At 35.1% G+C, this 115,343-nt stretch carries 114 protein-coding genes and 5 tRNA genes (1 of these 119 running past the window's edge); 64 read left to right on the forward strand and 55 right to left on the reverse strand.

Annotation, left to right across the window (positions count from 1 at the left end):
• Positions 1–152: 152 nt before the first annotated feature.
• The 11 genes from J3U16_RS00005 to gltP all read left to right on the forward strand — a co-directional run bounded on the left by J3U16_RS00005 (position 153) and on the right by gltP (position 12,346).
• The gene (locus J3U16_RS00005; RefSeq protein ID WP_065561971.1) at positions 153–713 is read left to right on the forward strand and encodes a YgjV family protein; all 561 of its coding nucleotides are present in this window, start codon (positions 153–155) and stop codon (positions 711–713) included.
• A gap of 98 nt (positions 714–811) precedes the next feature.
• A complete protein-coding gene (gene rppH, locus J3U16_RS00010) occupies positions 812–1,384 on the forward strand; it encodes an RNA pyrophosphohydrolase (protein ID WP_065735008.1) in 573 nt (190 codons plus the stop codon).
• On the forward strand, positions 1,381–2,250 hold the full coding sequence (lgt, locus tag J3U16_RS00015; RefSeq protein ID WP_267330935.1) for a prolipoprotein diacylglyceryl transferase: 870 nt from the start codon (positions 1,381–1,383) through the stop codon (positions 2,248–2,250). The genes rppH and lgt overlap by 4 nt, the downstream gene beginning before the upstream one ends.
• Positions 2,247–3,041 (forward strand): thymidylate synthase, encoded by a 795-nt coding sequence (thyA, locus tag J3U16_RS00020; RefSeq protein ID WP_065735010.1) that lies wholly within the window; start codon positions 2,247–2,249, stop codon positions 3,039–3,041. The genes lgt and thyA overlap by 4 nt, the downstream gene beginning before the upstream one ends.
• A 240-nt stretch (positions 3,042–3,281) precedes the next feature.
• Positions 3,282–4,226 carry an LpxL/LpxP family Kdo(2)-lipid IV(A) lauroyl/palmitoleoyl acyltransferase gene (gene lpxL, locus J3U16_RS00025; protein ID WP_220225559.1) on the forward strand — a complete coding sequence of 315 codons (945 nt, stop codon included), beginning with the start codon at positions 3,282–3,284 and terminating at the stop codon, positions 4,224–4,226.
• A gap of 38 nt (positions 4,227–4,264) precedes the next feature.
• A complete protein-coding gene (gene rlmM, locus J3U16_RS00030) occupies positions 4,265–5,347 on the forward strand; it encodes a 23S rRNA (cytidine(2498)-2'-O)-methyltransferase RlmM (RefSeq protein ID WP_065735012.1) in 1,083 nt (360 codons plus the stop codon).
• Between the two features lie 20 nt (positions 5,348–5,367).
• Entirely contained in the window at positions 5,368–7,221 is a 1,854-nt protein-coding gene (locus J3U16_RS00035) for a penicillin-binding protein activator (RefSeq protein ID WP_267342300.1), read from the forward strand.
• A complete protein-coding gene (locus tag J3U16_RS00040; RefSeq protein WP_065735146.1) occupies positions 7,184–7,558 on the forward strand; it encodes a YraN family protein in 375 nt (124 codons plus the stop codon). The genes J3U16_RS00035 and J3U16_RS00040 overlap by 38 nt, the downstream gene beginning before the upstream one ends.
• Positions 7,559–7,574: 16 nt before the next feature.
• A complete protein-coding gene (locus J3U16_RS00045) occupies positions 7,575–8,153 on the forward strand; it encodes an SIS domain-containing protein (protein ID WP_065561979.1) in 579 nt (192 codons plus the stop codon).
• 97 nt (positions 8,154–8,250) lie between these two features.
• Complete coding sequence (gene gyrA / locus J3U16_RS00050) at positions 8,251–10,944, forward strand: DNA topoisomerase (ATP-hydrolyzing) subunit A (protein ID WP_065735014.1); 2,694 nt, start codon at positions 8,251–8,253, stop codon at positions 10,942–10,944.
• Positions 10,945–11,035: 91 nt separating this feature from the next.
• On the forward strand, positions 11,036–12,346 hold the full coding sequence (gltP, locus tag J3U16_RS00055; RefSeq protein WP_176713972.1) for a glutamate/aspartate:proton symporter GltP: 1,311 nt from the start codon (positions 11,036–11,038) through the stop codon (positions 12,344–12,346).
• A gap of 122 nt (positions 12,347–12,468) precedes the next feature.
• Here the strand turns inward: gltP and rpmG are convergent, their stop codons facing one another.
• Positions 12,469–12,636 (reverse strand): 50S ribosomal protein L33, encoded by a 168-nt coding sequence (gene rpmG / locus J3U16_RS00060; protein WP_034884348.1) that lies wholly within the window; start codon positions 12,634–12,636, stop codon positions 12,469–12,471.
• Positions 12,637–12,651: 15 nt separating this feature from the next.
• Positions 12,652–12,888 (reverse strand): 50S ribosomal protein L28, encoded by a 237-nt coding sequence (rpmB, locus tag J3U16_RS00065; protein ID WP_025314527.1) that lies wholly within the window; start codon positions 12,886–12,888, stop codon positions 12,652–12,654.
• Between the two features lie 382 nt (positions 12,889–13,270).
• Here rpmB and aroE point away from each other — a divergent pair, with 382 nt between their 5' ends.
• From aroE to argA, 4 genes are all read left to right on the forward strand, one after another.
• Positions 13,271–14,101 (forward strand): shikimate dehydrogenase, encoded by an 831-nt coding sequence (gene aroE / locus J3U16_RS00070; RefSeq protein WP_065735020.1) that lies wholly within the window; start codon positions 13,271–13,273, stop codon positions 14,099–14,101.
• Between the two features lie 133 nt (positions 14,102–14,234).
• Positions 14,235–14,588 carry a DUF1870 family protein gene (locus J3U16_RS00075; RefSeq protein ID WP_065561983.1) on the forward strand — a complete coding sequence of 118 codons (354 nt, stop codon included), beginning with the start codon at positions 14,235–14,237 and terminating at the stop codon, positions 14,586–14,588.
• A 201-nt stretch (positions 14,589–14,789) separates the two neighbouring features.
• The gene (gene aroL, locus J3U16_RS00080; protein ID WP_065561984.1) at positions 14,790–15,305 is read left to right on the forward strand and encodes a shikimate kinase AroL; all 516 of its coding nucleotides are present in this window, start codon (positions 14,790–14,792) and stop codon (positions 15,303–15,305) included.
• A gap of 166 nt (positions 15,306–15,471) precedes the next feature.
• Entirely contained in the window at positions 15,472–16,800 is a 1,329-nt protein-coding gene (gene argA, locus J3U16_RS00085; RefSeq protein ID WP_065735021.1) for an amino-acid N-acetyltransferase, read from the forward strand.
• 41 nt (positions 16,801–16,841) lie between these two features.
• Here the strand turns inward: argA and J3U16_RS00090 are convergent, their stop codons facing one another.
• The 11 genes from J3U16_RS00090 to J3U16_RS00140 all read right to left on the reverse strand — a co-directional run bounded on the left by J3U16_RS00090 (position 16,842) and on the right by J3U16_RS00140 (position 27,544).
• Positions 16,842–18,095: a PTS ascorbate transporter subunit IIC gene (locus J3U16_RS00090; RefSeq protein WP_267342302.1), complete on the reverse strand. Its 1,254-nt coding sequence runs from the start codon at positions 18,093–18,095 to the stop codon at positions 16,842–16,844.
• A gap of 618 nt (positions 18,096–18,713) precedes the next feature.
• Entirely contained in the window at positions 18,714–20,126 is a 1,413-nt protein-coding gene (locus tag J3U16_RS00095) for a glycoside hydrolase family 28 protein (RefSeq protein WP_267342304.1), read from the reverse strand.
• Positions 20,127–20,283: 157 nt separating this feature from the next.
• The gene (locus J3U16_RS00100; protein ID WP_065561987.1) at positions 20,284–21,255 is read right to left on the reverse strand and encodes a sugar-binding transcriptional regulator; all 972 of its coding nucleotides are present in this window, start codon (positions 21,253–21,255) and stop codon (positions 20,284–20,286) included.
• 102 nt (positions 21,256–21,357) lie between these two features.
• A complete protein-coding gene (locus J3U16_RS00105) occupies positions 21,358–22,602 on the reverse strand; it encodes a zinc-binding dehydrogenase (protein WP_065561988.1) in 1,245 nt (414 codons plus the stop codon).
• A 156-nt stretch (positions 22,603–22,758) separates the two neighbouring features.
• Positions 22,759–23,595, reverse strand: a complete 837-nt coding sequence (locus tag J3U16_RS00110) for a mannose/fructose/sorbose PTS transporter subunit IID (RefSeq protein ID WP_267330940.1) — start codon at positions 23,593–23,595, stop codon at positions 22,759–22,761.
• Positions 23,596–23,612: 17 nt separating this feature from the next.
• Positions 23,613–24,419 (reverse strand): PTS mannose/fructose/sorbose transporter subunit IIC, encoded by an 807-nt coding sequence (locus J3U16_RS00115; protein WP_267342306.1) that lies wholly within the window; start codon positions 24,417–24,419, stop codon positions 23,613–23,615.
• Between the two features lie 24 nt (positions 24,420–24,443).
• Positions 24,444–24,938, reverse strand: a complete 495-nt coding sequence (locus J3U16_RS00120; protein ID WP_267342307.1) for a PTS system mannose/fructose/N-acetylgalactosamine-transporter subunit IIB — start codon at positions 24,936–24,938, stop codon at positions 24,444–24,446.
• On the reverse strand, positions 24,939–25,358 hold the full coding sequence (locus J3U16_RS00125) for a PTS sugar transporter subunit IIA (RefSeq protein WP_065561992.1): 420 nt from the start codon (positions 25,356–25,358) through the stop codon (positions 24,939–24,941).
• A gap of 214 nt (positions 25,359–25,572) precedes the next feature.
• Positions 25,573–26,250 carry a DNA mismatch repair endonuclease MutH gene (gene mutH, locus J3U16_RS00130; protein WP_176701504.1) on the reverse strand — a complete coding sequence of 226 codons (678 nt, stop codon included), beginning with the start codon at positions 26,248–26,250 and terminating at the stop codon, positions 25,573–25,575.
• Between the two features lie 69 nt (positions 26,251–26,319).
• On the reverse strand, positions 26,320–26,868 hold the full coding sequence (locus J3U16_RS00135; RefSeq protein ID WP_065735025.1) for an NADPH-dependent FMN reductase: 549 nt from the start codon (positions 26,866–26,868) through the stop codon (positions 26,320–26,322).
• A 79-nt stretch (positions 26,869–26,947) separates the two neighbouring features.
• Complete coding sequence (locus J3U16_RS00140) at positions 26,948–27,544, reverse strand: Dps family protein (RefSeq protein ID WP_081299444.1); 597 nt, start codon at positions 27,542–27,544, stop codon at positions 26,948–26,950.
• A gap of 268 nt (positions 27,545–27,812) precedes the next feature.
• On the opposite strand from J3U16_RS00140, the gene srlA reads away from it, so the two are divergent.
• The 6 genes from srlA (at position 27,813) to srlR (ending at position 31,959) form a co-directional block, all read left to right on the forward strand.
• Complete coding sequence (gene srlA, locus J3U16_RS00145; protein WP_065561995.1) at positions 27,813–28,361, forward strand: glucitol/sorbitol-specific PTS transporter subunit IIC; 549 nt, start codon at positions 27,813–27,815, stop codon at positions 28,359–28,361.
• Between the two features lie 31 nt (positions 28,362–28,392).
• Positions 28,393–29,382 carry a PTS glucitol/sorbitol transporter subunit IIB gene (locus J3U16_RS00150; RefSeq protein WP_065561996.1) on the forward strand — a complete coding sequence of 330 codons (990 nt, stop codon included), beginning with the start codon at positions 28,393–28,395 and terminating at the stop codon, positions 29,380–29,382.
• Between the two features lie 95 nt (positions 29,383–29,477).
• The gene (locus J3U16_RS00155) at positions 29,478–29,846 is read left to right on the forward strand and encodes a PTS glucitol/sorbitol transporter subunit IIA (protein ID WP_267330941.1); all 369 of its coding nucleotides are present in this window, start codon (positions 29,478–29,480) and stop codon (positions 29,844–29,846) included.
• 10 nt (positions 29,847–29,856) lie between these two features.
• Positions 29,857–30,636 carry a sorbitol-6-phosphate dehydrogenase gene (srlD, locus tag J3U16_RS00160; RefSeq protein ID WP_065561998.1) on the forward strand — a complete coding sequence of 260 codons (780 nt, stop codon included), beginning with the start codon at positions 29,857–29,859 and terminating at the stop codon, positions 30,634–30,636.
• Between the two features lie 74 nt (positions 30,637–30,710).
• Positions 30,711–31,079, forward strand: coding sequence for a transcriptional regulator GutM (locus J3U16_RS00165; RefSeq protein WP_065561999.1), 369 nt, complete (start codon positions 30,711–30,713; stop codon positions 31,077–31,079).
• Between the two features lie 100 nt (positions 31,080–31,179).
• Positions 31,180–31,959, forward strand: a complete 780-nt coding sequence (gene srlR, locus J3U16_RS00170; protein ID WP_065562000.1) for a glucitol operon DNA-binding transcriptional repressor SrlR — start codon at positions 31,180–31,182, stop codon at positions 31,957–31,959.
• On the opposite strand, the gene J3U16_RS00175 is transcribed toward srlR, so the two are convergent.
• The 3 genes from J3U16_RS00175 to rpiA all read right to left on the reverse strand — a co-directional run bounded on the left by J3U16_RS00175 (position 31,948) and on the right by rpiA (position 34,109).
• Positions 31,948–32,103, reverse strand: a complete 156-nt coding sequence (locus tag J3U16_RS00175; protein ID WP_267330942.1) for a hypothetical protein — start codon at positions 32,101–32,103, stop codon at positions 31,948–31,950. The genes srlR and J3U16_RS00175 overlap by 12 nt on opposite strands.
• Positions 32,104–32,137: 34 nt before the next feature.
• Positions 32,138–33,379, reverse strand: a complete 1,242-nt coding sequence (gene serA, locus J3U16_RS00180; protein ID WP_065562001.1) for a phosphoglycerate dehydrogenase — start codon at positions 33,377–33,379, stop codon at positions 32,138–32,140.
• Positions 33,380–33,449: 70 nt separating this feature from the next.
• Entirely contained in the window at positions 33,450–34,109 is a 660-nt protein-coding gene (gene rpiA / locus J3U16_RS00185; protein ID WP_065562002.1) for a ribose-5-phosphate isomerase RpiA, read from the reverse strand.
• A 208-nt stretch (positions 34,110–34,317) separates the two neighbouring features.
• On the opposite strand from rpiA, the gene J3U16_RS00190 reads away from it, so the two are divergent.
• The 4 genes from J3U16_RS00190 to J3U16_RS00205 all read left to right on the forward strand — a co-directional run bounded on the left by J3U16_RS00190 (position 34,318) and on the right by J3U16_RS00205 (position 37,408).
• Entirely contained in the window at positions 34,318–35,223 is a 906-nt protein-coding gene (locus tag J3U16_RS00190; RefSeq protein WP_065562003.1) for a LysR family transcriptional regulator ArgP, read from the forward strand.
• 76 nt (positions 35,224–35,299) lie between these two features.
• Entirely contained in the window at positions 35,300–36,370 is a 1,071-nt protein-coding gene (gene hemE / locus J3U16_RS00195) for a uroporphyrinogen decarboxylase (RefSeq protein ID WP_065562004.1), read from the forward strand.
• A complete protein-coding gene (locus J3U16_RS00200) occupies positions 36,367–36,960 on the forward strand; it encodes a YjaG family protein (RefSeq protein ID WP_267330943.1) in 594 nt (197 codons plus the stop codon). The genes hemE and J3U16_RS00200 overlap by 4 nt, the downstream gene beginning before the upstream one ends.
• 175 nt (positions 36,961–37,135) lie before the next feature.
• Positions 37,136–37,408 (forward strand): HU family DNA-binding protein, encoded by a 273-nt coding sequence (locus J3U16_RS00205; RefSeq protein ID WP_065562006.1) that lies wholly within the window; start codon positions 37,136–37,138, stop codon positions 37,406–37,408.
• 120 nt (positions 37,409–37,528) lie between these two features.
• Here J3U16_RS00205 and ybaK read toward each other — a convergent pair whose 3' ends face one another.
• The 4 genes from ybaK to glyQ all read right to left on the reverse strand — a co-directional run bounded on the left by ybaK (position 37,529) and on the right by glyQ (position 42,012).
• A complete protein-coding gene (gene ybaK, locus J3U16_RS00210; RefSeq protein ID WP_065562007.1) occupies positions 37,529–38,014 on the reverse strand; it encodes a Cys-tRNA(Pro) deacylase in 486 nt (161 codons plus the stop codon).
• Between the two features lie 97 nt (positions 38,015–38,111).
• Positions 38,112–38,936 carry a hypothetical protein gene (locus J3U16_RS00215; RefSeq protein WP_267330944.1) on the reverse strand — a complete coding sequence of 275 codons (825 nt, stop codon included), beginning with the start codon at positions 38,934–38,936 and terminating at the stop codon, positions 38,112–38,114.
• A gap of 60 nt (positions 38,937–38,996) precedes the next feature.
• Entirely contained in the window at positions 38,997–41,069 is a 2,073-nt protein-coding gene (glyS, locus tag J3U16_RS00220) for a glycine--tRNA ligase subunit beta (RefSeq protein WP_065735030.1), read from the reverse strand.
• Between the two features lie 10 nt (positions 41,070–41,079).
• Complete coding sequence (gene glyQ, locus J3U16_RS00225) at positions 41,080–42,012, reverse strand: glycine--tRNA ligase subunit alpha (protein WP_065562010.1); 933 nt, start codon at positions 42,010–42,012, stop codon at positions 41,080–41,082.
• 202 nt (positions 42,013–42,214) lie between these two features.
• Between glyQ and envC the strand changes: the two genes are divergently transcribed.
• Positions 42,215–43,423 carry a murein hydrolase activator EnvC gene (gene envC, locus J3U16_RS00230; protein ID WP_267330946.1) on the forward strand — a complete coding sequence of 403 codons (1,209 nt, stop codon included), beginning with the start codon at positions 42,215–42,217 and terminating at the stop codon, positions 43,421–43,423.
• Entirely contained in the window at positions 43,420–44,217 is a 798-nt protein-coding gene (locus J3U16_RS00235) for a divergent polysaccharide deacetylase family protein (RefSeq protein ID WP_267339217.1), read from the forward strand. Before envC ends, J3U16_RS00235 begins: the two co-directional genes overlap by 4 nt.
• Positions 44,218–44,223: 6 nt before the next feature.
• On the opposite strand, the gene rapZ is transcribed toward J3U16_RS00235, so the two are convergent.
• The 4 genes from rapZ to dsbB form a co-directional block, all read right to left on the reverse strand.
• Positions 44,224–45,072: an RNase adapter RapZ gene (gene rapZ / locus J3U16_RS00240; protein ID WP_267342309.1), complete on the reverse strand. Its 849-nt coding sequence runs from the start codon at positions 45,070–45,072 to the stop codon at positions 44,224–44,226.
• A gap of 93 nt (positions 45,073–45,165) precedes the next feature.
• Positions 45,166–45,762, reverse strand: coding sequence for an XTP/dITP diphosphatase (locus J3U16_RS00245; RefSeq protein WP_267342310.1), 597 nt, complete (start codon positions 45,760–45,762; stop codon positions 45,166–45,168).
• A gap of 74 nt (positions 45,763–45,836) precedes the next feature.
• A complete protein-coding gene (rluA, locus tag J3U16_RS00250) occupies positions 45,837–46,493 on the reverse strand; it encodes a bifunctional tRNA pseudouridine(32) synthase/23S rRNA pseudouridine(746) synthase RluA (RefSeq protein WP_267342311.1) in 657 nt (218 codons plus the stop codon).
• Between the two features lie 75 nt (positions 46,494–46,568).
• Positions 46,569–47,102, reverse strand: coding sequence for a disulfide bond formation protein DsbB (dsbB, locus tag J3U16_RS00255; protein ID WP_065735035.1), 534 nt, complete (start codon positions 47,100–47,102; stop codon positions 46,569–46,571).
• Positions 47,103–47,250: 148 nt separating this feature from the next.
• Between dsbB and rluC the strand changes: the two genes are divergently transcribed.
• The gene (rluC, locus tag J3U16_RS00260; protein WP_267337703.1) at positions 47,251–48,225 is read left to right on the forward strand and encodes a 23S rRNA pseudouridine(955/2504/2580) synthase RluC; all 975 of its coding nucleotides are present in this window, start codon (positions 47,251–47,253) and stop codon (positions 48,223–48,225) included.
• Positions 48,226–48,251: 26 nt separating this feature from the next.
• Positions 48,252–48,911 carry a histidine phosphatase family protein gene (locus J3U16_RS00265; RefSeq protein ID WP_220225580.1) on the forward strand — a complete coding sequence of 220 codons (660 nt, stop codon included), beginning with the start codon at positions 48,252–48,254 and terminating at the stop codon, positions 48,909–48,911.
• Between the two features lie 61 nt (positions 48,912–48,972).
• Here the strand turns inward: J3U16_RS00265 and J3U16_RS00270 are convergent, their stop codons facing one another.
• From J3U16_RS00270 to proS, 3 genes are all read right to left on the reverse strand, one after another.
• Positions 48,973–50,427 carry a M48 family metalloprotease gene (locus tag J3U16_RS00270; protein ID WP_267342312.1) on the reverse strand — a complete coding sequence of 485 codons (1,455 nt, stop codon included), beginning with the start codon at positions 50,425–50,427 and terminating at the stop codon, positions 48,973–48,975.
• A 134-nt stretch (positions 50,428–50,561) separates the two neighbouring features.
• Positions 50,562–51,113, reverse strand: a complete 552-nt coding sequence (locus J3U16_RS00275; protein WP_065735038.1) for a tyrosine-protein phosphatase — start codon at positions 51,111–51,113, stop codon at positions 50,562–50,564.
• A 33-nt stretch (positions 51,114–51,146) separates the two neighbouring features.
• Positions 51,147–52,862 (reverse strand): proline--tRNA ligase, encoded by a 1,716-nt coding sequence (gene proS / locus J3U16_RS00280; protein WP_267342314.1) that lies wholly within the window; start codon positions 52,860–52,862, stop codon positions 51,147–51,149.
• Between the two features lie 170 nt (positions 52,863–53,032).
• On the opposite strand from proS, the gene J3U16_RS00285 reads away from it, so the two are divergent.
• Both J3U16_RS00285 and J3U16_RS00290 read left to right on the forward strand, forming a co-directional pair.
• Entirely contained in the window at positions 53,033–53,413 is a 381-nt protein-coding gene (locus J3U16_RS00285; RefSeq protein ID WP_065562022.1) for a hypothetical protein, read from the forward strand.
• 237 nt (positions 53,414–53,650) lie between these two features.
• The gene (locus J3U16_RS00290) at positions 53,651–55,009 is read left to right on the forward strand and encodes an L-serine ammonia-lyase (RefSeq protein WP_267330952.1); all 1,359 of its coding nucleotides are present in this window, start codon (positions 53,651–53,653) and stop codon (positions 55,007–55,009) included.
• A 253-nt stretch (positions 55,010–55,262) separates the two neighbouring features.
• On the opposite strand, the gene mpl is transcribed toward J3U16_RS00290, so the two are convergent.
• The 4 genes from mpl to xerD all read right to left on the reverse strand — a co-directional run bounded on the left by mpl (position 55,263) and on the right by xerD (position 60,216).
• The gene (gene mpl, locus J3U16_RS00295) at positions 55,263–56,645 is read right to left on the reverse strand and encodes a UDP-N-acetylmuramate:L-alanyl-gamma-D-glutamyl-meso-diaminopimelate ligase (protein WP_267342316.1); all 1,383 of its coding nucleotides are present in this window, start codon (positions 56,643–56,645) and stop codon (positions 55,263–55,265) included.
• 121 nt (positions 56,646–56,766) lie between these two features.
• Positions 56,767–58,497, reverse strand: a complete 1,731-nt coding sequence (gene recJ / locus J3U16_RS00300) for a single-stranded-DNA-specific exonuclease RecJ (RefSeq protein ID WP_267332346.1) — start codon at positions 58,495–58,497, stop codon at positions 56,767–56,769.
• 73 nt (positions 58,498–58,570) lie between these two features.
• Positions 58,571–59,275 carry a bifunctional protein-disulfide isomerase/oxidoreductase DsbC gene (dsbC, locus tag J3U16_RS00305; protein ID WP_065735043.1) on the reverse strand — a complete coding sequence of 235 codons (705 nt, stop codon included), beginning with the start codon at positions 59,273–59,275 and terminating at the stop codon, positions 58,571–58,573.
• A 26-nt stretch (positions 59,276–59,301) separates the two neighbouring features.
• Positions 59,302–60,216, reverse strand: a complete 915-nt coding sequence (xerD, locus tag J3U16_RS00310; protein ID WP_065562027.1) for a site-specific tyrosine recombinase XerD — start codon at positions 60,214–60,216, stop codon at positions 59,302–59,304.
• Between the two features lie 146 nt (positions 60,217–60,362).
• On the opposite strand from xerD, the gene J3U16_RS00315 reads away from it, so the two are divergent.
• Positions 60,363–60,989 carry a Pr6Pr family membrane protein gene (locus tag J3U16_RS00315; protein WP_267332345.1) on the forward strand — a complete coding sequence of 209 codons (627 nt, stop codon included), beginning with the start codon at positions 60,363–60,365 and terminating at the stop codon, positions 60,987–60,989.
• Entirely contained in the window at positions 60,986–61,636 is a 651-nt protein-coding gene (gene grxB, locus J3U16_RS00320; protein ID WP_267342317.1) for a glutaredoxin 2, read from the forward strand. The genes J3U16_RS00315 and grxB overlap by 4 nt, the downstream gene beginning before the upstream one ends.
• 131 nt (positions 61,637–61,767) lie before the next feature.
• On the opposite strand, the gene J3U16_RS00325 is transcribed toward grxB, so the two are convergent.
• Positions 61,768–62,808: a tagatose 1,6-diphosphate aldolase gene (locus J3U16_RS00325; protein WP_065735046.1), complete on the reverse strand. Its 1,041-nt coding sequence runs from the start codon at positions 62,806–62,808 to the stop codon at positions 61,768–61,770.
• 183 nt (positions 62,809–62,991) lie between these two features.
• Here J3U16_RS00325 and J3U16_RS00330 point away from each other — a divergent pair, with 183 nt between their 5' ends.
• Positions 62,992–64,311 carry an MFS transporter gene (locus J3U16_RS00330; protein WP_267339209.1) on the forward strand — a complete coding sequence of 440 codons (1,320 nt, stop codon included), beginning with the start codon at positions 62,992–62,994 and terminating at the stop codon, positions 64,309–64,311.
• 62 nt (positions 64,312–64,373) lie between these two features.
• Here the strand turns inward: J3U16_RS00330 and J3U16_RS00335 are convergent, their stop codons facing one another.
• The 6 genes from J3U16_RS00335 to J3U16_RS00360 are packed head-to-tail and all read right to left on the reverse strand — an operon-like array spanning position 64,374 to position 71,114.
• Entirely contained in the window at positions 64,374–65,177 is an 804-nt protein-coding gene (locus tag J3U16_RS00335; RefSeq protein WP_267342318.1) for a pyrroline-5-carboxylate reductase family protein, read from the reverse strand.
• A 15-nt stretch (positions 65,178–65,192) separates the two neighbouring features.
• On the reverse strand, positions 65,193–66,044 hold the full coding sequence (locus J3U16_RS00340; protein WP_267342319.1) for a VOC family protein: 852 nt from the start codon (positions 66,042–66,044) through the stop codon (positions 65,193–65,195).
• A gap of 12 nt (positions 66,045–66,056) precedes the next feature.
• Positions 66,057–67,697, reverse strand: a complete 1,641-nt coding sequence (locus tag J3U16_RS00345) for an ABC transporter ATP-binding protein (protein WP_267342321.1) — start codon at positions 67,695–67,697, stop codon at positions 66,057–66,059.
• Positions 67,694–68,524, reverse strand: coding sequence for an ABC transporter permease (locus J3U16_RS00350; protein WP_267332338.1), 831 nt, complete (start codon positions 68,522–68,524; stop codon positions 67,694–67,696). Before J3U16_RS00350 ends, J3U16_RS00345 begins: the two co-directional genes overlap by 4 nt.
• 2 nt (positions 68,525–68,526) lie before the next feature.
• On the reverse strand, positions 68,527–69,504 hold the full coding sequence (locus tag J3U16_RS00355) for an ABC transporter permease (protein WP_267342322.1): 978 nt from the start codon (positions 69,502–69,504) through the stop codon (positions 68,527–68,529).
• 14 nt (positions 69,505–69,518) lie between these two features.
• The gene (locus tag J3U16_RS00360; RefSeq protein WP_267342324.1) at positions 69,519–71,114 is read right to left on the reverse strand and encodes an ABC transporter substrate-binding protein; all 1,596 of its coding nucleotides are present in this window, start codon (positions 71,112–71,114) and stop codon (positions 69,519–69,521) included.
• 330 nt (positions 71,115–71,444) lie between these two features.
• On the opposite strand from J3U16_RS00360, the gene adhP reads away from it, so the two are divergent.
• Complete coding sequence (adhP, locus tag J3U16_RS00365) at positions 71,445–72,476, forward strand: alcohol dehydrogenase AdhP (RefSeq protein WP_065735054.1); 1,032 nt, start codon at positions 71,445–71,447, stop codon at positions 72,474–72,476.
• A 188-nt stretch (positions 72,477–72,664) separates the two neighbouring features.
• The gene (locus J3U16_RS00370; protein WP_065735055.1) at positions 72,665–74,110 is read left to right on the forward strand and encodes an APC family permease; all 1,446 of its coding nucleotides are present in this window, start codon (positions 72,665–72,667) and stop codon (positions 74,108–74,110) included.
• 60 nt (positions 74,111–74,170) lie between these two features.
• On the opposite strand, the gene J3U16_RS00375 is transcribed toward J3U16_RS00370, so the two are convergent.
• From J3U16_RS00375 to J3U16_RS00395, 5 genes are all read right to left on the reverse strand, one after another.
• The gene (locus tag J3U16_RS00375) at positions 74,171–74,590 is read right to left on the reverse strand and encodes a GNAT family N-acetyltransferase (protein ID WP_267342326.1); all 420 of its coding nucleotides are present in this window, start codon (positions 74,588–74,590) and stop codon (positions 74,171–74,173) included.
• Entirely contained in the window at positions 74,545–74,709 is a 165-nt protein-coding gene (locus J3U16_RS00380; RefSeq protein WP_267342328.1) for a hypothetical protein, read from the reverse strand. The genes J3U16_RS00375 and J3U16_RS00380 overlap by 46 nt, the downstream gene beginning before the upstream one ends.
• Positions 74,710–74,814: 105 nt before the next feature.
• On the reverse strand, positions 74,815–76,179 hold the full coding sequence (locus J3U16_RS00385) for a PTS ascorbate transporter subunit IIC (protein ID WP_267330972.1): 1,365 nt from the start codon (positions 76,177–76,179) through the stop codon (positions 74,815–74,817).
• Between the two features lie 20 nt (positions 76,180–76,199).
• Positions 76,200–76,472 carry a PTS sugar transporter subunit IIB gene (locus J3U16_RS00390; protein WP_065562042.1) on the reverse strand — a complete coding sequence of 91 codons (273 nt, stop codon included), beginning with the start codon at positions 76,470–76,472 and terminating at the stop codon, positions 76,200–76,202.
• 31 nt (positions 76,473–76,503) lie between these two features.
• Positions 76,504–76,947, reverse strand: coding sequence for a PTS sugar transporter subunit IIA (locus tag J3U16_RS00395; RefSeq protein ID WP_267330973.1), 444 nt, complete (start codon positions 76,945–76,947; stop codon positions 76,504–76,506).
• A gap of 328 nt (positions 76,948–77,275) precedes the next feature.
• Here J3U16_RS00395 and J3U16_RS00400 point away from each other — a divergent pair, with 328 nt between their 5' ends.
• Positions 77,276–78,304: a LacI family DNA-binding transcriptional regulator gene (locus tag J3U16_RS00400; RefSeq protein ID WP_267330974.1), complete on the forward strand. Its 1,029-nt coding sequence runs from the start codon at positions 77,276–77,278 to the stop codon at positions 78,302–78,304.
• A gap of 63 nt (positions 78,305–78,367) precedes the next feature.
• Here the strand turns inward: J3U16_RS00400 and J3U16_RS00405 are convergent.
• Positions 78,368–78,444 (reverse strand) — tRNA-Pro (locus J3U16_RS00405).
• 71 nt (positions 78,445–78,515) lie between these two features.
• Positions 78,516–79,652 (reverse strand): tRNA guanosine(34) transglycosylase Tgt, encoded by a 1,137-nt coding sequence (gene tgt, locus J3U16_RS00410; RefSeq protein WP_267330975.1) that lies wholly within the window; start codon positions 79,650–79,652, stop codon positions 78,516–78,518.
• A 138-nt stretch (positions 79,653–79,790) separates the two neighbouring features.
• Here tgt and J3U16_RS00415 point away from each other — a divergent pair, with 138 nt between their 5' ends.
• Entirely contained in the window at positions 79,791–80,453 is a 663-nt protein-coding gene (locus J3U16_RS00415; protein ID WP_065735061.1) for a M48 family metalloprotease, read from the forward strand.
• 51 nt (positions 80,454–80,504) lie between these two features.
• Here the strand turns inward: J3U16_RS00415 and queA are convergent, their stop codons facing one another.
• Positions 80,505–81,530, reverse strand: a complete 1,026-nt coding sequence (queA, locus tag J3U16_RS00420; protein WP_267330976.1) for a tRNA preQ1(34) S-adenosylmethionine ribosyltransferase-isomerase QueA — start codon at positions 81,528–81,530, stop codon at positions 80,505–80,507.
• A gap of 155 nt (positions 81,531–81,685) precedes the next feature.
• Here queA and J3U16_RS00425 point away from each other — a divergent pair, with 155 nt between their 5' ends.
• On the forward strand, positions 81,686–82,444 hold the full coding sequence (locus tag J3U16_RS00425) for a M48 family metalloprotease (RefSeq protein ID WP_065735063.1): 759 nt from the start codon (positions 81,686–81,688) through the stop codon (positions 82,442–82,444).
• 62 nt (positions 82,445–82,506) lie between these two features.
• Here J3U16_RS00425 and J3U16_RS00430 read toward each other — a convergent pair whose 3' ends face one another.
• Positions 82,507–83,721, reverse strand: a complete 1,215-nt coding sequence (locus J3U16_RS00430; protein ID WP_065735064.1) for a pyridoxal phosphate-dependent aminotransferase — start codon at positions 83,719–83,721, stop codon at positions 82,507–82,509.
• A 146-nt stretch (positions 83,722–83,867) separates the two neighbouring features.
• Between J3U16_RS00430 and J3U16_RS00435 the strand changes: the two genes are divergently transcribed.
• The 7 genes from J3U16_RS00435 to J3U16_RS00465 all read left to right on the forward strand — a co-directional run bounded on the left by J3U16_RS00435 (position 83,868) and on the right by J3U16_RS00465 (position 90,838).
• A complete protein-coding gene (locus tag J3U16_RS00435) occupies positions 83,868–84,137 on the forward strand; it encodes an ACT domain-containing protein (RefSeq protein ID WP_065562050.1) in 270 nt (89 codons plus the stop codon).
• A gap of 42 nt (positions 84,138–84,179) precedes the next feature.
• Positions 84,180–85,535: a PFL family protein gene (locus tag J3U16_RS00440; RefSeq protein ID WP_267342330.1), complete on the forward strand. Its 1,356-nt coding sequence runs from the start codon at positions 84,180–84,182 to the stop codon at positions 85,533–85,535.
• A gap of 298 nt (positions 85,536–85,833) precedes the next feature.
• Complete coding sequence (locus J3U16_RS00445) at positions 85,834–86,310, forward strand: PTS sugar transporter subunit IIA (RefSeq protein WP_267330978.1); 477 nt, start codon at positions 85,834–85,836, stop codon at positions 86,308–86,310.
• Positions 86,311–86,319: 9 nt separating this feature from the next.
• Positions 86,320–86,598 (forward strand): PTS sugar transporter subunit IIB, encoded by a 279-nt coding sequence (locus J3U16_RS00450; RefSeq protein WP_220218834.1) that lies wholly within the window; start codon positions 86,320–86,322, stop codon positions 86,596–86,598.
• Positions 86,599–86,608: 10 nt separating this feature from the next.
• On the forward strand, positions 86,609–87,997 hold the full coding sequence (locus J3U16_RS00455; protein ID WP_220218835.1) for a PTS galactitol transporter subunit IIC: 1,389 nt from the start codon (positions 86,609–86,611) through the stop codon (positions 87,995–87,997).
• An 87-nt stretch (positions 87,998–88,084) separates the two neighbouring features.
• Positions 88,085–90,148 carry a BglG family transcription antiterminator gene (locus J3U16_RS00460; RefSeq protein WP_267342331.1) on the forward strand — a complete coding sequence of 688 codons (2,064 nt, stop codon included), beginning with the start codon at positions 88,085–88,087 and terminating at the stop codon, positions 90,146–90,148.
• A 27-nt stretch (positions 90,149–90,175) separates the two neighbouring features.
• Positions 90,176–90,838 (forward strand): class II aldolase/adducin family protein, encoded by a 663-nt coding sequence (locus tag J3U16_RS00465; protein WP_065562056.1) that lies wholly within the window; start codon positions 90,176–90,178, stop codon positions 90,836–90,838.
• A gap of 95 nt (positions 90,839–90,933) precedes the next feature.
• On the opposite strand, the gene dhaL is transcribed toward J3U16_RS00465, so the two are convergent.
• Together dhaL and J3U16_RS00475 are read right to left on the reverse strand one after the other, a co-directional pair.
• Positions 90,934–91,563, reverse strand: coding sequence for a dihydroxyacetone kinase subunit DhaL (gene dhaL, locus J3U16_RS00470; RefSeq protein ID WP_267330979.1), 630 nt, complete (start codon positions 91,561–91,563; stop codon positions 90,934–90,936).
• 1 nt (position 91,564) lies between these two features.
• Entirely contained in the window at positions 91,565–92,569 is a 1,005-nt protein-coding gene (locus J3U16_RS00475; protein ID WP_267330980.1) for a dihydroxyacetone kinase subunit DhaK, read from the reverse strand.
• A 285-nt stretch (positions 92,570–92,854) separates the two neighbouring features.
• On the opposite strand from J3U16_RS00475, the gene tcdA reads away from it, so the two are divergent.
• From tcdA to frr, 12 genes are all read left to right on the forward strand, one after another.
• Positions 92,855–93,649, forward strand: coding sequence for a tRNA cyclic N6-threonylcarbamoyladenosine(37) synthase TcdA (gene tcdA / locus J3U16_RS00480; RefSeq protein ID WP_267330981.1), 795 nt, complete (start codon positions 92,855–92,857; stop codon positions 93,647–93,649).
• A gap of 263 nt (positions 93,650–93,912) precedes the next feature.
• Complete coding sequence (gene adhE / locus J3U16_RS00485) at positions 93,913–96,624, forward strand: bifunctional acetaldehyde-CoA/alcohol dehydrogenase (protein WP_065735067.1); 2,712 nt, start codon at positions 93,913–93,915, stop codon at positions 96,622–96,624.
• 153 nt (positions 96,625–96,777) lie between these two features.
• Positions 96,778–96,853: transfer RNA gene (locus tag J3U16_RS00490), tRNA-Thr, on the forward strand.
• A gap of 32 nt (positions 96,854–96,885) precedes the next feature.
• Positions 96,886–96,970, forward strand: a tRNA-Tyr gene (locus J3U16_RS00495).
• Positions 96,971–97,025: 55 nt separating this feature from the next.
• Positions 97,026–97,100, forward strand: a tRNA-Gly gene (locus tag J3U16_RS00500).
• A gap of 3 nt (positions 97,101–97,103) precedes the next feature.
• A tRNA-Thr gene (locus J3U16_RS00505) sits at positions 97,104–97,179 on the forward strand.
• Between the two features lie 182 nt (positions 97,180–97,361).
• On the forward strand, positions 97,362–98,546 hold the full coding sequence (gene tuf / locus J3U16_RS00510; RefSeq protein ID WP_065733704.1) for an elongation factor Tu: 1,185 nt from the start codon (positions 97,362–97,364) through the stop codon (positions 98,544–98,546).
• 338 nt (positions 98,547–98,884) lie between these two features.
• A complete protein-coding gene (locus J3U16_RS00515; RefSeq protein ID WP_065733703.1) occupies positions 98,885–99,220 on the forward strand; it encodes a zinc ribbon domain-containing protein YjdM in 336 nt (111 codons plus the stop codon).
• An 836-nt stretch (positions 99,221–100,056) separates the two neighbouring features.
• Positions 100,057–100,794: a 30S ribosomal protein S2 gene (gene rpsB / locus J3U16_RS00520; protein ID WP_034882419.1), complete on the forward strand. Its 738-nt coding sequence runs from the start codon at positions 100,057–100,059 to the stop codon at positions 100,792–100,794.
• An 84-nt stretch (positions 100,795–100,878) separates the two neighbouring features.
• Positions 100,879–101,739: a translation elongation factor Ts gene (gene tsf, locus J3U16_RS00525; protein WP_267330774.1), complete on the forward strand. Its 861-nt coding sequence runs from the start codon at positions 100,879–100,881 to the stop codon at positions 101,737–101,739.
• 114 nt (positions 101,740–101,853) lie between these two features.
• Positions 101,854–102,588 (forward strand): UMP kinase, encoded by a 735-nt coding sequence (pyrH, locus tag J3U16_RS00530; protein ID WP_065562695.1) that lies wholly within the window; start codon positions 101,854–101,856, stop codon positions 102,586–102,588.
• 27 nt (positions 102,589–102,615) lie between these two features.
• The gene (gene frr, locus J3U16_RS00535) at positions 102,616–103,173 is read left to right on the forward strand and encodes a ribosome recycling factor (RefSeq protein WP_324169844.1); all 558 of its coding nucleotides are present in this window, start codon (positions 102,616–102,618) and stop codon (positions 103,171–103,173) included.
• Between the two features lie 46 nt (positions 103,174–103,219).
• On the opposite strand, the gene J3U16_RS00540 is transcribed toward frr, so the two are convergent.
• The 3 genes from J3U16_RS00540 to rbsK are packed head-to-tail and all read right to left on the reverse strand — an operon-like array spanning position 103,220 to position 106,490.
• A complete protein-coding gene (locus J3U16_RS00540) occupies positions 103,220–104,224 on the reverse strand; it encodes an aldose 1-epimerase family protein (protein WP_267342332.1) in 1,005 nt (334 codons plus the stop codon).
• A 17-nt stretch (positions 104,225–104,241) separates the two neighbouring features.
• Positions 104,242–105,558, reverse strand: a complete 1,317-nt coding sequence (gene fucP, locus J3U16_RS00545) for an L-fucose:H+ symporter permease (RefSeq protein WP_267330776.1) — start codon at positions 105,556–105,558, stop codon at positions 104,242–104,244.
• 11 nt (positions 105,559–105,569) lie between these two features.
• The gene (rbsK, locus tag J3U16_RS00550) at positions 105,570–106,490 is read right to left on the reverse strand and encodes a ribokinase (protein ID WP_267342333.1); all 921 of its coding nucleotides are present in this window, start codon (positions 106,488–106,490) and stop codon (positions 105,570–105,572) included.
• Positions 106,491–106,690: 200 nt separating this feature from the next.
• On the opposite strand from rbsK, the gene deoC reads away from it, so the two are divergent.
• From deoC to ispC, 3 genes are read left to right on the forward strand one after another with little or no spacing between them, the layout of a single operon-like run.
• Positions 106,691–107,362: a deoxyribose-phosphate aldolase gene (gene deoC, locus J3U16_RS00555; protein ID WP_416380737.1), complete on the forward strand. Its 672-nt coding sequence runs from the start codon at positions 106,691–106,693 to the stop codon at positions 107,360–107,362.
• Positions 107,363–107,416: 54 nt separating this feature from the next.
• Positions 107,417–108,178 (forward strand): DNA-binding transcriptional repressor DeoR, encoded by a 762-nt coding sequence (deoR, locus tag J3U16_RS00560; protein WP_267342335.1) that lies wholly within the window; start codon positions 107,417–107,419, stop codon positions 108,176–108,178.
• A 2-nt stretch (positions 108,179–108,180) separates the two neighbouring features.
• A complete protein-coding gene (gene ispC, locus J3U16_RS00565) occupies positions 108,181–109,365 on the forward strand; it encodes a 1-deoxy-D-xylulose-5-phosphate reductoisomerase (RefSeq protein ID WP_267342337.1) in 1,185 nt (394 codons plus the stop codon).
• Positions 109,366–109,371: 6 nt separating this feature from the next.
• Here ispC and J3U16_RS00570 read toward each other — a convergent pair whose 3' ends face one another.
• A complete protein-coding gene (locus tag J3U16_RS00570; protein WP_267342338.1) occupies positions 109,372–109,923 on the reverse strand; it encodes a sugar O-acetyltransferase in 552 nt (183 codons plus the stop codon).
• A 4-nt stretch (positions 109,924–109,927) separates the two neighbouring features.
• Complete coding sequence (locus J3U16_RS00575; protein ID WP_267332234.1) at positions 109,928–110,887, reverse strand: aminoimidazole riboside kinase; 960 nt, start codon at positions 110,885–110,887, stop codon at positions 109,928–109,930.
• Between the two features lie 273 nt (positions 110,888–111,160).
• On the opposite strand from J3U16_RS00575, the gene J3U16_RS00580 reads away from it, so the two are divergent.
• Positions 111,161–112,630: a glycoside hydrolase family 32 protein gene (locus tag J3U16_RS00580; protein ID WP_267342340.1), complete on the forward strand. Its 1,470-nt coding sequence runs from the start codon at positions 111,161–111,163 to the stop codon at positions 112,628–112,630.
• Between the two features lie 38 nt (positions 112,631–112,668).
• Here J3U16_RS00580 and J3U16_RS00585 read toward each other — a convergent pair whose 3' ends face one another.
• Positions 112,669–113,673 carry a LacI family DNA-binding transcriptional regulator gene (locus tag J3U16_RS00585; protein WP_065733694.1) on the reverse strand — a complete coding sequence of 335 codons (1,005 nt, stop codon included), beginning with the start codon at positions 113,671–113,673 and terminating at the stop codon, positions 112,669–112,671.
• 195 nt (positions 113,674–113,868) lie between these two features.
• Here J3U16_RS00585 and J3U16_RS00590 point away from each other — a divergent pair, with 195 nt between their 5' ends.
• The gene (locus tag J3U16_RS00590; RefSeq protein WP_218059968.1) at positions 113,869–115,110 is read left to right on the forward strand and encodes an oligosaccharide MFS transporter; all 1,242 of its coding nucleotides are present in this window, start codon (positions 113,869–113,871) and stop codon (positions 115,108–115,110) included.
• A gap of 174 nt (positions 115,111–115,284) precedes the next feature.
• Positions 115,285–115,343: the start of a serine O-acetyltransferase gene (gene cysE, locus J3U16_RS00595; protein WP_065562771.1), read on the forward strand. It continues 703 nt past the right edge of the window; 59 of the gene's 762 nt are visible here — the first part of the coding sequence; its start codon is at positions 115,285–115,287; the stop codon falls past the right edge of the window.

The following is a 115,343-nucleotide window of genomic DNA, read 5'->3' on the forward strand; positions in this document are numbered from 1 at the left end:
GGGTATTACCCATGTGAGAGTAGGGTGCCGCCAGACTTTTAAATTAGAGCGAAAGCCCAGCAGCAATGCTGGGCTTTTTTGCATTCTACAATTAGTAAAAGTATATTCATGAATCATTTACTATTCAGATCCATTTGTCTAAGGAGTAAACAGTGGATAATTTAAACTTTTTATATCAATTTTTTGGTTCAGATTTTATTGAAAAATACACAACAGTTCCTCAACTAATTGGTATATTAGGTTATCTTGTCGGTGTTAGTGCCTTTTTGCAACGTAATGATAATGCATTCCGATGGCAATTAACGATTGTTAACGTCATTATGACGCTGCATTTTTATTTATTAGGTCCTGAATCCTATCCTGCTGCTATACTCAATATTGTAAATATTTTTAGGAATGTGACTTCTACTTATACTAAGAATTTTTTAGCAATGTTTTTCTTTATTGCATTGATGTGGATATTTTATTTTTTTACAACGCCGGATTGGAAGCAATTCATTAATTATTTCTCGGTTATTGGAACGACATTAGTAACCATTGCGCTATTTCGATTTGAACAACAAAAGATGCGATTACTTATATTATTGAGTAGTGCTTTATGGATCATTTATAGTTTATGGATAGGCTCTTTAGGAAGCTTAGCGATAGAGATTACATTTGCGCTAATTAATATTATTACTATTATTAAATTATCTCAAAAATCTCGCATATAATATTAGATTTAGACGATTAATATCATTTTCCTATTTATTTATTAGTGTATGTATGAAACAATTCAGCTATATAAAAAAATAAATTTTTGAGGTAGTCAGTGATTGATAATGATGGCTACCGTCCAAATGTAGGAATCGTTATTTGTAACAGGTATGGTCAAGTACTTTGGGCTCGACGTTATGGGCAAAACTCTTGGCAATTTCCTCAGGGCGGAATAAAACTAAACGAAACACCTGAACAAGCAATGTTTCGTGAACTTAATGAAGAAGTAGGATTACAACCCAAAGATGTAAGAATTTTGTCGGTTACCAATGGCTGGCTAAGGTATAAACTACCTAAACGAATGATTCGTTGGGATAATCAGCCTGTATGTATCGGCCAAAAGCAGAAGTGGTTTTTATTAGAATTAATTTCTGATACATCGGTAATAAACTTAAATATTTCACCAACGCCAGAATTTGATGATTGGAAGTGGGTAAGTTATTGGTATCCTATAAGGCAGGTTATTGCTTTTAAGCGTGATGTATATCGTAAGGCGATGAAAGAGTTTTCTTTGCCTGTTTTTACTATACAATCTGACATAGAAGATCCTATAACAAATCTTTCTAAGAAAAAACGATTTAACTTCTTTACTCATAAACGAAAAAATAAACAGCGTGTTAAAAAATGAATCAATTTTTACAATTCCCCAATTTTGATCCAATTGCTTTTTCAATCGGACCTATTACCTTACACTGGTACGGTGCAATGTATTTATTTGGCATACTTGGCGCCTTATATTTAGCTAAGCGACGAGCTAACAAACCAAATAGTAATTGGACATCGCAACAAGTTGAAAATTTACTCTTCTGGGGATTTTTAGGTCTCTTCATTGGTGGACGATTAGGCTATATATTATTTTATAACTTTGATGCTTTTATTGATGAGCCTGCAATCTTATTTCGAGTTTGGGAAGGCGGCATGTCTTTCCATGGTGGATTGATTGGTGCAATTTGCGTAATTGCTATATTTGCTAAAAAGAACCAAAAAACATTTATGCAAGTAGCCGATTTTGTTGCACCGTTAGTTCCGATCGGTTTGATGTTTGGTCGTTTTGGTAATTTTATCAACGGTGAACTTTGGGGACGTGTAACTAACTCATCAATTGGTATGTTATTTCCGACTTCGACTCATGCCGATTTTATGTTTGTACAATCACATCCCGAATGGTTTTCTTTATATAGCCAATTAAATGGTGTTTTACCAAGACACCCATCACAACTTTATGAAATGGTATTTGAAGGTATAGTCTTATTTATTATCTTGAACCTTTTTATCCGTAAACCACGTCCAACAGGTGCTGTGTCAGGGCTATTTTTGGTTTGCTATGGAATATTCAGATTCATCATAGAGTTCTTCAGACAACCAGATGAACAGTTAGGATTATTTTTGAATTTTATTAGTATGGGGCAAATTCTCTGTCTACCAATGATTATCGGTGGAATTTTGATCCTTTTATATGCATATAGATTTAACAATAAGGTTATCTCAAAATGAAACAATATTTAGCATTAATGCAAAAAATTTTAGATGAGGGAACACCTAAATCAGATCGAACAGGGACAGGTACATTATCGATCTTTGGTCATCAAATGCGATTTAATTTGCAAGATGGCTTTCCGTTGGTAACAACAAAAAAATGTCATTTACGTTCAATTATCTATGAATTGCTTTGGTTTCTTAAAGGTGATACCAATATTAATTATTTAAAAGATAATAAAGTAACGATATGGGATGAATGGGCGGATGAAAATGGTGATCTTGGCCCAGTTTATGGTAAACAATGGCGTGCTTGGGGAGCCGCCGATGGTCGTCAGATAGATCAAATCTCTCAAGTAATTGAACAAATTAAACATGATCCTGATTCAAGACGAATGATCGTTTCTGCATGGAATGTTGGCGAACTTGATCAGATGGCATTAGCGCCATGTCATGCTTTTTTTCAGTTTTATGTTGCTCAAGGTAAACTATCGTGTCAACTCTACCAGCGTTCATGTGATGTATTTTTAGGATTACCATTTAACATTGCCAGTTATTCGTTAATCGTTCACATGATAGCTCAGCAGTGTGATTTAGAAGTCGGTGATTTTGTTTGGACTGGTGGAGACACACATCTTTATTCTAATCATATGGAACAGACCCATTTACAATTAAGTCGTGAACCGAAACCATTGCCTAAACTGGTTATTAAACGTAAGCCACCTACAATTTTTGATTATGAGTTTGAAGATTTCGAAATTGTTGGCTATGACCCTTATCCTGCAATTAAAGCGCCAGTAGCTATTTAAAATTAAAAAAAAGTTGAGGAGCGGCCTTTTTGAGCGTATTTCAATTTAATAATTACTAAAAATTATAGAATAGGGATTAATCAATTTAATCCCTAACATCTTTTTTAAAACATTATCTTTACAAAAAAATCTATTAATAAAATGATGTTCCATCATGCTTAATTATTTTATTTTTCTGCCGCTTAATTCAAGATTGGTATATAATAATTCACTTTGTTTAAATTGTTATTTAATCTTAATATGAGTCAAGAAATTCATCCTACTTTTACAAAACGGTTATTACATCCTCGTTACTGGTTAACGTGGTTTGGTATTAGTATTTTATATCTAATCGTATTGTTGCCATATCCAATAATTTATCAAATAGGAAAAGGCTTAGGATTGCTTTCAATGAAGTTAATCGGTAAGCGTAAAGAAACCGCAAAACAGAACTTGAAACTATGTTTTCCTGAAAAAACTGATCAAGAACGCGATAAAATATTAAGAGATAATTTTATTTCAACTGGACTTGCTATATTTGAAACGGGTATGGCTTGGTTTTGGTCAGATAAAAGACTTGCTAAACACTCTTCAATTGTAGGTGATTCGCATATCACTCGCATACAACAATCTGGACAAGGTGTTCTATTAATTGGGATTCATTTTTTAACGTTAGAACTAGGTGCACGTATTTTAGGAATGAGTCATCCTGGTGTTGGTGTCTATCGACCAAACGATAATCCGGTTATGGATTATATTCAATTAAAAGGACGTTTAAAATCAAACAAATATATGTTGGATCGCTATAATACTAAAGGCATGATTAGAGCACTAAAAAATGGTGAATTGTTATGGTATGCACCTGATCATGATTATGGCCCTAAAAATAGTGTATTTGCTCCACTTTTTGCTGTCGAAAAAGCCGCAACCACAATAGGGACTCGAATTTTAGTTAAATTAGGCCAACCAGCAATTATACCTTTCACCCCTAAACGTGAAACAAAAGGTCATTATACCGTTTATGTGACTCCTGAACTTAAGGGATATCCTATCGATGATGATGTTCAAGCGGCCACGTTTATGAATAAAGCAATTGAACAGGAAATTCTTAAAGCACCAGAACAATATATGTGGTTGCATCGACGATTTAAAACTCGTCCCAAAGGGGATGCTCCTTTATATACTGATAAAGTTCAATCAGATTAATTTAACAAATTCGATTGTGAAAAACGATAAGATACGATATGCAAAAACTAAATAAAATAATTTTGTATTGCCGGCCTGGATTCGAAAAAGAATGTGCGGCAGAAATAACTGATAGGGCCGCACAAAAAGAGATATTTGGATTTGCGAAAGTTAAAGAAAATAGTGGTTATATAATATTTGAATGTTACCAAGATGGTGATGCTCAATTATTGATTAAAGAAATTTCATTTCGAACACTGATTTTTGCCAGACAAATGTTTGTTGCAGGTGATTTATTAGATAATTTACCAACAGAAGATCGTATCACTCCAATAATCGAGGCATTATCTGGTATTGTTGATAAAGCAGGTGATTTGCGTGTCGAAGTTGCTGATACGAATGAAGGTAAACAATTAGCAGGATTTTGTCGGAAATTTACAGTTCCTCTTCGACAAGCTTTACGAAATAAGCGCATCCTTTTAAAAGTTCAAAATCCATCACGGCCAGTAATTCATCTATTATTCATTAACAATAATAGTTGTTATGTAGGATATTCCTTAAGTCAAAATAATTCACCTTTTTATATGGGAATACCAAGATTAAAATTTCCTGCTGATGCCCCAAGCCGTTCCACGTTAAAACTAGAAGAAGCTTTTCATATTTTTATTCCTTATGAAGAGTGGGATGAACGGCTAAAAGGTGGTTTAAATGCAGTTGATTTAGGTGCATGTCCTGGAGGATGGACTTATCAATTAGTCAAAAGAAGCATGATGGTATATGCTATAGATAATGGTCCGATGAATGAAAAACTTATGGAGTCAGGGCAAGTTAAACATTATCGTGAAGATGGCTTCAAATTTATACCTAAAAAGCATAATATTTATTGGCTAGTGTGTGATATGGTTGAAAAACCAGCCAAAGTAACAGAATTAATTGCCAAGTGGCTTATTAATGGTTGGTGCCGAGAGACAATTTTTAATCTCAAGTTGCCAATGAAAAAACGTTATGAAGAAGTAAAACAAAATTTACAATTACTAATAAAAGAACTAAATAATAATCAAATCAATGTACAAATTCAGGCTAAGCAGCTTTATCACGATCGTGAGGAAGTTACTGTTCATGTGCAACGAATTTGGGGATGAAAATTTATAAGAGAATGGGTATGAAATTAAAACAATCCTTTTATGCTATTGTTATGTTAGCATTATTTTCGCTTTTAATTGGCTGTAATCTCAGCTTATCGAAAAGTGGTAAATATGATGAGACTAAAGATTCCAATTATTATTTGTCGCAAGCTGAATCAAGTTCAGGAAATGCCAAAATCGATTGGCAATTGTTAGCTGTGCGGGCTTTAATAAATGAGAATAAATTGTCTCAAGCAAACAAATTATTATCTGAGCTTCCTGCGAATCTTAATGCTGAACAACAAAAAGACCAATTGTTATCTCAAGGCGAAATAGCGGTCAGAAAAGGACAGCCATTTAATATTAATCAACTATCTGCTGATAAATTAAATGATTCACAATCATATCGTTATTATTCAATAAAATTAGCTTTAGATCGCAAAGCTAGAAATATAAATGAACAAGCTCATGATTATTTGTCTTTACAAAAATTTGCCCCTGAGAAACATCAAAAGCAGATATTAAATAATACTTGGAAATTCTTTAGCAAATTATCTGCAAGTCAAATAAGCCAAATTTCTGCCCTTGAAAATGAAGTAATATTAAAAGGTTGGATTGATTTAAGTTATACATATAAAAGTAATAATAAAAAAGCATTAGCTCAGTCAGGTGATAGTACTGATGTTGTTGATGCAACAAATAGTAGTCAAAGTGCACAATTAAAACAAGCTATTGAAGATTGGTCATCAAGATATCCAAATCATCCAGCCCAAGAGATTGTTTCGGCGCTAGTAGGTGGCCAAAAGCTTTCAGTTGATAATGTAAATACGAAAACAGTTGCTTTATTATTACCTTTAAATGGTTCTTCTCGTATATTTGGTAATACAATTCGTCAAGGTTATGTTGATGCTGTTAAATTTTATCCACAAGAACCGCAACAAAATGTTGTTGTTTTAGATACCACATCATTACCAATGGAAAGCTTAATTGAACAAGCTCAAGCACAAAATGTTGAATTAATTGTTGGTCCATTGTTGAAAGAAGAAGTCATTAAAATAAAACAGTTAGCACCTTCTATTCCTGTTTTAGCATTAAATAAAGTGGATGATGGTACTGTTTCCTCTAATAAGATGTGTTTCTTCGCATTATCTCCTGAAGATGAAGCAAAAGATGCGGCTGACCATATTTTTGCTCAAAATAAGCAAAAACCACTGTTAATTGTTCCACAAACTGATTTAGGTAGACGAGTTGCTAAAAGTTTTGCTAAACAATGGTCACAAATTGCTAATGGTTCTCAAGCTTATGTCCAATATGTCGGTAGTATCGGTACTTTGAGAGGCAATATGAATCATAATAGTGGAATAAGTTTAACTGGCCGTCCAGTCTCTTTTGATGATGGTAGTGCTACAACATCATCAAGTTCCGCTGGTTTTGATGCGATTTATGTTTATGCATCATATGACGAATTAACGTTAATAAAACCAATGCTTGATTTGGGCGCGGGCAAAACTATTGGTAATGGGTCATCATCAGTTACACTTTATTCTAGTTCTAAAAGCCATGTAGCAAGCGCTTCAAATGATTTTAACTATGATATGAATAAAACTGAGTATGCTGATATTCCATTGATTATTAAGTCATCTGATAGAATGTCTTCCCTTATCCCTGGCAATATTCAAAAAGATTATTCTTTAACTCGATTATACGCTATGGGTATTGATGCATGGAGACTCGCTAATCGTTTCAATCAATTGGATTCTTATCAACCTAATTTTTTAGATGGTATGACCGGTAAATTGTCAACAAGTAATCAATGCGAAGTAACGCGATCACTTTCTTGGCAAGAATATGTTTATGAAGCATCTGATCAGTCCTCACAGCAAAGCGAATAGTAAAAAAATTGGTAAGTATTATGAACAATTAGCTTGCCAATTTTTAACCAAGCAAGGACTTGTATTATTGGAACAAAATAGCCTATACCAAATTGGTGAAATTGATTTAATTATGCGAGACAAAACCTGCTTGGTCTTTATTGAAGTTAGATATAGAAAAAATGCCCATTTTGGTGAAGCTGAAATGACAATATCGTTTAATAAACAATCTAAAATTAAACAAGCTGCACAACTTTGGATGTTAGAGAATAACTTTAATATTGAAGAAACAGAGTTTAGATTTGATGTTTTTGCCATAACGGGCAAAGATCAAAAATGGATAGTTAATGCGTTTTAATGGTTAGGTGAAAAACGTGCAAGATTTAATAAAAAATTATTTTACTGAAAGTATTCAAACTCAAATAGTGATGGCGGAATCACTAGGCTCTTCAATTGAAAAAGCAGCTAATATTATTGTTGGTGGATTACTTAATGGTAATAAAATTATGGGATGTGGTAATGGGGCTGCGGCAGCGAATGTACAAAGCTTTACTTCACGCTTAATTACAAGTCTTGACATTGAAAGGCCAAGTATTCCTGCTATTGCTTTAGTTTCGGATAATGTTTTGTTAAGTGCGATATCAAATCATGAAGAGATATATGCGAGGCAAATTCAAGCTTTAGGGCAACAAGGTGATATTTTGATTATATCCACTTGTGAAGGTAATAGTCGTTCAATTATTCGTGCCGTCCAAGAAGCTGTGATAAAAGATATGAAAATTGTTGCATTAACCGCATTTGATGGCGGTGAAGTAATCGGATTGCTTGGTCAGAATGATATTGAAATCAGAATTCCATCTTACAAAAAGGTGATGGCCTACGAAATGCACACAATGATTTTGAACTGTTTATGCCAATTAATTGAAAATACTTTGTTTATTCATACAGAATAAGTTGAAATAAAAACAGTTTAGTTCTGCATTAATAGCTATTTTTGTGCTATAATTATAAGCTATTTTAAGATTTAAATTAATAAGAGAACATGGTGTTATGACCGAACTAGCCAAAGAAATAACTCCCGTCAATATTGAAGACGAATTAAAATCCTCTTATCTTGATTATGCAATGTCTGTTATCGTCGGGCGTGCTTTGCCTGATGTACGTGACGGACTAAAACCCGTCCACAGACGAGTTTTATTTGCTATGCATGAAGCTGGATACGACTGGAATAAACCTTACCGAAAATCTGCTCGTGTTGTCGGGGATGTAATCGGTAAATATCATCCACATGGTGATTCTGCTGTTTATGACACTATCGTTCGTATGGCACAACCATTCTCATTACGTTATATGCTTGTTGATGGTCAAGGTAACTTTGGTTCTGTTGACGGCGACTCTGCTGCTGCAATGCGTTATACCGAAATTCGTATGCAAAAATTTGCAGGGGCATTGTTGACAGATCTTGACAAAGAAACCGTAGACTTCTCGCCAAACTATGATGGATCAGAAATGATCCCTGATGTCCTTCCAACTCGAATTCCTAATTTACTCATTAACGGTTCATCGGGTATTGCAGTTGGTATGGCAACTAATATTCCTCCTCATAATTTAGCTGAAGTGATTAATGGCTGCTTGGCATTCATTGAAGATGAAAATATCTCTGTCGATGGTTTAATGGAGTATATTAAAGGTCCAGATTTTCCTACCGCAGCATTAATTAATGGGCGTAAAGGTATTGAAAATGCCTATCGAACTGGTCGTGGTATCATTTATATTCGTTCTAAAGCAACGGTTGAAGTTGATGATCACACTGGTCGTGAAACGATTATTGTTAATGAAATTCCTTATCAAGTTAATAAGAAAAAATTAATCGAGAAGATTGCAGAGTTAGTCAAAGATAAAAAAATTGAAGGCATTTCAGCACTGCGCGATGAATCAGACAAAGATGGTATGCGTATTGTTATTGAGATTAAACGCGATGCCGTTGGTGAAGTTGTTTTAAATAATCTTTTTTCATTAACTCAACTACAAGTTTCTTTTGGTATTAATATGGTGGCTTTACATAAAGGCCAACCAAAACTATTAAATTTAAGAGAAATGATCGAAGCGTTTGTTCTTCACCGCCGTGAAGTGGTAACGCGTCGAACTATTTATGAACTTCGTAAAGCTCGTGAACGTGCACATGTATTGGAAGGTTTAGCTATTGCATTAGCTAATATAGATCCTGTAATTGAATTAATCCGTGCCGCGGCTACGCCTTCGGAAGCTAAAGCTAAACTATTATCGCAAGCTTGGCAACTAGGTAATGTTGCTGCAATGCTTGAAAAAGCTGGTAATGATGCTGCTCGACCGGAAGATTTAGCGCCAGAGTTTGGTATTCGAGATGGCCATTATTATCTTTCAGAAGCTCAAGCTCAAGCTATCTTAGATCTTCGTTTACATCGATTAACCGGACTTGAACACGAAAAAATTCTTGATGAATATAAAGAGTTACTAATTCAAATTAGTGGTTTACTCCATATCCTTGCAAGCCCTGAAAGATTAATGGAAGTTATTCGTGAAGAGCTTGAAGCGGTTCGCGATCAATTCCAAGATGCAAGAAGAACAGAAATTACTGCAAGCAGCGCTGATATCAATATTGAAGACTTAATTGCTCAGGAAGATGTTGTAGTTACACTTTCTCATCAAGGTTATGTGAAATATCAACCGCTATCTGATTATGAAGCGCAACGTCGAGGTGGTAAAGGTAAATCGGCAACAAAAATTAAAGAAGAAGATTTTGTTGAGAAGTTATTAGTTGCTAATACTCACGATACTATACTTTGTTTCTCTAGCCGTGGCCGTTTATATTGGATGAAAGTGTATCAATTACCAGAAGCCAGCCGAGGTTCTCGAGGTCGTCCAATTATTAATTTATTACCGCTAGAAGCTGATGAACGCATTACAGCAATTCTACCTGTTCGTGAATTTGATGATGAACATTGTGTATTTATGGCAACAGCACAAGGTACGGTTAAGAAAACCTCCCTAATTGAATTTAGTCGTCCTCGAAGCGGTGGCATAATTGCTATTAACTTACGTGATGATGATGAACTTATTGGTGTTGATTTAACAAGTAATGAAACATCTGATATCGTTGATGATGAAGAACTAAACGATGATGTGGTTGTTGAAGATACAGATAGTGATGATGAAGTCTCTCAAATCTCTAACACCGAAGACATTATGTTATTCTCTGCTAATGGTAAAGTGGTTCGATTCCCAGCGAATAAAGTTCGTTGCATGGGACGAACAGCGACAGGTGTTCGAGGTATTAAATTAGAAGGTGATGATAAAGTTGTATCACTAATTGTTCCTCGAGGAAATGGTGCAATCTTAACTGCAACTCAAAATGGTTATGGAAAACGTACTGAACAAGAATTATATCCAACTAAATCACGCGCTACAAAAGGGGTTATCTCTATTAAAGTGAGTGAACGAAACGGTGCAGTAGTTGGTGCAGTACAAGTTGAAGAAACTGACCAAATCATGCTTATTACTGATGCTGGTACCTTAGTACGTACTCGTGTATCTGAAGTAAGCATAGTGGGCCGAAACACTCAAGGGGTAACCTTAATTCGAACAGCCGAAAACGAAAAAGTGGTCGGATTACAACGAATTGCTGAAACGGAAGATGATGATGAATCGGAATTGTCCCAAGAGGCTTATGATAGTGATGATTCCGCTCAAGAATCCGAAGAATAATTTTTAATTATAAAAAAGGATTAGCCACACAGACTAATCCTTTTTTGTTTTCGAAAACCACGACAAGGAATAGAATTACATGTCTTTCTCTATAAAAAAAGTTGTAACTAATCTTGCTTGGCAAATTTTAATTGCCTTGGTCTTAGGTGTAGTGGCAGGTGCTTTTCTATATGAATTAGCTGATCCTAATCATGAATTACATTCATATTATCAATTTGCAATTGTTAATATTTTCCAACCAGCAGGTGATATCTTTATCCGCTTAATCAAGATGATTGTATTACCAATTATTCTTAGTACGTTAACGTTAGGTATAGCAGGCATTGGTGGTTCAAAACGTTTAGGAATGCTTGGTTTTAAAACTATTCTTTATTTTGAAATTATTACTACTATTGCTATTTTGTTAGGTCTTTTTTGGGGAAATTTCTTTGCACCTGGCGCGGGAATTGATTCTTCAACGTTAGCCTCAGCAGATATTAGTAAATATACTAAAGCAGCTGAAGAACTTAGCGGTAAACCTCACGGTTTAATTGTTATGATTTTAGACATGATTCCAGCTAATATCTTTAAAGCAATGTCTGATGGTGCAGTTTTACCTGTTATCTTCTTCTGTGTCTTTTTTGGCTTAGGCTTAATGTCGCTACCGGATAAACAGCGTGATCCATTTTTATTCTTGTTAAAAGTGGTATCAGATACAATGTTTAAAGTCACTAATATGATTATGCGTTACGCACCTATTGGGGTATTTGCATTAATCACGGTAACTGTTGCCAAATATGGATTCGCTTCATTATTGCCATTACTGAAATTGATTTTAACCGTTTATTCAGCAATGATTATATTTACCTTGGTCATATTAGGTTTAGTTTGTAAATTGTGCCGATTTAATATTTTTACCTTATTAAAAATATTGAAAGAAGAACTCGTCATTGCGTTTTCAACTGCAAGCTCTGAAACAGCTTTGCCTAAGATCATTGAAAAAATGGAAGCTTATGGTGCACCGAAAGCAATTACGAGTTTTGTTATCCCTACTGGATATTCATTTAATCTTGATGGTTCAACACTATATCAAAGTATAACTGTTATTTTTCTCGCGCAATTATTTGGTATGGATTTAAGCATTCTGGATCAAATTATCATTGTTATAACATTGATGATAGCATCAAAAGGGATCGCTGGTGTACCAGGTGCTTCAATTTTAGTGTTATCAGCTACACTTGGTAGTGTTGGTATTCCAATCGAGGGTATTGGTTATATTATGGGTGTTGAGCGTATTTTAGATATGGGTAGAACAGTAGTTAATGTTGTGGGTAATGCATTGGCTGCTATCGTTATAGCCCGCTGGGAACATGCTTTTGATGATAAAAAAGCAAGAGCATATGAGCAAGAATATTTAAAATAAGACATCATTTAATTTATAAAGCTTCAGTTGAAACTGGAGCTTTTTTATTAATTTAATCTAATTATCACAAACATAGATATAAAAAAACCCAGCTAAGCTGGGTTTTTTATTTAAAAGTAAAATTATTTAATTTTAGCTTCTTTATAAACAACGTGCTGACGAACAACAGGATCGTATTTTTTGATCTCCATTTTTTCAGGCATTGTTCTTTTATTTTTGCTAGTGGTATAAAAATGACCGGTACCAGCAGAAGAAACTAATCTAATTTTCTCACGTACACCTTTAGCCATGATATGGTTTCCTTATTAGTACTTTTCACCACGGGCACGAAGTTCAGCTAAAACTGCATCAATACCCTTTTTATCGATAGTTCGCATACCTTTAGCAGATATACGTAATTTTACAAAACGTTTTTCACTCTCAACCCAAAAACGGTGAGTTTGAAGATTTGGTAGAAAACGACGTTTAGTAGCATTCATCGCATGAGAACGATTATTTCCCACTAAAGGACCTTTTCCTGTTACTTGGCATACTCGTGACATGTCAATAATTCTCCGAAATTTCTATGCTTAAGCCTTGGGCGTAATATGTTAATGGAATTAACCTCGTCAGGCTTTTAGTTTGCTGCAGTTCTATTTGAGAAGCAGTCTAACCTCTCACACTACACCCATAATAATGAGGTAGCGAAGTATACGCTTTTACAGGTAAATTCTCAAGCATTATCTTATCTAAGCTTAAAAATAAGTTTTTAATTGAAAAAGATTAATAATTCTAAATTCATTATTATGACGAAATAATTATCTCATAATTTAGATTGTTTTTGTTCAATATAAAACGATTTAATCTTATAATAACTGTGTTTTAATACTATGGATTTTAAATTTCATCTATTAGTCTGAATTTATTTACTTTCAAGGAGATAGTATGAGTCAGTTTACGCCATATAGCATCTATGGCATTATCGGTTATCCTTTGGGGCATAGTATGAGCCCACTTATTCATACTACATCTTTCCAAGATTATGGTATTCCTGCCGTACTTGTACCTTTTCCTACACCACCAGAGGAAATTGCGACACTTTTTAAATCAGTACGATTACTAAATATCCGTGGTTTGTGCGTTACGATCCCTCACAAACAAACTATTATTCCTTATTTAGATGAAGTCACTGATCATGTTAAAAAAGCGGGTGCAGCTAATTTAGTTTATTGGGATGGTGATAAGCTTTGTGGCGATAACACCGATATTATTGGTTTTATGCAACCACTAGCGCAAAAGAAATTACCAGCTGAATATAAAAAAGTGTTAATACTTGGGGCGGGCGGTGCAGCACGTGCGGCGGTTGTTGGATTACAAGATCTTGGATATAGTGATATAACAGTTACCGATATTGTCACTGATTTACCCGAAGCATTAGCTAAAGAATTTAATCTTAAAACGGTAGCTTGGGCAGATAGAGATAAAGTTGAAGCACAGATTATTGTCAACTCTACTCCATTAGGTATGCAAGGTAAATTTGAAGATCAAACTCCTTATGAACAAGCATGGTTTAAAGGTAAAGGCATAGCTTACGATATTGTGTACACACCATATAACACGAAGTTTAGACAAGAAGCTGAAAAAGCAGGATGGGAATCGATTTCTGGACGTGAGATGTTTATTGGTCAAGCAAATGCTCAATTTAAAATTTGGACAGGAAAAGAGCTTTCAGATAGAGCAAAACAAGCTGTGATTGATGCTTTATCAGGTAAATAAAAGCTTAAAATTAACCATCTCATTCAATTGGGATGGTGACTGAATATTTAATCTTCATCTTAAAAATTTATTAAATCGGCTAAGATTGTTAAAGTGATTAATAAATTTAAAATGTGATTAAAAGGGAGTATTTATGACTAATTTAGAGTTACAAGCATTTCGCCGTTTTCTGATGCTAAAAGTATCAGAGGCAAGTGAGTATATTGGTAAAACGGACGTAAAAACTTGGCATGATTGGGAAAACGGAGTTTTACCTGTTCCTGAAAATGTCGCAACTACAATGAAAGAATTAAAAAATCTTCGTAGTGAAAAAATAAAACTGATTATCAATAGTATTAATGATCGTGTTGGAAGTAATACCATTCGATATTTCATGACATACCAAGAGTTTAAAAAAGTGAATCCTGAATTAGATGTGATTCAATGGCGATTGCATCAATCGATTGCTACTGAACTTTATTTTAGAGGTTTAGAAAAGTTGTGTTGATTGTTATGCTCAACGCTAGATTATGTTTAAAGAATGCTAGGTAAATTGCATTAAATTATTTACACTTTTTTGGATATTATTATTCATTAAATCATATGGATAATAAAATCAAATTGTAAAAAAATATTGCAAAAATAAAAATGAATCACTAGCATACATAAATAACTTATTTTAAGATCTGTATATCAAGAAGGGCCCAAAATGAAAAAAATAATTTTTTTAGTTGGCGCAAGAGCTGCTGGCAAAACAACAATGGGTAAAATGTTAGCCAAAGAGTTATCATTTTCTTTTATCGATACAGATTGTCATTTACTTGAAACCACGCAAAAAACGGTTGCTGAGATTGTAGAAAAAGAAGGTTGGGAGGGTTTTCGTGCTAGAGAAAGCCAAGTCCTTATTGATACCGCTAAGCCAAATCGCGTTATTGCAACTGGTGGCGGTATGGTATTAGCTGAGAAAAATCGACAGTTTATGAAGCAAAATGGTGTCGTCATATTTCTATCTGCGCCTGCTGAAATATTAGCAGCTCGCTTGATGAAAGATCCTAATATTGCTCAACGACCATCATTAACGGGTTTATCAATTTCTGACGAAATGGAGAAAGTTCTTGCTGAACGTTTGCCTTTATATCATGATGCTGCTCATCATATTGTAGATGTTGATCAAGATGAAAATTTAATTCTAAATCAAATGATTGAAAAACTGAAAAATCATTAACTCTACTTCTTTCATTATCTTCCATTAACTATTCGCTAAGCTATTTTTATAAAATAGTTTTATCTATTTTATGTTCTTGAATTTTTCAAAAAAGACTTGCCATTGGATAAAAAATAAATAAAAATACAAAAAATTTGAATAAATATTCATTTTGGGTGGTGGTGCGATGAAAGAAAGAACAACTGAACTCGTTGATGGTTTAAGGCATTCAGTACCTTATATTAATGCACATCAAGGAAAAACATTCGTTATTTTATTAACTGGTGCAGTTTTAAAAAGTAATAATTATGCAAGTATCATTAGTGACATTGGTTTATTGCATAGCTTGGGTATTAAACTGGTCATTGTTAATGGTGCGCGTAACCAAATAGATGAATCACTGAAAAATCATAATATTAAACCTAAATACCATAAAAATACTCGGATCACTGATGGCCCAACTCTAGATGTAGTTAAACAGGTAACAGGGTTATTACAACTTAATATTACCGCCAGCTTATCAATGAGCTTAAATAATACACCTTTGCAAGGCGCACATATTAATGTGGTTAGTGGTAATTTTGTTATAGCACAACCATTAGGTGTTGATGATGGTGTTGATTATTGCCATACAGGTAAAATACGTCGAATTAATAACGAAGCAATAGATGAGCAATTAAATCGTGGTTCGATTGTACTATTAGGTCCTGTAGGTGTGTCAGTTACAGGTGAAAGTTTCAATTTATCGTCAGAAGATGTTGCAGCCGAAGTAGCTATTCGACTTAAAGCCGATAAACTAATCAGTTTTTGTGCAGAACAAGGTGTACTTGATGAACAAAATCATGTAATAACTGATCTGTTCCCAGTGGATGCTGATAATTATGTTAATCGCAAAGAAGAATGTGGTAAACACCTATCTAGTGAGGCTCGTTTTTTGCGTGCGGCATCCAAAGCATGTCGTAATGGCGTCCGTCGTAGCCATTTAGTTAGTTATCTAGTAGATGGCTCTATTTTGCAAGAATTGTTTTCTCGCGATGGTATTGGTACACAAGTTGCAATGGAACATTCAGAGCAAGTTCGCTTGGCAACAATCAATGATATAGGTGGGATATTGGAGCTGATTCGACCACTTGAAGAGCAGGGTATCTTAGTTAAACGTTCACGAGAACAATTAGAGATGGAAATTGACAAATTCACTATTATTGAACGTGATAATATGACAATTGGCTGTGCTGCGCTTTACCCTTATCCAGAAGAAAAAATGGGTGAAATGGCTTGTTTGGCTATTCATCCGCAATATAGAAACTCATCACGCGGTGATTTATTATTAGAAAAAATTTCAGAAAGTGCTAATAATTTAGGATTAGAAAAAATCTTTGTGCTTACCACTCGAAGCATTCATTGGTTTCGTGAAAAAGGTTTTAATCCAGCTGAAGTGGATGATCTACCGATTAAAAAGAAACAACTCTATAATTATCAAAGAAATTCAAAAATATTAATGTTTGATTTAATTTAAATTTATCGAGAAAAAGTCCGTTACAGCAACGGACTTTTTGATTAACTAAATAGCTTAACAATAAATTCAGTGATTAACGATAAGGATGTGAAATCAGGATCAGCAAAGGTTACACCTTCAACACCTAAAAATTTAAAGAGAGGTAATGCGAGGGCTGGCAACACACATAAAAGTAAACCATTAACGAAAGAGGCAATAACCGCTCCTCTTGCTCCACCTGTTGAGTTACCAAATATTGCTGCTGTTCCACCAGTGATGAAGCTTGCCATAATTCCGGGAATGATAATAGGTAAACCAATAAAGGGGAAAACAACCACACAAGCTATTTCAGTAAAGAAACTCACAATAAAACCAACTAATACACAATTTGGTGCTTTATCAAAAAACACCATTGGATCGACCGCCGGCACACAACCAGGTGCGACAACTTGGGCAAATCCTTTAAAAGCTGGGATGATTTCTTCAGTAAAAATAGCGACCCCTTTTTTGGCAATATAGAGTCCTCCGGCAAAAATAGCTGATTGTTCCAACGCAAAAATAATAAACGTATTGTTTTTCAGTATCTCTTTCAAATACTCAGCGGATGAAAAAGCGCCGGATAAGCATAGTAAAACAAACATGGTAATAAAAGTCGCAACATCTGATTGCCTTAAAAAGCTAAAACGATCATTTATTTTAATCTTTTCGATATCATTTTTTTTATTTCCTAGCCATTTACCTAAATAGGAACCTAATAAGTATGAAACTGTACCAGCATGGGCAATACAATAATCATTATGCCCTATTATTGTACGGCTAAATTTAGAGAGTAAAGTTGGAAATATCGCCATATAAAGGCCAATAATCATTGCGCCAGTTGCAACAATGATATAGCCATTATAGCCCATACCTTGTAAAACTGCGGTAAATGAAAATGCCATGAATAGCACTAAATGCAATGATAAATAAATCGATTTAAAACGGGTAAATCTTGCTAATAGTAGATTAATTATCATCGCAAAAAAGAGGATAAAGGCGGCACTAGTACCAAGTGATTCCATCGTCAATGCGGTAATGGCTTCATTACTTGGTACGACCCCATGCATTCCAAATGCATGAGTAAACATGTTACTGAACATAATTAACACACCACCTAAGATTTTTCCACCCGTTTTAATTAACACAAAACCAATAAATGAAAGTAGGGTGCCAGTAATAATTTTAGAAAGTTTTGCTCTCTGTAGTACCAAACCAATGAACGCAACTAATGCAATTATGATAGCAGGCTGACCAAATATATTTAGAAAAAGATCCATGTTTTTGCTCCAAATTTAATAACAAAACTGAAGATCATTATAATTAAAACAGCGTTCCAAATTGTGTTTTGGATCACAAATTAACAAATGAAATATGCAAATAATCAATTGGTAGCAAATTATTGATCTTGATTATGGAACATTAATTAAACTTTTTAGTTGATGATTTTCTGGGTTGATTGACGTTTATTTGTAAAAATAATTGAGGAGTCTATACCATTTCATTAAGTTTTGAGTTCTATATTGAATTACTTAATTTACATTGAACGGATAAAAATCATTTTAGAGGCGAGATTTTAAAGTCAAAACGATTAATGAGAGATCACGTTGTGGTAAAAAGAAAATTTAAAAAACAGCATAATGAACAAAAGCGTGATATCTTGCTTGCGCTTAGTCGGTATTGATTTCACGGAAATTAATGATAGATAATGCACTTTTTAGCGAAGATCAATGAAATATTCTGTAGTTCTTCAAGTAAATTTAATAAGATTATTTATTGCGTTAATTTTGAGTCAGAAAAATAAGCGTTACCTGTTTTGTTTGTCGGTTTGACAGTTTCAATTGGTAACGCTCTAGTTTGTGAATTTTTTATTAGCTCAAATCTGAGCCACCAAATTATTATTGATGAGTAATATGACTTCCTTTTTCTTTTATAATATCTGATCCTTTTTCTACATTAATTTTAGTGTGACTAAACTCAACTGATGCGTTACGAATTTTAAAACCGTTTTCCGCTTCAATATTGATGTTTGAAAATCTAATATTATTGAATGGCTTTTCTGGTGTTCCAATAATAAAACCAGCGTAATTACTTTTACCTTTTACAGTAAGATTATTGAAGCTAATGTTATTGAAGTATGGGGTTTGTTTATGCTCTTTTGGTTGTTCAGTATCCGCAGGATAAATCTGATCGCCTAACATAAATCCACCAGCAAATTCACCTTCTTGCAACGCTTTAATTTTTGCATCTTTTGTTGTTGGGCCGCCTTTATAATAAGCTGACAAAACAATTGGCGTTTTTACATTGACCATTGTTGTATTGTTATACTCAATATCTTTAACTTCACCACCTTTGCCTCTTGGCGATTTGATTCGAATACCATACATCGCATCGGTAAAGGTATTATTTTCTGCAAGTAAATTGCTCACACCGCCATATGTTTCTGAACCAATAGATAATCCACGACCGAGCATAAAGTTATTATCTGCAATATAAAAATCATGGCTAAGGTTGTTTACTGTTGATTTAATGGCAACATGGTCATCACCCACACTTATTGTGTTTTTTGTAATACTGACTCTTCTACTATCCATTGGATCAATGGCATCCGTGTTTTGCCACCAAGCTGGAGCGGATATTGTTGTTTTATTAATTGTAATATTTTCCACATTTTTAAAAACAATATGAAAACTTGGCGAATTTTGTATTGTGACGCCTTCAACTAAAATATTGTTAGCGTTTTTAAATAAAAGTAGACGTGGGCGATTTGTTGGTCCCTTTTTTCCGGCTTGACGAGTCTCAGCGCGGTATTTTTCTAGAAGCGTTGAACCTTGCCCATCAATAATTCCTTCACCGGTGATAGCAATATTTTTTTCTTCTGCAATATTAATAAACCCAATCCATTGTTTTGTTAGTGGTAATGATTCATCTGATGATGACCATTTTTTTTGTTCTTCTGAAGGATGATATGCACTTTCCTCTGCTGAAGCTTGTACTACCGCCCCTTTTTCTAAATGAAATTCAATATTACTTTTTAAAAATAGCGGTTCAGATAGGTAATAACCCGCAGGAACAATAACTTTACCACCGCCATTTTGCGCACAATCATTAATAGCGGTTTGAAATGCTTTTGTATCATACCAAATACCTGTTGCTTCAGCGCCATAATCTCTAACATTACATTGTTTATTAGGAATATTAAGTTTGTCCAAAGTAACTGGAACAAATGGTGGTGAAGCTATCACAGCGAAACTAGCGGTAAGCGTGAGTAAACTAATAGATAATCCATTTTTTATAATTAAACGATACATGTTTTTTCCTTAATGAAGAATAAAAAAGATGAAGTATAAAAATGATTATCTAGGTTAATAGTCTAAGAATCTGTTAATAGAGTCACAAATTTAAAAAATAATTTATAAAAATTGAAATGACGTTTTAATTTACGCAAGTGTCAGCTTTTTTATGAGATCAATTAACTAATTGATTTGCCATTTCATCACTAATGACTAATACATCAATATAATTTGCATTTAATGCAGCGATTAAACTGTTAAGTTTTTCAGCGTCGCCACTTGCACATATTTTTAGAGGGATTTTTTTTAAATTTTCTAACGTCACGCCAATAATTTGATCATGGAATGGCGTTTGTAATTCTTTACCATTTTTGTCATAAAATCGCGATAAAATGTCGCCGACAATTTTTCTGTTAGTAATTTTTTGAAAAAGTTCACCATAAAAACCATACCAAATTGAGCTTTTGGATATAGCTGGACAACCAATACTAAATAAAGCAACTGTGATCTTATTCCACCAATCATTGAGTTCTTTCATGTGTTGAGTTTTTTCAATTTCAGTTTTTAAATTAGCGGTATCAACGATAGCGGGGTAATCAATTAATATTGCTTTACTTTTAAGTTTATCGGAAAGTTTACAAGCTATATTATTTACGTGGTATTTTGTTTCAATCTTGCCAGAAGGGCCACCAATCATTGGTACGATGGTAACATTTTCAAATGTAGCATTATCATTTTTTAAACTATTCACAATATAATTGATCGAGCGTCCCCAGGACACACCAATCACATCATTATCGGTAATATTTTTGAGTAAGACACTTGCTGCCACATTACAAACAATCTGATTTTTACTTTCATTGTCTATATCAGTGTTGACGGGTACAACAATGACTTGTTTTAAATGATATTTATTACAAATTTTTTCTTCTAACGCTATATCAGGTAACAGATTATAATTAATCGAAATTGAAACAATGCCTAGCTCGCGTATTGTTTTTAACATTCGACTAATGCTTGAGCGATGTATGTTAACTATTTTTGCTATTTCGGACTGTGTTTTATTTTCTTCATAATACAATTGAGCAATCTTAATTAACATCTTATGCTGTTCAAACTCGTCGTTGCTAAAATTTTGATTAATCATAGTAGCGTTATCTTATTATCTTTAGTTATTAAAAAACTCCATATTTTTATTCAAATCAAGATGTCACAAATAAATGTCATCTTGATTTGAATAGAGTATAAATCAAGAATCAATATCAGGAAAATAATTTAAAACATAATCTTCAGCTTCTTTTGACCAAATACCATTATTTTTAGAGAGTATTTTTTGTAAAGTAATATCATCCGCATTTTTATCTAATGATTCTATGCATTTAAGATCAAACTTTTTGTGGGTATAAACTAATTTTTTTCCACCTTTAATCTGATCCTGTATTTGAGTGACTTTACTTGCTTGGTCTATACCCATAATGTGAGTTACGATTTTTGCCACATCTACCGAACCTGATTCGATTAGTTTCACCGCTTCTCGCATATCATTAGTATTACCGCCTGAAGTGCCAACGATATGGGTAAAGTTATAATGAACATCGTAGAAATTAATTTCAGCCGAAAAGTTTTTATCTTGGGGTCCAGCAAAAAAGTTAAGGCAACCGTCAATCGCTAATAGTTGAGAGGCGAGTTGAATTAACTCTTGAGAAGGTAAGAAAACAAAAACATCATCAAAACTTCCTGTGGTGGATTTATCTTTTAATAATTTCGCTTGATCATCGACATTAGAAATATCCACAAATTCTAATTCAATACCATTACGAGATTGATAAAGGGTTTTTAGATGTTCTATTTTCTCTTTGCTACGACCAGTTACGACAACCTTTTTAGGTGCGATGGGTCCCCCTAATGCATAATCTATTGCTAGCATACCCATAGGGCCCGTACCACCTAAAATAATCAGATTACCATTAGGCTTTATGCCCATAATATGTTCATAACTATTTGGCTTTAAATGAAAATTAGCATTGAATGCCCCAATGATACACGACAATGGTTCAATTAACGCACCTTCGAAATAAGTTTGTCCATCATAAGGAATCAAACAGTCTTGTTTTAGTACATCATGGTTAATTATCATGTAAGTTGCACAACCACCAGTATAAGGATAAGAATAACCTACGCAATATGGGCTATCAGAAAGTTGTAAATTGGCCTGAACGACATATTTTTGTCCTGGTTTGAATTTATGTTGCCATTTTTTACCCACTTGTATAATTTCACCGCAGCATTCGTGTCCAATAATAATGGGGTTATTTTTTAAGTCGGGTGGCGTTTTTTTATGATTTTCACCTTGATTGACTAATTTTAATGAAGACATACACATACTATCTACAATGACTGTAACTAGAATTTCATCATCAGTAATTTCAGGAAGTTGAAATGACTCCAATCGCAAATCATTTTTTCCATACAGTCTAACTGCTTGAGTTTTCATATATTCCTCTAATTCTCTAATTTGGTTAAATTTATTTAGGAAAAGGTTTAAAGCGTTTTTATTTCAAGAAATCAAATACTATTAATAAAGTACTCTGTAATTGCTTTAAACCTTTTTATTCATTTTCAACGGTCAATTTTTTATTTCTTTAACGCTTTAACCTTTAGCAAGAATACCTAAACCATAGCCAATAATACCTACCGCAAATAATGCAAAGATTAAAATTATTGGACTGACTTTTTTCCTTAACAATTTCATCATCAAAAGTGTTAACGCTAATGGCAATAATCCTGGTACAAGGTCATTGAGAATGCCTTGTACTGTCATAATGACCTCTTCTCCATTCATGCCGGTCGTTTGGGATACAATAAGTGGGACATTTATGGAGGTCCATTTTGTGACTAAGACACCCATGATAAATAGGCCTAAAATTGTTGCGCCTTCTGTTAATTTTGGAAGAATATTACCTGAAAGATCTTTAACAATTCCGATTCCTTTAGATAATCCATACGTTAATCCATACCATTTCATGGCAAGTCGAATTAAGTTAAATAAGACAAAAAACAGTAATGGCCCAGCTATATTTCCGGTTAGTGCTAGTGATGCCCCAAGCGCTGCAGTTATTGGACGTAAGGTTCCCCATACTAATGGATCACCCACTCCCGCTAACGGTCCCATTAAACCAACTTTTAAACTGTTAATTGTGCCATCAGAGATATCAGCACCATTTGCTCGAGCTTCTTCCATTGCCATGGTAACGCCTATAACGGGTCCACACATTGCTGGAGTCGTATTGAAAAACGTTAGATGTCTTTTTAATGCTTCACGTTGCTCCTCTTTGGTTTTGTATACTCGTTTGATTGTAGGAATCATATCCACACAAAAAGCTAAGGCATGAATTCGTTCATAGTTGAAAGATGCTTGTTGAAAATTAGATCGAATAAATGTACTAACAATATCTTTCTTTTGAATGGTATTTAACATTTCTTTCATAATAGAATCCTTATTTATTAATCGTCTAACTCGTCATCAGCAATGATTGAATTTGCCACGATACTTTTTTCGCTATTTTTAGTCGTGTTAAACTTTGAATTTAATTGGACATAAATGGTGGCAAAAATAACGCCTAAAATACCGAATGAGAGTAAACTGAAGTTTAAGTAACCTCCAAGAACAAAGCCTAAATAGAAGAAAGGTGCTAAATATTTAACCATCATCATGTTTAATACCATTGCATAACCAACTACCACAATAAATCCACCCGCAACAGCAAGACCACTAGTAACAATATCTGGCAACATGCTTAATAAGGTGTTAACGGTATTGGCATCAACATAAATGGCGACCAATGTTGCTGGTATTGCTACTCGTAAAGCTTGTACAAAAAGCGCGCTATAATGTAAAAGTTCTATTTTTTTGAATTGAACTTTTTCTGCGGCATTATCAGCTTCATGTTGGAAGACAACCGTGATTGTTCTTGCAAATACCGTAAGAACTTGACCCGCTGCTGCAACGGGGAGGGCGATTGCGATTCCAGTTTGAATATCTTGTTTACCTACTACAACTAATATCGCGGATATAACACTAGCCAGTGCTGAATCAGGTGATTGTGCCGCACCAATATTCATCCAGCCTAATGCAATCAATTCAAGCGTACCACCTAAAATGATACCTGTTTTTATATCACCTAATATTAAGCCTATGACGGTACAGGCAATTAATGGGCGATGAGTTTGAAACTCATCAAGCACACTTCCCATACCTGCTATACAAGAGAAGATGAATATTAATACAATTTGAAATAATGAAATTTCCATTTTTTGCCTCCTTGTTTATTCCTATTAATTAATAGGGAATTCTTGTTCAAGTAGCTTGATAAAATCGACGTTGAGATCGGTAATTACCACTTTTAAGCAAAGATCAACTCCCATCTCATGCATCTTTCTAAATGCCGATACATCGTTTTCATCCACTGACACCGCTTTAGTAATCTGCTTTTTACCTGCTTTGAAAGACATACCACCAATATTGATACTCTTAATTGGTACACCTTGTTCGATTAATCGCAGAATATCGGTTGGATTGGTAAAAAGATAAAACACGGTATCGTTTTCATATTTTGGGTTTTTATAAACCGCTGCCGCTTTTTCAATACTCACAACAGAAACTTTAATTCCAGGAGGTGCAGCTTGTTTAACTAATGTGGCTCGGATTTCGTCATTAGCAACTTCATCACTAACAACAATGATTCTTTCTGCTTTTGCTTCTTTGGTCCAAACTGTTGTGACTTGACCATGTATTAAACGGTCATCAATGCGTACTAAATTTATAATCATTTAAAGTTCCTCTTCTTCAGCGATATTTTTAGCTATTTTTTTGAAAGATTTGATGAAATCGGATTTCATGTCATTAAGTTGTTCAAAAGTTTCTTCAAGGCTAATTGAAGAGTAATCAAGATGTAATAACGCTAAACAAAGTGGTAAAGATAAACCACTGATGACTTCGATGTTTTCTGATTGCATTGCCAACATTGCCGCTGCGTTATAAGGGCTACCTGAAAAAATATCAGTAATAATGATGAATGGTTGCTCAGTTGATTGATTAATAATTTTTAGATATTTGTCTTTTAATGTCTCAATACCATCACCTAACTGAAAAGTGATAGCCCGTACATTTGGATACTCACCAGCTATCATTTCAATGCTATTTTTCATTTCCACGGCAATGTTTCCATGACCCGCTAATATAAAGTTCATCTCACACCTCTTTCACAAATTCTCTTGTTGCTTCACAAATGTTTAAATGAATTTATATGCACAAATGCTCAAAGTAAATCACTAATGTGCAAAAATGTGACGTAGATTTGATTTTCTTGCAAAATAAAAGAAATGGTTTTTTTCTTAACGAAAAAAGGAGTATTTTGTAAGGCTAAAAAAATAAGGGTGATTGAAATTAAATGATCATTTCTTCTTAACTTAAATGATCAATGGAATTCTGTAGGATTTGTGAAGTAAATGACTTTTTAAGATAGAACCCTCTTGGGCGAGTTAAAATAATCTCGCCATTTTCACCAATGGCTTCAGTTAAAGCTTTTCCATTGGCAGCTTTAGGTCTGATCTGTAAATAGGTGCCATAACGCGCGGTGATTTTTTCAACTTGACCAAGTGCTATCATATCCATTAATTCTTGCCAATCTTGTTTAAGTTGTTGCTCTTGTTCTAAAGTTGGTGTCCAAAGTATTGGTTTTCCAACTTTTCTTTCTGCAAGAGGTATACTTCTTTCCCCTTCAATCGGGATCCAAAGTACTTTGCTAAGCTTGTATTTAACATGGCTGGTTTCCCAAATCACACCGTGATTAGCCATTAAAGGAATAACACTAACAAAAGTAGTTTCTAATGGTTTACCTTCTTTATTGACTGGAATTGTTTTTAGTTCAATGCCTAAATTAGAAAAGTCTTGTTCTGCTTTACTGCCGGCATTTGCACCAAGATAAGTTTCAATCAGATTGCCTACCCATCCTTTTTGTTTATTAAGATTAGCAGGGATAGGAATATTGACATATTGAGCTATCTCAGCAAAGCTATAGCCAGCGGCCATTTCTGCTCGATTCAATAACTCTTGTTCATTAGAAGGATAAAAGTTTAGCATCTGTTTCGAATAAATTTAATAATATCCACAATCAATTATATTGGTTGTGGATATTAAAATAAATCATTATTAACTTAGCTGTTCAACCCATTTAGCATAACTTTCAATGATTGATGAAAGAAAAGACTTGGTTTTTTCGTTAATATTGCCACTTTCATCAAAAGCTGTACCAATATTACCGATATAAGCTTCCGGTTGTTGTAGGGTAGGCATATCAAGAAAAACTAAAGATTGTCGTAAATGATGATTTGCACCAAAGCCACCAATAGCGCCTTGTGATACAGAGACCACAGCAGCTGGTTTTTTAGACCAAACACTTTTACCATAAGGGCGTGATCCAACATCAAGTGCATTTTTTATGACAGCGGGTAATCCGCGATTGTATTCTGGTGTAACAAAAATCACACCATCACAATTGGCAATTTCTTGGCGAAAACGATTATAGGATTGTGGCGGTGTATCAGTATCAATATCTTCGTTATATAAAGGTAAATCACCGATTTGGATGATATTTAGTGAAAGTGATGATGGCGCAATTTGTTGAAAAACTTTGGCTACTTTTAAGTTATAGGAATCTTTACGTAAACTACCAACAAGTACTGCAATTTTTTTACTCATTTTTGGTTCCTCTTAAATTGAAAATAAGAGACACCATGAGTGTCTCTTATTTATGATAATTACAGAACTTCACAGAGCTTTAGTGTCCTGATGAGTCCATTCTACGACCTGTTTCAAATAGGAACCATGCGCGTCTTTCAGTTTGATCAATCCACTCTTCAATTAAACTAGCTGTTGCGGTATCGTTATATTTGTCACAGATATCATGTGCTACGCGCATACGTTCTGTAAGTTTGATGTTATCTTGACAAAGTTCAGCAAGCATATCTGATGGTTCAACAAAATCAGCATTGTTGTCTGAAATACTTTGTAATTTAGAAATATGACCAATTGAACGTAAAGTCGTTCCACCTAATTTACGTACACGTTCAGCAATTGGATCTGTCATTGCAAATAGTTCTTCACCATGGTCATCTAACATTAAATGATAATCACGGAAATGTGGACCGCTGACATGCCAGTGGAAGTTTTTAGTTTTTAAATATAGAGCAAACACATCTGCTAATACAGAGTTCATTGCGCCAGAAATATCTTTTGAAGCTTTTTGGCCTAAATCAGTTGGAAATAAAATTGCAGATTGCTGTAATCTTTTGGCAGAACTTACATTTTTTAAAACTTTTGGAGCTGTTGATGATTTCGAAGCCGTTGTGCTTTTTTTAGTAGTACTTTTAGCCATGTAATATTCTCCTATAGGTGAATTAAATGATTATTTAACAAACACCAAATTACGCCAACTCTTTATTAAAGTCCAATCAAAATGAGCTATTTTTAACTATTACTGCTATATCAACTATCTATGAATGATTAATTACCCTATTTTTTTCTATTGTTTAAAATATTTCTTTCAAAATAAAAGAAAATATTTCAAATTGTGATCCAGTTAAAGTTTTTTTGATTTCATAATTGTTAATATTTCTTTGCAATTTAAATCAATAGGAGAAAATATGATTGATACAATTTCATTTGGAGCCGAGTGGTTTATCGGTTTATTCCAAGAAGGCGGTAAAGTGTTAGTCGGGATGGTCACCTCGATTTTACCTTTATTAATTTCATTGTTAGTAGTTATGAATGCGGTCATTAAATTTATTGGGCAAGATCGTATTGAACGTTTAGCTCAAGCTTGTGCGGGTAACCCTGTTTCACGTTATTTATTACTTCCTTTAATTGGTACATTTGTATTTTGTAATCCGATGACACTAAGCTTAGGTCGCTTTATGCCAGAGTTTTACAAACCTAGCTATTATGCAGCATCCTCTTATAGCTGCCACTCAATGAATGGTTTATTTCCACATGTAAATCCTGGCGAACTTTTTGTTTATTTAGGGGTTGCTGCTGGATTAACTACATTAAATTTACCATTAGGTCCATTAGCTGTTAGTTATTTCCTTGTCGGTTTAGTTACTAACTTCTTTAGAGGTTGGATTACTGACTTTTGTACAGCCATTTTTGAGAAAAAAATGGGAATTAAACTAGATAGAAAAGTTCATTTATAACAATTATCTATCACGATATAAGGAAAATAAAATGGCTAAATATATTCATATTGAAAAAGGTGAAGCAGGTTGGGGTGGTCCATTAGAGCTTCCAATCGTTGCTGGTAAAAAAATTGTTTACATTGCAGCTGGTACTAGACCAGCAATAGTCGATACTTTAGTTGAACTAACTGGTTGGGAAGCAATTGATGGTTTTAAAGAAGGTGAACCACCAAAAGACGAAATAGGCGTTGCTGTAATTGACTGTGGTGGTACTCTCCGTTGTGGTATTTATCCAAAAAATCGAATACCAACTATCAACATCCACGCAACTGGTAAATCAGGACCACTTGCACAATATATTGTCGAAGACATTTATGTTTCTGCTGTTAAGCCAAATAATATCAAACTAATTGAAAAAGAGGGTGATGTTGTAGGAGAAACAGCTCAAGCAAATACTAAAGCGTCAGAATTTAAAGATTATGACAGTAGTAAAAAAATCACTGAGCAAAGTGATGGCTTATTAGCCAAAATTGGTATCGGTATGGGGTCTGGTGTAGCAGTTTTTTTCCAAGCTGGCCGAGATACTATTGATACTGTTCTCAAAACGATTTTACCTTTCATGGCATTTGTTTCAGCCTTAATCGGGATCATTATTGCATCTGGATTAGGTGACTTCATTGCCCATGGATTAGTCCCTTTAGCAGATAATCCACTTGGTTTAGTGATATTAGCATTAATTTGTTCTTTCCCATTACTTTCACCGTTCTTAGGTCCTGGCGCGGTAATCGCGCAAGTTATCGGTACATTAGTTGGTGTACAAATTGGGTTAGGTAATATTCCACCTCATTTAGCACTACCAGCATTGTTTGCCATAAATGCTCAAGCTGCATGTGACTTTATCCCTGTCGGTTTATCACTAGCAGAAGCAAAACAAGATACTGTTCGTGTAGGTGTTCCTTCGGTTCTAGTAAGTCGATTTTTAACTGGTGCACCAACCGTATTAATCGCTTGGGCAGTGTCATTATTTATCTATCAATAGACATATTTAAGTATTTAGGGATGAACATCATCCCTCTTTAGCAAACAGTGAAATTTGAAAATTTCGCTTCAACTAAAAATTAAAGAAGGTTAACGATGTCGAATGTTATCTATCAATCAAAAATTAATCAAATTGGTGAGTTTGCCCCAGATGCATTGGCTGATGGCATGCTAATACTATTTAAAAATGGCGCGCCATCAGACTTAGCTGATTACTGTTTTGTACATAGTCATGATGATTTAAAACAAGATCTACAAGTAGGGCAAGTATTTCAAATTGGCAAATATACTTTTCAAATTACCTCCGTTGGCGATGTTGCTAGCACTAATTTTCGTGAATTAGGGCATATCACATTAAGGTTTGACGGTAGTAGCCAAGCAGAATTACCGGGAACTATCCATGTAAAAGGTGACATTCCAAATCAACTTTTTGTGGGTGATGAAATTAAAATTTTAACTAATTAAGGAACAAAGAATGAAAAAAGTTGCAGTTGTTGTAGGTGGAGGACAAACTTTAGGTGAGTTTTTATGTAAAGGGATTGCTGATGCTGGTTATAATGTAGCTGTTGCTGATTTAAATATTGAAAATGCAAATAAAGTAGCAGATGCTATCAATCAGAAACATGGAGCCGGTACCGCAAAAGGCTTTGGTGTTGATGCAACAAATGAAGAGAGTGTGATTAAACTTGCACAAGATGTTGATAATACATTTAACCGAGCTGATTTAATGGTTTATAGTGCAGGTGTTGCTAAAGCAGCTCCTATTACAAACTTTGCTTTAAGCGATTTTCAATTATCAGTAAATGTTAATCTTACTGGTTACTTTCTGTGTGCTCGCGAGTTTGCTAAATTAATGCTCAAACATAAAACGGCTGGACGAATTATTCAAATAAATTCAAAATCAGGTAAAGTTGGTAGTAAACATAATTCTGGTTATAGTGCTGCTAAATTTGGTGGTGTTGGTTTAACTCAATCATTAGCACTTGATCTTGCAGATTATGGTATTACTGTAAATTCATTAATGTTAGGTAATTTATTAAAATCACCAATGTTCCAATCATTAATTCCTCAATACGCTAAAAAATTAGGTATTCCAGAAAACGAAGTTGAGCAAGTTTATATTGATAAAGTGCCACTTAAACGTGGTTGTGATTATCAAGATGTTCTTAATGTCTTATTATTTTATGCAAGTGATAAGGCTTCATATTGTACTGGACAATCAATTAATATTACTGGTGGCCAAGTAATGTTCTAATTAAAATAAAGTGCGAAAGTGTTTGTTATCACTTTCGCATTTTTATTTAGCCTAAATTATTAATGGAGATAGCCATGAACATGACGACAACTTTAATTATTTTTGCGCTTATGGCTTGGTGTGTCCAAATCATATTTAGTTGGTTGCAAATTCGCCGATTTAATCAAGCCTTTTTAGCAATGAAAAAAGGGCGATATTTGGGGGTTGGTCGTAGCCAAACTAAATGGTTTAAGCCAAGAGTCTTAATTGCTATCTCATTAGATGAAAACCAAAATGTAATTGATTCAGTAAAAATGAAGGGCATTACAGTATTTGCATTACCTAAGACTATTCCTCAATTACATGGACTTAATGCAAAAGAGATTATACCTGAAACGATTTACCCAAACGATCCTGCTTCGCGAAGTGCATTATCAGTTGCGTTAACCGCGAGCAATAAATAGTATTTAACTTTTATTTTGAAAAGTATTTTCTTTTATATTGAAGTATACTATCTTGCAAAGTAAATGATCTTATTTACTGTGAAAATAATGGAATCTTGGCATGAAAGTTAAACAAAGGCAAACCGCAATTTTAGAATATTTACAAAATCATGGACAGGTTAGTGTAGATGAATTAGTCGCACATTTTCGGACTACTGGAACCACTATAAGGAAAGATCTTACTCAACTTAATGAGAGTGGATTAGTTTTAAGGACTTATGGTGGAGCAATGCTAAATCGAGAAATCGGTGACAGAGCTATTGATCATAAAACCTACATTAATACTGCTGCTAAAAAAGCGATTGCTCAAGAAGCCGCTAAATTGATCCATGAAGGTGATTCAATTATTTTCGATGCAGGCAGTACTGTCGCACAGATGATTCCAATGTTAGCCCAGTTTAATAATTTAACTATTATGACCAATAGTTTACATATGGTTAATGAACTGGTAGCTAATGATAACGATCAAACCATTATTTTAACAGGTGGCACATTTCGCCGAAAATCAGCCTCCTTCCATAGTAATCATGCATCAGCAATTGCGGCCTTTGAATCTTATACTTTTGATAAATTATTTATGGGTGCTGATGGTGTTGATGTAGTTGGTGGTGTGACAACATTCAACGAAAGCTATCATGGTAGTGTGGCGATGAGTAAAGCCGCTGCAAAATTGATTTTACTCGTTGACTCAACTAAATTTGGGCGACGTAGCCCAAATGTCGTTTGTGATATAGAATCAGTTGATACGATTATTACAGACAATAATTTAGATGATAAATATTACGACGCATTAATTCAAAAAGGTATTAAAGTTATAAAAGTAAAACCTTTAGATAAGTAAAAAGACATTAAAATCTAAAAAAAGTTGAGGAACGGGGTTTTTGACGTTAATAATGGTGGTAATTTTATTAAAATTGGTTTGATATTCACGATCTATCTGAAACACTCGAATAATTTCTAAACCTAATATTATGCGTTCGGACATGGAAATAATTGCCCGAACGCCTTAGCAAAGTGGATTAGAACAATAATCTTGCTCGAATTGTACCAGCGACATTTTTTAGTTTAACTAATAACTCTTCTGCTTTATTTTGTTCTACTCTATCAATATCAATCACAACATAACCAATTTTAGAATCAGTCTGTAAATACTGAGCTGAAATGTTTAGACCTTGTTCTGCAAATAGCGTATTTATTGCAGTCAACACGCCGGGTTGATTGTGATGAATATTAATAAATCGACTAGATCCTTTTGCCGGAATCGGTAATGATGCTTCAGGGAAGTTAACCGCTGAAAGTGTTGCGCCTGTATCAGAATATTTTGCCAACTTGGTTGCAACTTCAATACCGATATTTTCTTGTGCTTCAGTAGTTGAACCGCCGATATGTGGGGTAATAATGACATTATCAAATTTACACAGTGGTGATTCGAATGGATCGCTATTAGTTGCCGGTTCACTAGGGAAAACGTCAATAGCAGCACCACTAAGTTTATTGTTTTCCAACGCTTGAGTTAAGGCTTCAATATCAATCACACTACCGCGAGAGGCATTAATCAATATAGAGCCTGATTTCATCATGTCGATTTCTGATTTGCCAATCATTTTAATTGTGGTTGAGTTTTCTGGAACATGCATACTTACAATATCACTCATGGCAAGTAATTCTTTCATGGATGAAATTTGTTTGGCATTGCCTAATGGTAATTTAGTTTCGATATCATAAAAATAAACATTCATGCCTAATGATTCAGCCAATACGCTTAATTGACTACCGATATGGCCATAACCAATGATACCTAAATTTTTACCACGCGCTTCATGAGAACCTGTGGCTAATTTATTCCATTTCCCCTGGTGAGCTTTGGCATTAGCTTCAGGTACTCGGCGAAGTAATAAAATCGCTTCAGCCAATACTAGCTCTGCAACAGAACGCGTATTAGAAAACGGTGCATTAAAAACAGGAATTCCTTTAACGGTTGCAGCATCAAGTTCAACTTGATTGGTTCCAATACAGAAACAACCAATTCCTGCAAGTTTTGGGGCAGCATCGATTATATCTTTTGTTAAATGTGTTCTTGAGCGAATACCAATAAATCTTGCATCTTTAATTGCCGCTTCAAGTTCGGATTTGGATAGCGCACCTTTATGATATTCAATGTTGTTAAAGCCTGCCGATTTAAGTGTTTCAATCGCGCTAGGGTGGACACCTTCAAGTAATAGAAACTTGTTTTCATCTTTGGTTAACGCTTGAACAACCATTTCTTCCTCTCTATCTTTAATATTTAAAACAATTTGTCATGCAAAGTTATTAATTAAAAAAAGTAATTTATTATTTTTTTATTTCTTTCACACCAGAACTCGTGCCTACCAAAGCGATATCCGCGCCTTTATTAGCGAATAACCCTACTGTGACTACACCGGCGATACTATTAATCCTATCTTCTAATTCCATTGGTTTTGCAATTACAAGGTCGTGAACATCTAAAATAACATTGCCATTGTCAGTAACCACTCCTTGACGGTAGATAGGTTTGCCGCCAAGTTTGAATAATTCTCGAGCAACATAAGAACGGGCCATCGGAATGACTTCTACTGGAAGTGGAAATTTCCCGAGAACATCGACCACTTTTGACTCATCAACGATACAGATAAATTGTTTTGCCAGAGCCGATACTATTTTTTCACGTGTTAATGCGGCTCCTCCGCCTTTAATCATTTGCATATTATGATTAATTTCATCTGCTCCATCGACATAAATATCTAAGCTATCAACGTCATTACAGTCTAAAACTGGAATACCATAGCTTTTTAATTTTTGGGTTGACGCTTCTGAACTAGATACAGTTCCTTTTATCTGATCTTTTATTGTTGCAAGAGCATCAATAAAGTGAGCCGCAGTAGAACCTGTGCCTACGCCTACTAATGAATCTGGTTTAACAAATTTAAGGGCTGACCAACCTACTGCTTTTTTTAGTTCATCTTGTGTCATGATATCACCGTGTGTAAATATAATTTTGATCAAAAAATTAAAATTTTAAAAGCAAAATTGTTTAAGATATGGCATAGTACCCAATTGGGAAGCAAAAATCATTAGTATTTTAAGAAAATCTATAAGGTTTTAGATCTATTTCAAATTTTTTGCAAAATTAAAATAGCTTGAATGACCAAGCGAAGATCAAATCATTAGTAAAGAGATTATGAAGCGTCCAGATTATAGAGCATTACAAGCATTAGATGCAGTGATAAAAGAACGAGGATTTGAACGAGCAGCTGACAAATTGTGTATTACGCAACCAGCAGTATCGCAACGCATTAAGCAATTAGAAAGCTTTTTTGGTCAGCAACTATTAGTAAGAACGATTCCTCCAAAAGCGACTAAACAAGGTGAACATCTTTTAGGATTATTGCATCAAGTTGAATTATTAGAACAACAATGGTTAGGTGACAATGAGCAAAATACTACGCCATTGTCATTATCAATTGCAATTAATGCTGACTCTTTAGCAACTTGGTTTTTACCCGCTTTAAAACCAGTTTTAGATAAAAATATTTTACGCTTTGATATTCAAGTCAAAGATGAAGAGCATACGTTAGAACTTCTACGCTTAGGTACTGTCGTTGCTGCAATTAGCATTCAACCCAATCCTTTACCGGGATGTTTATCTGATTTATTAGGGGCATTGGATTATATTTTTGTTGCTTCTCCTGAGTTTGCTAAAAAATACTTTCCTAATGGTGTTACTCGGTCATCGCTTTTAAAAGCGCCTGCAGTGGCATTTGACCATTTGGATGATATGCACCAAGCCTTTTTGCAAGAAAATTTTAATCTTACACCAGGTAGTGTTATTTGCCATATTACTAGTTCATCTGAAGCTTTTGTCCAATTGGCTAAACAAGGTTCTGCATGTTGTATGATACCAATGTTACAAGTTGAACAAGAGTTAAAAAATGGTGAATTGGTTAATTTAACGGAAGGCTTATTTCAAAGACGTATGCTGTATTGGCATCGCTTTGCTCCAGAAAGTAGCGTGATGCAAAATATTTCTGAAACATTGATTTGTTACGCTCAACGTATATTGTCGCAGCCTCAAGATCGGAAATAATTGTCAAATTAGCTATTTTGAGCTAAATGTAGAACTGTCCCATTTACCCTATCTCACAATTTATAGAGCTAAAAAAATGAGCCAATTGAAAAACGATCGTTATTTACGTGCATTACAATGTTTACCTGTGGATTACACGCCAATTTGGATGATGCGCCAAGCCGGTCGATACTTACCTGAATATCGGCAGCTTAGGGCTAAAGCTGGTGATTTTATGACGATGTGCCAAACACCAGAACTTGCCTGTGAAGCAACTTTACAACCCATTCGGCGATTTGATCTTGATGCTGCCATTATTTTTTCAGATATTTTAACCATTCCCGATGCAATGGGACTTGGTTTATATTTTGAAACAGGCGAAGGGCCTAAATTTAAAAAAACGATTTCTTGTTTAGATGATATTGCACAATTGCCTATACCTGATCCAGGACAATCTCTCAAATATGTAATGGATGCTATTGGGTTAACGAAAAAAGAGTTAGGTGGCAAAGTTCCATTAATTGGCTTTTCTGGTAGTCCATGGACTTTGGCAACTTATATGGTTGAAGGCGGTAGTAGTAAAACCTTTACTAAAATAAAAAAGATGCTTTATTGTGAACCTAAAGCATTACATTTGCTGCTAGAAAAATTAGCTAACAGTGTAATATTGTATTTAAATGCTCAAATTGAAGCTGGCGCCCAATCGATTATGATATTTGATACTTGGGGCGGGGTGCTTAGCCATGAAAGTTATCGAGCGTTTTCTTTGCATTATATGGAACTTATCTTATCTCAACTAAAAAGGGGTAAGAAAAGCCAGAATATCACTTCTTATGTTCCTGTGACGCTATTTACAAAAGGTGGCGGTTTATGGCTCGATACTATTTCTAAATCAGGGGCTGATGCCATCGGTGTTGATTGGACAGTGGATTTGAATCAGATAGAACAAAAAGGTAAGATTGCCATACAAGGTAATTTAGATCCTTCTATATTGTATGCCAATAAGGAAACGATTGAGTCTAACGTTGAGTCAGTTCTAAGTGAATTTGGCTATCATAATGGTCATGTCTTTAATTTAGGTCATGGTATTCACCAAGATATTCCCATTGAGCATGTACAATATTTAGTTGAATCAGTACACACACGGTCAAAAAGGTTTCATTCATGATTAAAAATCCTATTCAATTAAGAATAGCAAAATTGCCAGTTTGGAAGCAGCGTTTATTTATGGCTTGTCTATGCGAACGAATGTATCCAAACTTTATTTATTATTGCAATTTACAACAAGATGAACAATCAGCAGTAGGATATAAAAAAATTCTAGATCTTATTTGGGAATCACTATTGGTTGAGAATGTGAAAATTAATTTTGATTTACAACTTGAGAAACTTGAATCGTTAATTCCAGTCATCAAGGAAGATAGCCCATATATGATTTACCCTGCTATTGATGCTTGTCAGGCTCTTAGTGAAATTCTACACTCTTATATAAGTGGTGAAATAGATGAACACTCAGCCAAAGTTAGCTCTATTTCCGCAACTACTGTAGCTGAATTTGAAATGACAAAAGATAATATTGAACTTTCAGAAGATGAACAAGTAACTTTGCCTAGTGTAATTGATGAATTTGATTTGCAGTGGGAAATTTTTCGCTTATTGAGTGATGAAAATAATGAAATGTTAGACTTGATTAAAGGCTTGAAAATGGACATTCGGTCTGCAGAAACTAGCAATATTGGTGTTTTTTTGAGCAATTAAAGCGGTTAAAGCGTGATTTTTTTAATTTTTATTAAATTTTTCTTTAACATTAGGCAAATATAGACTACATTTAACAACAATGTAATCTAAATCACGTTTACAGAAGCAAAGTTGGGTTTTAACTTTGTTTATTAATGTTAACTTTAACAATAAAATAAATATGTAAGGATATTCCATGAATAAAACAGAACTTGTAGATGCTATTGCTAGCAAAGCTAATATTACTAAAGTTGCAGCAAAAACTGCTTTAGAAGCAACTTTAGCTTCTATCACTGAATCATTAAAATCTGGTGAGCCAGTTCAATTAGTTGGTTTCGGTACATTTAAAGTTAATGCTCGTAAAGCTCGTACTGGTCGTAACCCAAAAACTGGTAAAGAAATCAAAATTGCAGCAAGCAAAGTACCAGCATTTGTTTCTGGTAAAAGCTTAAAAGAAGCAATCAAATAATTTTATTGCTTTCTATTAGAGAATTTTTTAAGGCCATAACTAATCGTTATGGCTTTATTTTTAACTCCAACTTTTTAATCTATTTTTTCTTGAGTTTTTAGAAACGATTTTACTTATTATCTAAACCGTTAATTTAGCAAATTTAGCATTTAATTGATCAGCTAAATCTTGCGGTGATATTTCAATTTCTAATCCTCTTTTACCCCCTGATACCATCATCGTTGCATATTGTTTAGCACTATCATCAATAAGTGTAGGTAATAGTTTTTTTTGCCCGAGAGGACTTATCCCACCGACTAAATAACCTGTTGTTTTTTGTGCTAGATTCGGGTCAGCTAATGCTACTTTTTTGCAATCAAGAATTTTAGCGGCTTGTTTAAGATCCAATGTACAATCAACCGGTAATACACAGACTGCTAATGATTTATTGTCCCCATTTATGCATACAATCAGTGTTTTAAATATCTGACCTGAAACAACATTTAGTTCTAATCCAAGTTTATCCGCAGCTTCTTGTCCATAATGGGTTTGTTGTGCGTCATGTTGATATTGATGGATATTAAATTTAATTTTATGCTTTTTGAGCAATCTAATGGCTGGCGTCATAATAGTAAGAATTATTATAAGTGAGAATGATGATCCCTATTAATTGCCATTAATAGGGATTTTTAGGATTAAACTAAACTATACTACATTAAAAAAATTAAGAGATGATTTGTTGATTGTTTTGATTATTATCATCTAGTTTCGGTAATTCAACATTATTAGATGCGTTGTACAAGCGATAGAAGAAGCTACATACAAAGAAACTAACAAACATAGATACTATTGAAGTAATAGTCGTTACAATAATATTATTACCCAATAAGTAATTAATAAGCCCTAGAACGATAGTAATACCACAAGAAATTAATATCATTAGTAAAGGTGCTTTCCATTTTGTTACAGCTAATTTATGGCTACCAACAAATCTTTGAAAAAATCCCATTGAATCAGGAACGATTAATGAAGCACTAAAGTAATTCGCAATGATGCTTAATACAAGAAATATAACAAAAGCTATCAATAAAGTTAATAAAGCAATTAACTGTTGGGGTAATATCATTCCGATAATCCACATAATTAAAGAAAGCAAAATTATTCCTATAATTAAAATAATAAAATAAATAGCGGTAAATCCTGCAAGATTTAGAAAAGCAGGTAATATGCGTTGTGACACTAATTTCATATCAAATTTGTCACTAGTAGTTAAATTATAAATAATACCAATTGTCACGGCAGCAATAAAGAGAAAGACAATTGATAAAAGCAATACTTTTCCAAATAATGAACTAAGAACTTGAGCTGGATTTGCGTAATAGACCATGCTTGCTGCAAGAGCAGCTGGATCAAAAATAATATACGATAATACTGAATTAGCTAATGCAAGCACTACGCTTGCGATTGCGATTATTGGGAATCTATTGCGAATAAAGTTAACTGTTTTTTCAAAAGTAACTAAAAATGATAAATTGTTTTGTGAGTCCATCGTTTTTCCTTATGGGTGGTAATACTAGTATTACCACGGTCTTTATATTTAATTCAAAAGTTATGATTGTAGTATAGAAATATCGGCAACCTTCAAAAATAAATTTTGTAATTTTTTCAAAAGAGCCAATCGGTTTAGTTTAATTTTTTCGTCATCAACCATTACCATTACTTTCTCAAAAAATGTATCAATAGGTGCTTTAAGTGATGCTAATTCAATTAAGGCATCTTGATATCGACCTTCAGTAAAGTAAGGTGCTAACTTATCTGTCAATATTGCTATTTGCATAGCTAATTCGCTTTCTGCACCCGTTTCAAGAAGTGAGGCGTTAATATTTTCAGGGATAGCGTTTTCAGATTTAGACAAAATATTTGATACACGTTTATTTGCTTCTGCTAATGAAGAAGCTTCAGGTAACGTTCTAAAATGTGTTACCGCATTAACGCGGGTATCAAAATCTGCAGGCTTGGTTGGATTAATTGCCAAGACAGCCTGAATGGTATCTATCGCAAATCCTTTTTCTTGATACCATGCTCGGAATCGACCTTGCATAAAATTAACAATATCTATAACAACATTGTTGTTGGTTAATTTATTTCCATATAAAGATGTGGCAAAACTTGCTAGCTCAACTAAATCAAGAGGTAAGCTTTTTTCAACAATAATACGTAATACACCAATAGCTGCACGGCGAAGTGCAAATGGATCTTTATCACCTTTAGGATGTTGACCAATACCAAAAATACCGGCTAATGTATCCATTTTTTCGGCAATAGATACCGCACTAGACACAGGAGTACTTGGTAGTTCATCGCCTGAAAAACGAGGTTTATATTGTTCTTCAATAGCGGTAGCGACTTCAATACTTTCACCATCTTTAATCGCTATATATCGACCTATGATGCCTTGTGTTTCAGGAAATTCAAACACCGTGTTAGTAACTAAATCACATTTAGTTAATTTCCCTGCACGTTTGGCTTGTTCAGTGTCAGCACCAATTTTTTCGGCGATGAAGCCAGATAAGGCCTCAATACGAAGTGCTTTATCTTTAACTGTACCAAGTTGTTGTTGAAATAAAACCGTCTCAAGGCGAGGAAGGCGATCTTCCAAACGTTGTTTTAAGTCTGTTCTATAGAAAAATTCGGCATCAGCTAAACGAGGACGAACCACTTTTTCATTACCAGAAATAACAACTTGAGGATCTTTTGATTCAATATTTGCAACGAAGATGAAGTTTGGTAATAGTTTTCCTTGTTTATCATAGACAGGGAAATATTTTTGATCGCCTTTCATCGTATATACCAATGACTCGGCTGGAACTTCTAAAAATCTTTCTTCAAATTTTGCTGTTAATACTACAGGCCATTCAACCAATGATGAAACTTCTTCAAGTAAGCTTTCAGTTAAATCTGCTTTACCATTAAGTTTTTCAGCAGCTTCTTGAGCTTGCTGCTTAATGATTGATTTTCGCTTGTTATAGTCAGCAATAACTTTGCCTCGTTGTTCAAGGATTTCAGGATATTGGTCAGCATTATCAATGGTAAATTCTTGTTCACCCATAAAGCGGTGTCCGCGAATAATACGATCTGATTGAATGTCTAAAATGACGCCCGGTACAAGTTGATCACCATATAGCATAGTTACAGTATGGCTTGGTCTGATAAATTCAACTTGGCGAGCTGCCCAGCGCATAGGTTTAGGAATAGGTAATTTATTTAATGCATTTTTAACCATATCACATAATAAATTAACAACAGGCTGTCCTTTTTGATTATGAGTATAAGATAACCATTCGCCTTTATCTGTTTGAATGCGCTCTGCTTGAGAGATATCGATGCCACATCCTCTAGCCCAGCCTTCTGCTGCTTTTGTTGGTTTACCATTTGCATCAAATGCGGCACTTACCGCAGGACCGCGTTTAACAACTTGGCTATCTGGTTGAGTGTCATTTAAATTCAATACTTTTAAAGCTAAACGGCGCGGCGATGCAAACCAAAGTACCTCACCATGTTCTAAGTTAGCATTATCAAGTTGTTCAATAAAATTAGCTGCAAAGCTTTCAGCCAAAGTGCGGAGTGATTTCGGTGGTAACTCTTCAGTACCGATTTCTACTAGAAATGTTTTTTGCATAATATATCAATTCCTACTTTGATGCATTTTGGTTAGAACGTTTATTTTGGCACATTGGAAATCCAAGTGCTTCACGAGAGGCGTAATATGCTTCAGCAACCATTTTTGTTAATGTTCTGATACGCAATATGTAACGTTGTCGCTCAGTTACTGAAATAGCTTTGCGGGCATCAAGTAAATTGAAGCAGTGAGCTGCTTTTAAAATACGTTCATAAGCAGGTAGCGGTAGAGGTTTTTCTAATTCAAGTAACATTTTTGCTTCTTTTTCATGTTGTTCAAAACAATAAAATAAGAAATCAATATTAGCGTACTCGAAATTATAAGTGGATTGTTCAACTTCGTTTTGGTGAAAAACATCACCATAAGTGGTTTTACCAAATGCGCCATCACTCCAGATTAAATCATAAACGCTATCTACACCTTGAATATACATAGCAAGGCGTTCTAAACCATAAGTAATCTCTCCAGTCACCGGTTTACACTCAAGACCACCAACTTGTTGGAAATAGGTAAATTGGGTCACTTCCATACCGTTTAACCAAACTTCCCAACCTAATCCCCATGCACCTAATGTTGGATTTTCCCAATTGTCTTCTACAAAACGGATATCGTTAACAGTTGGATCAAGACCAAGCTCTTTTAGTGATCCTAAGTAAAGTTCTTGGATATTATCTGGTGATGGTTTTAAGATAACTTGGAATTGGTAATAATGTTGTAACCTATTAGGATTTTCACCATAACGACCATCAGTAGGGCGACGAGAAGGTTGAACGTAAGCAGCATTAATCGGTTCAGGACCAAGTGCTCTTAAACAGGTCATTGGATGAGAAGTACCTGCGCCGACTTCCATATCTAATGGCTGAATCACTGTACAACCTTGATTAGCCCAATAATCTTGTAACGTAAGTATTAAACCCTGAAAGGTTTTGACATTAAACTTTTGCATGATGTTATCTTTGTGGTTAAATTAATTTTTACTACAAATTAAATAGTGCTACATTTTATACTTTTTATTAGTGCTTGTGAAATGCCTAATTACTTTTATTAATAAAGTTACATAATATAGTTTTCATTTTGCATCTTTACACATTTGTAGGTATAGTAAAGTTATCTTTATTGCTTGGTAATAAATCATAAATAAAAAGGCCATGTCTATTTATCGTAATCTATTGATTATTTTATTTATTGGATTAATGAATACACATTTTGTGTATGCTGATGATAATCAACAATTAGAATCATTGCGTCGTTCAATTAAAGAGCATGAAAAGCGCCTAGCAGAACAAACAAAAGAACGGACTCAATTGGTCAATGATCTTAAAAACCAAGAAACTGAAATTGCTAATTTACTTACATCGATTGAAAAAAATGGTCTTACGCTAAAAAAATTAGATGGGGAAATTACTAATTTAATCAAGCAAATTGATGAATTAACCATTAAACAAAATCAACAACGAGATGAGTTATCCAAACAGCTAGAAAGCGCATTTAAATTAGGAAAAAATACCAATTTTAAGTTGATCTTTGCTAGCGAACAAAGTGAGCGTAATGAACGCCTTATTACTTATTTTCGTTATATTAATGAAGCAAGACAACAACAAATAAATAAGCTTCGTGAAACGCAATTACAACTCAATGAAAAGAAAAATGCTTTACAAAAAAAGCAAGCCACTCAAAAAACACTACATAACAAGCAAAAACAAGAGCAAATAGCCTTAGAAAAAAATCATCAAAAACGCCAAAAAACTATCAATTCTCTTGAATCATCAATGCAAAAAAATCAACAAAAATTAGCTCAACTTAAAGATAATGAAGCGAAATTACAGGCTAAGATTGCTCAAGCAGAAAGAGAAAACCGTCGAATTGCGGAAGAAGAAGCAAGACAAGCCAAAAATATCCAAGAAAAACAAAAGAATACAAATTATACACCTAACGCGGATGAACGTGCGTTAATGGCTCGAGTTAGTGGTATTGGTAAACCACAGAATCAATTTCTTTGGCCTGTAAATGGTAGTATTGCTCATCGATTTGGTGAGGCTTTGCAAGGTGAACTTCGTTGGAAGGGAATGGTGATAAATGCCAAAGATGGCACACAAGTCAAAGCAATTACTGATGGTCGAGTTATCCTAGCCAGCTGGCTGCAAGGTTATGGTTTTGTGGTTGCGCTTGAGCACGGTAAAGGCGATATGAGTTTATATGGCTATAACCAACGTGTTTTAGTAGAAGTCGGTGATAATGTTAGGACAGATCAGCCGATTGCAATTGTTGGTTCAAGCGGAGGTCAAAATACTCCTGGGCTTTATTTTGAAATTCGCCGAGATGGTAAAGCATTAGATCCTAGTGGTTGGTTAAAATGATTAAACGTATATTATATATAGGGATATTATTATTAAATGTAAATAGTGCATATGCTGCGAAACTAGCGTTAGTGATTGATGATTTTGGTTATCGTCAACATAATGAAGAACAGATTATTTTATTTTCACCCAACATTACAATTGCTGTTTTACCTCATTCACCAAATGCTAAACATATCGCAACCTTTGCTCATCAACATGGTAATGATGTGATTATTCACTTACCTATGGCTCCTATGGGGAAACAACCTCTAGAAAAAGATACTCTATTTCCTTATATGGATGAAGCAGAAGTAAAAAGAATTGTTGATGATGCAGTCTCCCTAGTTCCATATGCAATTGGTGTAAATAATCATATGGGCAGTTTGATGACATCCAATTTCAATGGTATGCACAATGTTATGAAAGCGTTAAGTCATCACTCAATGTTTTTTTTGGATAGTAAAACGATAGGTAAAACTCAAGTAAAAAATGCCGCAACTGATTATAATATAACTGTAATTGGGCGTGATGTATTTTTAGATGATCAGCAGATAGAAAGTGCTATTAGTCAGCAGTTTGATCTGGCAGTTAAAATTGCGCAAAAAAATGGTTATGCTATCGCCATTGGCCATCCACATCCTCAAACCGTTAATGTTTTAAGAGCAAAATTAGCTAATTTGCCTGACAATATCGAATTAGTTAAAGTCAGTGAATTAATTAAACCGGCTAAACCTAAGCTAACCCTGAAAGATATTTTTGAAAAATATAAAAAACGATTTGAGGAGTTACCAAATTTTGAACTTTCAGAGTAGTAGTAATTATTTTTTTTCAAGTGTTCGATGACGAATTTGCACTTGTTTATTTTGCGCTTTAAAGAACACAGCTAGTTGTTCTGCAATAAAAACAGAACGGTGTTGCCCACCTGTACAACCGATGGCTATCGTTAAATAGCTACGATTATTTTTTTCTAACATTGGTAACCACTGTTGTAAATAATTGGCTGTTTGATAAATGAAATTAGTAACTTCATCATGTTTTAGTAAGAAATTTTTAACAGGCTCATCTAAGCCAGTTAATGGACGTAAAGATATATCCCAATGTGGGTTAGGTAAAAATCTTACATCAAACACGAAATCAGCATCGACAGGTAAACCATGTTTAAAGCCAAATGATTCAAAAATCATGGTTAATTCCCGCTCTTTTTTTCCTAAAATCCGTGAACGAAGAATATTAGATAACTCATGAACTGAAAGATTATCAGTATTAATAACTAAACTTGCGTGTGATTTTAAAGGCTCTAAATATTTCTCTTCAAGATCTATGGCTTCTTCTAAAGAGTATTTTTGATTGGTTAGCGGATGTATTCGTCTTGTTTCGCTATAACGTCGGATCAGAGTATTACGACTACAATCAAAAAAGATGATTTCAGGAGTAACAGAGGATGGTAATCGCTGAAAAATATCATGATCAAAATTAAAGTTAGCTGGTAAATTACGAATATCGATACTAACCGCAACAGGTGTATTGTTATCTTTTAATGATTCTGCAAGTTGCGGTAATAATGCGACGGGAATATTATCAACACAATAAAAACCCATATCTTCTAATGCGCGTAATGCAATTGATTTTCCTGAACCAGAACGGCCACTTACTATCAACAATATCACAATATCGACTCCAAAATAATTGGTGCACTAGTATATACTGTTTAGTTCAACATGTGCAATTCATGAAAAGAAACAATAAGCTAAATAAATTCTCTAATAATCTGTTTTTATTTTAGCTATTAACTGTTTTAAAGCCTGTCCACGATGAGAAATCTGACTTTTATGTTCTTTGGTTAACTCTGCTGCACTGCAATTAAGCTCAGGGATATAGAATAAAGGATCATAACCAAAACCACCATTTCCATGAGGTTCATTCATAATTAATCCATTCCATTTCCCTAAACAGATGATTGGTGTAGGATCATTTTCGTGTCGCATAAAAGCGAGTGCACAATAAAAGTATGCTGTCCTTTTTTCTTTAGGCACATCTTTTAATTCAAGTAACAGCTTTTCATTATTGCTTTTGTCATTACCATGTTCTCCCGCATAACGAGCAGAATAGATACCAGGTTGCCCGTTTAGTGCTTGAACAACTAAACCTGAATCATCTGCTATCGCCGGTAGTTGAGTCACTTTTGCGGTATGTCTTGCTTTTAAGATGGCATTTTCAATAAATGTTAGGCCTGTTTCTTCTATATCAGGAACATTGAAGGTATTTTGGGCTATAACATCAAATCCAGCATCGGCTAAAAGCGTTTGTAATTCATTGACCTTTCCTTGGTTATTAGTGGCTAAAACAATTTTCTGCATTTAATGACTCCATGATATTAGTTTTATATCGTAATTAGTTAATCAAGTATAGCAAGTAGATGTACGCTTAAATTTTAAAAATCAGGTTCACAACGGAATGTCAGAGTTTCACCGGTTTTAGGATGATTTATTGTTAGATGTTGAGCATGTAACAATAACCTTTTTGACATTGAAAATGCTTCAGGATGAGCATAAAATTTATCGCCTAAAATAGGATGCCCTATAGCTTGCATATGCACTCTTAATTGATGAGAGCGCCCTGTAAATGGAAACAATGCCACCCGAGTTGTATTATCATTATTGCGTGAAATAACTTGATAATGTGTTAATGCATATTTGCCATTTTCATGATCTACCATCTGTCTTGGGCGATTAGGCCAATCACAAATTAATGGGAGTTCGACTTGGCCTGCGTCATCCTTAAGGTGACCGAGGACCACAGCAATATATGTTTTTTTAGGTATACGCTCTCTAAACTGCTTTTTAATTTCTCTATCTGCTAATTTAGATAAAGCAGCAACCATAATGCCACTCGTAGCCATATCTAGACGATGGACTGATTCAACATAACTATATTTTTGTTGTAAACGATGAATAATACTATCTATAAATTGTGGTTTATTTCCTGATACCGACAAAATACCAGGTTGTTTGTTAACCACAACAATATGATCATCTTGATATAAAATAGTTAACCAAGGATCAATGGGGGGATGATATTCCAAAAGCATTTAGTGTGATAATTTGTCAAATTAAATTGTCACACATTCTAACAAACTCGGTAAAAAGTGCCAGTTGAAATAAACTTATTTACTCCAGATTGACTTTTTATTAGCTGAAAACAATTGGCAAAATAGTATGATTAAACTAACAAAAAGATAGCAAGCAAAAATGATTATCATCCATTGCGACATTTCAATAGTTAAGAACGACCAAATTTTTTCTGAACAAGAACCATAAGCATTAAACATGCTTGGTAACCATTCATTTAATGGTAACCAAGAAGGGAATTGGACATTAATTGCACAGGTATCACTTAAATCCGGTTCGAACTGCAAATGGGCATGAAAAGTTGCTAATTCAAACCCCTTAAAAGCGCTAAATAGCCAGATTAATATGCCAGCTAGTCTAAATATTAATTTTTTGGGGTTGATAAGTCCAACGATGCTGCCAAACATAATACCGTAAATTGCACAGCGCTGATAAATACATAAAGTACAAGGAGCTAGGCCTAAACCATGTTGAAAATAGAGAGCGGTCAATTCAAAAATAGCGGTGGAAAGAAACAATAAAAACCAAGCAAATCTTCCTCGAGAGTATTGGTTGAGTAAATACAACATACTATTTTATTCCTCCATATTCCGCTATAATCATTTTATATTAAGGTTATTAAAATTAACCAATCTTATTCTTATTACCATTAGTGTAGTTTATTTTTAAGTAATGTAAAACGACTTTTATTTATTAAGGGTGGATTAATCTTTTCTTATGGACTCAAACGTTCAACAAACAAAATTACAAGTCTCATTTGTCACAATCACTGAAGAAAATGTGACACAACGAATTGACAACTTTTTAATAACATACCTTAAGGGTGTGCCTAAAAGTATGATTTATCGCATACTTAGAAAAGGGGAAGTGCGTGTCAACAAAAAGCGGATTAAGCCAGAATATAAATTAGCTGTTGGTGATGAAGTTCGAATTCCACCTATTCGTATTTCAGAAAAAACAGTTCCTGAAATTTCAAAAAAACTGAATAAAGTTGCTGATTTAGAAAAATCAATTATTTATGAAGATGATGTGATTCTTGCGATTAATAAACCATCTGGCATTGCCGTACATGGTGGAAGTGGCTTAAGTTTTGGCGTTATTGAAGGATTAAGAGCATTAAGACCTGAAGCCAAATTTTTAGAATTAGTACATCGTATCGATCGTGAAACATCTGGTGTTTTACTTATTGCTAAGAAACGTTCTGCACTAAAAGCATTACATGAACAACTTCGTTTAAAACAGATGCAAAAAAATTATTTAGCTTTAGTGAAAGGTAATTGGCCTTCTGAATGTAAAGTTGTACAAGCACCACTATTAAAAAATGTACTCAAAAGTGGTGAACGTGTGGTTAAGGTAAATGCAGAAGGTAAGCCATCTGAAACACGATTCAAAGTGGAAGAACGCTTTGGTTTTGCAACATTAATAAAAGCTAGTCCCGTAACTGGACGAACGCATCAAATTCGTGTACACACTCAATATGTTAATCATCCAATAGCATTTGATGATCGTTACGGAGATAGCCAATTTGATGAATTATTAGCTAAAAGCAAACTTAATCGATTATTTTTACATGCAGCTAATGTGAAATTTATTCATCCAAAAACTTTACAAGAGATGCAATTACATGCCCCGATGGATAATATATTGCAAAACTGTTTAATCCAGATTAGAAATGATAAATATCAACAATGATTTAAATGAGAAGGTAATCAACAATAATGAAAGATCTTAATTTATATTTAATTAGACATGGTCAAACCGAATGGAATATTAAAGATCAAATGCAAGGATCGAAAAATTCGCCTTTGACAGAAAATGGTGTTTTAGGCGCTCAAATCACTGGAAAGCATCTGAAAAATATACCTTTTATACAAGCCTACTCAAGCCCACAACAACGGGCTAAAGAGACTCGAGATTATATCATTCATGAAAATGACAATGTCATTCCGACTTTTGAACTTGATAATCTAAGAGAAATGGATTTTGGTCTTTGGGAAGGCAAACATGTCCCTTCATTAAAAAAAGAAATACCTGAATTCACGACTTATTTAACCGATCCTGAAAACTTTGACTCATCTATTAACCAAGGTGAAAACTATCTTGATATACTTTCTCGAATGAAAGAAGCTTTAAATGTTATCGTAAAAAATGCACCGCAAGATGAAGGCAATATTTTAGTTGTATCACATGGTACGGTTTTAAGAATATTACTTTGTGTTTTAAATGGTGGAGATTGGCGTAGACATCGTGATGAAGATTATTTCCCACGAGTGTTAAATACCAGTATAAGTGTAGTTAACTATAAGCAAACTGATGATAAGCCTGAGGGGGAATTTTCAGTTAAGTTTTATAATAATGTCGATCATTTAAACAATTAATTACCGTTAATTTTGTCATGTATACTCGGCTAATTAAGTTATTAGCCGAGTAATATTCAGACTACCTTCTGCTATAAGCAGCGTAACGTTTTTGTAATTGTTTCAATTGATTAATTCTTGCGTCAATTTTTGAAATTAATGTTTGATTACCTTTAGCTTGAGCTCTAGCATTGGTTAACAATTGAATTGCTTCAGGGAAACGTCCTTCAAGCGCGATTGATTCAGCCCTTGCACTCATTTCTTGAGCTCTCGATTTTATTCCCCCATAAGCGGTAACCAGTAAATCCCAACCATTAGTATCATCATTGTGATCAAATGTATAACGATGCAATAAACTCACCGCTTGCTGATATTGGCCATCTTTTATATAAGCATTAGCAAGATTTAATTGTAATACAGCATTATCCGGTGATCGTTTTAAGGCAGATTGTAAACGAGCTATGGCTTCTTTATTATTATTACTTTCTAAATTGATATCTGTCATTAAATCAATATACCAAATATTATCTGGATCATTATCTAATAACGGTTGCAATTGAATTTTTGCTTGAACAAGATTTTTACTTTTGTAATTACTTAGTGCGACGGCATAGGTTAGCGCCTTTTTACCCTGATCGGTATTCAATTTGCGATAATTATCAAGTAATAGTTTAGCGGTATTATTATTTCCCATAAGTATTGCTATTCGGGCCTTAGCTAAATAATAACTTAATGAGGAAGGTACATTTTTTTTAGAATATTGCAAAGAGCGATTGCGCATATCCGATAAACGGCTATTCGGTAATGGGTGAGTCATTAAAATTTCAGGCGGTTTACTACTGAAGCGACTTTGATCAGCCAGTTTTTGTAAAAATTCAGAAGATGCATGAGGATCAAATCCGGCTTTCGCTATGGTCCTAAGCCCAACTCTATCGGCTTCTTGTTCATTTGATTGAGTAAAACTAATCATACTCTGTGTCGAACTTGCCATGGTGGTTGTCATTGCCGCCATACCCGCTTCTGGATTAGCTAATGTTAATAGTAATGAACCTAAGGCTCCTCCCCAAACATAAGGACTATTTTTATTTTGAGCCTCCATAGCGCGAGCTAAATGGCGTTGAGTAACATGCCCAATTTCGTGAGCCATAACCGAAGCTAATTGGCTTTCATTATCAGTATCCATAATTATTCTTGAATGAATGACAACATTACCGCCAAAAAAAGCAAAGGCATTGAGCACATTACTTTTCATTATATAAAAATGGAAAGGGGTTTGAACTGATTCAGATTTAGAAACTAATTTTTTTCCTAAATTATTAATATATTGATTTAAGACAGGGTCATTGGCTATAGGAGCACTGCCTCGTAACAATCGCACATAATAATCACCCATCTCTTTTTCTTGTCCGATGCTTAATGTGGTTGCAGCTGCGGTTCCCATCTCAGGTAGTGTTATATTATCTGCTGCATAAACAATATGTGTATTTTGTAAGAATAGTGATGTTGATAGTACCAATGCGATTGCTTTTTTTAACATATTTATGACTCATAAAAAAATTTGATTATGAAACATTTTAGCTTAAAAAAAAGACAATATCACTTTGAATTTTTTATCAAATTGAGCTATTTATTTGATAAAGACTATTTAGTTTATTAAATTAAATAATGAAATTATTCAAATACAGCATGGCGAATATATTCTACATCAACGTTTTCAATGTATTTTCGTATGTTAGGATAAACATTGTAGTGATGACCAAATTCAGTTTGCATTAACTCATTAATTGCTTGAGATTTAGTCCAATTCTCAAAAACCAAACGGTACATAGCAATAGTGACGCCGGTACGATCACTGCCTTGCCAACAATGGATTAATATCGGTTTAGGAGAGGTATGAATCGCTTTCATTACTTGGATCATTTTCTCATCAGTAATATCACCTGCCCGCATTCGAATCCAAACTTCTGATATCTGTGCATTTTCGACTAACTCTCGATCGCTGTGAAATAGCCGTAAATTTATAATAGTTTTAAAGCCAAGTTTATCAAGCTGCGCTATCTGCTCTACACTGGGTTGCTCAGAGCGATAGACATCATTAGAAACTTGATAAAAATTATCGGGGAGATGTAAAGAATTGATATTAGATTGGCAACCACTAATGATAAAGCACAAGTAACACAATAAGAAAATATTAGTTATTTTGGATATTTTATTACAGGCCATTTGTGCTCCAATATTAAAATCTAATTCTTAAATTTATTGTTGACGTTTTTTAATAAATTCAACGATATCATCAACTTTAACTAATTCTTTATCGCCACCCGCACGATGTTTGTATTCCACTTCACCATTATCAAGGTTACGTTCACCAATAACGATAGTATGAGGAATACCAATAAGTTCGGCATCTGCAAACATAACACCAGGACGCTCTTTACGATCATCAAATAATACTTCAATACCCAGAGCTTGGAGATCGGCATAAAGTTTTTCAGCAGTGGCTTGTACTTTTTCTGATTTATGCATATTCATTGGAATAATGACAACACTAAATGGTGCAATCGCTTCTGGCCAAATAATCCCTCGATCGTCATGGCATTGTTCAATTGCAGCTGCAACAATTCGGCTAACCCCAATGCCATAACAGCCCATGATCATCACATGGTTTTGTCCATCTTCACCTTGGACAGTTGCTTTCATTGCTTCTGAATACTTAGTACCAAGTTGGAAAATATGCCCAACTTCAATACCACGTTTAATTTGTAATGTCCCTTTACCATCTGGGCTAATATCGCCTTCAACCACATTACGAATATCTTCAATGCGAGGTAAAGCGACATCTCTTTCCCAATTGATATTGAAATAATGTTTATGATCAATATTGGCGCCAGCACTAAAATCACTCATTACTGCCACATCACGGTCAATGATGATTGGCATATTAAGGTTTACTGGTCCTAAAGAGCCAGGTCCTGCATTCACTACCGCGCGAATTTCTTCTTCAGTTGCAAATTCAAGCGGTGATGCCACAATATCAATTTTTTCCACTTTGATTTCATTCAACGTGTGATCACCACGGACTAATAAAGCTACAAGTTGGTGCCCACTCTCTTTAGTCGCCTTGACCATGAGTGTTTTAACTGTTTTTTCAATCGGTAAATTGAATTGTGCAACTAATTCATCAATTGTTTTGGCATCAGGTGTATCAACCAGTTCCATTGCCTTAGTTGGTGCTGATCGGCTTTGCGTTGGTGCTAATGCTTGTGCCATCTCAATATTAGCAGCGTAATCAGATTCAGTTGAAAAGACGATATCATCTTCACCACTATCGGCTAATACTTGGAACTCATGCGACCAGTTGCCACCAATAGAACCCGTATCAGCACGCACAGCTCTAAAATTTAAGCCAGCACGAGTAAATACCGCACTGTAAGCCTTATACATATCATCATAGGTTTCTTGTAAAGATTCTTGTGAAGTATGAAACGAATAAGCATCTTTCATAATAAATTCACGCGAACGCATTACCCCAAATCGTGGACGGACTTCGTCGCGGAATTTGGTTTGAATTTGATAAACATTAAGCGGTAATTGTTTATAGGAACTGACTTCATTACGAAGTAAGTCAGTGATCACTTCCTCATGGGTTGGACCTAATACAAAATCACGGTCACCACGGTCTTTGATACGTAATAGCTCTGGACCATATTGTTCCCAACGACCACTCTCTTGCCAAATATCAGCAGGTTGCACAACTGGCATTAACACTTCAATTGCCCCTGCTTTGTTCATCTCTTCCCGAACAATATTTTCAACTTTTTTAAGTACACGATAGCCAGTAGGTAGCCAAGTATATAATCCTGCGGCAACTTTACGGATCATGCCGGCACGTAACATTAATTGATGGCTTATCACTTCAGCATCAGCGGGTGTCTCTTTTAATGTAGATAGAAGATATTTACTGGTTCGCATAAATTTATCCTGAAAAAAATAATGTACTAATAATATACTAAAATGTGAGCTAGTTTAGCAGTACCTAACGTAACACTAAAGTAATTTTATTGGTTATTGTTGTTATGAGTAAAAATATAGAGTAAATTTAGATAATTATAAGATTAGAAAAATAATAAGGTTGAATATTTTTGAAATTTTTATCTCGTATTGCTCTTATTTTGTTCTGCATGATTCTACTTTACTATCCATTCAAAATCGCCAAATACCATTTAATGGATATGAGTTATGATGAAATTTCAAATGTCGGTTGGCGCTTTGATACTTGCAAAACTAAAGATGATGATTTAGTAAGCAGTGCTGATTGCCCGTGTGGTGGATTAATCGAACCGGATGATGATGTTTACATTAACAACGACGGATACATGTACTTTGGTAATAAACTCTATGGTAAGGTGACTTTGATAGAAAAACCAAGTTATTTTCAAATGGATCTTTTGACGGGGGGATTTTTAAAAATTGAACATATAGATACAGGGTTCATTTGTTACTACGACTCTGTTATGGATTAAAATAACGGGTATTATAAAATTGTTACTATGATTCTATATAATCATTTTGACATGTTTTTAAACCAAAATTAGGTGTCAAAAACCCCGCTCCTCAACTTTTTTTTAATTTATTTAAGGATAAAAATTTAATCTCAATTATTAGCTTGATTAGCTAATACTTATCACCATAATATAGCATTATATAAGTCATTTTTTATTCATAACTACGTGCATGTCAAAGATTATAAAAGGGATAAAATGGGTTCAGTTTTTGAGATATTTAAAATTGGTATAGGTCCTTCAAGTTCACATACAGTTGGTCCAATGCGAGCGGGTAAGGCGTTTATTGATCAACTGATTGATAATGGGCAAATGCCATTAGTGACAAAAATTGTGGCAGATGTTTATGGTTCTTTATCACTGACCGGCAAGGGGCATCATACTGATGTTGCAATTATTCTTGGATTATCTGGCGAAAAGCCTGATACCGTTAATATTGACCAAATTCCCCATTTTATTCAAACCATGAACCAATGTGGTAAATTACCGATATATAATGGTAAATACCAAATTGATTTTTCAAACGAAAGCATTATTTTTCATTCAACTTTTTTACCATTACATGAAAATGGTATGACGTTAAGCGCTTATCATGGTAATGAACTCATCGTCCAGAAAACCTATTATTCAGTGGGTGGAGGAAAAATTGTTGAAGAGGAGCAGTTTGGACAACAACAGCAGAATTCTGTTGATGTGCCTTATCCTTTTTCAACAGCAGCGCAATTATTGAAGCATTGTGATGATAATTCGTTGTCGGTATCGAGTATTGTGTTAAAAAATGAGTTACAACTGCATAGTTATGATGATGTTGTAAATTATTTTTCTTTAGTTGGACAAACAATGCTTGATTGTATTAAACGCGGCATGAATACTGAAGGATTATTACCTGGTGCACTTAAGGTTCCACGTCGAGCAAATGCACTTTATCGCCAATTATTGACTAGCAAAAATAATAATGATCCAATGATTATTATTGATTGGATAAATATGTTTGCGTTAGCAGTCAGTGAAGAAAATGCCGCAGGGGGAAGGGTAGTGACGGCTCCTACCAATGGCGCTTGCGGCATAATACCAGCCGTTCTTGCCTATTATGATAAGTTTATCGATCCGGTCTCGCCCGATATTTTTATTCGCTATTTTTTAACTTGTGGAGCCATTGGTTTACTTTATCAAAAAAATGCATCTATTTCAGGTGCTGAAGTTGGTTGTCAGGGTGAGGTCGGTGTTGCTTGTTCAATGGCGGCTGCTGGTCTGGCTGAATTGTTGGGGGGTAATCCTCAGCAAGTTTGTATGGCAGCCGAAATTGGTATGGAACATAATTTAGGTTTAACCTGTGATCCTGTTGATGGTCAAGTACAAGTTCCTTGTATTGAACGTAATGCGATTGCTGCAGTTAAAGCAATTAATGCGACACGCATGGCATTAAGACGCACTACCGCAGCTATCGTTTCGCTTGATAAGGTGATTGAAACTATGTACGAAACCGGAAAGGATATGAATGCAAAATACCGCGAGACTTCACGTGGTGGGTTAGCAATTACTGTTCACTGTAGTTAATAATGAAGAGCTAATTATGTGAGCTTTTTGCTGTACAATGTAAGTAATCACTCACCAAAGTTACTTTAGTGAGTGATAAATGTTAAGTTATAAGTCTTACCGAGTCACTGTTAAAACATTACCACTATTACTCGATGCCACTATTATCGGATTATAAATAAGAGTGGCATATTTAAGTATTACAACAATCTTTTTTGCATCTTTTAATATGCAGATGCATTTAGGAAAATTAATTATTTAGTGCGATTAATCGTTATGCATCTAATTCTTTTCTTAATTGTTGTTTTTTTAAGCTTTCTAAAATCTTGTTATGAATTCCACTAAAACCACCATTACTCATAATCAAAATGGCATCGGTTGGTTTGGCTGATTTTGTTATCATTTCAACTAATAAGTCAATATCAGCTGTCCAATAAGCCGGTTGGATACAGGCATCGACTACATCAGCAACTAACCAAGGTAGTTGTTCTGGTTGGAACATATATATTTCATCAGCGCGACCTAATGATGGAGCAAGTTCATCTTTTGAAATCCCTAACTTCATTGTGTTAGAACGAGGCTCTAATACTGCTAAAATTCGTCGATTTGCACCAATTTTGCTGCGTAATGCTTCTAATGTTGCTAAAATTGCCGTTGGATGATGAGCAAAATCATCATAAATTTCAATGTTATTGACCTCACCATATAGCTCCAAGCGTCTTTTAGCATTTAAAAATGATCCTAACGCTAAACAAGCATCTGCTGGATCTATACCAACATTGTGTGCAGCGGCAATTGCCATTAAGGCATTATGCATATTGTGTTCACCAACTAAAGAATAGTTAACTGTACCCATCTTTTTGTTGTTGTAATAAACATCAAACTGACTAGCATCATTAGCAATCTTTTTCGCTAACCAACCGTCTTCAGATTCGGTAAAAGATTGTTTACTCCAACAACCTTTTGCTAATACTTGTTTTAAATTGACATCTTCTTGAGGAGAAATTATCAATCCTTTACTTGGTACTAAACGAACTAGATGATGGAACTGTTTTTGGATAGAACTAAGATCATCAAAAATATCTGCATGATCGAACTCTAAATTATTCATAATCAGTGTTTTTGGACAATAATGCATGAATTTAGAGCGCTTATCAAAGAATGAACAGTCATACTCGTCTGCTTCAATAACAAAGAAGTTACCTTCACCTAATCTTGCTGATACTTCAAAATTACCCGGAACACCACCAATAACAAAACCCTGTTTATAGCCTTGTTTTTCTAAAATCCAGTTAACCATTCCAGCCGTTGTTGTTTTGCCGTGTGTACCTGCCACAGCAATAACCCAACGGTCTTTTAGTACATTATCATGTAACCATTGTGGTGCAGAGACGTAAGGAATGTTATTGTCCAAAATGTATTCAACACAAGGATTTCCTCTTGATAGGGCATTGCCAATGATAACTAGATCAGGAGTTGGTGTTAATTGTGATGGATCGTCTCCTTCAATAATATCAATATGCTCTTTTTGTAACAGCGTACTCATTGGTGGGTAAACATTTTTATCTGATCCTGTTACTTTGTGACCTAATGAACGAGCTATTAATGCAATACCGCCCATAAATGTGCCACAAATCCCAAGAATATGAATATGCATTTTTTGTCCTTAATGTTGTATAAAATGTACTAATGATAAAACTATTGTATTGCTAATTTTATTTTTATGATTAACTGATCTGATTTTACAGAATCTAGTAATTATAGTCGATCTTAATCGCTTATGCGATAGGCCAAATATGTCTTATCATTAATTTTAGGGTTTGATTTCCTCGAAACTCATTTACATCTAAGTGATAAACAATTTTTGCTTCTTTTATCGTTTGGTCTGGCCACTTTGTTAAATTAACATTAAAACAGATCCCTTCAATTATTGGTCCCCCATTTTTGGGTTCTAATACTAATTTAAGGTGTTTTTCAGCAAATATGCGTTGCTGATGAATAATAAATTCGCCATCAAATGTAGGTTCGATAAATCCTTCACCCCATGGACCAGAGTCTTTTAGTAGTTTTGCAATTGAATAATTAAAATCTCCGTTATTTATCTCGCCATCGGTTTCAATCGTTTGTTCAAGTACCTTCAAATCAAGTTGCTCAGTTATCACTGTTTCTAAAAGATCCCTAAATTTATCTAAATCTTTTTCTTGGATACTTAATCCAGCAGCCATGGCATGACCACCAAAGCTAACCAAAATATCTGGATATCTTTGATTCAATTCATAGAGTACATTTTGTAAGTGAATACCATCTATTGATCTTCCAGAACCTTTCAATAATCCATCTTCTGTCGAAGCGAAACATATCACAGGACGATAATATTTGTCTTTCAATCGTGCTGAGACTATACCAATAACACCTTGATGCCACTCAGGATGATGTACCACTATTGAATTAGGGAAAGAAGTTTTATGTATCTGTTCAACGTGGGATAAAGCTTCTTGATACATCGTTTGCTCAATTAATTTTCGATCACTATTAAGCGTATCAAGATCGGCTGCTTGATTGACTGCACTATCATAGTCTTCACATAGCAATAATTCTACGCTCAGAGACATATTATCCATTCGTCCAGCAGCATTTAGTCTTGGGGCTATATAATAAGCAAGATCTGTTGAGGTGAACGTAAGGGGATCTCGTCTGGAAATATTTAATAATGCTTTAATTCCTTCACAACAATAGCCTGCCCGGATACGGCTAACACCTTGATGGACTAGTATTCGGTTATTTAGGTCGAGTTTTACCACATCGGCAATAGTGCCAAGGGCAACTAAGTCTAATAAGCTAGCAATATTAAATTCTTCTAAATTATGTGTGGTGAACCAGTTTTCCTTGCGTAATTTTGACCGTAATGCCAGCATAAAATAAAAAGCTACACCAACACCTGCTAAATGTTTTGAAGGAAAAGTGCAATTTGGTAAATTAGGATTGATAATTGCATCCGCAGGAGGTAGTTTTTCTGGACATAAGTGGTGATCGGTAATAATGACGGTTAAATTCGACTGTTTTGCAAATTCAACCGCCTCAACAGCAGAAACACCGTTATCAACAGTAATAATAAGATCCGCTTTTTGTAAAATTGCTTTCTTTACGACGTTAATACTTAAGCCATATCCATCATCAAAACGATTTGGAATAATATAATCGACAAATTGACACCCCATTTTTTTTAACGCTTTTACCGTTAATGCGGTACTGGTTGCGCCATCGGTATCAAAGTCTCCAACAATCATTATTCGCTCATTGTTCTTCATTGCAGAATAAAGAATGTCAACAGCTTTATTGGTCCCATCTAGATTGTCGTAGTTACATAGATTACGAGTGGTATAGTCTAGTTCTTGCATAGACGTTATTCCGCGCAATGCATATACTCGCTGCAACAATAACGGAATGTCATTTGATAATTCTGGTAGCGTTTCGGGTAACTTACGATGTATTAATTTATCTGCTTTCATATGATGAATGTTAGCGCGTATGCGCTAACAATTTTTTGTATTCTATAATTTAAAGGTTATAAATTATACAGTACTAGTTATTAGATTTCTTTTTTAAAATTTCGATTAATTTATCAGCCGGAACGTAACCAGAGACAAGTTGTCCATCAGGTAATACTATTGCTGGTGTTCCACTAATACCTAGTTTTTTACCAACGTTAAATTGCTGTGTTACATAAGGGATCATGCTATTAGCAGGTGAAATTTTATTACCTTTATATGCATTTTCAAAAGCGGCTTTGCGATCAACTACACTCCAAATGGATTGCATATTTTTACCTACTTCACTATCTGCTCCTGCTCGTGGAAAAGCAAAATAGTGAACTGAGATGCCTGCATTTAAATATTGCTCAATATTTTCGTGTAATAATTTACAGTAGTGGCATGTGTAATCGGTAAAAACTGAGATAACATATTGTTCGTTTGGAGCTTGATAAACAATGGCATCTTTTTCAATTGATTTCATTAATTTTAAGTTATTGCTGTTGGCAATATTTACTGGTTCACTGCCTTCAAGATTATAGATTGGCCCTTGAGTTAAGAATTTACCATCATCAGTGACATAAAAGATACCATCAGGTGTGGTAACACTTTTTAGCCCTTGTATTGGGTTATTTTCGATTGTAATTTCTTTGCTAGAAAAACCTAACTTTTCCATTGTTTTTGTAATATCGGCGTTAGAGGCTAATACTGAAGTTGAGATCAATGCTAAACCTAAACTGATTACTAATTTTTTCATTCAATTATCCTTAGTTTATTGAACCGCTATGCGCGAGGATGATGTTTGCTGTGCAACTGTTTTAATCTTTCTGTTGCAACATGTGTATAAATCTGTGTAGTTGATAAACTACTATGCCCAAGTAACATTTGTACAACACGCAAATCGGCACCATGATTAAGTAAATGCGTTGCAAAAGCGTGTCTAAGTACATGAGGCGAAAGGGCTTCTATATTAATGCCCGTTAGTATGGCATAATATTTTATCCTATGCCAGAAAGTCTGTCGTGTCATTTTTTTACCCAATCGACTTGGAAAAAGAACATCAACAGGGCCATTTTTTAAAAGATCGTTGCGCGCATATTTGAAATAGTATTCAAGCCAATAAATAGCCTCTTCTCCCAAAGGAACTAAACGCTCTTTATTTCCTTTACCAACGACTCTAACTACTCCTTGTCTAAGGCTTACATCGCTAATCTCTAGATTCACTAACTCCGAAACGCGTAGCCCTGTTGCATAAAGCACTTCTAACATCGCTTTATCTCGCAATTCTATTGGATCATCAATACTTGGTGATTCAAGAAGAGCATCAACCTGTAATTCTGTTAGATCTTTGGGTAACTTTTTGGGTAATTTGGGTGATGATAATATAGCTGATGGATCATCCGTACGATAATTTTCTTGATATAAATATTGAAAAAAACGTTTAGTCGCACTAAGTAAACGAGCTGAACTACTTGCTTTATAACCATCTTTAACGCGTTGCAATAAAAATTCCTGCAAATTAATTGATTGAGCAGTGATGAAATTAACTTGCTGTGATTGCAGTGATTGGCTTAAAGCAAACAGGTCGAGTTTATAAGATTCGATAGTATTTTCAGAAAGATTTCGTTCCAACCAAATTGAGTCTAAAAATTGTTCAATTAATATTTTATTTTGTGATGATATCTCTTTATCAGACATTAAAAGCCAACTCTTTTTTCGACGATTTTTCCTATTATATACTAACTGCTAATAACTATTCACTTTAGTTTATGTTGGAAGAATCTTTTGTATCTTTTCTTTAGCCTACGATATACTGCACTATCAGTTATTTTTTATAATAAGTTATGCTGAAACGAAATATTAATCTTTTTATTGTGCTATATGCTTTTTTGGTAATAGGTCTTGAAACTTATATTTATTGGCATACACGACTTCGGCCTTGGCAACCAGGAACACCTATCGGGAGAATGGTTTTTTATTACAGTTTTTTTACCGTGTTGTCTAATCTCATGTTGGCATTTAGCTGTTTGTGGTTAGCCTTTAATCCAAACTGTAATCGATATTTATTTAAAGTGATTCGATTAAATGGTTTAGTTGGAGTAATTATAACGGCTATTGTCTATAATCTAATATTAAGAAGTATTCATAAACCACCGAGTACATTATTACAATTTACTAATGAGAGTTTACATGTCGTTTTACCTATTGCTGGCGTATTAAGTTGGTTAATATGGGGGCCATTTCGACGCATTCATTTCAAGATTATCGTTGGCTCGTTTTTGTCAATGCTAATTTATGGTATTTATATCTTCACAAGAGGTTATTTTACTAATCAATATCCCTATCCTTTTATTAATGTAGTGAAGGTTGGTTACGCTAAAGCGCTTTATTCCTCTGGATTGGTTTTTGTGCTGTTTTTAGTCTTGGCTTTTTTATTATGGGGCATTGATTGTTTTAGGAGACGAATATGAAATTATTTATTTATGAACACTGTCCTTTTTGTGTCCGCGCAAGAATGATTTTTGGCTTGAAAAATATTCCGGTTGAGCAGCATGTTTTTCTAAGTAATGATGCTAAATCACCAGAAAGCATGATTGGCGAAAAAATGGTACCCATCTTACAAAAAGAAGATGGTAGCTATATGCCAGAAAGTTTGGATATTGTTGCTTATATCGATAGCAATTATGGCGGTAGCCCTATTTTAACAGGACCTAAAAATCCAAAAATTGAAGCATTGATAAAACAACTTCAACAATATGACTATAAGTTAGAGTGTCCGCGTTATATCAAACTTGGTTTAGCTGAATTTGCTACTCAAGATGCTATTGATAATTTTGTCACAAATAAGAGCAAAAAGATGGGATCGTTTGATGAATGTCTTGCTCAGACTGATTCGTTAATCGCTAAGGTTGCTGATTTATTCACTCAACTTGAATCTTTAATTACTTCACCTAATGCATGTAATGGCTTATTATCTTGGGATGATATTTGTTTGTTTCCAGTATTACGCAATTTAACATGTGTTAAAGGACTTAAATTTCCAACTAAAATCAGAGAATATTTAGAATCCATGTCTGAAAAAAGTAAAGTAAATTTATTTTTTGATAAAGCTATCTAATTGGATATATTTGCAGGAGTATCAAAAAGTAATCAGCTAATTAATTGCTAATTATAAGAGTACAAGCAGGAAGAAAACTTGTACTCTTTTTTGTATTAAATCTTCGTTATAAATTTCAAAAAAATAATCAATTAATTGCTTAACACAGGATCAATAATTTCAATCTTATCTTTGCCACCATACACATCATACCAAGGTGTTGCGTATTGTTTTAAGATTTTGTTAAGGTGCTCAACATTTTCACGACCAGTTGTATCTAGCCAACGTTTTAAGCCATCTTTACCGCCGTTAGCATATGCTGCTACGCCTTCAAACCAAGTTGCACGACCGCCTAAAATACCACTGTATTTAGCGCCATGTTCGCCAGCAAAAATAAGCTCTTCATGGAAAGTTTTGGTTGGTACACCCGCACTTAAGTAGATAAATGGGCGTGTAGCAGCGTCACTTGCTTGTTTAAAATATTCAGCAGCTTGTTTTTGGGAATATACAACTGGATTATTGTCGTTAAATCCTTCAACATTTTTAAATAGAACTGGCACTTCTACTTTTAAGATATCGATGTAATAGTGATCTTTAGTAAATTCCTCAATAGTTTTGATCACTTTTTGAGGTTTGATTTTGGCAAATTCAGGGCTTTTATCATCAGTCACCACATTATCATAGACAATTGGTTCGACAAATACCGGAATATCAGCGGCTCTCGCTTCATTGCCTAAACGTTCTAAAAAGGCATGTTTTTTATCTAAGATATCTTGAGGATCATCCGGATTATAATAAACAAGGACTTTTGCTGCATCAGCACCTTTTTTCAATAAACGTTGCAGTGAATCTTCAGGCAAAATATCGGGTAAACGACCGGGAGTATTGGCATCATAACCAGTTTTTTCATAAGACATGATTAAGCCAGCATTTTTATTTTTAGCAGCCATACCTTTGAAACCAAGTTCTTCATCAAGCAAAATGGCACTAACATATTTGGTTAATTCCTGAGAAACAAGCTCTTTAAATTCATAAACCATGTCAATGTGATAACGCTCTTGACCAACGGCATTTTGCATCATTTTTACCATTGAACCACGCTGATCGATTGCTAATGCTGCAATTACGCCATCTTGGTTAGATAATTGTTGCATACGGTTGAATTTTCCTCGAGAAATGCGTTTTGTTGCCATTTTAGAACTCTCCATTTGTTAAGATTTTGTTATTGTAGGTATTTGTATGACTAACTATTAATCATTTAGTGCTAGTTTTGATTTTTGTTCACTTTTAGATATTTTCTTTTAAATAACAGTTAGTTCTTGTATAGTAGTACAATTTACTAGACTGATTGTAAACAATTATTTACAAGGATGATTATGCCAAATTCTGCAATTTCCAAAAATGTGAGAACATTAAATAATCAGGATTATAAAACCTTAGCGCTTTCAGCGTTAGGTGGCGCATTAGAGTTTTATGATTTTATTATTTTTGTCTTTTTTTCAATAACGATTAGCCATTTATTTTTTCCGACTAATATGCCTACATGGTTAAGTCAAGTTCAGACTTTTGGCATTTTTGCTGCCGGCTATTTGATTCGCCCTTTTGGTGGTATTGTGATGGCTCATTTTGGTGATATATTTGGCCGCAAAAGAATGTTTACACTTAGCATCCTATTAATGGCTTTACCAACATTATTTATTGGCTGTCTACCAACTTATGCCAATATCGGTATTTTTGCGCCATTATTACTGTTAATGATGCGATTATGCCAAGGACTTGCCGTTGGTGGTGAAGTTCCTGGAGCATGGACATTTGTTGCCGAACATGTTCCTAAAAATAAAATAGGTCTAGCGTGTGGTATTTTAACTAGTGGATTAAGTTTAGGTATCCTGCTTGGTTCACTGGTATCGACAATAATGAGTAAAAGTATCTCGGTAGAACAAATGAATGAGTGGGGATGGCGAATTCCATTTATTATCGGCGGTATTTTCGGTTTAATCGCTATGTATCTACGTCGTTGGCTAAAAGAAACGCCGATTTTTCTTGAAATTCAAAAGCGTAAAAATCAAGAATTATCAAGAAAGTTGCCAGTAATTACTGTGATTACCCAATATTTACCCCAAACAATTTTATCGATGCTACTTACTTGGGTGTTGTCAGCGGGTATTATGGTGATAATGTTAATGACGCCAATTTTGTTACAAAAGCAATTTGGTTATTCAGCAATCGAAGCTTTGCAAGGGAATATATTAGCTATCATCGGACTGATTATCAGTTGTACATTTTACGGTATGATGATGGATAAGTTTTCGATGGGCAAAGTACTTGTTGTTGGTTGTATCGTGGCTGCTATCATGATTGCTATATTTTATCTATCACTCGATAATCCGAATCTTCTATTTATCACTTATTCATTAGCAGGTTTTAGTGTTGGAATTGTCGGTTCTTTTGCTTATTTTATGGTTAAAGTGTTTCCAACTCAGGTGCGTTATAGCGGTGTGTCGTTCTCATTTAATATGGCTTATGCCATAGCTGGTGGCTTAACGCCATTACTAATCTCATTTTTTAGTGATTTTGTGAGTAAAATGGCGCCCGCTATTTATGTTGTTGGATTATTTGTGTTAGGTGCATTGATTGGGCTATTTTTATTAATCAATAATAATAGCCAAAAATATATAGCAAAAGATATCTCTTAACATTTAATAGATAATAAAAAAAAGTTGAGGAGCGGGGTTTTTAAGTTCCTCAACAGTTATATTTAGCTTATTTTACTGCTTTTTCCCAGCTCAATAGTTCGAATGACTCCAGCTTTCACGCTTCGTTGTAACCCTGCTGCAAAATCACTATTATTTAGTTCATACAAACTATGTATTCCAACTCCGGCTGGCGAGTTATTAATATCAAGCAATTGTCTTGGATGTTTTTGACTTAATTGAAGCATTGAGGCTGCGCCGTGTAAATTTTCGATCGCAATACGTTTGGCCATATCTCGGGGCAATCCAACTAAAACTCCAGCATCAACTAACGATTCATAAAAATAATAAATATAATTCGGTCCTGCAACAGCATAGCCAGTAAAAATATCAAGCAGTGATTCGTCAATATATTCAAGTTTACCAAAACTTTTGAAGAATTGGGTGACGGACTTTTGTTTTGCAACAGCCTGATCATTCTCGTCGGTAGCAATACCTGAATAACCAAAACCTGTATCGGTAAGTGTATTTGGAATCGTTCTAATAACAGGAAGATCAACTTTTAAGGATTGTTTTATTTGGGCGATTGTGATCCCAGCGATAATTGAAATAATAATAGTATCTTTAACATCCAATTGTTGAACGATGTCACTCCATGCATCTTGAGGTCGAACCCCCAATACAATAATATCTGCATTGATGATTTTGCCAGTTGGAGTAACTCCATAAGTTGAATGTAAATAATCTAAGCGAGGTTTAACAATATCGTTTACTAATATATTTTGGGGTTCATATGCTTTATTTTTTATTAGCGCTCTAATAATCGCTTCAGACATATGGCCACTACCTATAAATAAAATTTTACTCATACTCATAGTTCCTATTTATAATTGGCTAAAAATCATAACTACACCATATGTTTCACTGGCAGGTACGATAATCGTATCATTTTGTAAATTGTATTTAATTTTTCCTTTTTCTAGTGCTTGTTGGGTTTGCGCTAATGATTTTGTTGTGAAGCCTAAAGCAACTTTACGATCTTGGTCGTTATTCGCTTTACTTACTGACGAGCCAAAAAGATGCTGTATTGCATTTGGTGTAAGGTAATCAATAATTTTATCTTCAGCTTTTAGACGTACGCCTCCGTCAATTTCGATAATGTTTGCTGAAGGGAAAGTTTTTTCAAGCAATTTAATTGAGGAACGGGGTTTTTGAGCTTCAATAATGACTTGATTAATATTTATTACACCATTTGGGTGCGTTTGCCACTCTTTACGCCAAACCAGTTCCGGAGTCAGTTGGTCGCAAAAAAAGATCTGTCCATTTGGTGTATAGGAAGGGTCTAATCTGACGGTTTTAAAACACGCCTCTGGTTTAGTGCCATCATTTAATTCGACAGGTCTAAAAAAGGATTTTGGACCGTCACCCTCAACTTTTATACCTTGGCTAACAAGTTGTTGATAAAGTTTGTTGGCATCTTTGGTTTTGAAAACCAACCCAGTTAGCCCGTCATCAAAACACCAACTTTTATCTACTTTACCCGCATTTTGAGGTTCAAAACCTAAAAGCTCAAGATATGTGGTCGTAAATATCGCTAAATTGTTACTTGTTCCTAGTGAATGGTGTCCTCTAGGGGTTGTTGTGAATCCCAGTTTTTGATATTGAGAATTTGCTTGATCGAGCTGATCTGATACGGTGATTACAACATGATCAATTTGTGGACTAAGTGTTGTCATTATATTCACTCCTTAAATATGAATAGCGGGAGACATATCAATTAATCGATGTGGATTCCATCCTTTACCAGGAACCGCATCAAGTAGATCTTTGGTATAAGATGCTGTCGGATTTAGAAAGACTTGTGATGCGATACCTTGCTCGACGATTTTTCCTGATTTCATTACAATAATATGATCACAAATTTGTGCAGCAACTCGCAGGTCATGGGTGATAAATAGAACCGTTAAATCCAGCTTTTTTTGTAATTGCGTTAATAGTTCAAGAACTTGTGCCTGAACTGAAACATCAAGCGCCGATACCGGTTCATCAGCAATCAATATTTTCGGCTCTAATGCTAATGCTCGAGCAAGGCCTATTCGTTGCCTTTGTCCTCCTGAAAATTCATGAGGATAACGGTTTAATGCCTCGCTTTCCAATCCCACCATGTTGAATAACGCTTTTGCTCTTTTGACTGCTTCGTGTTTGTTTGTTCCGTGAAGTATTGGTCCAATCGTAACTTGATCGCCGACTTTTCGACGTGGATTTAATGAGGCATAGGGATCTTGAAAGACCATCTGAATATGGCGTGAATATTGTTTAAGTTTTTTCCCTTTTAAATTGGCAATATCTACATCTTCAAAGTTGATTTGACCGCTGTCTATTTCTAATAATTTAATAATGCATCTGGCTAACGTTGATTTACCTGAGCCGCTTTCTCCCACAACGCCTAAAGTACTCCCTTTATGTAACTTAAAGCTAACATTATTAACCGCATAGGTTGTACGTCGGTTTTGCTTAAAAAAGCTATGGTTGTGATAGGTTTTTGATAGGTTGTTCACTTCAAGAATAATCTCTTTATTAATACGTTGAACATCTCCAGGAGTAAGGGGAGGGACAGCTGCTATTAACGCTTGTGTATAAGGATGTGTTGGCGAATTTAACACGTCACTCGCTAAGCCTTGCTCAACAAGTTTTCCTTTCTGCATAACCGCAATACGAGTTGCAATATCAGCAACTACACCAAAATCATGAGTAATGAATAATACAGCGGTACCTTTACGTGATTGTAGTTCACGTATCAATTTCAATATGCATGCTTGAGTTGTGACATCTAAAGCTGTTGTTGGTTCATCAGCAATCAAAATAGCGGGTTCTAATGCTAATGCCATAGCAATCATGGCTCGTTGACGCTGACCACCAGAAAGTTGATGTGGATAAGCTTTAGCAACAGACTGCGGATTGGGCATTTGCACATCCGTTAATAATTGGATAACTTTTTGGTTTATCTCTTGTTTAGTTAACTTAGTGTGGATAGTGAACATTTCACTAATTTGATTAGCGATGGTTTTTAATGGATTTAGCGCAGTCATCGGGTCTTGGAAAACCATACCAATATGCGCACCACGAATTTTACGCATTTGTTCATCATGGTAAGTGAGTAAGTTGTTTCCGTCGAAATCAATCTCACCTTGAGAAGCAATAATACCGTCAGGTAATAATCCCATGATTGCATTGGATAATAAAGATTTACCCGAACCACTTTCACCAACAATACATAGGATTTCGTTAGCATAAAGATTTAGTGATACATCATTAACCGCGTATTTCCGATCCGAACCATGAGGCAAATCTAGGGTTAAATTTTTAATTGATAGTCTTTTTTGATTCATCGTTTTTTTAACCTTGGATTGAGTGCATCATTTATTCCTTGTCCAACTAATGATGCAGATAAAACGGTTAGCAATATTGCAATGCCAGGAATAGCTGAAACATACCATTGTTGACGTAATACTAGTCGCCCATTACCGACCAGATTCCCCCATGATGAAATATTGGGATCGGAAAGGCTCAAAAAAGCTAGCGCACTTTCCATTAATATCGCGGTTGATAAAATAACACTGGCATACATAATTACTGGCGGTAATGCGTTTGGTAAAATCTCTTTAAACATGAGTCTAGTTGAGCTCATGCCTATGGTTTTTCCCGCCTGTACAAATTCACGAGTGCGTAATGATAAAAATTCTGCTCGAGTTAACCTTGCAACGGGTGGCCAAGAAACAACACCAATTGCAATCACCACAATATTGATTGTTGAACCAAATACCGCAACAGCAACGAGTAATAGTAAAAAGTTAGGTAAAATCTGGAATGCTTCTGTAAGGCGCATCAGTATGTCGTCAACCCATCTTCCGTAGAATCCTGAAATAGCACCAATAACCACACCAATAATAATTGCTATGAATGTTGAGATCAGTCCGATAATCAGTGATACTTTTGCACCATGAAAAAGCTGGGCAGCGATATTTCTTCCTGCCTGATCTGTTCCCAGGATAAATTTAGGATTTGTAAAAGGCCATTGTAAGGGGCGACCAGCTAAGCGAAGCGGATTGCCAGGAAAAAACCAATCTGCGCTTAATGCAATTATGATAATTAATAACAGTAAAATTGTACCAATTCTAGCAATTGGGCTACGGAAATAGTCTTTTAATATCGCCATCATTAATGTCCTGTAATGCGTGGATCGAGCTTTGCGTAAAGCATATCGACAATAAAATTAATAATGATAACGAGTATTGCTGAAACAAATACTACGCCAAGTAAAGTGTTTAGATCTCTTTGTACTACAGAATCATAGGCAAGTCGTCCTAATCCTGGAATAGCAAAAATGGTTTCAATAACCACCGAACCGCCTAACATGGTGCCTGCTTGTAGACCGATTAGTGTTATCATTGGTAACATGGCGTTACGTAGTATGTGATTAACCAGTATTTGGCGGCTACTTAATCCTTTTGCTTTAGCTGTTTTTACAAAGTCTAAGGTCGATACTTCAAGTAATGAAGCGCGCATAATGCGTAAATAGATTGCTAGATAAACTAAAGCTAGGGTGGTAGTTGGCAAGATTAAATACCATGCAATATCAAAAAATGCTGAAATACCCGTTAATGATTCGCCGATACTGCCAAACCCACTAGGTGGTAGCCAATTCAAATAAATTGAGAAGAAGACAATTCCCATGAGAGCTAACCAAAATGAAGGTGTTGAATAAAAAATAAGTCCCAATATTGAAATTAATGTATCTGGCCAACGATTCACTTTTTGAGCGGATAAAATGCCAAGGATTGTACCGAAGGTAAACGCTAAGAACATTGCGCAAACCATCAATAGTAATGTAGCCGGTAAACGTTCTAAGATCATATGGCTAACTGGCTTATTATATATTGCTGATTGCCCCAAATCTAAATGAACTAATCGCCATAAATAATTGATTAATCTTGAACTTGTTGATTGGTCAAGTTCATAATGATGACGCATTTCATCAATAACGCTTGACTCGGCACCACCAATTTGGGCAAGTAAAGCATCCACTGTATCGCCAGGCGCCAATTGCAATAATAAAAATAGCGCAATTAGTATGATAACCAGTGCTGGAATCGTGGTTAATAATCGTCTAAGTGCTAAAGTCAGTATATGCGTCATCATTTCACCTTAACTTAGTGTTCTATCCAAACATCAAACCAACTACTTGATGGCCAACGTGCTGTATTATGATGATTGTGTACTTTGTTATTAATCACTGAGATGAATTCACGTTCTGTTGCGAACCAGAGTGGTAGTTCAGTATTCACGACATCAACTAGTTGACCATAAAGTGCTTTACGTTTGACTGGATCTATTTCAGTTGCGGCACTATCGATTAATTGGTCGACAGCATCTGATTTCCAGCCATATTGATTTGTCCAAGGCGCTCCTTCAGGACTGCCAGAACGTAACCAAACAGTTGTCGATACTGCTGGATCGCCTCTATATTGGTGCCACCCTGTTGCAATATCAAAATCGTGGAGTTTATAAACGGCATTTAAAGCGCCAGCAGTGTCGAGATTAACGATAACCACATTAATGCCGACTTCAGCTAAAGATTGTTGGATAAATGTTGCAAAAAGTGGAACATCTTCACCATTATTAATATGGACTAATTTTAAGGTAAAACGAGTGCCGTCAGCTTTTCGTGGATAACCCGCTTCATCTAATAATTGTTCAGCTTTTTCTCTATCAAAAGGGTAAACAATTTTACTGTCTTTAGGGTAAAAAACGTTTGATGATGGAATAATACCTGTTGCAGGCTTACCAAATCCGTATAAAAAGTCATCGATGAAGAAAGGAATATCGAGTGATTGAACAATTGCTTTGCGAACGTTTAGGTTAGCAATGATCGGATTGCGGAAGTTAAATTCTAAAGTATTATTGAAAATATTTGCTTGAGAACCTTTTGTTAAAACTTCAAATTTTGAGTTTTGTTTGAATCGATTAATATCAGCAAGGCTTAATTTTGAGTATGCACTTAAATCAATTTGTCCACTTTCAAGTGCAGCTGATGCTGAAGAGTTATCGTTAATAATGCGCCAGATTATTTTATCTAAATAAGGATATCCTTTTCGCCAATAATCAGCATTGCGTTCAACAATAATATGTTGTCCTCGTTGATATTCAACGAACTTGAATGGCCCAGTCCCTACTGGTGCTGTGTTATAAGGATTATTTAATACATCGGTGCCTTCGTACAAATGTTTGGGAACAACATAGCCAAGATCAACTAAAGCTCTTAATAGTAAATCTAATGGCATTGGACGAGAATAATTGAATACCACTGTATGGTCATCAGGTGTATCGACAGAGGTTAAATTAAGTTGTAATGTAGTTGAGAAATTTAATCTTTTTTTCCAAAACTCTAGTGCATTATATTTCACATCTTGTGATGTAAATGGTTTACCGTCGTGCCATTTGACGCCTTCACGTAATTTAAATGTTATTGTTTTTCCATCCGGTGAGGAAGTCCATGATGTAGCAAGAACAGGAACAATTTGGCCATCTGCATCGAGATCAACTAATGATTCAACTACTTTTCCTGATACTTCATATACACCCGTTGATGCACGTAAAGCAGGGTTTAGAACCCTTTGTTCTCCAGAATAATGGACAACTAGTGTTCCACCTCGTTGTGGTGTTTTTTCATCCGCCACCGAATAAAATGGCAACAAAATTGACAGTAGTCCTATAATAAATATCTGTTTAATATTGAATAATTTCATGTATGCTCCTTGTTGTCACCATATTTTCGGTATTTATAACAATGAAAATTTTTAGGATTTAACTATAAAAATTTTTAGTAAAGTTGAGAAATGCCGATATCGCATATTTATATTACTTTTAGTTATATATTTACTCGCGAGGCTAACTTGTAGAATTTTTATGATCACCAGTTTTTTTAGATGTTTAGGGTAAATATCGCATATACACAATAAATTAAAAATAATTCTCATTTTTATTGATAATTGTGAAATAGCGCATATTTTTTCTAAATAAATAGGCTAAAATAAAAGCAGTTATGTTTTTAAATTGTAATTATCTAGGAGAAACAAATGAAAGCTGCAGTTATTAGACAAGAGTGCGATGGTCAAGTTGAAATTAAAGATATTCCTGTACGTCCTTTAGAAGCGGGGGAAGCTTTAGTTGAGGTTGAATATTGTGGACTTTGTCATACCGATCTTCATGTTGCAGCTGGAGATTTCGGTAAAAAACCTGGTCGTGTAATTGGTCATGAAGGTGTCGGTATCGTGACTAAAATTGCGCCTGATGTAAAAAGCTTGAAAGTTGGTGATCGTGTCAGTATTGCATGGTTCCATGCAGGTTGTGGTACTTGTGAATATTGTATTTCCGGTAACGAAACATTTTGTCGTAGTGCATTAAATTCTGGTTATACTGTTGATGGCGGTATGGCTGAGCAATGTATTGTTAAAGCTGATTATGCGGTAAAAGTCCCTGATGGATTAGATCCAGCTCAAGCAACAAGTGTAACTTGTGCGGGGGTTACCACTTATAAAGGAATTAAGGTAGCTGATACTAAACCAGGTCAATGGCTCGCAGTATTTGGAATTGGTGGCCTTGGAACGTTGGCTATTGAATATGGTAAGAATGTTTTTAATAACAAAGTTGTTGCTATTAGTAACAGTGATAGCCAGTTAGAATTGTGTAAAAAACTTGGCGCTGATTTAGTTGTTAATCCTAAAAAGGTGGAAGATGTTGGTGCCTATATTAAAGAGCATACAGGTGGTGGTGTTCATGGTGCAGTTGTGACTTCAGTTACTAAAACTGCATTTAATCAGGCTATAGGTTCTGTTCGTCCATTAGGTCGTGTTGTTGCATTAGGTCTCCCTTCTGAAACAATGGATTTAAGTATTCCTAAGACAGTTTTAGATGGTATTCAAGTTTTAGGTTCGCTAGTTGGTACACGTGAAGATTTAGCCGAAGCATTTCGTTTTAGTGCTGAAGGTAAAGTTGTGCCAATAGTTGAAAAACGCCCATTTGAAGATATCAATAATATGATTGATGAAATGAAAGCGGGTAAAATTCGTGGTCGTATGGTTATCGATATGAAAATGAAGAAAAAATAATCATTATCATTATCATTGAATTGTTAAAAGTCAGCTTTATGCTGACTTTTTTATTAAACAGAATGTTAACTATTTTATAACTTGTATGACTTTTTTTAGATTAAGAATAATCTTTCTTGTGTTTTATAAATAAAACCCTATCATAAGCCAATTTTGCTTGCTTAATTGATAGATTTAAGGGGTTGTTTATGTCTGAGCACAATTTAGAGAATAATTTGCGGAAAGATTTGGGTTTACTTTCTGCACTATCACTAGTTGTTGGAATGGTTTTAGGGGCTGGTGCCTTTATGAAACCGCCAGCGGTACTAGAAGTAGCTGGGGATTATAATTTTGCATTGTTAGCTTGGATAATCGGTGGTGCTTTTTCTATTTGTGGTGGTTTAACACTCTGTGAATTGGGCGTTATGTTCCCGAAAACAGGTGGCATGTTAGTTTATTTAGAAAAGATTTATGGTGCAAAAGTTTCACATCTATATGGTTGGATGATAACCGTTTTATTTGCGCCATCATTAGTAGGCGCATTGGTAGGATATTTTAGCTCAGTTTGTTGTTTATTATTTGATATCAATGATTCTTATCGATTGGCGGTTAGTGCTGGGGTTTTGGGGTTCATTGCATGTATCAATTCAATAGGGGTTAAACAAGCTGGATATCTGCAAACCATCGCTACTTTTTGTAAACTCATTCCAATTTTGTTGTTAGCAATATTTGGATTATGGAAAGGTAATGGTCAAGTTGCATTATTTAGTTCAAGCGGCCAAGGAATTGAAACTACTGCGCCATTTGCAGTAGCAATATTGGCAACCTTGTTTGCTTATGATGGTTGGGCGCAAGTAGCGTCCGTTGCTGGTGAAATTCGTAATCCATCAAGAGTGTTACCCAAAGCCATTATTCTCGGCATTATATTTTTAGTAATAGTTTATGCCTGTATTAATATTGCATTATTCAAAATATTTCCTGTAAAAGAGATGGTTACGCTTGGACACGATGCATCTGCGGTGGCTTCACAACGAATGTTTGGACATTTAGGTGGTAATTTAGTTGCAGTTGGCATTATGGTTTCAATTTTAGGCGGTATCAATGGTTATATCATGACGTTATCGCGAACTATGTTTAGTATGGCGGAACGAGGTACGATTATTGGAGCACGTTTTTTAAGTACTATTGATGAAGATAGCCGTTCTCCGGTTAATGCCATTATTGTTTTGGTCATTTTTTCGTTTTTGTATTCAATATTACTAGATGCTGATCGGTTATCTGAGATTTCAATGTTTGCGATTTGGGTATTTTATCTACTTACTTTTGTTGGCGTGATTATTGCCAGAAAAAAATATGCTGACGTGCCTAGGCCTTATAAAGTTATCGGTTATCCAATTATTCCCATTGTGGCTATAAGCGGAGCAGCTTATGTTATTTATGGTATGTTGATTTATCAAACTGTAAACGGTATTGCTTCAATCTGTTTGACATTGATAGGTTTACCTTTGTACTACTATTATCACAGAAAAAATCATAATAAAGAGCTTTCACTTGGTGAAATGAAAAGATATCGTGTCAAAACACAATACGTTATTGCTTGTGGAACTTTAATCGTTATAACTGCATTAATTGTGTATGGTTATATCATCAATTGAAATATATTCCTTAATAAATACATTTAATAAACCGACTATTGTCGGTTTATTTTTTTAAACTTAGATATAACTTGAAATTAAGCTATAAATATTTTGATCATAATAGTTGCCATTAAGATATTCTGCTTGTTTAAGTGTTCCTTCATAATCAAAACCACAACGCTGAGCAACTTGGTTGCTTTTTAAATTAGCTACTGAGCATTTTATTACAAACCGTTTAATAAATTTTTTTTCAGCATAATAATGTGTTAGTGCTTGGACGGCTTGCGTAATAAAGCCTTTTCCTTGTGCTTTGCTATCTAGCCAATAGCCTATATAAGCTGTTTTATTGCTTTTATCAATATGGTTAAAGGAAAGTAATCCAACTGGTATGTTATTATTTAAAATAACATAGGTTTTAGTTTCATCTCGTTGATGTTTAATAAAACAATCTGCTAAAAAGTTAGCCGTATCTGACTCGCATTTGTTTGGCCATGCCATAAATTGACTGAACAAAATACGATTTGAATCAATAATGTGATATTAGCATAATAAGCCGTTGCGGTTTTTAGATAAATATCTTCAGTGACATAAATTCCATTTTGTTGGTTATCATTCATTTTTTATTCCTTTAAAAAACAACTATACAATGACTATTTTTATAAAATTGCCAGACTGATTAGTCTGGCAAATTAGATGGATTTTAATCTATACAATATTATCTATTAATCATTATGGGTATCGCTTTTCGGTTTAGCTACATAGTTATACACAACTAATAAAGCGAAGATACCAACAATAATCATCATGATAACATCTTTATTAAACCATTTTGCCATATTACCAAGTAAAATGCCTACACCACAAAAATCGACATCAGAAAACGTTGTATTGGCAAAACCAAGTGATCCTAACACAGGTAATAATACCACAGGTAAGAATGTCACTAATAAACCATTAGCAAATGCGCCAAGCATTGCGCCTCGACGTCCACCCATTGCATTACCAAACACGCCAGCAGTTGCACCACAGAAGAAATGTGGAACCACGCCCGGTAAAATCAGTACAGCGTTAAGTTGACCTAGAACAAATAATCCGACTAATCCACCTAAAAAGCTGAATAAAAAGCCAATTAATACGGCATTAGGGGCATAAGGAAATACGACAGGACAATCTAAAGCTGGTTTGGCATTCGGGACTAATTTTTCTGAAAATCCTGTAAATGCAGGGACAATCTCGGCAAGAATTAGGCGTACGCCTTGCAGTATGATAAAGACACCCGCTGCAAAAGTAATCGCCTCAATGATGGCATAAACTAAATAATTATCACCACTGCTAAGATTGCTTTCAACATAATTTGAACCGGCAAATACAGCTAAAATGAGATAGATAATCATCATGGTTAACGAGATTGAAATTGAACTGTCACGTAAGAAGCTTAAGTTTTTTGGCAAATTCATCTCTTCGGTTGAACGAGATCCTTTTCCAACTGCCATTCCAAGCCAACCAGCTAAGACATAACCTAGTGTACCAAAGTGACCAAACGCGACATCGTCATTACCAGTAATTTTGCGCATTTGTGGTTGAGCTAAAGCTGGGAAAAACGCCATAATTAGCCCTAAAACTAATGCGCCAGTAAAGACTAATTGCCAATCTTTAAACCCTGAGACAGTTAGAATAATACTAATCATACAAGCCATATAAAAAGTATGATGACCAGTTAGAAAGATGTATTTTAAACGAGTAAATCGAGCAACGATAATATTTGCAATCATGCCAAACGCCATAATTAAAGCAGTTGCTGTGCCATACTCATTTAATGCCATTGAAACAATGGCTTCATTGTTGGGAACAATTCCTTGTAGTTCAAATGCTTGTTCAAACATTAAGCCTAATGGGGTAATGGCACTAATGAGTACTGTTGCACCACCGCCTAATACCAAGAAACCTAAAATAGTTTTAATGGTTCCTTTAACCGTATCGGCAAACGATTTACGCTGAGCCAATAATCCTACCATTGCGATTAAACCAACAAGTACCGCTGGAACTTTTAGGATATCAACAATAAATTTTACTATTTCCTGAATCATAGTAACACCTCAAAATTTGCTTAGTTTTTGGCAAAATGTTCAACGAGTTTCTTTTCCAAATCGTTGATATCAATAATATTATTTAATACTACTAATTTTTCGGTTGGAATTCCTGAGCTGGTAGCTAGATCTTTTGTCATCACGAACAAATCAGCTTGATCGGGTGTTGCTGACGCTAGATCAGCGTGAGTGACTTCTGCATCAATGTTTAGTTTTTTGAGTACTTTTTTGATATTCATTTCTACCATAAAACTACTACCAAGGCCTGAGCCACAAACTGCCATAATTTTCATATTGTTTATCCTTTTACTTATACGTTGGAAATTAATATTGTTTGATAACCGCCAAAATTTCATCACGATTTTGTGCATTGAAAATTTTCTGGATATCGTCAGATTCGCCAAACAGTGCCGCCAATTGAGTTAACATTTCGATATGGCTGGTACTATCCTTAGCGGCTAATAGAATGATTAAATAGACTGGATCGTTTTCTTCTGAATTAAATTTAACGCCTTCTTTAACTAGTAACATCGATAGGCTTAATTGGTTTACGCCCTGTTCTGGCCTTGCATGAGGCATTGCAATTCCGGGTGCCAATACATAATAAGGTCCTATTGATTTGTGTAGTTCAAAAATAGCCTTAATATAATCTGATGTAATTGTTTTATTCTTTAATAATGGCTCAGCACAAAGTGTTATCGCTTCTTGCCAATCTTCGACTGAATCAACAACATTGACTGTTTCATTAGTTAACCATGTACCTAACATTTTACCTCCATTAAGGCCGTTAATCATTTTGATAATCGGTTAGAAAATTATCATATTAAGTAATAATAGAAATCAAAAATTGTCAGAAATGTGATAGCGCTATCAAAGTTAGAAAAATTTTCTTTGATTGTGTGACATAGATAACATTTTTAATGTATTAATTCTAAACTATTCCGCTTTGACATACTAGAATTAGAAAGAAAAAAGTCAGAATTTAGCTATAGACTGCTTGATGCATTGTAGATGATTATTGAGTAATCGTACTATCTTTACAAAAAAAATTGTATGCGTAAATGAATATATAAATCAAATTCAATCGGGATGAAAGATGCAGGATACTAAAAAACGTCGAAATACAGGGCAGATTACTTTATTTGATGTTGCTAAATATGCTGGCGTGGGAACAATGACGGTCTCTCGGGCTTTACGCACGCCGGAAAGGGTATCAGATAAGCTTCGACATAAAATTCAATTAGCTGTTGAGACATTGGGCTACAAGCCGAATGTCGCCGCCAGTTTATTAGCATCAGCCAGCGCCAATCGAGTGATTGCCGTTATTACCACTCGAATTTATGATTATTCTGTAAGAATATTGCTTGATTCGCTACAGACACAGTTAGCTAAAGAGGGGTATACCACGCTTATCATTGAATCTTATCATTACCATAAACAAGAGTCCCAATTATTAGAGACACTTTATAGCCATAATCTTGAAGCTGTCTTGTTGTTTTATGTTGAAAATGATGAACTTATAAAAAAAATTGTTCAAAATAAAACAATCACCGTAATGAATATTGGTAAAAAATATGATGAATCAATCGATGTCGATGTTGGCTATGATGATAGTTTAGCGATGTATAAATTAACAGAGCATGTGATTAATAAAGGGTATCGAAATATTGCCTTACTTTGTGCAAATCAGCAATATCATCTATTTCAACAGCGTTTACATGGTTGGCATAAAGCGATGCTCAATTATCACTTGCCGACTCATCGTATCATTCATGCAGCCAAACCAGCGAACTTTAGTACCGGCGCACAGTTGCTTGCCGATATTTTGTTAAACTGGTCTGAGGTTGATGCGTTAATTTGTACCACCGATGAATTAGCTTGCGGTGTGCTATATGAGTGTCAACGGCGACATATTCGAGTTCCTTATCAATTGGCAGTCAGCGGTTTTGGTGATAATGAGTTTAGTGAAGTCTGCTTTCCGCCGTTAACCACTGTTGCGTTACCGTCTAAACAAATTGGCGAATACACAGCGGCGTTATTGCTAAATAAATTAAAAAATGGGGAGCCAATTAAATCAGAAAGCACGGAGTTTTTACCGATCATAAAATCACGAGCTAGTTTGTAATAAAAAATAATAAAAGAGATAATAAAAAAAGCCTACTCAATGAGCTGGCTTTTTTATTTAAATTGGTCGGCGAGAGAGGATTCGAACCTCCGACCCACTGGTCCCAAACCAGTTGCGCTACCAAGCTGCGCTACTCGCCGTTAGGATGCGCATAATACTGCGCTAACCTCGATGTGTCAATAGTTACCCCTAAAAATTATAATGATAATTTTTATTTTGTGAAAGGAGCGGGGGTTTTGCCAATTCTTTGGTAAAACTCGATGACAAATGCTTCGTAACGTTGATTAGCAACCGCTTCACGAATTTCAGCCATTAAGCGTTGATAATAACGTAAATTATGAATGGTATTGAGTCGTGCCCCTAATATTTCTCCACATTTGTCTAAATGATGAAGATAAGATTTAGTGTAATTTTTACAGGTGTAACAATCACACTCAGGATCGAGTGGGGTAGTGTCATCTTTATATTTTGCATTACGGATTTTAATGACCCCATTAGTAACAAACAGATGCCCGTTACGTGCGTTACGAGTTGGCATCACGCAATCAAACATATCAATACCACGACGAACACCTTCAACTAAATCTTCAGGTTTACCAACACCCATTAGATAACGTGGTTTATCAGCTGGTAATTGTGGACAAGTTCCTTCTAAGATACGATGCATATCGGCTTTCGGTTCACCCACCGCTAATCCGCCAACGGCATAGCCGTCAAAACCAATTTCGGTTAATCCTTTAATCGAGATATCACGTAATTCTTGATGTATGCCGCCTTGTACTATACCAAATAAGGCATTTTTATTGCCTAATTCGTCAAAACGTTGGCGACTACGTTTTGCCCAACGTAGAGACATTTCCATTGATTTTTTGACATAGTCCCACTCGGCAGGAAACGGCGCACATTCATCAAAAATCATGACGATATCAGAACCAAGATCATATTGGATTTCCATTGAAATTTCAGGTGATAAAAAGATTGAATCACCATTGATAGGGTTACGGAAATAGACGCCTTCTTCTTTAATTTTTCGAATATCACCAAGACTAAAAACTTGGAACCCTCCAGAGTCGGTTAAAATCGGGCCTGGCCACTGCATAAAATCATGCAAATCACCGTGTTTACGCATAATTTCTTGTCCAGGTCTTAACCATAAATGGAAAGTATTACCCAATAAAATTTGTGCACCTGTAGCAGCGACTTCTTCAGGGGTCATACCTTTGACGGTACCATAAGTGCCAACTGGCATAAATGCGGGTGTTTCAACTGTATATTCAACACCACGACGATCGAACTTCATTCGTCCACGACGAGCTAAGCCGTCAGTATTATCTAGTTCAAATTTCATTTTTTGTGTTAACCTCTTGCGACCAAATAAACAGTTTGGCGCTAATTATTGATATAATACGTTATCGTATTATTTTTGCGGTGCGTAGTTTATCGTGCTAAACCTAAATAGACAATATCTATAAGGATCTTTGAGCTTTTGAAATATATTATTTTATTATTTGTAGTAATGTTAGTTGGATGTCAAAATCAAATACAGCCAACTATCATTTCATCTGAACGAATTAAAACATTATCTGACTCTGATATATTAGCTATTAGCCAACAAGCTTGCATTGAAAATGATAAGAAGGCAATTATTGCACCTGATTATCATTTTCTTAGTAAGAGATTATCTAATCTTAACAATAAGTTACCTAGAAAAATAAATAATATTGAATTAAGTTACAAAGTTTATCTTGATAGTGAACCTAATGCTTGGTCTACAGCTAATGGTTGTATTCGAATAAATAGTGGATTGATGAAATTACTTGAAGATGATGAGTTACAAGCAGTGATTGCTCATGAACAGGCTCATATTGCACTAAAACACGGAATAAGTTTACTTAGACAAGCGCCTTATATTGAGATTACTGATAAATCCAATGAAATAGTGATTATGGTAAAAGAAGAAATTTCCCATCAATATGAGGTTGAAGCAGATAATTATGCTTTTGATTTATTAGTTAAGGAAAAAATAGATCCCAAAGGATTGGTTAATATGTTAACAAAAATGCCAATTCATGCTAAAAATCAACCAACATCCCATCCAACTAATATAAATCGTATTAATAACATCACTAACAAGTTAAAGCATTATTAGTATTTTTATATTTTGCCAATTAAATTTAGGTAAAATTTAATTGGCTATAACTTATTTAGTAATTAGCATGGCATCACCATAACTAAAAAAGTGATATTTTTCGTTTACTGCATGTTGATAAGCTCGCATGGTATTTTCATAGCCAGCAAATGCAGAAACTAACATTATTAAAGTGGATTCAGGTAAATGAAAATTAGTAATAAGTGCATCAATTACTTTAAAATCAAAACCTGGATAAATAAATATCTGAGTATCTTCAAAAAAAGGTGCAATTTTGCCAGATTGTTTTGCTGCACTTTCCAACGCTCTGACTGATGTTGTACCGACAGCAATGACCTTATTTCCTCGGGCTTTGCATTCTAAAACAGCTTTGACAACTGATTCTGGCACTTCTGCATATTCAGCATGCATGATATGCGTTTCTATATTTTCAACTCTTACTGGTTGGAATGTCCCTGCACCGACATGCAACGTTACAAATTCCATTTCGACACCTTTGTTTTTAAGCTTTTCTAATAAAGGCTCATCGAAATGAAGACCTGCTGTTGGTGCAGCAACTGCACCAGGTACTTTACTATAAACAGTTTGGTATACCTCACGATCTTGATCTTCATCAGGTCTATCTATGTAAGGTGGTAAAGGGATGTGTCCAATTTCATTTAAAATTTTAAGTACATCATCAGGAAATTGTAATTCGAATAAAGTATCATGGCGAGCAAGCATTGTAACGCTAATATTATTTTCCTCACCTAAAATGAGTTCAGCACCTGCTTTAGGTGATTTAGATGCTTTTATATGTGCAAGAGCTCGATTATCTTCTAATAAACGTTCAATCAATATTTCAATTTTTCCACCAGATGCTTTTTTTCCATATATTCGAGCCGGAATCACTTTTGTGTTATTAAAAATAAGTAAATCTCCTTGATTGATGTAATCAGTGATATCAGTAAATACTTTATCTTCAATATGACCTGTACGGCTGTTAAGTGATAATAATCGGCATGAACTTCTTGTTTCTGATGGGTATTTTGCAATCAGTTCTTTTGGTAGTGTAAAATCAAAATCTGACAGTTGCATATTTGTGTTCCTCAAAAAATGAGGCACTAGTCTAAAGTGCTAATAATGACTAAGCAAGTAATTATTTGTTGATTATTATTAAATTTGCGTTAAAATTCAAAAAATCTAGCTTTAAGTTAGAAAAAAGTAAAATTTGTTAATATAAGGAAAAGAGTATGAAAAAACATCAAAAAACTTTGCTTGTTGCACTACCTTTAGTTGCAGCTATGTCGTTAGCTGGTTGTAAAAACATGAGTGCTAACGATTTAACTAGTCTTGGCATGAAAGGTTTGAAAGCGGCAACACTCAGTGATAATGATGTGAAAGCATTAAGCCAAAAATCATGTGCACAAATGGATGCTCAATCAAAAATTGCTCCAGCTAAAAGTGCTTACGCCAAACGTTTAAATAAAATTGCCAAAGCTCTTGGTAATAATATAAACGGTACACCAGTTAACTATAAAGTATATATTACTAAAGATGTTAACGCATGGGCAATGGCTAACGGCTGTGTACGTGTTTACAGCGGTCTAATGGATATGATGAATGACAACGAAATCGAAGGTGTTTTAGGTCATGAATTAGGTCACGTAGCTTTAGGTCATAGTAAAAAAGCAATCCAAGTTGCTTATGCTACAGAAATTGCTCGTGATGCAGCAGCAGCATCAGGTAATGCAGCAGTTGCTAAATTATCTAAATCAAGTATTGGTAAATTAGCAGAAAAAGTTATCAATGCTCAATTCTCACAAGCTCAAGAACAAGAAGCGGATAACTTCTCATTTGATTATTTAATCAAGAGAAAAATTAATCCAGCTGGTCTTGCAACAGCATTTGATAAATTAGGTGGCGGTGAATCATCAATTTTAAGTAGCCATCCATCTTCATCTAAACGTGCACAAAATATCCGTAATAAATTAGCTGAATTAAAAAGATAATTAATTCACATTACTGGTTAAATAAAAAGCGCCAATTCCGGCGCTTTTTTATTGGTATCTAATTATTGTTTATAACTTGATAAAAAGTTACCAAAGCGGTTAATGGCATCTTCAAGATCACCGGTATGTGGCAATGCAACAATTCTTACATGATCGGGTTTGTGCCAATTAAAGCCACTGCCTTGCACTAACAATACTTTTTCTTGTAATAAAAAGTCTAATACTAATTTTTGGTCATTGTGAATATTAAACTTTTGTTGATCCAGCTTTGGAAACAGGTATAACGCGCCTTGTGGTCTGGTGCATGAAACGCCCGGAATTTCATTTAATAACCGCCAAGCTAACATACATTGATCATATAAACGACCGCCCGGCACAATAAATTCATTTATGCTTTGATATCCGCCTAATGCACCTTGAATAGCATGTTGTAATGGCACATTGGCGCATAAACGCATCGAGGCGAGCATATTTAATCCTTCAATATAGCCTTTTACATGCTGTTTAGGTCCACAAAGCGCCATCCAACCTTGTCTAAAGCCTGCTACACGATAAGTTTTTGATAAACCGCTCATGGTAACAACAAATAAGTCAGGAGCAAGGGCCGCAATCGAATGATGAACGGCATCATCGTATAAAATCTTATCGTAAATCTCGTCTGCAAAAATAAGCAAATTATGTTGGCGAGCAATTTCGGCAATCTCAAGTAACACTTCTTTGCTATAAACTGCACCGGTTGGATTATTAGGATTAATGATCACAATCCCTTTGGTTTTGGGGGTGATTTTTCGTTTTATATCCTCTAAATCCGGTGACCAGTTGGCCTCTTCGTCACATAAATAGTGAACGGCATTGCCACCGGATAAACTAATTGCCGCTGTCCATAATGGGTAATCAGGCATAGGCACTAAAACTTCATCCCCACTATTGAGTAGCGCTTGCATCGATTGTACAATCAGTTCAGACACACCATTGCCGATATAGATATCTTCAATATCTAAATTGGTAATTCCTCTGGCTTGATAGTGTTGCATAATGGCTTTACGAGCTGAGTAAAGCCCTTTTGAATCGCAATATCCTTGCGCAGAAGGTAAATTACGAATGACATCAACCAATAATTCATCTGGGGCGGCAAAACCAAAAGGGGCGGGATTTCCAATATTGAGTTTAAGGATAGTTTGACCTTCTTCTTCAAGTCGTTTTGCATGATCTAAGATAGGTCCACGAATGTCGTAACAGACATGATCCAATTTATTGGATTTTTGGAAATTTATCATAACTTCGCCCTTTCAATTTATTCTAATGATATTTTTATTTTTGTTGAAAAAAACAATCTACTCCTATTTCGATAATTTTTGAAGATGTTATTATAATCAACTCAATAAATATCTTTTAATTGTGTGAATTTTGTGCGGAGTATGTGATGAAAACGATCTTAACTGTCATTGGAAAAGACCAAACCGGAATAATTGCGGGAATTAGTCAAAAGCTGTTTGAATTAGATATTAATATCTTAGATGTGAGCCAAACGATTATGGATGAATATTTTACCATGATTATGTTACTTGATTTATCCAAAATAAAAGTCTCGTTTGATGAAGTTAAAACTTCGTTAACGCAAACAGGCGACAGACTCAAGGTAAAAGTAAATATTCAGCGAGAAGAGATTTTCGATGCTATGCATCGTTTGTAATTTCAATTCTAATTCTACATTTCTTACTTAAGGATAGGACTAATGGAAACAAAACAGATCCTCGAAACAATTAAAATGATTGAGGAAGAAAAACTTGATATCCGCACAATAACCATGGGTATTTCTCTCCTTGATTGTATCGATAGTAATGGTGAGAAAGCTCGCCAAAAAATTTATGACAAAATAACGACATTAGCTAAAGATCTTGTCAAAGTTGGGGATCAAATCACTTCCGAATTTGGCATCCCTATTATCAATAAACGTATTTCCGTCACGCCGATATCTTTAATTGCCGGCGCCAGTGATGATAAAGATTATGTTGCCTTTGCTAAAACCCTTGATAGAGCAGCTAAAGCCGTTGGTGTTAATTTTATTGGTGGGTTTTCTGCCTTAGTACAAAAGGGCTATCACAAAGGTGATGAGATTTTAATTAAATCCATACCGCAAGCGCTGGCTGAAACTGAGCGAGTGTGTGCATCGGTCAATGTTGGCTCAACTCAAACCGGTATCAATATGGATGCGGTTAAGCAAATGGGGCAAATTATCAAACAAGCGGCAGAGTTAACCGCTGATAATAGTAGCATGGCATGTGCAAAATTAGTTGTATTTGCCAATGCAGTTGAAGACAACCCTTTTATGGCCGGCGCATTTCATGGTGTTGGTGAAGCCGATTGTGTGATTAATGTCGGCGTGAGTGGACCTGGCGTTGTTAAACGTGCGCTTGAGAAAGTAAAAGGTCAACCTTTTGATGTGGTTGCCGAAACGATTAAAAAAACTGCATTTAAAATTACCCGTATGGGGCAATTAGTTGGAAAAGAAGCATCAGAGCGCTTAGGTGTGAAATTTGGTATCGTAGATTTATCGCTCGCACCGACGCCGGCGATTGGTGATTCGGTTGCGCATATTTTAGAAGAAATGGGACTGGAAGTTGTCGGCACACATGGCACAACGGCAGCTTTGGCGATGTTAAATGATGCCGTTAAAAAAGGCGGCGTAATGGCGTGTGGTCATGTTGGTGGTTTAAGTGGCGCCTTTATACCTGTTTCCGAAGATGCCGGCATGATTGATGCGGTTAATTGCGGTGCACTTAATCTGGAAAAACTCGAAGCCATGACCTGTGTGTGTTCAGTTGGTCTTGATATGATAGCTATACCGGGTGATACCTCCGCTGAAACGATTTCTGCTATTATTGCTGATGAAGCGGCAATCGGTGTCATTAACCACAAAACCACTGCCGTGCGGATTATTCCGGCTGCGGGATTAAAGGTGGGTGATAATATTGAGTTTGGTGGATTACTCGGTCATGCTCCTGTGATGCCGGTGAGTAAATTCAGTTCATTTGATTTCATTCATCGTGGCGGACGAATTCCGGCACCAATTCACTCTTTCAAAAATTAAATAACCTTCAATACTTATTGTGATTCTATCTATTAAATTGCTAATAGCAGAATCACAATTGCCTAACTATCTGACTATCTAACTTGGTATAACTATTCTCAGATATTTCTCGCATTTTTTTAGCGATAACTTTTATCCCTATGATGTGCAATTTTATGGATATTTTTTGGTATCAAATCCAATAGTCTGCGCTGTTTTAATTTCCTAAAATCAATGACATCAAATAATTACTGTATGAGTTAGTCATCAAAATCAACCCGATTTAAAAATGACTAACGACATAATGATGGAGGATGAAATGGAAAATGAATCTAATAACCAGCTGTTTTGTAACGATCTGATTGTGTTAGATAGAGACTTCCAAAATTCAAATCAATTTTTTGATTTTACTTTTTCAATTCTACAACGTGGTGGTTATGTTAATCCAACATTCTTAGAAGCGATTAAACACCGAGAGTCTTTATTTCCGACCGCTTTACCGACCAAACCTTATGTGGTGGCAATGCCACATACCGATATCGAACATGTTATTAGACCATTCATTTTCTTTACTCGAGTGAAAGGAACAATCCCTTGGTGTGAAATGGCAAATAATGATCATGTTTTAGAGGCTAATTTTATATTTCTATTGGGATTTAACCAAAAAGATGGACATATTGATTTATTACAAAAATTGATGTCCTGCTTGGTAAATTCATGTTTTTTAGAGGCGCTATATCAGGCAAAAACAGAACATGAAGTTTTTAACTTATTGACGTCAAATATCCATTTATAAGGAGGCATTATGAAAAAGGTTATTGTTGCATGTGGGAGTGGAGTGGCCACATCACAAACGGTTGCAAGTAAAGTGACACGCTTATTAAAAGAGAGAAATCTTAATGATATTAAAGTGGAAGTTGTCGATCTTAAGTCGGTTGATTCTCACATTAAAAACAGTGCGGCATACATTGCTATTACCAAAATTGAGAAAACATATCCTATCCCGGTTATTAATGGCATTGCTTTTTTAACCGGAATAAATATGGATGCAGAACTACAAAAAATTATCGATGCCTGCAAATAGGAGTGTAATTATGGACTTTCTTGGAACAGTTATAAATTATATTTTGAATTTAGGTGCACCGGTATTTGTGCCTATCATAATGCTCATTGCGGGCTTAATTGTCCGTATGAAATTTCGAGACGGGGCATCGGCCGCTATTACTTTAGGTGTTGCGTTTGTTGGAATGAGTATGCTGATTGGTTTTATGGTTGGCGCAATAGGCGCTGCTGCACAAACCATGATGGAGCGAACCGGTATTGAGCTTAGTATTGTTGACGGTGGTTGGACAACAATGGCAAATGTTTCGTGGGCTTGGCCATATGCTTTTTTAATGTTTCCACTGCAAGTAGGCGTCAATATCTTAATGCTGGTATTGAAAAAGACCGATACGTTTAATGCTGATTTATGGAATGTATGGGGTAAAATTTTTACTGCCTTTATTGTTGTTGCCGTAGCAACGCCACTTGTGGGCGGAATAATTGCGCTGATATTGGCTTTTGTTGTTGCAACGTTGCAAATTATTTTAGAGCTCAATTCCGGTGATATTAATCAGCATCGAATCGAAAAGTTAACCGGTATTCCGGGCGTAACTTGTACGCACCGAATGCTATTTTTCAGTGCCATTTATTATCCTTTTGATCTTCTATTACGCAAAATCCCCGCTTTGAATAAGCCAATGGATGCAGCAACCTTGCGTTCTAAACTAGGGGTATTTGCTGAAAATCACGTAATCGGATTTTTATTAGGTGTCATTTTTGGGATTATTGCTGGTTATGATGTGGCGGCCATTTTAATGCTAGGAGTACAAGCGGCGACCGCTTTAATGCTGTTCCCGATGATCTCAAAATTATTTATGCAGGCGCTATCTCCGATATCCGAAGCGATCAGCGATTATATGAATAAACGCTTTGCCGGTCGTAAACTGTTTGTTGGTCTTGATTGGCCGTTTATGGGTGGAGCAAGTGAAATCTGGTTTACTTTAATTGTCGCCATTCCTATCACCTTAATTTGGGCAGTAATTTTACCCGGCAATAAAATCTTACCATTTGCCGGCATTATTAATATCGCACTGGTTGTGCCAGCTTATATTTTAACCAAAGGCAATACATTAAGAATGGTGATTTTAGCTATCATCGGTGTGCCATTTTTTCTGTTTGTCGGAACGCAATTTGCGCCAATTATTACCGATTTAGGCTTAGCCACTAAGGCGATTGATATTCCAAACAACCAACTTATTTCTAACAGCTCTATTGATGCACCTGTCTTTACTTATGCATTTTCATTTATTTGGCAATGTTTACAAGGCTATTTTGTTCCATTGATATTGGCTATTTATTGGTGCACTGGCTATTTCTTTTATGCACGTGAACTCAAAAAAGAGGCACAACAAGATAGCGTTGATCTGAAAATAGATGAGTAAAACAGGACTATTTGTAAACAGGTAATTAGTACAAACTGATGGTAATGCTCGTTATCATCAGATAACGAGCAAGAGGCTAATAATTATATGGTTGTTGATAAAAGAATTCATGCTGTTTTAAATGCATTAATTCAAAATCCAAGTGTCAGTGGCGTAGAGCTGCAAAATAAATTTGGGTTAACCCGTAAACAGCTTAGTTATACCTTAAAAAAGATTAATGATTTTCTTGAGTCATCAAATCTTGAATTAATTAAACGATTTAAAACCGGAAAATTTAGCATTCCTAAAGTCGTGATTGAAACCTTTAGAGACGAACCCGTCTCGCTTTCTATTGGTCGATATATCTATTCAGAAGATGAAAGAGTGCATCTACTGCTATTTTTTTTATTAACCAGAACTGAGCGCTTGTCATTAATTCATCTCTCCTCAGCGCTGACCGTTAGCCAAAATACGGTGATTAATGACATTAAAAAAGTGCAAACCCTGCTCGATCAATATCATATGCAGGTAACTTATGATCGTGAAAATGGTTATCGCATTGTTGGCACGGAAATTAATAAGCGCTATTTATTATTAAAGCTAATTCATCGCATCATTAATATGCCAATAGCCGATAAAATTTTTCGGCACAATAAGATTATTACTCAAGGCCGATTAGAACAAGTCGGACAAGTGTTTAGTGAAATTGAACGAAAATTAAAAATTATTTTTACGGATGAACAACTGCAAGAATTAACCTATTTTATTGGTTTTATGCTACACCGAATTGAAACCAACAAAAAAATAGAGTTATTGCCGGAAAACTATACCGATGTAGCAAACAGTCGTGATTTTCAATTAATGAAAAAATTAATTGAACGCTTTGGCATTACCGATCTGAATGAGCAGATTTTTTTAACGGTATTGGTACAAAGTTCCAATATCCAAACATTATCAGACAAATATTTTCATCTCGATGCCGTGTTATTAGAGAGTGCAGTTGAAGTTATCGATAATTTTGAACAGATCAGCTGTATTACTTTTCAGGACAAAAGTGAATTAATTGAACGTATTTATCAACACTGGAAACCGGCCTATTATCGCATCCGTTACCATATCACCAACATCAACAGTGTTTACGATATTGTTTTGCAAGAGTTTGGGCATTTACATGAAATGGTACGTAAAGCCATAGCGCCATTTGAAAAGATACTGCATTGTAATATGCCGGATGAGGAAGTGGCGTTTATTACCGTTTTATTAGGCGGCTGGTTAACCCGAGAAGGGCTAATTAACCAAATTAAAACAAAGAAAATTGCCATAGTTGTTTGTGAAAATAGCGCCACAGTCTCTACTTACTTATATTTGACTTTACAGGTGTTGCTTCCGGAACTTCACTTTTCTGATGCCATGTCTAAACGAGAGTTTGAAAAGTATAAACACTATTATGACATTGTTTTTTCAACCTCACATTTATCCACCGATAAACTGCTCTTTATTGTTAACCCTTCGTTGAATAATTTGCATAAAAATGCATTACGTAACCAAGTTATTGGCACATTACAAGGGATTGACCCAAGCATTATCCAAGTTGAAGAACTGATGTTAATTGTTGAAAAGTTCACCCATATAAAAGACAGAAAGGCGCTACAAAAAGAGCTTACCGCCTACCTGTATAATGATGAACTCAATGACAATCCGCTACGAATCAACCAACAAGAGATCCCTTCGCTGGCGGATTTAATGCAAAAAGAGCATATCTACCTTGCCCAAACAGCCGATATTTCATGGCAACAGGCACTGGAATTAGCGGCTAAACCACTATTAAACGGGCAATTTATTGAACGTTATTATCTGGAACGAATGATCAATAAAATCCAATTTGAACAGCCCTACATTATGCTCGTTGAAGGGTTAATTATTGCGCATGCCGGTATTGATGATGGTGTCAATCAAGTTGCCATGTCGCTACTTAGGTTACCCGACAAAATCGATATTGGTGGCTATATGCAAGCCGATTTAATTGTAGTGCTAGCGACCAACAATCCACAAAAACATCTTAAAGCATTGGCGCAATTAAATGAGCTATTAGAACTTCATGACGGTTCAACCCATTTACGCCAAGCCAAAAATAATCAAGAAATTTGGGAATTATTTGCCCGCTATCAATGAATATTTTGCCTAAAAAGGAGTGTTAAAATGTTAGAGATTCAAAAACAATATGTTGTCGATATGGCTAAGAAATCCAGTGAATGGGGACTTTGTAAACATAAAGCAGGTAATTCAAGTGTTCGGGACAAACAGACCGGCTATGTGCTAGTTACCCCAACAACCATTGATAAACAACTATTAACAGCACGTGATATTGTGGTTATGGATCTAGATGCTAATGTGATTGAAGCGCAATCCGGATTAAGACCGACTAGTGAATGTTTGATGCATTTGGAAATTTATAAGGCTCGTCCGGATGTGTTTGCCGTTTCACACACCCACTCAATTTTTGCAACGGCATTTGCGGTATTAGCAAAGCCCATTCCGGCAGTTGTTTATGAGTGTGCTATTTTGAATTTAAAAGACGGCGTGATTCCGGTTGCGCCATATGGTCGCCCTGGTACGCCGGAACTGTCAACTAGTGTCATTGAGCCAATTAAGCGAGCCGATGCCATTTTAATGGAAAAACATGGCGCCATTGCGGTGGATAAAGATCCTTATGAAGCGGTATTAAAAGCGGCCTACATTGAAGAAATGGCAGAGATTTATTACCACGCATTGTTGATTAATGGCGGTAAAGATCCGGGTGGATTCCCGCCGCAAGAGTTACAAAGTTGGGCATATCCTTCTCAAATAAAATTTAAACAATAGGGTAGGTGGATAATGAAAGAGAGGAAAAGTCACGCTTAAATGACAGAAACAAACAAGTTAATAAATCCGCCAACACTGTTAGCGGATTTATTTTTTTAAGACATCTGAATATATTCATTCATATATTTTAAAATATAAGCCATTGAAACAGCGCCCGGATCCATATGACCAATAGCACGTTCACCTAAGTTTTTAGCTCGACCAAATACCGCTATCATCTGTTTGGTTTGCTCTGCGCCTTCCATTGCTGATTGGGCAATTTTAGGTAACGCCTCTTTCAAGGGTAATTGGCATAATTCATTTGCGCTGGTTGCCGCAGCTGCTAAAGCATCAACCATGGTCTTATCACCCGGTTTAGCATTGCCTCGTTGATAGACAGCTTGCCAACCTTGATTAAGTAGTGTTGCTAATGTGCTGGTATTAAATTCTGCCTCACCAATAATACTTTTACCACCAGCTCTAAATAAAGTGCCAAATATTGCACCGGAAGCCCCGCCCATACTGGTCATTAATTTTGTACCAACTTGATTGAAAAAATCACCAATATCATTTGGCTTAAACTGATTGTCTTGTAACAGTACTATTAATGTCGCAAATCCTCGCTTCATACCAATACCATGATCGCCGTCGCCAACAATTTGATCTAAAGCGGTTAATGTTGGCTCACTTTCCACCATTTTTTCGGCGACAAATAACATCATTTTACGTAGTTGTGACAAGTTCATTCTATTTTCTCCATCCTAAGGTTTGGCAAGGTAGGTCATAAAGGTGTTGTAACTGCTGATCTAATTTCATTAAGGTGATCGAAAAGCCGGACATTTCCAATGAGGTACAAAAATGGCCAATGGCAATATCATGGCTGATTATGCCTCGTGAATCGAGTTCAATACCGACTTTTCTGGCAATGATTAAAAGTTCGGTATTACTCATCGCACCTAAGTTATTAATCAGTACGCATACCCGATCGGCACGCACAAAAGGTAGATCGTCACACAATCTATCTATCATCTCTTTAACCACATCGTCGGTGGAGGTCATTGTTTGACGGCGTAAACCGGCTTCACCATGAATACCGATACCAATTTCAATTTCGTTATCTGCCAGTTCAAAGTTAAAGTTATTCGACTGAGGCAAAGCGCAACCATTGAGCGCTACACCGATAGTGCGTACGTTATTATTGGCTTTTGCTACGACTTGATAAAGCTGGTCAAGATCATATTTTTCCAATTGCGCTGCTGCGCCGGCTATTTTATAAAGAAACATAATACCGGCAACGCCCCGACGATCTGAGATTTTAGAAAGCGGAGCAGAAGCAATATCATCGGTTGCGCGAATGGTTTTGGTGGTAATATTTTCTTCGGCTAAAATTTCGGCAGCAATATCAAAATTCATCCCGTCCCCGGAATAGTTACCATATAAAAATAGTGCGCCATGACCTTGATGTGTGGCTTTGGTCACTTCAATTATTTGATCAGGTGAGGGCGAGGTAAACACTTCGCCAAGAGCACAGCCGTCAATGCTACCTTTACCGATAAAGCCGGCAAAAGTTGGCTCGTGACCGCTTCCGCCACCGGAAATAACCACAACTTGATCATCTGTGATGTGATTGCCATAAACGGCAAAGTAGTTTGGAATTGCAGTGAGTTTGCCATTATATCCATATACTAAGCCTTGCATCACTTCTTGCCTGACATTGTTAGGATCGTTGAGTAATTTTTTAGGTTTGCGCATTTGCTTTTCCTCTTTATTAAGCATAATTAACCAGCGATATTTTAGGAAAAACAAATAATTGAAACGAATAAAATTAATGACAAATAATATCCCACTAATTGCGCATCATCGGGATGTAAATTTAAAGTGTCTTGCAAAGCATATATTGCAACATGAGTCCTTGAAAAAGGATATATCGACATTATTTATATATAAATTAGTTAGCAAAGCAAATTATCTTTATTATTGGTAAACAAGTTTTTGGAGTGTTGGGTGTTTGACGATAAGCACCTTCGATAATCAATTATGAAATCAGAATCCTACTTTCAACGTTTTAGCGGTATTGCAAGGCTCTATGGTGAAGCAGCATTAACGCAATTTTCACAAGCTCATATTTGTGTCATTGGTATTGGTGGTGTTGGGTCATGGGTGGCCGAATCCCTTGCCCGTAGTGGTATTGGGCAAATTACCTTAATTGATATGGATGATGTGTGTATCACCAATACTAATCGGCAAATTCATGCGTTAAATACCAATATTGGTAAAGCTAAAACTGCTGTTATGGCTGAACGAATTTTACAGATCAATCCTCAATGCATCGTCAATGTCATCGATGATTTTATCAGTCCGGATAATGTTGCAAATTATTTAGGGTCGAAACAAAACCCATGCTTCAACTTTATTATTGATGCCATTGACAGCGTGCGTGATAAAGCTGCGCTTTTAGCACACTGCAAGCGAAATAAATTAAAAGTTATCACCATTGGTGGAGCTGGCGGGCAAAAAGATCCGACCAAAATTAAAATTGCTGATTTAGCTAAAACCATTCAAGATCCGTTAGCGGCTAAATTGCGTGAGCGCTTAAAAAATGATTATAAACTCAATAAAGATAGTAAAGGTAAGTATGGCATAGCGTGTGTTTTCTCGACTGAACAGTTAATTTATCCAGCTCCAAACGGTCAGGTTTGTTCAACTAAAAATCAAGCTGAAGGTAGTAAGAAAATGGATTGTCAGTCCGGATTTGGTGCTATTACTACCGTGACAGCGACTTTTGGTTTTGTGGCTGTGAGTTATGTATTAGACAAGTTAATTAATGTTTGATTTTTAATTCAATTTAGCTAAAGAAACAATTTTGCTTCCTTTAGCTAATTAATTATATTTCTTTAAAATCTTCAAATTTAATTCGCTTAAAGTAATAATAAATTTTGTTCTTTTAAAGAACATTCATTTTTTGTTAAATATCTTATTGTATTAAGTAAAAAACTGATTTACGATATTCCACAATTTCGTTTTGCTATTACAAATATGTTCAAGGAAGACGCCAAACGATCCCAGTTTATTTTTTAATTTTCAAGGAGAAATCTATGGCAGTAACCAATATGAATGAGTTAAATGAGTTAATGACTCGAGTGAAAAAAGCTCAAGAAACTTATTCTACTTATACTCAAGAGCAAGTTGATAAAATCTTCGTAGCAGCAGCAACAGCTGCAGCCGCAGCTCGAATCCCTCTTGCACAGCAAGCTGTTGCTGAATCAGGAATGGGAATTGTTGAAGATAAAGTTATCAAAAACCTATTTGCTGCTGAGTATATTCTTAATAAATATCGCAATGATAAGACTTGTGGTGTTATCGCTGAGAATGAACCATATGGGACCATTACCTTAGCTGAACCGTTAGGGATTATTTGTGGTATCGTTCCAACAACAAACCCAACATCAACTGCAATCTTTAAATCATTAATTAGCTTAAAAACTCGTAATGCTATCGTATTTTCACCTCATCCACGCGCTAAAAAATCTACCATTGAAGCAGCTAGGATTGTGCTAGATGCTGCAATTAAAGCTGGTGCTCCAAAAGATATCATTGGTTGGATTGATGAACCATCTATCGAATTATCTAATGCATTAATGCATCATGATAGTGTGTCAGCTATCTTAGCTACTGGTGGTCCAGGTATGGTTAAGGCAGCTTATAGTTCTGGTAAACCAGCATTAGGTGTTGGAGCAGGTAATACTCCTGTAATTATTGATGAAACAGCTGACTTAAAACGTGCTGTTGCATCAGTATTGATGTCTAAAACATTCGACAACGGTATGATTTGTGCCTCAGAACAAGCTATTGTGGTTGTTGATTCTGTTTATGATGAAGTTCGTAGTTTATTAAAACAATATGGCGCTTATATTTTAAATGCTAAGGAAACCAAAGCTGTTCAAGGTATTATCTTAAATGATAAAGGTGCTTTAAATGCTAATATCGTTGGTCAACCAGCGACTAAAATTGCTGAATTAGCTGGATTTAAAGCGCCGGCAGGTGCAAAAGTGCTTGTTGGTGAAGTGAGTAAAGTTGACTTATCAGAACCATTTGCTCATGAAAAACTTTCTCCAACTTTAGCTATGTTTAAAGCTAAAGACTTCAATGAAGCAGTAGATAAAGCTGAGAAATTAGTTGAAATGGGCGGTATGGGTCATACTTCTGTTCTTTATACTGACCAAGATAGCAATCGTGATCGTGTTGCTTATTTCGGTAGTAAAATGAAAACATGTCGTATTTTAATTAATCAACCAGCTGCTCACGGTGGTATTGGTGATTTATATAACTTTGATTTGGCGCCATCTTTAACACTAGGATGTGGTTCTTGGGGTGGTAACTCGGTCTCAGAAAATGTCGGTCCGAAACACTTAATCAACAAGAAAACAATCGCTAAGAGAGCAGAAAACATGTTATGGCACAAATTACCAAGTTCTATCTATTTTAAACGTGGCTCACTTCCAGTTGCTTTAAATGAAGTAATTGAACAAGGTGCCAAACGCGTATTTTTAGTAACCGATAAATTCTTATTTAACAATGGTTACTCAAAACAAATTACCGATCAACTTGAAGAGCGTGGTGTAATTTGTGAAACTTTCTTTGATGTTGAAGCAGACCCAACATTAAGTGTTGTTCGTAAAGGTACTGACTCAATGATAGCATTCCAACCGGATACTGTTATTGCTTTAGGTGGTGGTTCTCCAATGGATGCCGCAAAAATTATGTGGGTACTTTATGAACATCCAGAAACAAAATTTGATGAATTAGCATTGCGCTTTATGGATATCCGTAAACGTACTTGTCATTTCCCTAATATGGGTAAAAAAGCCAAATTAATTTGTGTGACAACTACTTCTGGTACAGGTTCTGAAGTTACACCGTTTGCGGTAGTAACAGATGATGCAACTGGCCAAAAATATCCATTAGCTGATTATGCAATTACACCAAATATGGCAATTGTTGATGCTAACTTAGTAATGAATATGCCTAAATCACTTTGTGCTGCAGGTGGTTATGATGCGGTAACTCATGCCTTAGAAGCTTATGTGTCAATTATGGCAAGCGAGTTCTCTGATGGACAAGCATTACAAGCATTGAGCATATTGAAAGCATATCTACCTACAAGCTATAAAGAAGGGGCTAAAAACCCAGTTGCTCGTGAAAAAGTGCATAGTGCTGCAACGTTAGCTGGTGTTGCATTTGCTCAAGCATTTTTAGGTGTTTGTCACTCTATGGCTCATAAAATTGGTGCTGCATTCCATATCCCTCATGGTGTGGCAAATGCAATGCTGATTAGTAATGTTGTTCGCTTCAATGCAACAGATAAACCAACTAAACAAGGTACATTTAGCCAATATGGTTATCCTCAAGCCGTTAGACGTTATGCTGAAATAGCTGACCATTTAGGCTTAACTGCTGCATCAGACAAAGACGAGAAGAAAGTTGAGAAATTAATTGGTTGGTTAGATCAATTAAGAAAAGATCTTGAAATTCCATTCTCTATTAAAGAGTTTGGTATTGATGAAAAAGCTTTCTTAGCTCAAGTTGACCAACTTGCAGTTGATGCATTTGATGATCAATGTACAGGTGCTAACCCTCGTTATCCTTTAATTGCAGAATTGAAACAAATTCTACTTGATACTTATTACGGTCGTGCATATCAAGATAAAGGTGATATCAGCGAAGATGTAGCAGTACATACAGCAGCTAAAGGTGTTGCTTCAACTAAGAAAAAAGCAACGACTAAAAAAGCGACAAAAAAGAAATAATTTAACACATTATTTTTGATTAAATAAAAACCTGAAATAGTCTATATTTCAGGTTTTTTTTATATTTTTGATTTTTTTTTAAGCAAACAATAAAAAAAATGTTTTTTTTGCTTGCAAGGTTAAATGTTCTAGTCCATAATGCGCAGCACTTAGGCCGGCTTAGCTCAGTAGGTAGAGCAACTGACTTGTAATCAGTAGGTCGCCAGTTCGATTCCGGCAGCCGGCACCATTTTCCTAAGTAAACAGTTTATAATGATTCGGGGTGGGGTTCCCGAGCGGCCAAAGGGAGCAGACTGTAAATCTGCCGTGTCACACTTCGAAGGTTCGAATCCTTCCCCCACCACCATTATCTAACATTAGCAATTGCTAATTGAAGCATTTAGGTAGCCGAGTTTGAACATGCGGGCATCGTATAATGGCTATTACCTCAGCCTTCCAAGCTGATGATGCGGGTTCGATTCCCGCTGCCCGCTCCAATTGCTGATATAGCTCAGTTGGTAGAGCGCACCCTTGGTAAGGGTGAGGTCGGCAGTTCAAATCTGCCTATCAGCACCATTCTTGTTACTTTCCTAAACTTCTAAAAAAATTATATTTGATAGCTTTAAAGCTTGTCACTAGATGGCTTTATCTGTTATTATGCAAAGCTAATTTTAAATTAGTATTATGTTAAAACTAAATATGATACTTGGTTAATGTGGTGATTCACCACCGATTTGTATTACATTGAGGGACTATAAATGTCTAAAGAAAAATTTGAACGTACAAAACCCCACGTTAACGTTGGTACAATCGGCCACGTTGACCATGGTAAAACAACTTTAACAGCAGCTATTACTTCTGTACTTTCTAAAAAATACGGCGGTCAAGCTCGCGCATTCGATCAAATCGATAATGCACCAGAAGAAAAAGCACGTGGTATCACCATCAACACTTCACACGTTGAATACGATACACCAACTCGTCACTACGCACACGTAGACTGTCCGGGCCATGCTGACTATGTTAAAAACATGATCACTGGTGCAGCACAAATGGACGGTGCTATTTTAGTAGTAGCAGCAACTGATGGTCCTATGCCACAAACTCGTGAGCACATCCTTTTAGGTCGTCAAGTAGGTGTTCCTTACATCATCGTATTCTTAAATAAATGCGATATGGTTGATGATGAAGAATTATTAGAATTAGTTGAAATGGAAGTACGTGAACTTCTATCTCAATACGATTTCCCAGGTGATGACACTCCAGTAATTCGTGGTTCAGCGTTAAAAGCGTTAGAAGGCGATGCAGCATGGGAAGAAAAAATTGTTGAATTAGCTGAAGCTTTAGACAGCTATATTCCGGAACCAGAGCGTGATATCGATAAACCATTCCTACTTCCAATTGAAGACGTGTTCTCAATTTCAGGACGTGGTACAGTGGTAACAGGTCGTGTAGAACGTGGTGTGATCAAAGTTGGTGAAGAAGTTGAAATCGTTGGTATCAAACCAACAACAAAAACAACTTGTACTGGCGTTGAAATGTTCCGTAAATTACTAGACGAAGGTCGTGCTGGTGAGAACGTAGGTGTATTACTACGTGGTACAAAACGTGAAGAAATCGAACGTGGTCAAGTATTAGCAAAACCAGGTTCAATCACACCACATACAGATTTTGAATCAGAAGTATATATCCTAAGCAAAGATGAAGGTGGTCGTCATACTCCATTCTTCAAAGGCTACCGTCCACAGTTCTACTTCCGTACAACTGACGTAACTGGTACTATTGAATTACCAGAAGGCGTAGAAATGGTAATGCCAGGTGATAACATCAAAATGACAGTATCATTAATTCACCCAATCGCAATGGCAGACGGCTTACGTTTCGCTATCCGTGAAGGTGGTCGTACTGTTGGTGCTGGTGTTGTTGCTAAAGTTATTAAATAATTTAAGCTTAATCAGCTCAAGAAAAGAAGGTGCACTATGTGCACCTTTTTTTATTGTTCTCAGTGTTAATTAAATAAGTTATAGTCGTTGATCAACTTATTTATCCAAACTGCATTTTATTTATTTTTGTCATATTATCGGCATAAATATGTATAAAAATACACTAAAAAAAGCCAAACAAAATATTATAAAAAATGACCTCAATTATATTGCAGTGTGCAATTGAAAAAAATAATAAATTTGGCATAACCACCTCTTAAAAAGAGAATACAATGACTAAACAGCCTTTTTTTGCTATAGTAATCACTATTTTATTTAACGTGGAATAATGAAAATCTATGGAATCGATACCTAATTGCCCTGTTTGCCAATCAGAACATACTTACCATGATGGCACATTTTATGTTTGCCCTGAATGTGCACATGAATGGGATCCAAATCAAGAAACCTCAACCAATGATGAATTACAAGTTAAAGATAGTAATGGCAATACACTTGTTGATGGTGATGATATTATTTTAATAAAAGATCTAAAATTAAAAGGTTCATCAACTGTTCTCAAAAAAGGAGCTAAAGCTAAAGGCATTCGTCTTGTAGACGGCGATCACGAAATCGATTGTAAGGTTGATGGAATGAAAGTAATGCTGAAAGCTTGTTTTGTTAAAAAAGCGTAATTGCATTAACCAATATTTAACTTATTTTATATAGATTAATGAAAAAATATCTTTAGTTAAACCTTTGTTAAAACCATTTAATAACAAAAAATTATTTAATGGTTTTACCATATAAATCAATTCACACAAAAATAAAAAATCCACGTTCGTCTAATACTTTTCGAGTATCCTTTAATAGACAAAATCCTTTATATATAATTTACTCAACAATGCTTGTTTTATCTTGATAGACAATTATAGCTTGTTTATTACTTATAGCTTTTAACGAAATAGATAATTAAAATTTTTCAATCATATTGGGGAATAGAAAAGCTTTACGAAGGGAAACTGTATAAAAATTTACCACATGTAAAGCATTAAAATGCTGCGCAGCAAAATTTGAATCGTCCATACTTGATACATATTTTATATTAGGTGATAAATCATTTTTTTGAAGTTTATTTATTATTTCCTCTACAGGTGCTAATGATATATCTAATTCATCAATAAGAACAACAAATGCCTTATTGATAATCTTTAAAACCTCTCAGCACGGTTATCGATTTTATGAATTTTTTATTCTGCACTAGCATGATTTTTTTCTCAAAAATCTACATTATTCTTTTTCTATAAGAAAAAACTAGCAAATCTCACTAAAATATGGTATAAAACGCGCGCTACTTTTCACATTCATTTTTCAAAAATATTTGTGAAATAAAGCACAAATTTTAAAACTTAATTAATGTTATAACACACACATATCATTACTCTTTTCCGGGGTGCCTTTTACTTTGCGTATTAAGGTCGGATAAAGCGGATATGTGGAGGCATAACCCCAACGTCAAAATGAGGAAATCATGACTACAGTATCAATGCGCGATATGTTACAAGCAGGTGTACACTTTGGACACCAAACTCGTTATTGGAACCCAAAAATGAAACCATTTATTTTTGGTGCACGCAACAAAGTACACATCATCAATCTTGAAAAAACAGTACCTATGTTCAATGAAGCATTAGCTGAATTAAACAAGATTGCTGCGCGTAAAGGTAAAATTTTATTTGTTGGTACAAAACGTGCTGCAAGTGAAGCAATTAAACAAGCAGCTGAAAGCTGTGGACAATATTACGTTAATCACCGCTGGTTAGGTGGTATGTTGACTAACTGGAAAACAGTACGTCAATCAATCAAACGTCTTAAAGATTTAGAAACACAAGCTAATGATGGTACATTTGATAAATTAACCAAAAAAGAAGCACTTATGCGTGCTCGTGAAATGGCTAAATTAGAAAATAGCTTGGGTGGAATTAAAAATATGGGTGGCTTACCCGATGTGATTTTTGTAATTGGTGCAGACCATGAACATATCGCAATCAAAGAAGCTAACAATTTAGGTATTCCAGTCATTGCTGTTGTTGATACTAATTCAGATCCAGATGGTATTGATTACATCGTTCCTGGTAATGATGATGCGATCCGTGCAATTCAATTATATGCAAATGCGGTTGCTGAAGCAGTTCGTTCTGGTCGTGAACAAAATCAATCTCCAGTATCTGAAGAAAGCTTTGTTGAAGAAGCTCCAGCAGCAGAGTAATAAACTCAAATATTTTCAGGGTCGATAATATCATCGACCCATTCTAATGAAAATCATCAAAATGGTTAAATAGAGGATTTAAAAATGGCTGAAGTTACCGCTTCTATGGTAAAAGAACTGCGTGAAAGAACTGGCGCAGGTATGATGGAATGTAAGAAAGCATTAGTTGAAGCAAATGGTGATATCGATCTTGCTATCGACAACATGCGTAAATCAGGTCAAGCAAAAGCAGCTAAAAAAGCTGGTCGTGTTGCAGCTGAAGGTGTAATCATTTCAAAAATTTCTGCTGATAAAAAAGTAGGTGTTATTTTAGAAATCAACTGTGAAACTGACTTCGTAGCTAAAGATGCTGGATTCTTAGCATTTAGTGAAAAAGTAGCAACAGCAGCTTTAAATGATCGAATCACTGATCTTGCAACGCTACAAGCAAAATTTGAAGAAGAACGTACTGCACTAGTAGCTAAAATTGGTGAGAATATTGGCATCCGTCGCATTAAAGAAATTGCTGGTGATGTAGTTGGTAGTTATCAACACGGCGCGCGCATTGGCGTTTTAGTTGCAGCTAATAATGGTTGTGATGAGGAATTAGTTAAACACATTGCAATGCACATTGCAGCAAGCAAACCAGAATATGTTGACCCAAGTGATGTACCTGCTGATGTGGTTGAACATGAACGTAATATTCAAATCGATATTGCAATGCAATCAGGTAAACCTCGTGAAATCGCAGAAAAAATGGTTGAAGGCCGTATGCGTAAATTCACAGGTGAAGTATCACTTACTGGTCAACCATTTGTAATGGATCCAAGTAAAACAGTTGGTGATTTACTTGCTGAGAAAAAAGCAACAATTGCAACATTTATCCGCTTCGAAGTGGGTGAAGGTATCGAAAAAGTCGAAGTTGACTTTGCAGCCGAGGTTGCTGCGATATCAAAACAATCTTAATTGTTTTTATCGAAACCGCCGTAATGGCGGTTTTGTTTATCTGCAAAATATTTTAAAATGATTGCCAGCTAGTTATTCTAGATTTTTAAGTAATAAAATATAGTGAGATTTCATATGGTAACCCCTTTCTATAAACGTATCCTTCTTAAACTCAGTGGTGAAGCATTACAAGGTGATGAAGGTTTTGGTATTGATCCAACCGTTCTTGATCGTATGGCACAAGAAATTAAAGAACTTATCGACATGGAAGTTCAGGTTGCTGTTGTTATCGGAGGTGGTAACCTATTTCGTGGCGCAGGACTTGCTAAAGCGGGTATGAACCGTGTTGTTGGTGACCATATGGGGATGCTAGCAACAGTTATGAATGGCCTTGCCATGCGTGATGCTTTGCACCGAATTGAAGTTAATGCACGTTTGATGTCGGCAATCCCATTAAACGGAGTTTGCGACGATTATCGCTGGACTGAAGCAATTAGCTTGCTTAAACATGGCAAAGTCGTTATTCTTTCTGCAGGAACAGGCAACCCATTTTTCACAACTGACTCTGCGGCTTGTTTACGTGGTATTGAAATTGAAGCAGATGTCGTTTTAAAAGCAACCAAAGTTGATGGTGTTTATTCTGCCGATCCAGTAAAAAATCCCAATGCTACACTATATAAAACACTTAACTATGAGAAAGTGTTGGATGATGAATTAAAAGTCATGGATTTAGCCGCATTTACATTAGCACGAGATCATAATCTACCAATTTGTGTTTTTAATATGAATAAACCTGGTGCATTACGTCGTGTCATTTTAGGCGAGCAAGAGGGAACATTAATCAATAATCAGACTACAGTGAGCTGTTAGTCTTAATTATTTAAAAAGGTTTTTATTATGCTAAATGAGATTCAAAAAGATGCGCAAACGCGCATGGAAAAAAGTATTGAAGCGTTTCAAAATCATATTTCTAAAGTCAGAACTGGACGTGCTTCACCAAGCTTATTAGACGGTATTATGGTTGAATACTACGGTAGTCCTACACCACTGCGTCAGCTAGCTAACGTTGTTGCTGAAGATGCAAGAACTCTAGCCATTACGGTATTTGATAAATCATTAACGCCAATGATTGAAAAGGCGGTTTTAACCTCTGATTTAGGACTTAATCCTGCTTCAGCAGGGACAGTTATTCGAGTACCTCTGCCACCGTTAACTGAAGAACGTCGTCGTGATTTAACTAAAATAGTGCGTAATGAAGCAGAACAAGGTCGTGTGTCAATTCGAAATATTCGTCGTGATGCTAACGATCAAATCAAAGCTTTGTTAAAAGATAAAGAAATCTCAGAAGATGACGAACGTAAATCACAAGATTTAATTCAAAAAGCAACAGATGCAGCTATCAAAAAATTAGATGCAGTGCTTGCAGATAAAGAAAAAGAGTTAATGGAATTTTAATCTCTAACGATTCTCTCGCCCAGTTAAAATAAAACTGGGCATTTATTTAATCATCTATTCCTGTTGTAACAATAAATTTTCTTGTTTCTCCACTTTTAAGCATAATCAAAGTCCCATTTTTTTTTGCAGCTAAAAAACCTTCAGGTCTACAAGTTGCGGGTAATATAAAAGCTGCAACTTTTTGATCTTTATTGTTTAATATCCAACGGGTACCATGATTGAATTGTTTTGTTGAAAAACGAGTTACAAAACATTTTCCTTGAGGAAGTTTCATATAAAATTCAGCAGAATTAGTATATTGATTTAAGTTATCTACTAAAAAAACGATTTCTGGATCATAAAAATCAGGTTCATTGAGTGTGGTTAAATTGGTTAATTTTTTAGTAAAATCTAGCCACTTCTCAGTAGGATGGACATGAGAAGGTATCGTTTTTCTTAGTTTGAAAGCATTGTCAGGTATATTTTGTTCCAGGATAGCATTATTGACATAAGCATAATTTAAATGACACATATATTGCAAAGGCATTTCAAATCCACTTAAATTTGTTACTTGCATCTTTATATCAAAAATAGCGCTATTAGCTTTTAGTGTTATTGACGGACGAGCAATATAATGAGCGCCAAAGCCCTTTATATATTCATATTCACCACAAATTGATAAGCTATTATTCTGTATTTCAATCCAAGCTTTACTTAATTTTGCACAAGCCATTTCGCCATGCATAATATGATTATCTTCTTCTGAAGGACAACCATTATTTAATAATCCTGAGTGAAATGCAAAACAACCATATGTATCAGTAATATCGTTACCATATTGAGGTTGACTAAACATGTTGTCCATTTTTAGAGATAATCCATCAAACTGCGCATCCCATATCATTTGACCATAATAAGGCAATACTGTAATGAAACCACGACTATTTTTAATCATTAGACATTCTATATCTGAATTAAAACGAGAGGTTGTAATAGTAAAATTTTCATTAGAATATAATTCTAATGGCACTTTTTGAAAAAGTTCTGGGATTAATGAAATTTTTGTAATCATCAGTTACTCCTAACAATTTATAATTTAGACTTTTCTTGTTTCAATTCAGTCCAAAAATAAATACCAACATAAATAAAGCAAATTAATGGAACGACAAAGGCAAATTGCATAGATCCTATTTGGTCTGAAACAATGCCTTGGATTGCTGGCATAATCGCACCACCAATAATTGACATAACAATAATTGCGCCCGCTGTTTCAGTAAATTTACTGTCTACAACTTCTAAAGTTTTTGCATAAATAGTTGCCCAGCAAGGTCCAAATAACACACTAACAAATACAGCGGCATACACTGCAGAAAAGTTCGGAATAAAAACTACGTAAGAGAGTGTAATACTTCCAAGTATAGAGTAAACAATAAGCACTTTAGTTGGATTGAAGCGCGTCATTAGAAAGTTAGCAATAAATTTCCCTATGAAGAAACATGCAAAACTAAAAATCATAAAATTAGAAGCATATCTCTCGTTTATATCCCCTAAATTTAAAGCTAATCTAATAGTGAATGACCAAACAGTAACTTGCATACCTACATACATAAACTGAGCTATAATTCCTTTTTTAAATCTATGGTTTGAAGCTAAATATTTTAATGTACTAGTTAAAGACTGTGATTTTAAATTACTTTTATCTTGTGATTTACAAGATGGATACTGTGTTAATAAGAATAGTAATAGAACAACAATAAGTACTAAAATAAGGTACTTATAAGGTTGAAGAGTATACTCAAGCATAGATAAACGGAATTCATGTATTTGCTCTGGACTCATATTAGACATCTGAAGTTCTAGACTTTCTCCTTCTTGGAAAACGAGATATTTCCCTAAAACAATACCAAGTAAAGCTCCGATTGGATAAAAAGTTTGACTAACATTTAAACGTAATGTAGCAAAATTCTTATTTCCAATCATAGAACTATAAGTATTTGCAGATGTTTCAAGAAAGCTTAAGCCGATAGCAATTGAAAAAATAGCAGCCAAAAACATTGTATAGGTTGCCATATGAGATGCAGGATAAAACATTAAGCAACCAATAATATAAAGAGTTAATCCTATTAAAATAGCTGTTTTATAGCTTGTTTTTTTTATAATAAGTGATGAAGGTATAGCAATGATAAAATAGCCGCCATAAAATGCACTTTGAACTAATGCACTAGCAAAATCACTTAGCGTAAATACACTTTTGAATTGAGTAATTAAAATATCATTTAAACTGGCTGCACACCCCCATAAAGGAAATAGACAAGAAAGTAATATAAATTGAAATATCGGTGTTTTGTCTAAGTAGCCATCAGGCATCTGGAAAATTTTATTTAATTTTATTATGCAAAATTTCATGATTTAAATCCTTAGGATAAAGAAGATAAAAATTCTTTAAATTGTTTATCATTTAAGTAAGAACTCTGAGTTCCCTTTCCTGTTACGCTTGTTGCAGAATATGCTGAGGCATTGTTTAAAGCTTTTATAATGTTTTTATTTTTTATATATTCACTAGCAAAACACCCAATAAAAGCATCTCCAGCACCACTTGTATCTACAGCATTTACTTTTATAGGATCAATGTAATGAATTTTATCTTTAGTCATCCATATAGATCCCCGGTGACCTAATGTAATAATTAAATTCTTCAATCCTTTATTTAAAAGAACTTTTCCAGCCTCGTAGATTTCATCTTTACTATTAATAGGCATATCAGTTAGTATTTCTAACTCTGTTTCATTTGGGATAAAAAAATCACATTTACAAACATATGAAATGTCGAGATTTTTTATAGCTGGAGCAGGATTTAATATTATTTCAATCTTATATTTAACTGCAAAATCTATAGCGGCATATACCGTTTCGAGAGGAACTTCTAATTGTAATATTATTAAACTACATTGCGCCAAAGAATCTTCTGCTTCTAAAATATCTTGTGGAAGTAAGTAGTTATTTGCACCTTTAATTATCAAAATTCTATTTTGTGAATTTTTATCAACAAAAATTGGAGCAACACCACTTGAAATATTTTTTACAGTTTTAACATATTGGGTATCAATGCCCATTTTCTTAAAATTTTGGATTGTATTTTGACCAAACAAGTCATCGCCAACTTTAGTTAGCATCATAACATCAGAACCTAATTTAGCTGCCGCAACAGCTTGATTAGCACCCTTACCTCCACAACCAATTTCAAATTCTGGTGCTTCTAATGTTTCTCCTTCTTTTGGTATTTGATCTGTATAAGTTATTAAATCAACCATATTAGAACCAATAACAGCTATTTTCATATTTATTTTCCTCCTATATTTTTTTTTATTTTATGTTATAATTACAACAAATTTAAACTAAAAATGTTATTATTGTGACAAATGTCTCGTTTATAAATTTTAATTTTATTTTTTTTTAATTTAACTATAACAATTTTAATAAATTAAGTTTAAAATTTAATGTTATTTAAATAACATTTCATAAAAATAATTTGAGGAAAATAATTATGAATTACGCTAACTATATTGATCATACATTACTTGCGATGAATGCCACTGAAGATCAAATTCGTAAACTTTGTGAAGAAGCAAAGCAGTATCATTTCTATTCTGTATGTGTTAATTCAGGCTATGTACCTTTAGTCACTAGCTTGCTTAAAGGTAGCGATGTAAAGGTTTGTTCAGTCGTTGGCTTTCCTTTAGGTGCTATGCTGACTTCAGCTAAAGCATTTGAGACTGAAATGGCAGTCAAAGTTGGTGCAGAAGAGATCGATATGGTTATCAATGTCGGCTGGCTAAAAAGCAATGATTTAACGGCGGTTAAAGAAGATATTCAAGCGGTATTTAATGCTTGTGGTTCAGTGCCGTTAAAAGTTATTTTAGAAACTTGCTTATTAACTAAAGAAGAAATCGTTACAGTTTGTACAATTTGTAAAGAAATTGGCGTTGCTTTTGTTAAAACTTCAACTGGATTTAGCTTATCAGGAGCAACAGTTGAAGATGTTAAATTGATGCGCGAAACAGTCGGTGATAAAATGGGTGTCAAAGCATCAGGTGGCATTAGAGATCGTCAAACTGCTGAAAAAATGGTTCAAGCTGGTGCAACACGGTTAGGCGCTAGTGCTGGTATTGCAATTGTATCAGGCGATAAAGCATCATCTAGCGGCTATTAATTCATCCTTTTATAAGCTACTATATTGTAGCTTATTGCTATTTATGGAATGGCAATGGAAACACAACCGCAAAAAAGAATTAATGCACTTATTGAGCAATTAAAAACTACCGATAAAATTCATTTAAAGCAAGCAGCGCAAATGCTTGCTGTTTCTGAAATGACAATTCGTCGAGATCTTAGTAATCAATCTTCATGTTTAGCTGTTTTAGGCGGTTATATTGTTAACCAAGCACGCCATACCATATCACAATATTTTGTTTCAGATCAGCAAGATAAGCATGTAGATGAAAAGCGTTATATCGGCAAACTAGTTAGCCAATTTGTTGATGAGAACGATACTATTTTTTTTGATTGCGGTACAACCATGCAATTTATCATTGATGAAATTAGTGATGATATTGCTTTTACTGCAATCTGCTATTCACTCAATGCTTTTCTAGCGTTACAAAACAAACCAAAATGTAAAATCATTTTATGCGGTGGGCAATATCAGCTTAATAATGCAATTTTTACCAATATTAGTTCCCATAATCCAATCGATTTTATCTGCCCAAATAAAGCTTTTATTTCGGCAGCGGGTATTGATCTCACTCAAGGTGCAACTTGTTACCATTTTGATGAACTGAATATGAAGCATCAGGCGATGAAAAAATCTAATCAAAATATTTTAATTGCCGATCATACTAAGTTTAATCAAGTTAAACCGGCTTTTATTTGTAACCTTGATCAGTTTAATTTGGTGATGACCGATAGAGCGCCGGATTTAGACTACGTCGCTTACTTTGAAGAAAATAACATTGGTTTAATTTATTAATTATGAAAAATATCGCAATTTTAGGTTCAACAGGATCAATCGGCTGTAGCACATTAGCCGTCATTCGGCAAAATCCAACTTTATACAAAGCTTATGTGCTAGTAGGTGGCGCTAATGTTGCAAAAATGACAGAGCAATGTCAGGAGTTTAAACCAAACTATGTTGCTATGGCGAGCAAACAAGCAGCGCAAGAGCTTAAAGCAAATTTAGCTAACCTAAAATTGAATATAGAAGTACTGAGTGGGGAGCAAGCTATGTGTGATTTAGCACAGCTTCCCGAAGTTAACCAAGTTATGGCTGCAATTGTTGGTGCTGCGGGATTAAGGCCGACTCTTGCTGCAATTAAAAAAGGTAAACGCATTTTACTCGCTAATAAAGAGTCATTAGTCACTTATGGGCATTTATTTATGCAAGCGGTGAAGCAATATGGCGCCGAGCTACTGCCGGTCGATAGTGAACATAATGCGATCTTTCAAAGTTTACCTACCGCAGTGCAGCATGATATAGGGTTTGCTAATCTGACTGATCATGGTATCGCCAAAATTGTGTTAACCGGATCTGGCGGACCTTTTCGGGAGCTACCGTTAAATCAATTAACTTCAGTCACGCCTGCGCAAGCGACTTTACATCCTAACTGGTCAATGGGTAAAAAGATTTCAGTTGATTCGGCAACGATGATGAATAAAGGCTTGGAATATATTGAAGCTCGTTGGTTGTTTAATGCTAGTTCTGAGCAAATGGAGATTATTGTACATCCTCAATCGATTATTCACTCGATGGTTCGTTATCTAGATGGCAGTATTATTGCAGAATTAGGCGTGCCAGATATGTGTACGCCAATTGCTTATTCAATGTCTTATCCATTACGTATTTCATCCGGTGTACCTGCTTTAGATTTTACTCAAATCTCATCATTAACCTTCAATCAACCCGATTTTATTCGCTATCCATGCTTAAAATTAGCCATTGAGGCTTGTGGTGAAGGGCAAGCGGCAACAACAGCGCTTAACGCTGCCAACGAAGTGGCAGTTGAAGCATTTTTACAGCAAAAAATTGGTTTTATGGATATTGCCAAACAAGTTGCAACCACGTTAGATCAACTTAATTTTCCGGAACCTGCCACTATTGATGATGTGTTCACTATTGATGCATGGGCTAGAGCACAATGTAGCAAACAGATAGTTTAAATGGCATTAAAGTGTTTTATACACTCGGCATGGCGTACCCATGGCAACGACATTTGAAGGGATATCTCGATCTACAATACTGCCTGCTGCAATAACCGTATTATCGCCGATAGTCACATTGGGTAGTACAATTACGTTACCACCGATCCAAACGTTATTACCGATCGTAATCGGTTTGGCAAACTCAAGCCCACTGTTGCGTATTTGGCTATCAAGTGGGTGACCTGAGGTATAAAAACCGCAATTGGGTGCGACAAGGACATTATCTCCGAATGTAATTTTGGCCGCATCAAGCATGATGCAGTTAAAATTAGCAAAAAAATTCTCTCCAATTTCAACATTGTAGCCATAATCACATTGAAAACCGGGCATAATTGTAAATTGCTTCGGTGTTTTACCTAATAGCTTTCTAAAAAGTTGTTGCCGTTTATCCACTGCTGAAGGTGATAGTTGGTTTAACTGAAAGCAGAGATCTTGTGCATAAATTCGCTCTTTTTCAAGCTCATTAATACAAGGATTATAAAGTAAACCTGTTAACATTTTCTCCTTTTCAGTCATTTTACTATCCCATCTGTTTTGCTATTAGTGCAGGATTATCACTAATAAATGATTGTAAAAAACCACTGTCTGGTAATGCCGTTAATGCACCTTTTTTAGTGGTAGCTAGTGCTCCGCATGCGCTGGCTATAGTCATCATACTTTCTAACATTAATTTATCCTCAGGCATACCTGATAAAGCAATACTGCTAAGTAATCCTGCAACAAATGCATCTCCAGCTCCAGTTGTATCAATGCTATTGACATGAAATGAGTCAAAAGTAAAAGTTTTACCTTGCCATAACACAATACTACCATCTCTGCCTTTGGTAACTAACTTAAGTGGTGCATTATAATGTTGTTGCAATTTATCGAGTGCTACATGCCAATCTTGGCTCTCAGTTAACCAAAACAACTCTTCATCAGAGAGTTTAAGAATGTCAGCATCATGACAGAATTGAGTGATAATTGTGCGCATTTCATTTTTATCTTGCCACATTTGTTCACGTAAATTGATATCAAAACTAATTAAACCATTTTTATCACTGAGTTTCTCAATAGCTTGTTTGAGCGTTTGTCGACAAGTTGTTCCAACTAATGCTAAAGAACAAAAATGAAGAATATCTTGATTAAAATCAGGAAGTGCTTGTTCTGACAAAAATTGATCGGCCGAAGGTGAAACAAGAAAGGTAAAACTTCGTTCACCATTTTCACCTAAATCAACAACAACAGTGCTTGTTCTATGCTCCTCATCCTTTTCAAGACTTTGGCAATCAACATGATGCTCACAAAAAGTCTTTTCCATGAAGTGACCAAATGGATCATTACCAACTCTACCAATAAAACCAGAGGGCAGTCCTAACTTAGCAATACCAATAGCAACATTTGCAGGAGCCCCTCCAGCACAGGCTCGGTAGTTCATTTCACCAAATGGTAATAAATCAATAACAGCATCACCAAGAGACCATACTTTTGTATTATTCATTTTGTCACTCATATTATTAATAGGTTAAATTTTTGTGTCATTACTATCTCAGCATACTCAAATTAATTCATTAAGCATTGATTAGCTGATGTATTGATAATCAATATTAACTATAAACTAAATCATTTATAAAAAAAATCATTGTTAACGTTAAAAATATGTGACTATCATCACATATTTTAACGTTTATTTCACCATAAGTTAACGTTAACAAAAAAATTAATGTAGTATGTAATCGTATTAACCTAACTCATGATAAAAGAAGGGAATGTTATGACAAATGCAATTGATAAAGCTAACCAAGCTATAAAAAAATTAGAAAAAGAAATGAATAAGCAATATTATCCTCATTTCCATTTATCACCTCAAGCTGGTTGGATGAATGATCCAAATGGCTTAGTCTATTATAAAGGACAATATCATGCTTTCTATCAACACCATCCTTATAATGAGAATTGGGGACCAATGCACTGGGGACATGCAGTAAGTGATGATCTTATTACATGGCGAAGATTACCAATTGCAATTGCGCCAGATCATGATTATGACAAGAGTGGGTGTTTTTCAGGTTCAGCTGTAGATAATAATGGCGAATTGAGCTTAATTTACACAGGCCATATCTGGTTAAATGGTCAAGGTAATGATGAACATATCCGAGAAACTCAATGTCTTGCCACAAGTAAAGATGGTATTAATTTTAAAAAACATGGAACTGTACTTACACCAAAAGAAGGGATTATGCATTTTCGTGATCCTAAAGTGTTTAAACAAAATGGTAAATGGTGGATGGTAGTTGGTCAGCGAGAAACCAATGATGTTGGTCAAGTGTTACTTTATCGTTCAACTGATTTAAAAGATTGGAAGTTTGAACAAGTTCTTATCAGTGATATCGATCCGAATGTTTATATGCTTGAATGTCCAGACTTTTTCCCATTAGGAGATAAATGGATATTAATGTTCTCACCACAAGGTATGCAAGCAAAAGGTTATCAATATCGAAATCGATTCCAATCTGGCTATATCGTTGGAGATTGGCAGCCAGGTAAGCCATTTTCAATAATCAAATCATTCCAAGAGATGGACTTTGGTCACGATTTTTATGCGCCACAATCATTCCTCGCAGCAGATGGTCGTCGTATTATGTTTGGTTGGATGGATATGTGGGAATCAAAAATGCCAAGTAAACATGATAAATGGATGGGAGCATTTACTTTACCACGCGAATTAATCCTAGATCGACAAAATAGAGTTCGTAATCGACCAATTAAAGAACTTGTGGCACTTCGCGAAAAACCACAATCATTAACTAATATTGAATTAAATAGTGAATTAAAAAATACCAAAATTGAATCAATTAGTTGTGAAATTAATGTTGAAATTGATTTAGTCAATAGTAATGCTGAACGTTTTGGATTACAACTTGCTGCGACACCAGATGGTAAGCAAGCAACCTTATTGTACATTGATCGGCAAGCTAACCGCATCATTCTAGACCGAAGTCTTTCTGGAATTGACTTAAAAGGTTATCGAAGTGTGCCATTACCAAAAACCAAAAAACTAACATTACATATTTTTGTTGATGCATCATCAGTCGAAGTTTTCATAAATAAAGATTTATATAGCCTCTCAAGCCGTATTTATCCTAAATTACCAGCAAAAAGGTTAATTAACTTATTTGCCGAAAATGGACAAGCAAAAATTACCAAATTAGATAGCTGGCAATTAAAATCAATTTATGAATAATTTATAAAAAAAAACCACCAACTAAGGTGGTTTTTTTGTTATAAAGATTCTCGTTCTAAATATGGTGATGGTATGTGAGTGATAGTTTTTTTACTTTCACTATTGATTATATGCAGAGCTGCTTTTTGACCTATTTCATAATGTGGTAATTGTACAGTAGTCAGTGAAGGATAAAAAAGTTCACCAGTACCAACCATATTGTCATAACCAAGAACCGCAACATCGTTGGGAATATGAAATCCTTTACCAAGTAAAAATTGATAAGCAACAAAAGCAATTCTATCGTTACCACAAATTAATACATCAAAATCTGGTTTTTTAACACAATGTTTTGCCAAAATTTCTATCGTCATCATATATTCTAGGGAAAGGTTTGCAGGTGACATTAAAGTATGATAACTCTTGATATCGTTTAAATCGTTGCCAGCATCTAACCATGCTTGCTCAGCAGCTTTACGCCTAATTTTACCCGCTAAAGTATTTTCTGATAAATAGATACATAATGGTTTTTTATATCCCTTATTTATTACATTCTGCATCGCTTGATATTGACCAGAATAATCATCAGGGATGTAACAAGCAAGCTGCTCAGAATCACTAATGCAGTTTGCTAATACCACATTTTTACCGAGCAATTTATCTGGCAGTTGAACTTTTCTTAACCCCATTGTTGTATAAATAATACCATTAGGTCGATAAGATAAAAGAGTATTAATCGCATGATCAGCATCTTTATCATCAAATAAATTAACAATAAACGTATTCCAACCATGTTGTTGAGCTGTTTTTTCTATTGCTTGAAGTAATTCAACTGAGAATGGCGTTGTCGCCGTTTCTAATGCCAGCACACCAATAGCATAAGGGCCAGAATTATCCCCTCGAATCTTTCGTGCAGATAAATCCGGCACATAATTAAGCTCCTCAATAGCTTTCTTCACTTTTTTATATGTTTCTTTATTGAGTTTGTCAGGATTATTGATTGCTCGAGAAACCGTCATCAATGAAACTGATGCCAATCTAGCAACATCCTTGAGTGAAGCCATAGTTGAATCCTTTTACTCACATTAAAAATAATAATAAATTTTAGCTTTGTATGATGATACCACAAATAAAAATGATAAAAAGTGTGAGGAAAGTAACATTTATGATAATTGGTTGTTTCTATTTTATTCCAATTATGACAATAATGTTAACATTAACATGTTAACGTTAAACTTCAACATAAAAAGAGAATGAAAATGAATATAGATATAATACAAAATAGAAATTATTGGTTCTCGTCAGGCTATCTTGTTACCTTTTATGCAGCATGGTCACTTTGGTGGTCTTTTTATGCCATTTGGCTCAAAAGCCAAATTGGTTTATCTGGTGAACAATTAGGGGTTGTTTATTCTGCTAACTCTGCTGCAGCCATGTTTTTTATGATTTTTTATGGCATTATCCAAGATAAATTGCAGATAGGTAAAGCGGTAATTACCTTCCAAAGTATTATCATGTTACTTATTGGCCCGTTTTTAATTTATGTCTATGAGCCTTTACTTCGAAATGATTTTATTTTGGGTGTCTGTATTGGAGCTCCAGTATTAAGTGCTGGTTTTATTTCTGGATGTGCTTTGATTGACTCTTTTATCGAGCGAATTAGTCGTCTATTTGGTTTTGAATTTGGGCCAGCAAGATTCTGGGGATCATTTGGTTATGCTGCTGCAACTTTTGTTGCTGGTATTTTATTTGGCATTAACCCTCACATTAACTTCTGGATGGCATCTGGCGTTGCAGCTATCTATTTCACCATCAATTTAGTTTTTAAACCTAAACAAGAGTCTTTGGCAAACGGTAAAACACAAGCCGTCATGGAAAAACCATCTATCCCTACCATGAGTGAAATTTTTTCACTATTTGGTATGAAAAAGTTTTGGTTATTTGTCTTTTTTATAATCGGTACTAATAGCTTTTATACCATATATGATCAGCAACTATTCCCAAATTTCTATACCAGCTTCTTTGATAAACCAGAAAGTGGCTATCAAGTTTATGGATATTTAAATTCTTTCCAAGTTTTTTTAGAAGCAGCTTGTATGATTTTAGTACCCTATTTTATTAATAAAATTGGTGCCAAAAAAGCTTTACTAGCAGCAGCGTTGGTAATGGTATGCCGAATCTCGTTATCTGCAACGTTAGATAATGTTTATCTAATTTCATTAGTTAAACTTTTCCACGCAATTGAAACACCACTATTTATTTTAGCGGTATTTAAATACGCTGTAGCCAACTTTGATGCGAGACTATCATCCACACTATACTTAGTTGGATTTAACATCTCATCAAATGTAGGTGTTATTGTATTGTCATGGATTGTAGGTAAGTTATTTGATAAAACAGGATATTCAACTACTTTCTATGTGCTAGCAGCAATAGTATTTGTCATTTTATTTATTGCAACATTTACTTTAAGTGACAATAAACAAAAAACAGAAAAATAGCCATCATTCTTAAATGTTGTAAAAATGGGAACAAATTGTTCCCATTTTATAATATCTATAGAGAAAGCTTGCTTCTATTCTTAGTTTGCGAAACAATATAAATTGTTGAGACTGACGTTTAAATCTATATAGGTACTTGGTGTGAATACAAGCAAAAAAGTGGTTAAACCGGACATGTTATGGCAGACAATCCGAGAAGAAGCATCAAAGCTCGTTGAAAGTGAGCCAATGTT

This window comes from Gilliamella sp. B3023 (genome assembly GCF_026536845.1).
Lineage (GTDB): Bacteria > Pseudomonadota > Gammaproteobacteria > Enterobacterales > Orbaceae > Gilliamella > Gilliamella apicola_E.

What these genes read in the sequence shown, in the direction of transcription:
- J3U16_RS00375 (WP_267342326.1), bottom strand. Translation starts at nt 74,590, where the DNA reads ATGGCATGGCCAAACAAATGCGAGTCAGATACGGCTAACTTTTTAGCA.
- thyA (WP_065735010.1), top strand. Translation starts at nt 2,247, where the DNA reads ATGAAACAATATTTAGCATTAATGCAAAAAATTTTAGATGAGGGAACA.
- adhP (WP_065735054.1), top strand. Translation starts at nt 71,445, where the DNA reads ATGAAAGCTGCAGTTATTAGACAAGAGTGCGATGGTCAAGTTGAAATT.
- J3U16_RS00360 (WP_267342324.1), bottom strand. Translation starts at nt 71,114, where the DNA reads ATGAAATTATTCAATATTAAACAGATATTTATTATAGGACTACTGTCA.
- mutH (WP_176701504.1), bottom strand. Translation starts at nt 26,250, where the DNA reads ATGCTAAACTTTTATCCTTCTAATGAACAAGAGTTATTGAATCGAGCA.
- tuf (WP_065733704.1), top strand. Translation starts at nt 97,362, where the DNA reads ATGTCTAAAGAAAAATTTGAACGTACAAAACCCCACGTTAACGTTGGT.
- J3U16_RS00090 (WP_267342302.1), bottom strand. Translation starts at nt 18,095, where the DNA reads ATGGATCTTTTTCTAAATATATTTGGTCAGCCTGCTATCATAATTGCA.
- lgt (WP_267330935.1), top strand. Translation starts at nt 1,381, where the DNA reads ATGAATCAATTTTTACAATTCCCCAATTTTGATCCAATTGCTTTTTCA.
- dsbC (WP_065735043.1), bottom strand. Translation starts at nt 59,275, where the DNA reads ATGAAAAAATTAGTAATCAGTTTAGGTTTAGCATTGATCTCAACTTCA.
- serA (WP_065562001.1), bottom strand. Translation starts at nt 33,379, where the DNA reads ATGGTTGTTCAAGCGTTAACCAAAGATGAAAACAAGTTTCTATTACTT.
- J3U16_RS00330 (WP_267339209.1), top strand. Translation starts at nt 62,992, where the DNA reads ATGCCAAATTCTGCAATTTCCAAAAATGTGAGAACATTAAATAATCAG.
- rpsB (WP_034882419.1), top strand. Translation starts at nt 100,057, where the DNA reads ATGACTACAGTATCAATGCGCGATATGTTACAAGCAGGTGTACACTTT.
- J3U16_RS00315 (WP_267332345.1), top strand. Translation starts at nt 60,363, where the DNA reads ATGCTGAAACGAAATATTAATCTTTTTATTGTGCTATATGCTTTTTTG.
- J3U16_RS00515 (WP_065733703.1), top strand. Translation starts at nt 98,885, where the DNA reads ATGGAATCGATACCTAATTGCCCTGTTTGCCAATCAGAACATACTTAC.
- J3U16_RS00445 (WP_267330978.1), top strand. Translation starts at nt 85,834, where the DNA reads ATGGAAAATGAATCTAATAACCAGCTGTTTTGTAACGATCTGATTGTG.
- J3U16_RS00140 (WP_081299444.1), bottom strand. Translation starts at nt 27,544, where the DNA reads ATGGCTAAAAGTACTACTAAAAAAAGCACAACGGCTTCGAAATCATCA.
- J3U16_RS00325 (WP_065735046.1), bottom strand. Translation starts at nt 62,808, where the DNA reads ATGGCAACAAAACGCATTTCTCGAGGAAAATTCAACCGTATGCAACAA.
- J3U16_RS00120 (WP_267342307.1), bottom strand. Translation starts at nt 24,938, where the DNA reads ATGATTATAAATTTAGTACGCATTGATGACCGTTTAATACATGGTCAA.
- rluC (WP_267337703.1), top strand. Translation starts at nt 47,251, where the DNA reads ATGGACTCAAACGTTCAACAAACAAAATTACAAGTCTCATTTGTCACA.
- gyrA (WP_065735014.1), top strand. Translation starts at nt 8,251, where the DNA reads ATGACCGAACTAGCCAAAGAAATAACTCCCGTCAATATTGAAGACGAA.
- J3U16_RS00190 (WP_065562003.1), top strand. Translation starts at nt 34,318, where the DNA reads ATGAAGCGTCCAGATTATAGAGCATTACAAGCATTAGATGCAGTGATA.
- hemE (WP_065562004.1), top strand. Translation starts at nt 35,300, where the DNA reads ATGAGCCAATTGAAAAACGATCGTTATTTACGTGCATTACAATGTTTA.
- lpxL (WP_220225559.1), top strand. Translation starts at nt 3,282, where the DNA reads ATGAGTCAAGAAATTCATCCTACTTTTACAAAACGGTTATTACATCCT.
- srlA (WP_065561995.1), top strand. Translation starts at nt 27,813, where the DNA reads ATGATTGATACAATTTCATTTGGAGCCGAGTGGTTTATCGGTTTATTC.
- srlD (WP_065561998.1), top strand. Translation starts at nt 29,857, where the DNA reads ATGAAAAAAGTTGCAGTTGTTGTAGGTGGAGGACAAACTTTAGGTGAG.
- J3U16_RS00435 (WP_065562050.1), top strand. Translation starts at nt 83,868, where the DNA reads ATGAAAACGATCTTAACTGTCATTGGAAAAGACCAAACCGGAATAATT.
- J3U16_RS00290 (WP_267330952.1), top strand. Translation starts at nt 53,651, where the DNA reads ATGGGTTCAGTTTTTGAGATATTTAAAATTGGTATAGGTCCTTCAAGT.
- J3U16_RS00135 (WP_065735025.1), bottom strand. Translation starts at nt 26,868, where the DNA reads ATGAGTAAAAAAATTGCAGTACTTGTTGGTAGTTTACGTAAAGATTCC.
- tsf (WP_267330774.1), top strand. Translation starts at nt 100,879, where the DNA reads ATGGCTGAAGTTACCGCTTCTATGGTAAAAGAACTGCGTGAAAGAACT.
- J3U16_RS00115 (WP_267342306.1), bottom strand. Translation starts at nt 24,419, where the DNA reads ATGGAAATTTCATTATTTCAAATTGTATTAATATTCATCTTCTCTTGT.
- J3U16_RS00095 (WP_267342304.1), bottom strand. Translation starts at nt 20,126, where the DNA reads ATGTATCGTTTAATTATAAAAAATGGATTATCTATTAGTTTACTCACG.
- adhE (WP_065735067.1), top strand. Translation starts at nt 93,913, where the DNA reads ATGGCAGTAACCAATATGAATGAGTTAAATGAGTTAATGACTCGAGTG.
- J3U16_RS00200 (WP_267330943.1), top strand. Translation starts at nt 36,367, where the DNA reads ATGATTAAAAATCCTATTCAATTAAGAATAGCAAAATTGCCAGTTTGG.
- dhaL (WP_267330979.1), bottom strand. Translation starts at nt 91,563, where the DNA reads ATGAACTTGTCACAACTACGTAAAATGATGTTATTTGTCGCCGAAAAA.
- J3U16_RS00345 (WP_267342321.1), bottom strand. Translation starts at nt 67,697, where the DNA reads ATGAATCAAAAAAGACTATCAATTAAAAATTTAACCCTAGATTTGCCT.
- aroL (WP_065561984.1), top strand. Translation starts at nt 14,790, where the DNA reads ATGAAAAAAATAATTTTTTTAGTTGGCGCAAGAGCTGCTGGCAAAACA.
- aroE (WP_065735020.1), top strand. Translation starts at nt 13,271, where the DNA reads ATGAGTCAGTTTACGCCATATAGCATCTATGGCATTATCGGTTATCCT.
- J3U16_RS00350 (WP_267332338.1), bottom strand. Translation starts at nt 68,524, where the DNA reads ATGGCGATATTAAAAGACTATTTCCGTAGCCCAATTGCTAGAATTGGT.
- rpmB (WP_025314527.1), bottom strand. Translation starts at nt 12,888, where the DNA reads ATGTCACGAGTATGCCAAGTAACAGGAAAAGGTCCTTTAGTGGGAAAT.
- argA (WP_065735021.1), top strand. Translation starts at nt 15,472, where the DNA reads ATGAAAGAAAGAACAACTGAACTCGTTGATGGTTTAAGGCATTCAGTA.
- J3U16_RS00110 (WP_267330940.1), bottom strand. Translation starts at nt 23,595, where the DNA reads ATGAAAGAAATGTTAAATACCATTCAAAAGAAAGATATTGTTAGTACA.
- J3U16_RS00390 (WP_065562042.1), bottom strand. Translation starts at nt 76,472, where the DNA reads ATGAAAATTATGGCAGTTTGTGGCTCAGGCCTTGGTAGTAGTTTTATG.
- tcdA (WP_267330981.1), top strand. Translation starts at nt 92,855, where the DNA reads ATGAAATCAGAATCCTACTTTCAACGTTTTAGCGGTATTGCAAGGCTC.
- J3U16_RS00275 (WP_065735038.1), bottom strand. Translation starts at nt 51,113, where the DNA reads ATGGCCTGTAATAAAATATCCAAAATAACTAATATTTTCTTATTGTGT.
- dsbB (WP_065735035.1), bottom strand. Translation starts at nt 47,102, where the DNA reads ATGTTGTATTTACTCAACCAATACTCTCGAGGAAGATTTGCTTGGTTT.
- J3U16_RS00355 (WP_267342322.1), bottom strand. Translation starts at nt 69,504, where the DNA reads ATGACGCATATACTGACTTTAGCACTTAGACGATTATTAACCACGATT.
- J3U16_RS00040 (WP_065735146.1), top strand. Translation starts at nt 7,184, where the DNA reads ATGAAGCATCTGATCAGTCCTCACAGCAAAGCGAATAGTAAAAAAATT.
- rlmM (WP_065735012.1), top strand. Translation starts at nt 4,265, where the DNA reads ATGCAAAAACTAAATAAAATAATTTTGTATTGCCGGCCTGGATTCGAA.
- rluA (WP_267342311.1), bottom strand. Translation starts at nt 46,493, where the DNA reads ATGCTTTTGGAATATCATCCCCCCATTGATCCTTGGTTAACTATTTTA.
- J3U16_RS00205 (WP_065562006.1), top strand. Translation starts at nt 37,136, where the DNA reads ATGAATAAAACAGAACTTGTAGATGCTATTGCTAGCAAAGCTAATATT.
- tgt (WP_267330975.1), bottom strand. Translation starts at nt 79,652, where the DNA reads ATGAAATTTGAACTAGATAATACTGACGGCTTAGCTCGTCGTGGACGA.
- glyQ (WP_065562010.1), bottom strand. Translation starts at nt 42,012, where the DNA reads ATGCAAAAGTTTAATGTCAAAACCTTTCAGGGTTTAATACTTACGTTA.
- J3U16_RS00575 (WP_267332234.1), bottom strand. Translation starts at nt 110,887, where the DNA reads ATGAATAATACAAAAGTATGGTCTCTTGGTGATGCTGTTATTGATTTA.
- J3U16_RS00400 (WP_267330974.1), top strand. Translation starts at nt 77,276, where the DNA reads ATGCAGGATACTAAAAAACGTCGAAATACAGGGCAGATTACTTTATTT.
- J3U16_RS00450 (WP_220218834.1), top strand. Translation starts at nt 86,320, where the DNA reads ATGAAAAAGGTTATTGTTGCATGTGGGAGTGGAGTGGCCACATCACAA.
- J3U16_RS00155 (WP_267330941.1), top strand. Translation starts at nt 29,478, where the DNA reads ATGTCGAATGTTATCTATCAATCAAAAATTAATCAAATTGGTGAGTTT.
- J3U16_RS00370 (WP_065735055.1), top strand. Translation starts at nt 72,665, where the DNA reads ATGTCTGAGCACAATTTAGAGAATAATTTGCGGAAAGATTTGGGTTTA.
- J3U16_RS00460 (WP_267342331.1), top strand. Translation starts at nt 88,085, where the DNA reads ATGGTTGTTGATAAAAGAATTCATGCTGTTTTAAATGCATTAATTCAA.
- proS (WP_267342314.1), bottom strand. Translation starts at nt 52,862, where the DNA reads ATGCGAACCAGTAAATATCTTCTATCTACATTAAAAGAGACACCCGCT.
- grxB (WP_267342317.1), top strand. Translation starts at nt 60,986, where the DNA reads ATGAAATTATTTATTTATGAACACTGTCCTTTTTGTGTCCGCGCAAGA.
- xerD (WP_065562027.1), bottom strand. Translation starts at nt 60,216, where the DNA reads ATGTCTGATAAAGAGATATCATCACAAAATAAAATATTAATTGAACAA.
- J3U16_RS00215 (WP_267330944.1), bottom strand. Translation starts at nt 38,936, where the DNA reads ATGGACTCACAAAACAATTTATCATTTTTAGTTACTTTTGAAAAAACA.
- rpmG (WP_034884348.1), bottom strand. Translation starts at nt 12,636, where the DNA reads ATGGCTAAAGGTGTACGTGAGAAAATTAGATTAGTTTCTTCTGCTGGT.
- recJ (WP_267332346.1), bottom strand. Translation starts at nt 58,497, where the DNA reads ATGAAAGCAGATAAATTAATACATCGTAAGTTACCCGAAACGCTACCA.
- deoR (WP_267342335.1), top strand. Translation starts at nt 107,417, where the DNA reads ATGGAAACACAACCGCAAAAAAGAATTAATGCACTTATTGAGCAATTA.
- J3U16_RS00075 (WP_065561983.1), top strand. Translation starts at nt 14,235, where the DNA reads ATGACTAATTTAGAGTTACAAGCATTTCGCCGTTTTCTGATGCTAAAA.
- rbsK (WP_267342333.1), bottom strand. Translation starts at nt 106,490, where the DNA reads ATGAAAATAGCTGTTATTGGTTCTAATATGGTTGATTTAATAACTTAT.
- rpiA (WP_065562002.1), bottom strand. Translation starts at nt 34,109, where the DNA reads ATGACACAAGATGAACTAAAAAAAGCAGTAGGTTGGTCAGCCCTTAAA.
- J3U16_RS00125 (WP_065561992.1), bottom strand. Translation starts at nt 25,358, where the DNA reads ATGAACTTTATATTAGCGGGTCATGGAAACATTGCCGTGGAAATGAAA.
- srlR (WP_065562000.1), top strand. Translation starts at nt 31,180, where the DNA reads ATGAAAGTTAAACAAAGGCAAACCGCAATTTTAGAATATTTACAAAAT.
- J3U16_RS00235 (WP_267339217.1), top strand. Translation starts at nt 43,420, where the DNA reads ATGATTAAACGTATATTATATATAGGGATATTATTATTAAATGTAAAT.
- J3U16_RS00585 (WP_065733694.1), bottom strand. Translation starts at nt 113,673, where the DNA reads ATGGCTTCACTCAAGGATGTTGCTAGATTGGCATCAGTTTCATTGATG.
- J3U16_RS00455 (WP_220218835.1), top strand. Translation starts at nt 86,609, where the DNA reads ATGGACTTTCTTGGAACAGTTATAAATTATATTTTGAATTTAGGTGCA.
- mpl (WP_267342316.1), bottom strand. Translation starts at nt 56,645, where the DNA reads ATGCATATTCATATTCTTGGGATTTGTGGCACATTTATGGGCGGTATT.
- J3U16_RS00380 (WP_267342328.1), bottom strand. Translation starts at nt 74,709, where the DNA reads ATGAATGATAACCAACAAAATGGAATTTATGTCACTGAAGATATTTAT.
- J3U16_RS00175 (WP_267330942.1), bottom strand. Translation starts at nt 32,103, where the DNA reads ATGTCCGAACGCATAATATTAGGTTTAGAAATTATTCGAGTGTTTCAG.
- J3U16_RS00270 (WP_267342312.1), bottom strand. Translation starts at nt 50,427, where the DNA reads ATGTTAAAAAAAGCAATCGCATTGGTACTATCAACATCACTATTCTTA.
- J3U16_RS00430 (WP_065735064.1), bottom strand. Translation starts at nt 83,721, where the DNA reads ATGATAAATTTCCAAAAATCCAATAAATTGGATCATGTCTGTTACGAC.
- J3U16_RS00150 (WP_065561996.1), top strand. Translation starts at nt 28,393, where the DNA reads ATGGCTAAATATATTCATATTGAAAAAGGTGAAGCAGGTTGGGGTGGT.
- J3U16_RS00245 (WP_267342310.1), bottom strand. Translation starts at nt 45,762, where the DNA reads ATGCAGAAAATTGTTTTAGCCACTAATAACCAAGGAAAGGTCAATGAA.
- J3U16_RS00165 (WP_065561999.1), top strand. Translation starts at nt 30,711, where the DNA reads ATGAACATGACGACAACTTTAATTATTTTTGCGCTTATGGCTTGGTGT.
- J3U16_RS00580 (WP_267342340.1), top strand. Translation starts at nt 111,161, where the DNA reads ATGACAAATGCAATTGATAAAGCTAACCAAGCTATAAAAAAATTAGAA.
- J3U16_RS00035 (WP_267342300.1), top strand. Translation starts at nt 5,368, where the DNA reads ATGAAATTAAAACAATCCTTTTATGCTATTGTTATGTTAGCATTATTT.
- J3U16_RS00395 (WP_267330973.1), bottom strand. Translation starts at nt 76,947, where the DNA reads ATGTTAGGTACATGGTTAACTAATGAAACAGTCAATGTTGTTGATTCA.
- queA (WP_267330976.1), bottom strand. Translation starts at nt 81,530, where the DNA reads ATGCAACTGTCAGATTTTGATTTTACACTACCAAAAGAACTGATTGCA.
- J3U16_RS00100 (WP_065561987.1), bottom strand. Translation starts at nt 21,255, where the DNA reads ATGATTAATCAAAATTTTAGCAACGACGAGTTTGAACAGCATAAGATG.
- envC (WP_267330946.1), top strand. Translation starts at nt 42,215, where the DNA reads ATGTCTATTTATCGTAATCTATTGATTATTTTATTTATTGGATTAATG.
- J3U16_RS00590 (WP_218059968.1), top strand. Translation starts at nt 113,869, where the DNA reads ATGAATATAGATATAATACAAAATAGAAATTATTGGTTCTCGTCAGGC.
- J3U16_RS00540 (WP_267342332.1), bottom strand. Translation starts at nt 104,224, where the DNA reads ATGATTACAAAAATTTCATTAATCCCAGAACTTTTTCAAAAAGTGCCA.
- ybaK (WP_065562007.1), bottom strand. Translation starts at nt 38,014, where the DNA reads ATGACGCCAGCCATTAGATTGCTCAAAAAGCATAAAATTAAATTTAAT.
- J3U16_RS00440 (WP_267342330.1), top strand. Translation starts at nt 84,180, where the DNA reads ATGGAAACAAAACAGATCCTCGAAACAATTAAAATGATTGAGGAAGAA.
- J3U16_RS00265 (WP_220225580.1), top strand. Translation starts at nt 48,252, where the DNA reads ATGAAAGATCTTAATTTATATTTAATTAGACATGGTCAAACCGAATGG.
- frr (WP_324169844.1), top strand. Translation starts at nt 102,616, where the DNA reads ATGCTAAATGAGATTCAAAAAGATGCGCAAACGCGCATGGAAAAAAGT.
- J3U16_RS00385 (WP_267330972.1), bottom strand. Translation starts at nt 76,179, where the DNA reads ATGATTCAGGAAATAGTAAAATTTATTGTTGATATCCTAAAAGTTCCA.
- J3U16_RS00105 (WP_065561988.1), bottom strand. Translation starts at nt 22,602, where the DNA reads ATGAAAACTCAAGCAGTTAGACTGTATGGAAAAAATGATTTGCGATTG.
- J3U16_RS00570 (WP_267342338.1), bottom strand. Translation starts at nt 109,923, where the DNA reads ATGACTGAAAAGGAGAAAATGTTAACAGGTTTACTTTATAATCCTTGT.
- fucP (WP_267330776.1), bottom strand. Translation starts at nt 105,558, where the DNA reads ATGAAATTTTGCATAATAAAATTAAATAAAATTTTCCAGATGCCTGAT.
- J3U16_RS00475 (WP_267330980.1), bottom strand. Translation starts at nt 92,569, where the DNA reads ATGCGCAAACCTAAAAAATTACTCAACGATCCTAACAATGTCAGGCAA.
- J3U16_RS00340 (WP_267342319.1), bottom strand. Translation starts at nt 66,044, where the DNA reads ATGACAACACTTAGTCCACAAATTGATCATGTTGTAATCACCGTATCA.
- J3U16_RS00425 (WP_065735063.1), top strand. Translation starts at nt 81,686, where the DNA reads ATGAAAAAACATCAAAAAACTTTGCTTGTTGCACTACCTTTAGTTGCA.
- pyrH (WP_065562695.1), top strand. Translation starts at nt 101,854, where the DNA reads ATGGTAACCCCTTTCTATAAACGTATCCTTCTTAAACTCAGTGGTGAA.
- J3U16_RS00335 (WP_267342318.1), bottom strand. Translation starts at nt 65,177, where the DNA reads ATGAGTAAAATTTTATTTATAGGTAGTGGCCATATGTCTGAAGCGATT.
- J3U16_RS00465 (WP_065562056.1), top strand. Translation starts at nt 90,176, where the DNA reads ATGTTAGAGATTCAAAAACAATATGTTGTCGATATGGCTAAGAAATCC.
- ispC (WP_267342337.1), top strand. Translation starts at nt 108,181, where the DNA reads ATGAAAAATATCGCAATTTTAGGTTCAACAGGATCAATCGGCTGTAGC.